99 protein-coding genes and 4 pseudogenes (2 of these 103 only partly in view) are annotated in these 115343 nt (G+C 63.3%); 49 read left to right on the top strand and 54 right to left on the bottom strand.

Going from position 1 to position 115343, the window contains the following annotated elements:
* Together AC1MCD_RS05430 and AC1MCD_RS05425 are read right to left on the bottom strand one after the other, a co-directional pair.
* Window positions 1–118, bottom strand: the 5' end (the start) of a protein-coding gene (locus AC1MCD_RS05430) for a DoxX family protein (RefSeq protein ID WP_498676563.1). Its footprint begins 446 nt before the window's first position; 118 of the gene's 564 nt are visible here — the first part of the coding sequence; it begins with the start codon at window positions 116–118; its stop codon lies off the left edge, out of view.
* Between the two features lie 76 nt (window positions 119–194).
* Entirely contained in the window at window positions 195–896 is a 702-nt protein-coding gene (locus tag AC1MCD_RS05425) for a TetR/AcrR family transcriptional regulator (protein WP_498676562.1), read from the bottom strand.
* Window positions 897–1123: 227 nt separating this feature from the next.
* On the opposite strand from AC1MCD_RS05425, the gene AC1MCD_RS05420 reads away from it, so the two are divergent.
* From AC1MCD_RS05420 to AC1MCD_RS05395, 6 genes are all read left to right on the top strand, one after another.
* Window positions 1124–2641: an amino acid permease gene (locus AC1MCD_RS05420; protein WP_498676561.1), complete on the top strand. Its 1518-nt coding sequence runs from the start codon at window positions 1124–1126 to the stop codon at window positions 2639–2641.
* Window positions 2642–2728: 87 nt separating this feature from the next.
* Complete coding sequence (locus tag AC1MCD_RS05415; RefSeq protein WP_498676559.1) at window positions 2729–3604, top strand: urea amidolyase associated protein UAAP1; 876 nt, start codon at window positions 2729–2731, stop codon at window positions 3602–3604.
* Window positions 3601–4284: an urea amidolyase associated protein UAAP2 gene (locus AC1MCD_RS05410; protein ID WP_498676558.1), complete on the top strand. Its 684-nt coding sequence runs from the start codon at window positions 3601–3603 to the stop codon at window positions 4282–4284. The genes AC1MCD_RS05415 and AC1MCD_RS05410 overlap by 4 nt, the downstream gene beginning before the upstream one ends.
* Window positions 4281–8024, top strand: a complete 3744-nt coding sequence (gene uca / locus AC1MCD_RS05405) for an urea carboxylase (protein ID WP_498676556.1) — start codon at window positions 4281–4283, stop codon at window positions 8022–8024. The genes AC1MCD_RS05410 and uca overlap by 4 nt, the downstream gene beginning before the upstream one ends.
* The gene (atzF, locus tag AC1MCD_RS05400) at window positions 8021–9886 is read left to right on the top strand and encodes an allophanate hydrolase (protein ID WP_498676554.1); all 1866 of its coding nucleotides are present in this window, start codon (window positions 8021–8023) and stop codon (window positions 9884–9886) included. The genes uca and atzF overlap by 4 nt, the downstream gene beginning before the upstream one ends.
* 92 nt (window positions 9887–9978) lie before the next feature.
* Window positions 9979–10158 carry a hypothetical protein gene (locus AC1MCD_RS05395; RefSeq protein WP_498676552.1) on the top strand — a complete coding sequence of 60 codons (180 nt, stop codon included), beginning with the start codon at window positions 9979–9981 and terminating at the stop codon, window positions 10156–10158.
* A 76-nt stretch (window positions 10159–10234) separates the two neighbouring features.
* Here the strand turns inward: AC1MCD_RS05395 and AC1MCD_RS05390 are convergent, their stop codons facing one another.
* Window positions 10235–11209 (bottom strand): bile acid:sodium symporter family protein, encoded by a 975-nt coding sequence (locus tag AC1MCD_RS05390; protein WP_498676550.1) that lies wholly within the window; start codon window positions 11207–11209, stop codon window positions 10235–10237.
* Between the two features lie 185 nt (window positions 11210–11394).
* Between AC1MCD_RS05390 and AC1MCD_RS05385 the strand changes: the two genes are divergently transcribed.
* From AC1MCD_RS05385 to AC1MCD_RS05355, 7 genes are all read left to right on the top strand, one after another.
* Window positions 11395–12066, top strand: a complete 672-nt coding sequence (locus AC1MCD_RS05385) for a GntR family transcriptional regulator (RefSeq protein WP_498676549.1) — start codon at window positions 11395–11397, stop codon at window positions 12064–12066.
* Complete coding sequence (locus AC1MCD_RS05380; protein ID WP_498676547.1) at window positions 12063–13481, top strand: amidase; 1419 nt, start codon at window positions 12063–12065, stop codon at window positions 13479–13481. The genes AC1MCD_RS05385 and AC1MCD_RS05380 overlap by 4 nt, the downstream gene beginning before the upstream one ends.
* 169 nt (window positions 13482–13650) lie before the next feature.
* Entirely contained in the window at window positions 13651–14451 is an 801-nt protein-coding gene (locus tag AC1MCD_RS05375) for a transporter substrate-binding domain-containing protein (RefSeq protein ID WP_498676545.1), read from the top strand.
* Between the two features lie 6 nt (window positions 14452–14457).
* Window positions 14458–15159: an amino acid ABC transporter permease gene (locus tag AC1MCD_RS05370; protein WP_498676543.1), complete on the top strand. Its 702-nt coding sequence runs from the start codon at window positions 14458–14460 to the stop codon at window positions 15157–15159.
* Window positions 15156–15905, top strand: a complete 750-nt coding sequence (locus AC1MCD_RS05365) for an amino acid ABC transporter ATP-binding protein (protein WP_498676542.1) — start codon at window positions 15156–15158, stop codon at window positions 15903–15905. The genes AC1MCD_RS05370 and AC1MCD_RS05365 overlap by 4 nt, the downstream gene beginning before the upstream one ends.
* A gap of 120 nt (window positions 15906–16025) precedes the next feature.
* Window positions 16026–16694, top strand: a complete 669-nt coding sequence (locus AC1MCD_RS05360; RefSeq protein ID WP_498676540.1) for a fumarylacetoacetate hydrolase family protein — start codon at window positions 16026–16028, stop codon at window positions 16692–16694.
* Window positions 16691–17686, top strand: coding sequence for a DUF4862 family protein (locus AC1MCD_RS05355; RefSeq protein ID WP_498676538.1), 996 nt, complete (start codon window positions 16691–16693; stop codon window positions 17684–17686). Before AC1MCD_RS05360 ends, AC1MCD_RS05355 begins: the two co-directional genes overlap by 4 nt.
* A gap of 48 nt (window positions 17687–17734) precedes the next feature.
* On the opposite strand, the gene AC1MCD_RS05350 is transcribed toward AC1MCD_RS05355, so the two are convergent.
* From AC1MCD_RS05350 to AC1MCD_RS05340, 3 genes are all read right to left on the bottom strand, one after another.
* Window positions 17735–18355, bottom strand: a complete 621-nt coding sequence (locus AC1MCD_RS05350; RefSeq protein ID WP_498676537.1) for a DUF2231 domain-containing protein — start codon at window positions 18353–18355, stop codon at window positions 17735–17737.
* A 114-nt stretch (window positions 18356–18469) separates the two neighbouring features.
* Window positions 18470–18844 carry a hypothetical protein gene (locus AC1MCD_RS05345; protein WP_498676535.1) on the bottom strand — a complete coding sequence of 125 codons (375 nt, stop codon included), beginning with the start codon at window positions 18842–18844 and terminating at the stop codon, window positions 18470–18472.
* Window positions 18845–18848: 4 nt separating this feature from the next.
* Window positions 18849–19814 carry an alpha/beta fold hydrolase gene (locus tag AC1MCD_RS05340; protein WP_498676533.1) on the bottom strand — a complete coding sequence of 322 codons (966 nt, stop codon included), beginning with the start codon at window positions 19812–19814 and terminating at the stop codon, window positions 18849–18851.
* Window positions 19815–19915: 101 nt separating this feature from the next.
* Between AC1MCD_RS05340 and AC1MCD_RS05335 the strand changes: the two genes are divergently transcribed.
* A complete protein-coding gene (locus tag AC1MCD_RS05335) occupies window positions 19916–20869 on the top strand; it encodes a GlxA family transcriptional regulator (RefSeq protein WP_498676531.1) in 954 nt (317 codons plus the stop codon).
* Here the strand turns inward: AC1MCD_RS05335 and AC1MCD_RS05330 are convergent.
* The 6 genes and pseudogenes from AC1MCD_RS05330 to AC1MCD_RS05305 all read right to left on the bottom strand — a co-directional run.
* Window positions 20866–21111 (bottom strand): annotated as a pseudogene (locus AC1MCD_RS05330) (hypothetical protein); the annotation flags it as partial. The gene AC1MCD_RS05335 and the pseudogene AC1MCD_RS05330 sit on opposite strands and share 4 nt — an antisense overlap.
* Window positions 21112–21117: 6 nt before the next feature.
* Window positions 21118–22374: a S8 family serine peptidase gene (locus tag AC1MCD_RS05325; RefSeq protein WP_498676530.1), complete on the bottom strand. Its 1257-nt coding sequence runs from the start codon at window positions 22372–22374 to the stop codon at window positions 21118–21120.
* A 325-nt stretch (window positions 22375–22699) separates the two neighbouring features.
* A complete protein-coding gene (locus tag AC1MCD_RS05320) occupies window positions 22700–23017 on the bottom strand; it encodes a DMT family transporter (RefSeq protein WP_498676528.1) in 318 nt (105 codons plus the stop codon).
* Window positions 23017–23373, bottom strand: coding sequence for a DMT family transporter (locus AC1MCD_RS05315; protein ID WP_498676527.1), 357 nt, complete (start codon window positions 23371–23373; stop codon window positions 23017–23019). The genes AC1MCD_RS05320 and AC1MCD_RS05315 overlap by 1 nt, the downstream gene beginning before the upstream one ends.
* A 372-nt stretch (window positions 23374–23745) precedes the next feature.
* Window positions 23746–24375, bottom strand: coding sequence for a cysteine hydrolase family protein (locus tag AC1MCD_RS05310; RefSeq protein ID WP_498676525.1), 630 nt, complete (start codon window positions 24373–24375; stop codon window positions 23746–23748).
* A 54-nt stretch (window positions 24376–24429) separates the two neighbouring features.
* Window positions 24430–25524: an LLM class flavin-dependent oxidoreductase gene (locus AC1MCD_RS05305; RefSeq protein ID WP_498676523.1), complete on the bottom strand. Its 1095-nt coding sequence runs from the start codon at window positions 25522–25524 to the stop codon at window positions 24430–24432.
* An 89-nt stretch (window positions 25525–25613) separates the two neighbouring features.
* Between AC1MCD_RS05305 and AC1MCD_RS05300 the strand changes: the two genes are divergently transcribed.
* Both AC1MCD_RS05300 and AC1MCD_RS05295 read left to right on the top strand, forming a co-directional pair.
* The gene (locus AC1MCD_RS05300; protein ID WP_498676522.1) at window positions 25614–26201 is read left to right on the top strand and encodes a CGNR zinc finger domain-containing protein; all 588 of its coding nucleotides are present in this window, start codon (window positions 25614–25616) and stop codon (window positions 26199–26201) included.
* Between the two features lie 757 nt (window positions 26202–26958).
* Window positions 26959–27408, top strand: a complete 450-nt coding sequence (locus tag AC1MCD_RS05295) for a DUF4383 domain-containing protein (protein ID WP_498676521.1) — start codon at window positions 26959–26961, stop codon at window positions 27406–27408.
* A 105-nt stretch (window positions 27409–27513) separates the two neighbouring features.
* Here AC1MCD_RS05295 and AC1MCD_RS05290 read toward each other — a convergent pair whose 3' ends face one another.
* On the bottom strand, window positions 27514–28200 hold the full coding sequence (locus AC1MCD_RS05290) for a haloacid dehalogenase type II (RefSeq protein WP_498676517.1): 687 nt from the start codon (window positions 28198–28200) through the stop codon (window positions 27514–27516).
* Between the two features lie 268 nt (window positions 28201–28468).
* Here AC1MCD_RS05290 and AC1MCD_RS05285 point away from each other — a divergent pair, with 268 nt between their 5' ends.
* The gene (locus tag AC1MCD_RS05285) at window positions 28469–29182 is read left to right on the top strand and encodes a hypothetical protein (RefSeq protein WP_498676515.1); all 714 of its coding nucleotides are present in this window, start codon (window positions 28469–28471) and stop codon (window positions 29180–29182) included.
* 397 nt (window positions 29183–29579) lie between these two features.
* Here AC1MCD_RS05285 and AC1MCD_RS05280 read toward each other — a convergent pair whose 3' ends face one another.
* Window positions 29580–30059, bottom strand: a complete 480-nt coding sequence (locus tag AC1MCD_RS05280; RefSeq protein WP_498676514.1) for a nucleoside deaminase — start codon at window positions 30057–30059, stop codon at window positions 29580–29582.
* 183 nt (window positions 30060–30242) lie between these two features.
* On the opposite strand from AC1MCD_RS05280, the pseudogene AC1MCD_RS05275 reads away from it, so the two are divergent.
* Window positions 30243–31014, top strand: a pseudogene (locus AC1MCD_RS05275) (DeoR/GlpR family DNA-binding transcription regulator).
* 115 nt (window positions 31015–31129) lie between these two features.
* On the opposite strand, the gene AC1MCD_RS05270 reads toward AC1MCD_RS05275, so the two are convergent.
* The 4 genes from AC1MCD_RS05270 to AC1MCD_RS05255 all read right to left on the bottom strand — a co-directional run bounded on the left by AC1MCD_RS05270 (window position 31130) and on the right by AC1MCD_RS05255 (window position 34397).
* Entirely contained in the window at window positions 31130–31636 is a 507-nt protein-coding gene (locus tag AC1MCD_RS05270) for a hypothetical protein (RefSeq protein ID WP_498676513.1), read from the bottom strand.
* Window positions 31637–31885: 249 nt separating this feature from the next.
* Window positions 31886–32374: a DUF2087 domain-containing protein gene (locus AC1MCD_RS05265; protein WP_498676511.1), complete on the bottom strand. Its 489-nt coding sequence runs from the start codon at window positions 32372–32374 to the stop codon at window positions 31886–31888.
* Between the two features lie 36 nt (window positions 32375–32410).
* Complete coding sequence (locus AC1MCD_RS05260) at window positions 32411–33085, bottom strand: hypothetical protein (protein ID WP_498676509.1); 675 nt, start codon at window positions 33083–33085, stop codon at window positions 32411–32413.
* 76 nt (window positions 33086–33161) lie between these two features.
* Window positions 33162–34397 (bottom strand): S8 family serine peptidase, encoded by a 1236-nt coding sequence (locus AC1MCD_RS05255; RefSeq protein ID WP_498676505.1) that lies wholly within the window; start codon window positions 34395–34397, stop codon window positions 33162–33164.
* A 120-nt stretch (window positions 34398–34517) separates the two neighbouring features.
* Between AC1MCD_RS05255 and AC1MCD_RS05250 the strand changes: the two genes are divergently transcribed.
* Genes AC1MCD_RS05250 through AC1MCD_RS05240 form a run of 3 tightly spaced genes read left to right on the top strand, consistent with a single transcriptional unit; the run spans window position 34518 to window position 35793 of the window.
* Window positions 34518–34736 carry a PhnE/PtxC family ABC transporter permease gene (locus tag AC1MCD_RS05250; RefSeq protein WP_498676503.1) on the top strand — a complete coding sequence of 73 codons (219 nt, stop codon included), beginning with the start codon at window positions 34518–34520 and terminating at the stop codon, window positions 34734–34736.
* Window positions 34712–35593, top strand: coding sequence for an alcohol dehydrogenase catalytic domain-containing protein (locus tag AC1MCD_RS05245; protein ID WP_498676501.1), 882 nt, complete (start codon window positions 34712–34714; stop codon window positions 35591–35593). Before AC1MCD_RS05250 ends, AC1MCD_RS05245 begins: the two co-directional genes overlap by 25 nt.
* On the top strand, window positions 35491–35793 hold the full coding sequence (locus AC1MCD_RS05240) for a hypothetical protein (protein ID WP_498678191.1): 303 nt from the start codon (window positions 35491–35493) through the stop codon (window positions 35791–35793). The genes AC1MCD_RS05245 and AC1MCD_RS05240 overlap by 103 nt, the downstream gene beginning before the upstream one ends.
* Window positions 35794–36020: 227 nt before the next feature.
* Here the strand turns inward: AC1MCD_RS05240 and AC1MCD_RS05235 are convergent, their stop codons facing one another.
* A complete protein-coding gene (locus AC1MCD_RS05235) occupies window positions 36021–36317 on the bottom strand; it encodes a hypothetical protein (protein WP_498676499.1) in 297 nt (98 codons plus the stop codon).
* 88 nt (window positions 36318–36405) lie between these two features.
* Here AC1MCD_RS05235 and AC1MCD_RS05230 point away from each other — a divergent pair, with 88 nt between their 5' ends.
* From AC1MCD_RS05230 to AC1MCD_RS05220, 3 genes and pseudogenes are all read left to right on the top strand, one after another.
* Entirely contained in the window at window positions 36406–36681 is a 276-nt protein-coding gene (locus tag AC1MCD_RS05230) for a hypothetical protein (RefSeq protein WP_498676497.1), read from the top strand.
* Between the two features lie 9 nt (window positions 36682–36690).
* A pseudogene (locus AC1MCD_RS05225) lies at window positions 36691–36876 on the top strand (GAF domain-containing protein); the annotation flags it as partial.
* A gap of 56 nt (window positions 36877–36932) precedes the next feature.
* Window positions 36933–37526 carry a helix-turn-helix domain-containing protein gene (locus tag AC1MCD_RS05220; protein ID WP_498676496.1) on the top strand — a complete coding sequence of 198 codons (594 nt, stop codon included), beginning with the start codon at window positions 36933–36935 and terminating at the stop codon, window positions 37524–37526.
* Window positions 37527–37639: 113 nt separating this feature from the next.
* On the opposite strand, the gene AC1MCD_RS05215 is transcribed toward AC1MCD_RS05220, so the two are convergent.
* From AC1MCD_RS05215 to AC1MCD_RS05190, 6 genes are all read right to left on the bottom strand, one after another.
* Window positions 37640–38017, bottom strand: coding sequence for a VOC family protein (locus tag AC1MCD_RS05215; protein WP_498676494.1), 378 nt, complete (start codon window positions 38015–38017; stop codon window positions 37640–37642).
* Between the two features lie 23 nt (window positions 38018–38040).
* A complete protein-coding gene (locus AC1MCD_RS05210; RefSeq protein WP_498676492.1) occupies window positions 38041–38520 on the bottom strand; it encodes a nucleoside deaminase in 480 nt (159 codons plus the stop codon).
* 185 nt (window positions 38521–38705) lie between these two features.
* Complete coding sequence (locus AC1MCD_RS05205; RefSeq protein WP_498676490.1) at window positions 38706–39602, bottom strand: class I SAM-dependent methyltransferase; 897 nt, start codon at window positions 39600–39602, stop codon at window positions 38706–38708.
* A 38-nt stretch (window positions 39603–39640) separates the two neighbouring features.
* Window positions 39641–40894 carry a S8 family serine peptidase gene (locus tag AC1MCD_RS05200; protein WP_498676488.1) on the bottom strand — a complete coding sequence of 418 codons (1254 nt, stop codon included), beginning with the start codon at window positions 40892–40894 and terminating at the stop codon, window positions 39641–39643.
* A 246-nt stretch (window positions 40895–41140) separates the two neighbouring features.
* Window positions 41141–41947, bottom strand: coding sequence for a nuclease-related domain-containing protein (locus AC1MCD_RS05195; RefSeq protein WP_498676486.1), 807 nt, complete (start codon window positions 41945–41947; stop codon window positions 41141–41143).
* A gap of 349 nt (window positions 41948–42296) precedes the next feature.
* Entirely contained in the window at window positions 42297–42950 is a 654-nt protein-coding gene (locus tag AC1MCD_RS05190) for a DUF4230 domain-containing protein (protein WP_498676484.1), read from the bottom strand.
* 302 nt (window positions 42951–43252) lie between these two features.
* Here AC1MCD_RS05190 and AC1MCD_RS05185 point away from each other — a divergent pair, with 302 nt between their 5' ends.
* Both AC1MCD_RS05185 and AC1MCD_RS05180 read left to right on the top strand, forming a co-directional pair.
* Entirely contained in the window at window positions 43253–44533 is a 1281-nt protein-coding gene (locus AC1MCD_RS05185; protein ID WP_498676482.1) for a hypothetical protein, read from the top strand.
* A 68-nt stretch (window positions 44534–44601) separates the two neighbouring features.
* Complete coding sequence (locus AC1MCD_RS05180; protein ID WP_498676479.1) at window positions 44602–44829, top strand: hypothetical protein; 228 nt, start codon at window positions 44602–44604, stop codon at window positions 44827–44829.
* A gap of 280 nt (window positions 44830–45109) precedes the next feature.
* Here the strand turns inward: AC1MCD_RS05180 and AC1MCD_RS05175 are convergent, their stop codons facing one another.
* Together AC1MCD_RS05175 and AC1MCD_RS05170 are read right to left on the bottom strand one after the other, a co-directional pair.
* Window positions 45110–46354 carry an McrC family protein gene (locus AC1MCD_RS05175; RefSeq protein ID WP_498676477.1) on the bottom strand — a complete coding sequence of 415 codons (1245 nt, stop codon included), beginning with the start codon at window positions 46352–46354 and terminating at the stop codon, window positions 45110–45112.
* The gene (locus tag AC1MCD_RS05170; protein WP_498676475.1) at window positions 46354–49365 is read right to left on the bottom strand and encodes an McrB family protein; all 3012 of its coding nucleotides are present in this window, start codon (window positions 49363–49365) and stop codon (window positions 46354–46356) included. The genes AC1MCD_RS05175 and AC1MCD_RS05170 overlap by 1 nt, the downstream gene beginning before the upstream one ends.
* Window positions 49366–49926: 561 nt before the next feature.
* Between AC1MCD_RS05170 and AC1MCD_RS05165 the strand changes: the two genes are divergently transcribed.
* The 6 genes from AC1MCD_RS05165 to drmB all read left to right on the top strand — a co-directional run bounded on the left by AC1MCD_RS05165 (window position 49927) and on the right by drmB (window position 63392).
* Window positions 49927–51165: a DNA cytosine methyltransferase gene (locus tag AC1MCD_RS05165; RefSeq protein ID WP_498676473.1), complete on the top strand. Its 1239-nt coding sequence runs from the start codon at window positions 49927–49929 to the stop codon at window positions 51163–51165.
* Window positions 51166–51282: 117 nt separating this feature from the next.
* Entirely contained in the window at window positions 51283–51513 is a 231-nt protein-coding gene (locus AC1MCD_RS05160) for a DNA cytosine methyltransferase (RefSeq protein WP_498678189.1), read from the top strand.
* 127 nt (window positions 51514–51640) lie between these two features.
* On the top strand, window positions 51641–56290 hold the full coding sequence (locus AC1MCD_RS05155; RefSeq protein WP_498676471.1) for a DEAD/DEAH box helicase: 4650 nt from the start codon (window positions 51641–51643) through the stop codon (window positions 56288–56290).
* Window positions 56290–58095, top strand: coding sequence for a UvrD-helicase domain-containing protein (locus AC1MCD_RS05150; RefSeq protein ID WP_498676469.1), 1806 nt, complete (start codon window positions 56290–56292; stop codon window positions 58093–58095). Before AC1MCD_RS05155 ends, AC1MCD_RS05150 begins: the two co-directional genes overlap by 1 nt.
* A gap of 4 nt (window positions 58096–58099) precedes the next feature.
* Entirely contained in the window at window positions 58100–61306 is a 3207-nt protein-coding gene (locus AC1MCD_RS05145; protein ID WP_498676467.1) for a helicase-related protein, read from the top strand.
* On the top strand, window positions 61299–63392 hold the full coding sequence (gene drmB / locus AC1MCD_RS05140) for a DrmB family protein (RefSeq protein ID WP_498676465.1): 2094 nt from the start codon (window positions 61299–61301) through the stop codon (window positions 63390–63392). Before AC1MCD_RS05145 ends, drmB begins: the two co-directional genes overlap by 8 nt.
* Window positions 63393–63441: 49 nt before the next feature.
* Here the strand turns inward: drmB and AC1MCD_RS05135 are convergent, their stop codons facing one another.
* From AC1MCD_RS05135 to AC1MCD_RS05100, 8 genes are all read right to left on the bottom strand, one after another.
* Window positions 63442–64440 (bottom strand): protein NO VEIN domain-containing protein, encoded by a 999-nt coding sequence (locus AC1MCD_RS05135; protein ID WP_498676464.1) that lies wholly within the window; start codon window positions 64438–64440, stop codon window positions 63442–63444.
* A gap of 43 nt (window positions 64441–64483) precedes the next feature.
* On the bottom strand, window positions 64484–66781 hold the full coding sequence (locus AC1MCD_RS05130) for a 3'-5' exonuclease (RefSeq protein WP_498676463.1): 2298 nt from the start codon (window positions 66779–66781) through the stop codon (window positions 64484–64486).
* Between the two features lies 1 nt (window position 66782).
* On the bottom strand, window positions 66783–73148 hold the full coding sequence (locus AC1MCD_RS05125; RefSeq protein WP_498676461.1) for a DEAD/DEAH box helicase: 6366 nt from the start codon (window positions 73146–73148) through the stop codon (window positions 66783–66785).
* Window positions 73148–77797: an Eco57I restriction-modification methylase domain-containing protein gene (locus tag AC1MCD_RS05120; protein WP_498676459.1), complete on the bottom strand. Its 4650-nt coding sequence runs from the start codon at window positions 77795–77797 to the stop codon at window positions 73148–73150. Before AC1MCD_RS05120 ends, AC1MCD_RS05125 begins: the two co-directional genes overlap by 1 nt.
* Window positions 77797–80658 (bottom strand): helicase-related protein, encoded by a 2862-nt coding sequence (locus AC1MCD_RS05115; protein WP_498676457.1) that lies wholly within the window; start codon window positions 80656–80658, stop codon window positions 77797–77799. The genes AC1MCD_RS05120 and AC1MCD_RS05115 overlap by 1 nt, the downstream gene beginning before the upstream one ends.
* A 387-nt stretch (window positions 80659–81045) precedes the next feature.
* Window positions 81046–81561 (bottom strand): hypothetical protein, encoded by a 516-nt coding sequence (locus AC1MCD_RS05110; protein WP_498676455.1) that lies wholly within the window; start codon window positions 81559–81561, stop codon window positions 81046–81048.
* A 34-nt stretch (window positions 81562–81595) separates the two neighbouring features.
* Window positions 81596–82711 carry a hypothetical protein gene (locus AC1MCD_RS05105; protein ID WP_498676453.1) on the bottom strand — a complete coding sequence of 372 codons (1116 nt, stop codon included), beginning with the start codon at window positions 82709–82711 and terminating at the stop codon, window positions 81596–81598.
* Between the two features lie 307 nt (window positions 82712–83018).
* Window positions 83019–83183 (bottom strand): hypothetical protein, encoded by a 165-nt coding sequence (locus AC1MCD_RS05100; RefSeq protein WP_498676451.1) that lies wholly within the window; start codon window positions 83181–83183, stop codon window positions 83019–83021.
* 29 nt (window positions 83184–83212) lie between these two features.
* Here AC1MCD_RS05100 and AC1MCD_RS05095 point away from each other — a divergent pair, with 29 nt between their 5' ends.
* Together AC1MCD_RS05095 and AC1MCD_RS05090 are read left to right on the top strand one after the other, a co-directional pair.
* Complete coding sequence (locus tag AC1MCD_RS05095) at window positions 83213–83512, top strand: hypothetical protein (protein ID WP_498676449.1); 300 nt, start codon at window positions 83213–83215, stop codon at window positions 83510–83512.
* A 964-nt stretch (window positions 83513–84476) separates the two neighbouring features.
* Window positions 84477–84926 carry an HNH endonuclease gene (locus tag AC1MCD_RS05090; protein ID WP_498676447.1) on the top strand — a complete coding sequence of 150 codons (450 nt, stop codon included), beginning with the start codon at window positions 84477–84479 and terminating at the stop codon, window positions 84924–84926.
* 31 nt (window positions 84927–84957) lie between these two features.
* On the opposite strand, the gene AC1MCD_RS05085 is transcribed toward AC1MCD_RS05090, so the two are convergent.
* From AC1MCD_RS05085 to hisC, 3 genes are all read right to left on the bottom strand, one after another.
* Entirely contained in the window at window positions 84958–85086 is a 129-nt protein-coding gene (locus tag AC1MCD_RS05085) for a hypothetical protein (RefSeq protein WP_498676445.1), read from the bottom strand.
* 500 nt (window positions 85087–85586) lie between these two features.
* On the bottom strand, window positions 85587–86999 hold the full coding sequence (locus tag AC1MCD_RS05080) for an amino acid permease (RefSeq protein WP_498676444.1): 1413 nt from the start codon (window positions 86997–86999) through the stop codon (window positions 85587–85589).
* 53 nt (window positions 87000–87052) lie between these two features.
* A complete protein-coding gene (hisC, locus tag AC1MCD_RS05075; RefSeq protein ID WP_498676442.1) occupies window positions 87053–88150 on the bottom strand; it encodes a histidinol-phosphate transaminase in 1098 nt (365 codons plus the stop codon).
* 93 nt (window positions 88151–88243) lie between these two features.
* On the opposite strand from hisC, the gene AC1MCD_RS05070 reads away from it, so the two are divergent.
* The 4 genes from AC1MCD_RS05070 to AC1MCD_RS05055 all read left to right on the top strand — a co-directional run bounded on the left by AC1MCD_RS05070 (window position 88244) and on the right by AC1MCD_RS05055 (window position 91078).
* Window positions 88244–88747 carry an Lrp/AsnC family transcriptional regulator gene (locus tag AC1MCD_RS05070; protein WP_498676440.1) on the top strand — a complete coding sequence of 168 codons (504 nt, stop codon included), beginning with the start codon at window positions 88244–88246 and terminating at the stop codon, window positions 88745–88747.
* 120 nt (window positions 88748–88867) lie between these two features.
* Window positions 88868–90517: a thiamine pyrophosphate-binding protein gene (locus tag AC1MCD_RS05065; RefSeq protein ID WP_498676439.1), complete on the top strand. Its 1650-nt coding sequence runs from the start codon at window positions 88868–88870 to the stop codon at window positions 90515–90517.
* Window positions 90518–90563: 46 nt separating this feature from the next.
* Window positions 90564–90812, top strand: a complete 249-nt coding sequence (locus tag AC1MCD_RS05060) for a type II toxin-antitoxin system Phd/YefM family antitoxin (RefSeq protein ID WP_498676437.1) — start codon at window positions 90564–90566, stop codon at window positions 90810–90812.
* The gene (locus tag AC1MCD_RS05055) at window positions 90809–91078 is read left to right on the top strand and encodes a Txe/YoeB family addiction module toxin (RefSeq protein ID WP_498676435.1); all 270 of its coding nucleotides are present in this window, start codon (window positions 90809–90811) and stop codon (window positions 91076–91078) included. The genes AC1MCD_RS05060 and AC1MCD_RS05055 overlap by 4 nt, the downstream gene beginning before the upstream one ends.
* A 21-nt stretch (window positions 91079–91099) precedes the next feature.
* Here the strand turns inward: AC1MCD_RS05055 and AC1MCD_RS05050 are convergent, their stop codons facing one another.
* The 9 genes from AC1MCD_RS05050 to AC1MCD_RS05010 form a co-directional block, all read right to left on the bottom strand.
* Complete coding sequence (locus AC1MCD_RS05050) at window positions 91100–92347, bottom strand: endonuclease/exonuclease/phosphatase family protein (RefSeq protein ID WP_498676432.1); 1248 nt, start codon at window positions 92345–92347, stop codon at window positions 91100–91102.
* Window positions 92348–92539: 192 nt separating this feature from the next.
* Window positions 92540–92824: a hypothetical protein gene (locus tag AC1MCD_RS05045; protein WP_498676431.1), complete on the bottom strand. Its 285-nt coding sequence runs from the start codon at window positions 92822–92824 to the stop codon at window positions 92540–92542.
* Window positions 92825–93072: 248 nt separating this feature from the next.
* On the bottom strand, window positions 93073–94176 hold the full coding sequence (locus AC1MCD_RS05040) for an oxidoreductase (RefSeq protein ID WP_498676428.1): 1104 nt from the start codon (window positions 94174–94176) through the stop codon (window positions 93073–93075).
* On the bottom strand, window positions 94169–94495 hold the full coding sequence (locus AC1MCD_RS05035; RefSeq protein ID WP_498676426.1) for a hypothetical protein: 327 nt from the start codon (window positions 94493–94495) through the stop codon (window positions 94169–94171). The genes AC1MCD_RS05040 and AC1MCD_RS05035 overlap by 8 nt, the downstream gene beginning before the upstream one ends.
* Window positions 94496–94569: 74 nt before the next feature.
* Window positions 94570–95316, bottom strand: a complete 747-nt coding sequence (locus AC1MCD_RS05030; RefSeq protein WP_498676424.1) for an SDR family NAD(P)-dependent oxidoreductase — start codon at window positions 95314–95316, stop codon at window positions 94570–94572.
* 26 nt (window positions 95317–95342) lie between these two features.
* Window positions 95343–96110 carry an SDR family NAD(P)-dependent oxidoreductase gene (locus AC1MCD_RS05025; protein WP_498676422.1) on the bottom strand — a complete coding sequence of 256 codons (768 nt, stop codon included), beginning with the start codon at window positions 96108–96110 and terminating at the stop codon, window positions 95343–95345.
* Entirely contained in the window at window positions 96097–97488 is a 1392-nt protein-coding gene (locus AC1MCD_RS05020; RefSeq protein WP_498676419.1) for an MFS transporter, read from the bottom strand. The genes AC1MCD_RS05025 and AC1MCD_RS05020 overlap by 14 nt, the downstream gene beginning before the upstream one ends.
* Window positions 97485–98375 (bottom strand): polysaccharide deacetylase family protein, encoded by an 891-nt coding sequence (locus AC1MCD_RS05015; RefSeq protein WP_498676417.1) that lies wholly within the window; start codon window positions 98373–98375, stop codon window positions 97485–97487. The genes AC1MCD_RS05020 and AC1MCD_RS05015 overlap by 4 nt, the downstream gene beginning before the upstream one ends.
* A gap of 41 nt (window positions 98376–98416) precedes the next feature.
* The gene (locus AC1MCD_RS05010) at window positions 98417–99436 is read right to left on the bottom strand and encodes an asparaginase (RefSeq protein WP_498676415.1); all 1020 of its coding nucleotides are present in this window, start codon (window positions 99434–99436) and stop codon (window positions 98417–98419) included.
* 270 nt (window positions 99437–99706) lie between these two features.
* Between AC1MCD_RS05010 and AC1MCD_RS05005 the strand changes: the two genes are divergently transcribed.
* Complete coding sequence (locus tag AC1MCD_RS05005) at window positions 99707–100762, top strand: LacI family DNA-binding transcriptional regulator (RefSeq protein WP_498676413.1); 1056 nt, start codon at window positions 99707–99709, stop codon at window positions 100760–100762.
* On the opposite strand, the gene AC1MCD_RS05000 is transcribed toward AC1MCD_RS05005, so the two are convergent.
* Window positions 100759–102204, bottom strand: a complete 1446-nt coding sequence (locus AC1MCD_RS05000) for a PucR family transcriptional regulator (protein ID WP_498676411.1) — start codon at window positions 102202–102204, stop codon at window positions 100759–100761. The genes AC1MCD_RS05005 and AC1MCD_RS05000 overlap by 4 nt on opposite strands.
* 100 nt (window positions 102205–102304) lie before the next feature.
* Between AC1MCD_RS05000 and pxpA the strand changes: the two genes are divergently transcribed.
* The 6 genes from pxpA to AC1MCD_RS04970 all read left to right on the top strand — a co-directional run bounded on the left by pxpA (window position 102305) and on the right by AC1MCD_RS04970 (window position 107173).
* Window positions 102305–103069: a 5-oxoprolinase subunit PxpA gene (gene pxpA, locus AC1MCD_RS04995; RefSeq protein WP_498676410.1), complete on the top strand. Its 765-nt coding sequence runs from the start codon at window positions 102305–102307 to the stop codon at window positions 103067–103069.
* A gap of 13 nt (window positions 103070–103082) precedes the next feature.
* Window positions 103083–103322 (top strand): acetyl-CoA carboxylase, encoded by a 240-nt coding sequence (locus AC1MCD_RS04990; RefSeq protein WP_018770516.1) that lies wholly within the window; start codon window positions 103083–103085, stop codon window positions 103320–103322.
* A gap of 9 nt (window positions 103323–103331) precedes the next feature.
* Window positions 103332–104681, top strand: coding sequence for an acetyl-CoA carboxylase biotin carboxylase subunit (locus tag AC1MCD_RS04985; protein WP_498676408.1), 1350 nt, complete (start codon window positions 103332–103334; stop codon window positions 104679–104681).
* The gene (locus AC1MCD_RS04980) at window positions 104678–105583 is read left to right on the top strand and encodes a 5-oxoprolinase subunit B family protein (protein ID WP_498676405.1); all 906 of its coding nucleotides are present in this window, start codon (window positions 104678–104680) and stop codon (window positions 105581–105583) included. Before AC1MCD_RS04985 ends, AC1MCD_RS04980 begins: the two co-directional genes overlap by 4 nt.
* Window positions 105573–106559: a 5-oxoprolinase subunit C family protein gene (locus AC1MCD_RS04975; protein WP_498676403.1), complete on the top strand. Its 987-nt coding sequence runs from the start codon at window positions 105573–105575 to the stop codon at window positions 106557–106559. Before AC1MCD_RS04980 ends, AC1MCD_RS04975 begins: the two co-directional genes overlap by 11 nt.
* Before the next feature lie 296 nt (window positions 106560–106855).
* Window positions 106856–107173, top strand: coding sequence for a hypothetical protein (locus AC1MCD_RS04970; protein WP_498676402.1), 318 nt, complete (start codon window positions 106856–106858; stop codon window positions 107171–107173).
* Between the two features lie 101 nt (window positions 107174–107274).
* Here AC1MCD_RS04970 and AC1MCD_RS04965 read toward each other — a convergent pair whose 3' ends face one another.
* The 4 genes from AC1MCD_RS04965 to hisD all read right to left on the bottom strand — a co-directional run bounded on the left by AC1MCD_RS04965 (window position 107275) and on the right by hisD (window position 111000).
* Window positions 107275–108111 (bottom strand): amino acid ABC transporter ATP-binding protein, encoded by an 837-nt coding sequence (locus tag AC1MCD_RS04965; protein ID WP_498676400.1) that lies wholly within the window; start codon window positions 108109–108111, stop codon window positions 107275–107277.
* On the bottom strand, window positions 108104–108757 hold the full coding sequence (locus AC1MCD_RS04960; protein WP_498676398.1) for an amino acid ABC transporter permease: 654 nt from the start codon (window positions 108755–108757) through the stop codon (window positions 108104–108106). Before AC1MCD_RS04960 ends, AC1MCD_RS04965 begins: the two co-directional genes overlap by 8 nt.
* Window positions 108758–108842: 85 nt before the next feature.
* Entirely contained in the window at window positions 108843–109655 is an 813-nt protein-coding gene (locus AC1MCD_RS04955) for a substrate-binding periplasmic protein (RefSeq protein WP_498676396.1), read from the bottom strand.
* Between the two features lie 28 nt (window positions 109656–109683).
* Entirely contained in the window at window positions 109684–111000 is a 1317-nt protein-coding gene (gene hisD, locus AC1MCD_RS04950; protein ID WP_498676395.1) for a histidinol dehydrogenase, read from the bottom strand.
* An 85-nt stretch (window positions 111001–111085) separates the two neighbouring features.
* Here hisD and AC1MCD_RS04945 point away from each other — a divergent pair, with 85 nt between their 5' ends.
* Window positions 111086–112018: a LysR family transcriptional regulator gene (locus tag AC1MCD_RS04945; protein WP_498676394.1), complete on the top strand. Its 933-nt coding sequence runs from the start codon at window positions 111086–111088 to the stop codon at window positions 112016–112018.
* Window positions 112019–112228: 210 nt separating this feature from the next.
* Window positions 112229–112659, top strand: a pseudogene (locus tag AC1MCD_RS04940) (diacylglycerol kinase); the annotation flags it as partial.
* Window positions 112660–112686: 27 nt separating this feature from the next.
* Here the strand turns inward: AC1MCD_RS04940 and AC1MCD_RS04935 are convergent.
* Window positions 112687–113055, bottom strand: coding sequence for a type II toxin-antitoxin system HicB family antitoxin (locus AC1MCD_RS04935; protein ID WP_498676392.1), 369 nt, complete (start codon window positions 113053–113055; stop codon window positions 112687–112689).
* Window positions 113056–113304, bottom strand: coding sequence for a toxin HicA (locus AC1MCD_RS04930; RefSeq protein WP_498676388.1), 249 nt, complete (start codon window positions 113302–113304; stop codon window positions 113056–113058). It lies immediately after the preceding gene.
* A 162-nt stretch (window positions 113305–113466) separates the two neighbouring features.
* Between AC1MCD_RS04930 and AC1MCD_RS04925 the strand changes: the two genes are divergently transcribed.
* Both AC1MCD_RS04925 and AC1MCD_RS04920 read left to right on the top strand, forming a co-directional pair.
* Window positions 113467–114534: a glycerophosphodiester phosphodiesterase family protein gene (locus tag AC1MCD_RS04925; protein ID WP_498676386.1), complete on the top strand. Its 1068-nt coding sequence runs from the start codon at window positions 113467–113469 to the stop codon at window positions 114532–114534.
* 133 nt (window positions 114535–114667) lie between these two features.
* A protein-coding gene (locus AC1MCD_RS04920; RefSeq protein WP_498676384.1) for a potassium channel family protein crosses the window boundary here: on the top strand, window positions 114668–115343 show its 5' portion. Its footprint extends 218 nt past the window's final position; only the first 676 of its 894 coding nucleotides appear in the window; the start codon lies at window positions 114668–114670; its stop codon lies off the right edge, out of view.

Below are 115343 nucleotides of genomic sequence, written 5' to 3'. Positions count from 1 at the left end.
CCCCGAACCAGCCAAAAAGTTTTTGAGATCCATGAGCGATGAGTACGCCCCCGAGAGCAACCCGGAACAGTGTTTGAGCAGCGGCTGCCGCCCTGGGGCTGGTCTTTTCATGACTCATTACAGTCCTCCTTGGGGCGTCTGCGCGCTGCAGTGGCCAGCTTTCAGCACGATTCTACGTCTGCGAAACGGCCCGGTCACGAGAAGAAACGTGACCCCGGGGCGGTTTCGATGTCCGCGATGAGTGCCGCACTCCGGGCCCGGATTGAGGTGAGGTGTTCGCCAAGGCCGCTGAGGACGATGCCGGCGTCGGCCGTCTGGAGGGGGGATTCAGGTACGGAGAGCCCGTCTGCGCGGAGGCTGATGAGGGTCTCTACGAGTCGAAAGGCCAGGTCTCCGGTCTGGCCAGTATCCGTCCAGCCGTTCTCGGGGAGTGCTGCCCCCAGGCGTTGGTACAGTCCGCGGAGTTCCCGTCTGCCTTCAATGAAGCTGTGGAACCGCTCGCTGCGTGATTCCGGGAGGTTGTAGAGCACGCCGACGTTGTAGCGGGCGTTGCACAGTTGGGTTCCGTCAAACAGCGCCACGGCGTGAAGCCGGGCAGCAGCCAACACCGGGTCGTGGCTGCCGTCGGTCTCCGAACAGATGCCGCGCGCAAAACTCAGGCCGCTGGATACCGTGCCCGCGAGCAGCACTTCAAGAATATCGTCTTTGGTTTTGAAGTGATGGTAGAGCGAGGACTGACGGATTCCCACGGCCTCCGCGATTGACCGCGTAGGCGTGCTGGCATAGCCCTGGGTTGTAAAGAGTTCGGCGGCGGCGTCGAGGATTTCCTCACGTGCGGTGGCTCCCGGGCGGGAGGGCTGCTGATTGCGGGGGCGGCCGGGGCCGGTTGCTGTCACGGCCTTATTCTTGCACTCCGGGCGCCCCATTCGTGGCCGCTTCGCCGGCAGTGAGGAGCCTGAAATGAGCCGGAAATGTGCCGTCCATCAACTCTTTACAAGGGGGAAACGAGCCCGGGATCTTCGCCTGCAAAACTATCACTTGACCGGTATTACGCAGCGCCGGCGCTAGCGCTGCTTGTGCCGGAAGGCTTTGTCCCAACGCCGTTCCAGCCCCGGAGACCCCGATGACATCCACTGTTCTTCCCAAGTCCGCGCAGGCCGATCATGCAGACCTTGCGTCCCTTGGCTACGAGCCGTCCCTGCACCGCAAGCTTGGCCGTTATGCTTCGTTCGCGGCGGGCTTCTCGTTCGTATCCATCCTGACCACCATCTTCCAGCTCTTCGCGTTCGGCTACTCCTTTGCCGGACCGGCCTTTTTCTGGACCTGGCCCGTTGTCCTGATTGGCCAGCTTCTGGTGGCACTGAATTTTGCGGAGCTTGCCGCCCGCTACCCGCTCTCCGGCGCCGTGTATCAGTGGGCACGACGTGTGGGCGGCGAAACGGTTGGCTGGTTCGCTGGCTGGTTCATGGCACTGGCCCAGGTTGTCACCGCCGCCGCTGCGGCCATTGCCCTGCAAGTGGTCCTTCCGCAGCTCTGGGACGGCTTTCAGCTGGTCGGCGGCGACGCTGCACTGAACACTGTCTCGGGTGCCGCGAACGCCGTGGTCCTGGGTGCCATTCTGTTGGTGGTTACTACGGTAATCAACTCCATGGGTGTCAGGCTGATGGCCCACGTGAACTCCGTTGGCGTGACGTGCGAGATCGTCGGCGTCATAGCGGTGGTCCTGGCGCTCATCACGGCTGCCCAGCGCGGACCGGACGTCGTGCTGGACACCGTCGTCCTGCAGGGCTCTGATCTTGGCGGCGTAGGCGCATTCATGGTGTCGGGCCTGATGGCCGCCTACGTCATGGTGGGCTTCAACTCCGCCGGGGAACTCTCCGAGGAGACCAAGGACCCTCGCCGGACCGCGCCCCGCACCATCCTCTCGGCTCTGATCATTTCCGGCATCGGCGGAGCGCTGATGATCGTCACCGCGCTGATGGCAGCTCCCAGCCTCGATGACGGGCGGCTCGCCACCGAGGGCCTTCCGTATGTGTTGACTGCCGTCCTCGGGACCTTCTGGGGAAAGGTACTCCTGGTCGACGTGGCCGTGGCTATCTTTGTCTGCACGTTGGCCATTCAGACGGCCGGTTCACGGCTGGTGTTCTCCATGGCCCGTGACGGCAAGCTTCCCGGCTCGGCATTGCTTTCGGCCGTCCATCCCAGGCGCGGCACTCCGATGTGGCCCTCCATTGCCATCGGCGCCCTGGCTGTCGGCGTTCTGGCGATCAATGTAGGCAATGCGGCGCTGTTCACCACGCTCAGCAGCGTTTGCATCGTGATGGTCTATCTGGCCTACCTGTTGGTCACCGTGCCGCAGCTCCTCAACCGTCTCCGCGGCGACTGGGACAGGGTTGGCGAGACCATGCCGGTGGGGCTGTTTTCGCTGGGGCGGTGGGGCCTGCCGATCAATCTCCTCGCCGTGCTGTACGGGGCGGTGATGGTGGTCAATCTGGCCTGGCCACGACCCGAGGTCTACGACCCTTCCGGAGAAAACGGAATCCTCCTCTACTCCGCTCCGCTGATGGTGGGCGTGGTGCTGCTCCTCGGTGTATGGGTTCGGCGCTCGAGCTCCCGGTCGGCCGCCCGCTCGGAAGCCTGAACAAATTCGCCGGCCCGCCAGGCCCTTGCCCCATCGGATCGCCTCACGCACTGCACTGTCCACGCACGCCGACACACCAGGATTGACATGACATCGACCACTGAAGCACCAGCCACCGCCACCACCGCCGGAGCCCGCGCCCATGCCCGGGAGCAGCATGGACGCGCCGGGGACACCATGAGGCATGTCCCCGCCGCGTCCGCTCCGGAGCGGCTCACCTCCGACCTGCCGTACGGCGCCAAGGAGCGTCTGAGCTGGGCCGAGTCGGTGGCCTTTGGCCGCTACACCGCCCTGACGCTGGCCCGGGGTTCCCGGATCCGGCTCACGGACACCGGCGGCGACGCCTGCGTTCATGTCCTTCTCTATCGGACAGGGTCCCTGCACGAGCGGCTCAACGTGGCAGACACCGTCAAGGTTCCGTGGCAGGCCTACCCCGACGCAGGACACCCTCTGCTCTCCGACGCCGGGCGGCTCATGGCCACGATCGTGGCGGACACCTCCTCTCGCCACGATGCCTTGACCGGTGCCACCACCCTCGCAGGAAACACCGCCCGCTACGGAGCCGGGACTGCCCACAGCAGCTCGCCGGCCGGACGCGAACTGCTCACCCTTGCTGCACTGAAGCAGGGACTGGGTGTACGCGACGTGGCGCCGTCGATCTCGCTGTTCAAGGGGATCCGGGTGGATCCGGACGGCGGCATCCGGTTCACCGGAAGTGCCGGTCCCGGCGCGGCCGTCGACATCCTGCTGCAGATGGATGCTGTTGTACTCCTGGCTAATACAGCCCATCCGCTGGACCCGAGGCCCGCTTTCACCGGAACCGCCGTGGACGTCGTCGCCTGGCACGCCCTCGAAGACCTCGACCTGCTCGCCGCGGGCCATCTTGTTGGGCCACTGACGCCCGAACACCGCCAGGCCCTGAACAACACCGACCACGACCTCACGGCAAGGAACGCCCGATGAACACCGCCACCGAAACCCGCCCCCCCGTCAACGCAACGGTGAGCCAGACAGCGCTCGTAGCCGGCGCCGTCGTCCTTGACGAATATGTGGAAGCGCGGGGGCCCTGGTCCGCCATCATTGCCGCCGGCGACGTCCTCACCATTGTGGACCTGGAAGGCAACCAGGCAGTGGACTGCCTGCTGTACGCCGCCGAGGACACGTCGGTGAGGTACTCCGCCGCCGTCACCATCGCCGCGCAGCGCTCCATCGTGCTGACCACCGGCTCCGTGCTTCGCTCCGATACCGGCGCCCCGCTGATGACGGTCATGGCTGACGAAGTCGGCGTCCACGACACCATCGGCGGCGCCTGCTCCCAGGAATCCAACACCCTCCGCTACGGCCAGCACACCCGCGAGCAGCATGCCTGCGTCGAGAACTTCCTGATCGAGGGTTCCCGCTGGGGGCTGGACAAGCGCGACCTCGTCTCGAACATCAACTGGTTCATGAATGTCCCCGTTGACCCCGACGGTGCCCTCGGCATCGTTGACGGCCTCTCCGCCCCGGGCAAACGCGTGGCCCTTCGGGCGGACACCGACACGCTGGTTCTGGTCTCCAACTGCCCGCAGATCAACAACCCGTGCAACGGCTTCAACCCCACCCCCGTCCGTATGATCGTCACCCGGCCGGAGGCTGCCCTGTGAACCGTTTCGACACCCTGCTCATTGCCAACCGCGGGGAAATCGCATGCCGCATCATCGAATCCGCGCGGAAGATCGGCCTGCGCACGGTGGCCGTGTACTCCGAGGCGGACCGCGGCGCCCGCCACGTCCGACTCGCCGATGAGGCCGTGCTCCTAGGCCCGGCACCGGCCAAGGAATCGTACCTGCGCATCGACGCGCTGCTGTCGGCCGCCGCGGCAACGGGGGCCGGAGCCATCCACCCGGGCTACGGCTTCCTCTCCGAGGATGCCGGCTTCGCCGAGGCAGTGGAGGCAGCCGGACTGGTCTTCGTCGGTCCCACCCCGGAGCAGCTCCGAATCTTCGGCACGAAGCACACGGCACGGGATGCGGCCCGCGCTGCCGGAGTCCCGATGATCGCAGGCTCGGGACTTCTCGCCGGTGTGGACGAGGCCGTGCTGGCGGCCCGGGAGATCGGCTTCCCGCTGATGCTCAAGGCTACGGGCGGCGGCGGCGGCATCGGGATGACCGTCTGCCGCAGCGAGGACGAGCTCACCGAGAGCTACCCCCGCGTCGCGCGGCTGGCGGACGCAAGTTTCAGCACGGCCGGCGTCTTCGCCGAGCGGTACGTTGAGCATGCACGGCACGTGGAAGTGCAGATCTTCGGCGACGGCGACGGCAGGGTGGTGAGCCTCGGGGACAGGGACTGCTCGCTCCAGCGCCGTCACCAGAAAGTCGTGGAAGAGGCGCCCGCCCCGGACCTTACCGAAGCCCTCCGCGACGAACTGCACCGCAGCTCGCGGGCGCTGTGCGCGTCCCTGGACTATCGCTCGGCCGGGACCGTGGAGTTCGTCTATGACCCCGTTCGCGGGCAGGCGTCGTTCCTCGAAGTCAACGCCCGGCTTCAGGTGGAGCACCCCGTTACAGAAGCCATTACCGGGGTGGACCTGGTGGAGTGGATGCTCCGCCTTGCCCAGGGCGGCACCGATGCAAACGCGGTGCTGGCCGGCCGCCCGGACAGCATGCCCGTGGCGGGCTACGCCGTGGAAGCCCGCCTCTATGCCGAAGATCCGGCCCGCAACTTCCAGCCAAGTTCAGGAACCGTGACCAACGCCGTCTACCCCGCAGCCGACGGCGTGCGCGTGGACGCTTGGGTGGAAACCGGCAGTGAGGTATCCACAAACTATGACCCCCTCCTCGCCAAAATCATCACCACAGGCGCCACCCGGCACCAGGCCTTCGACCGGCTCGGTGATGCGCTGAAGGAAACCCGGATCGACGGCATCGAAACCAACCTCGGAATGCTCCGCGCAGTCACCGGACTCGATGCGGTCCGGAGCGCGGAACACTTCACTGGAACCTTGGATGAGCTGGGCGATCCCGAACCCCGGATCACCGTGGGACGGCCCGGCCTGCAGACCTCAGTCCAGGACTGGCCCGGCCGGGTGGGCCTGTGGCAGGTCGGCGTCCCGCCGAGCGGTCCTATGGACGATCTCTCTTTCCGGCTCGGCAACCAGGCGCTCGGCAACGCGGAAGGCGCGCCCGGGCTTGAGTTCACCATGACCGGCCCCAGCCTGCACTTCAGCCACAGCGCCACCGTGTGCGTCACCGGCGCGCACGTGGCGGTGACGGTGAACGGTACCGATGTTTCCACTTGGGAGCCAGTCACTGTCCCCGCTGGAGGCACGCTCGACGTCGGCACCGCCAAAGGTTCCGGCCTCCGCGGATACATCCTTTTTCAGGGCGGGCTCGACGTGCCCCAGTATCTGGGCAGCGCGTCAACGTTCACGCTGGGCCAGTTCGGCGGCCACGGAGGGCGTGTACTTCGCGCCGGTGACGTGCTGAGGGCAGTGACACCGGACGCCGACCAGATCCCGTCCGCGCCCATTGGCGGGTCGGGACTGGCCGGCCCGGTCCCCTTGGACAGTCGGCCTGCGCTGACGTCCGACTGGGAGCTGACCGTAGTCGAAGGACCGCACGGGGCGCCCGAGTTCTTCCAGCGCGAGGACATCGAGGACCTGTATTCGGCCAGCTATGAGGTGCACTTCAACTCCGCCCGCACCGGTGTACGCCTGATCGGGCCTAAACCCCGGTGGGCGCGGGAAGACGGCGGCGAAGCTGGGCTGCACCCCTCAAACATCCACGACACCGCATATTCAGTAGGAGCCTTGGATTTCACCGGCGACACCCCCATTCTGCTGGGTCCGGACGGTCCCAGCCTGGGCGGCTTCGTCTGCCCGGTCACCGTGGTGAGCGCCGACCGTTGGAAGCTGGGCCAGCTGCGTCCCGGTGATACTGTGCGCTTCGTGCCGGTGGAAGCCCGCCGGGCGCCATCGGCCAAGGACCTGGGTCCCGGCCGGCAGCTGGTGCTGCCCGGCGATCATGGCTGGGCGTCCGGAGCGGCGCCAGCCGCCGGTCGCCGTCGAGGAGACGGCGACGACGGCGTGTTGGGACGCGTGCCCGAAGCTCCGGGACGGCCTGCTGTCACGTACCGCCGCTCGGGGGACGACAACCTGCTGGTGGAATATGGCGACATGGTCCTTGACCTCAGCCTGAGGGCCCGCGTGCATGCCTTGCACCAGCAAATTGAAGGACTCCGCTTGCCGGGGATCGTTGACCTCACCCCCGGCATCCGTTCCCTGCAGATCAAGGTTGACCCTTCGGTGTTTCCGACGCCGAAGCTGCTGGGCCTTGTGCAGGAAATCGAAGCTGCACTGCCGGCCAGCTCGGAACTGGTGGTGCCCAGCCGCACCGTCCGGCTGCCGCTGTCCTGGGATGACCCGGCCACGCGCGAAGCCATCCAGCGCTACATGGCCGGAGTCCGGGACGACGCTCCCTGGTGCCCGTGGAATATCGAATTCATCAGGCGAATCAACGGCTTGGACTCCGTGAACGAGGTCTTTGACACGGTCTTCAACGCCGAATACCTGGTCCTGGGCCTCGGCGACGTCTACCTGGGCGCACCGGTAGCCACGCCTCTGGACCCCCGGCACCGCCTGGTCACCACCAAGTACAACCCGGCCCGGACCTGGACACCGGAAAACGCCGTGGGAATCGGTGGGGCCTACATGTGCATTTACGGGATGGAAGGTCCCGGGGGCTACCAGTTCGTGGGCCGGACCACCCAGGTATGGTCCCGCTACGCTGATTCCGCGCCGTTCGAGGCCGGTTCGCCCTGGCTGCTGCGGTTCTTCGACCGCATCTCCTGGTACCCGGTCAGCCCCGAAGAGCTGCTGGACCTGCGGGCCGACATGGCCGCAGGCCGGGGCCGCGGCGTGGAAATCGAGGAAGGCACCTTCTCCCTGGCGGACCATGAGGACTTCCTCGCCCGGAACACGGACTCGATCGAGGTGTTCCGTGCAAAGCAGGCGGCGGCTTTCGCCGTCGAACGCCAGGCCTGGGCCGACGCTGGGGAGTTTGACCGCGCCGATGCAGCAGCCGCCGTTGTTCCCGTCGCTGACGAGCTGGTCGTTCCCGAGGGAGGAACGGTGGTTGCCGCGCCCTACGCCGCGAGTGTGTGGAAAGTGGACATGGCAGCCGGTGACCGGGTTGTCAAAGACCAGCCGTTGGTTTCCCTGGAGGCCATGAAAATGGAAACCGTGCTGGTTGCCCCGTGCGATGGCGTGGTCCAGCAGGTCCTGGCTGTGGCGGGTTCCCAGGTAGTGCAAGGCGAAGCCCTTGTGGTCATCGCACCACCAGCAGACCACACCGCAACCACGCACTCCGCTGCGGACAGCGACGAATTGGAAGAGGCCGCAGCATGAGCACCGTAACCGTCAGCCGCAGCGCGACCGAGCGCGTGAGAGCAGCATTGGCCGCCATCGACACCGTGGACAGGCCGGAAATCTGGATTGCCCTGCGTCCGGCGGCTGAACTCCTGGTCGAGGCCGGCCGAATCGACGCGGCAGTGGCCGCCGGAGCGGACCTCCCCCTGGCCGGAATACTCCTTGCCGTGAAGAACAACGTTGACGTGGCGGGGATCAGCACCACCGCGGCATGTCCCGGGTTCGCCTACATGCCGCAGCAGGACGCCGAGGCCGTTGCCCGGCTGCGGGCGGCCGGGGCCGTGGTTCTCGGCGCCACCAACCTGGACCAGTTCGCCACCGGGCTGGTAGGGACGCGAAGCCCGCACGGAGCCGTCCGCGATTCGCGCCGACCCGACCTTATTTCCGGCGGTTCCAGTTCAGGGTCCGCCGTCGCAGTGGCCCTGGGGCTGGCCGACGTTGCGATCGGCACGGACACCGCCGGCTCGGGACGGGTACCCGCCGGACTTCAGGGGATTGTAGGCATCAAGCCCACACTCAACGTGGTTTCCACCGCCGGAGTGGTTCCGGCGTGCCGCTCCTGGGACGCCGTCACCATGTTCGCCCGGGACCTGGCTACAGCTGAACTGGCCATGGGAATCATGGCCGGGAACTCACGGGCCTGGCCCTCGGACGCCAAGCTTGCCGCGCCAGGCCGACCACGAGTTGCCTATCCAGCCTGCTTGCCGGAACTGCCGCAGGATTGGGCGGATGAGTTCGGCCGCCAGATTGCCAGGCTCAAGGCTTCGGGAGTGGATGCGGAGCCGATCGAGTTCGAGGACTTCCTTGAGGCCGCGCGTCTGTTGTACGACGGCGGCCTGGTGGCTGAGCGCTATGCTGCCGTCGGAGAATTCGTTGCTTCCGTTACCGCGGACTCAAGCAGTCCCGACGGGTTGGATCCCACCGTGGCCGGGATTGTCCGCCGGGCCGGCGAGGTGCCTGCCCACCGGTACGTTTCAGACACCGGACGGCTCAACAGCCTCAAGAGCCAGGCAATGGCGCATTTGCACGGCTTCGATGCACTGATCGTCCCCACAGCACCATTCCACCCGTCCCTCTCGGACGTCGCAGGGGACCCTGTCGGGGTGAACTCGAAGATGGGAACCTACACCAACTTCTGCAATCTCTTCGACCTGTGCGCTGTCGCCGTACCGGCCGGGGAAGTAGGCGGCTTCCAATTCGGGCTCACCGTTGTAGGGCGAACGTTCGAGGATGCGGTTGCCGCTGACATCGCCCGCAGAATCGAATCAACGCCGGCCCCGCCGGCCCTGTTCACGGCCGGTGCCGTCCCGGCGCCACCGGCCGGACCCCGGAAACCATGGCCTGTCCGTGCTGGCGCCTCCGCCCAGCCGCTCGTAGTGGTGGGGGCACATCGAAAAGGACAGCCCCTGTCCCACGAACTAGAAAGCTTAGGCGCCGCCTGGGACGGCGAAGTGCGCACGGCCGCCCGCTACCGCATGGTCGCACTGGACACCCAGCCACCGAAGCCCGGGGTGTACCGGTCGGAGAACGGTGCGGAGCTCGTGGCAGAGCGCTGGCTGTTGCCGGAAGCGGCGCTGGGACGGTTCCTGGCCGCGCTGCCCGAACCGATGCTCCTTGGATCCGTTCGCCTGGCAGATGGTACTCGCGCTGTCGGCTTCGCCTGCGACGCAGTGGCTGCCGCCGCTGGCCGGGACATCACAAGCCACGGCGACTGGATTGCTGCAATGGCGGCCGAGTCGACCGGATCGGAGTCCCCAGGGCAAGTCGCCCGCGACAGCCTCCGGGACTCGCTCCTGACCGGGTTCACCCGGGGCCGCCACGCAAACACCACACGCAGGTAGTAGTGGCTGCAATCCTCGAATTGCAGGAACCCTGGACGCCAGCCCACAGATGACAAACCCATATTCAGATCCCCAGCGTTGACAGGAGTGCAGTGAACGATCAGGAGAAAACAACCAGTTGGTGGCTGAAAATTGGATTCAGTTCTGGCCTTGGCCGCCCGGTGAATCGTCCAACTGAAGCGGCGAACGACGCCGAGGGGCAATATTGGTGGCTGCTCCCCGGTGACGCCGCATACGCGTTACCGGAAATGCCTTATCCGCAGGCGGAGTGAGTCGGTCTCCGGCCGCGTCCAGGTGGCCATCGGCCGCGCCTCGGACTACTTCGGCCGCAAGCCGTGGCCGTCAACACTAGACATGCGCAAGTTCTGGCGTGCCCGCGGATACCTCGCTTTGACGCTGTGCCAGCCGGCGGGCGATCCCGGCGCAAACGATCAACTGCATGGCGTGATACATAATCACCGGCAGGATCACTACGCCGCCCAGCGGTCCCGGGAACAGGATCGCCGACAACGGCAGTCCGGTGGCCAGGCTCTTTTCTGAACCGCAGAACATGATGGCCGTGGCATCCGCAGCAGCGAAGCCCAGCTTCCTGCCCACCAAAGAGGTGATCCATAGAGTCAGCGCCAGCATGAAGGCGCAGATGCCGGCCGCCACCGCCAGCTGGGCAGGAGGGATCCGATGCCATACTCCGTCAGCCACCGCAGCACCGAAGGCGCCGTAAACCACCAAGAGAATGGCTGCCCGGTCCATGACCTTGAGTGCTGGAGCCCAGCGTTGCGTCCATTTGACGGTCAGTTTGTGGAGCAGCTGGCCCAAGACGAAAGGGGCCACAATCTGCAGCCCTATCTTGGCAACCGAGGATACATTCATTCCACTATAGGAACCGAGCGCAAGTGCCACGAGGAGAGGCGTGGCTACCACTCCGAGCAGGTTCGAGATGGACGCGGCGCATATGGCCGCCGCACTGTTTCCCCGCGCAATCCCGGTAAACGTAGTCGCTGTCTGCACAGCCGTGGGAAGCATGGTCAGAAACAACAGTCCGGCGACAAGTTCATGGTTGAGGTACCACGAGGATCCAGCTGCCATGCCAAAGCCAAGGAGCGGGAACAGCACAAAGGAGAACGCGACAATCACGAGGTGCAACCGCCAGGCCTTCAGGCCCTTCAGCGCCGCGGATGACGGCAGGCGCAGCCCACTGATAAAGAACTGCGTGGCCACCGCAATGCCACCGGCAGTTGACAAGGCAGGGCGCACTTCTTCGTCTGGAGGAAAGAGTGCGGCCCCTGCGAGGGTGGCCAGCACGAGCACAACAAAGAGATCCACCCACCCGCTCCATCGCCGTAGTCGACGAACGGTTGCAGCCGTTTTACCCATGTCACAACATCCTTTTCGTCCGGTGACTTCAAGAATACTGTAGACAATCTACAGAAAACGCCTTCCGTGTAAAGCCTATGTAAACTCGTGCCGGACCCTGGAAATGCGGAGACTGTAGACAGTAGTCTTGGAACATGATTGTCCAGGAAAGCCTCGTCTCACTTGCCACCGCTGAGATCCGAAAGTTGATAGTCAGCGGGGAGCTGGCGCCTGGTGACAAGCTGAATGAGCCCCCGCTGGCAGAACGCCTGGGAATCTCCCGCCCTCCCCTACGCGAGGCCCTCCGGACTCTTGAGAGCGAAGGCCTCCTCGAACAATCGCCCCGGCGGGGTTACCGGGTGGCGTCCATGACGGAGACGGATATCAACGAGATCTACTCCCTGAGGCGCGCCTTGGAGATGTTTGCCCTGGACTACCTCTTGACAAAAAAAGATCCATCCACCTACGCGGCCCTCGATCCGATCATGAAGGCCATGCGCTCAGCTGCCAAACGTGGAGACCAGGCAGCGATTGTCCAGGCGAATATCGACTTCCATACGGCACTTGTTGACGCCGCCGGCCACCGAAGGCTCAGTGACACCTACCGGTCCCTGATGTTGCAGATGCAGCTCTGCATGGCGGCCAACGTAAGGAACGAGGCACGGACCAAGGGTGACCTCACCAAAGGGTGCGACCGGCATGCAGAGTTGCTGGCCTGCCTCCGTTCAGGAGACCCGCAGCGGATCCGCCGCGAATTCGAAGAGCATGGCGAGCGGGATTACCTCGAAACACAGGGCGCCGACGGCAAGAAGGCGGCCGGGGAATGAGGACTTCACTGTTGGCCGCCCTGAACGCCGGATTTGAGGATGCCACCTCCATCGCCGAAGCGGTGCAGGCAGGGTCACTGTCCGCCGTTGACGTTGTTGCAGCCGCCCGCAGGCGCGCCTCCTCTGAGGAGGGGGCGGCGCTCAACGCGTTCGTGACAGAGGACTGGGACGGCGCGGCAATGGCTGCATCCGCCCTCGATGCCCGCCGCGCCGACGGCGGCGCACTTGGCCCGCTGGCGGGAGTGCCGTTCAGCGTCAAGGACGTGATCGCCGTCGCCGGCCTTCCGGTGACCGCAGCCAGCCGAGCGTTTGCCAGTACCGTGGCAACAACCACAGCGCCGGCCGTGCAGCGGCTGCTGGAAGCCGACGCCATCCTCATAGGAAAGACCAACTGCCCCGAATTCGCCTTCGGCGTGACCTGCGACAGCCCGCTACTTGGCCGGACCGCCAACCCCCGTTTTCCCGCCGCCACCCCTGGCGGCTCCAGCGGAGGCGAGGCGTCCTCCGTCGCGGCAGGCATCTCTGCCCTGGGAGTCGGCACAGATTTCGGCGGGTCGTTGCGCTGGCCTGCCCAATGTGTAGGGATCGTCTCCTTACGGCCTGGAATCGGAGCCTTGCCCGGCGAAGGGCAGGTACCGGGGCTTGGCGGAAACTTTGGCTCGGAAGGGGTGCTTCCCGCAGTCAGCCCCGGCATGCAGGGCTCATTCCAGACGATCGGCCCCCTCGCGCGTTCCGTGCGTGATCTGCGGACTGCCTACAATGTGATGTCCGGCATGGAAGCGGATGACGGGCCTGAACACGGCCAAGACTTCCGCGTTGCATGGAGCGACGGCCGGGTTTTTGGGCCCGTCCGCCGCGAGGTGACCGCGCTCATGGAACGGCTGGCCGCCGCAGTTGCCGCGGAGGGTTTCACCGTAGTGGAGCAACCGGACCTGTTCGCCGAATGCCTGCCGGCCTACAACCGGCTCCGGGCACTGGATCCCATGCTGGATCACGCCGCGGCCATTGCCGGCAAGGAAGGCAGTATTTCCGCGCCAAACCTAAAGACCATCCGGGATTCCCTCGCGGCGTCCCCCGTGGAGATAGGGCTTGCCCGCACAGCGGCGGAGTCTGCCCGCGGCGGCGCAATCCGCCAGATCAACGCCGTGGACATTGCCCTGCTTCCGGTTGCCGGAGGCCCGGCCGCAGGAGTGGAGGGCAACCTCGACGTGGACGGACACCAATTACAGGGCTGGGAGATCATGGGCCCCTGCCGGGCCGTGACCCTGACCGGCTGCCCCGTGGTGTCCCTGCCGGTTGGACTATCCGCGGAGGGCCTTCCCCTGTCAGTGCAGGTGGTGGCCTCTCCAGGTGGCGAGATGAGGGCCCTCGCTTTCGCAGAACTGCTTGAAAAGTTGGCAGCCGGCCCCAGGTAAAACGCCCCACATCCGTCCCGCAGGAATATTGTTCCGCCAAATTGTCTACAGAATTCATAATTAACATTTTCGAAATGAAGCAGGCGATTTCCGGACACACGAAGCCCATAACGTCATTCCTGTCAGCAATTCATCACTGGCACGGATCACTGAAAGTGGGAAGCAACGCATGTTTTCACGCACTAGCAAAGCCGCCGTCGTAGCCGCTCTGGCCGCTCTGACCCTGGCGGCCAGTGGCTGCTCAGCCAGCAGTTCCGCCTCTGCGAATACTGCGGCGAAGGAGAAGTTCACCATCGCCACCAGCGGCACCTTCCGGCCCATCACTTTCTCGGAGGGCGGCAAGCTCACCGGCTTCGATATTGAAGTGGGCACGTTGATCGCGGACAAGCTGGGCATGGAAGCAGAATTCGTAGAAGGCCAGCTGACCGGACTGCTCCCAGGCCTTAACAGTGGAAAATTCGACGCCGTAATGTCGGGTTTGACAATGACCGAAGCCCGTAAGCAGTCCATCACTTTCTCCACCCCCTACCTTGCTGACGGTGCGGTTGCGGTGGTGAAGAAGGACAACACCTCGGTGGAGCAACTTAGTAAGCTGGACGGCCTGGTTGTCGGTGCCATCGGCGGATCCGGGACAGAAAGCGATGTCAAGGGCATTGGCGGATTCACAGAGCTCAAGGCATACCCCGGCGCTCCCGAAGGGTTTGCGGATGTTGCCGCCGGCAGGATCCAGGTGTTCGCCACCGGCAGGATCGCAGCAGAGAACTTCATGAAGAACTCGCCGCTCGCCGCAGAACTCAAAATTGTCGGTGACGTTTACGGAACCAAGCCCGCCGGCGTCGGCCTTCCCAAGGATGACACGGAGATGAAGCCCAAGGTGGACAAGATCATCGAAGAGCTGAAGGCTGACGGCACCCTGGAAGAACTGAACCAGAAGTGGTTCGGGTTCACGGTCGAGATCCCCGCCGCCTAAGCAGCCATGAACATCTCCGAGCCCGGCTCTGTTGCAGCCGAATACTTCCCGATCTTCCTGAACGGCGCATTGACCACTCTGGGAATCGTTGCCGCGGCCATAGTCTGCGCCACCGTCCTGGGATACGTCATAGCCACACTGCGGCTCTCCAGGATCCGCGCCCTGCGGATCTTCGCCGCCGCCTACGTCTGGCTCTTCCGCGGCCTTCCGCTCATGCTGTCGCTGTTCTTCTTCTACTACACGAAGCCGTTCGGACTGACCATGGACGCGTTCACGGCGGGCCTGATCGCCATGAGCCTCAACTCGGCGTCGTTCTTCTCGGAAATCATCAGGGCCGGGCTCAAATCGGTCAATGCCGGCCACCTGGAAGCGGCGGACTCCGTGGGCATGAACCCCTTGCAGAAGTTCCTGCGGGTCACAGCGCCGGAGGGTATCCGCCTTATGACTCCCCCGTACATCAACAACTGCATCATCATGCTCAAGGAGTCCGCGCAGATATCCGTCATCACCGTGCCGGACCTGATGCTGCAGGGGCAGAAGGCGTACAACTCCACCTACAACGTCATGGAAACCCTGGGCGTGGTGGCAGCAATGTACCTGGTCATGACCAGCCTGCTGATGGTCCTTCAGATCATCATCGAAAAGAAGATGGGCCGCAAAATGGGCACCACCAAACAACTCCGCGAAGCTGTAGGGAGCATGGCATGATCGGCATCACTGGACTGACCAAGAGCTACAACTCACGCGAGGTCCTGAAAGACGTTGACCTGCGCATCCTTCCCGGCGAGGTAGTGGCCATCATCGGCCCAAGCGGCGCGGGGAAAAGCACCCTCCTCCGCTGCATCAACATGCTCGAGGTCCCGGACGCCGGGCGGATTCACGTAGACGGCAGGCAGGTGTTCTACACACCCAACCCACGCGGGAAACTCGGTGTCGTGGACCAGTTCCGGCTTACTTGGCTGCGGCGGGAGATCTCCATGGTGTTCCAGCAGTTCAACCTGTGGCCGCACCGTACAGTGCTGGACAACCTGCTCGAAGGCCCGGTGATCTCCAAGCGACAGAAACGGGCCGACGCCGTGCCGCGGGCCATGGAAAAACTCCGTTCGGTTGGCCTGGAGGACAAGGCGTACACCTACCCTGCCGACCTGTCGGGCGGCCAGCAGCAGCGCGTAGCGATCTGCCGCGCGCTGATGATGGATCCCAAGGCCATCCTCTTCGATGAACCCACGTCCGCCCTGGACCCGGAACTGGTGAACGAGGTCCTGGACATCATGGCCAAGCTGGCCAAGACCGGTATGACCATGGTTATCGTGACGCACGAGATGAAGTTCGCGCGGGAGGTGGCGGACCGCGTGATCTTTATGGAACACGGCGGCATCGTGGCCGAGGGACCGCCGGACGTGGTATTCCAGCACCCTCGGCTGCGGGTCTATGCGTCCCACCTGAGCCACTGAATGCCCCGGTATCCACTCGCTCTCGCTCAGCCCCGGCCTGACGTCCGCCCATTTATGGACTGCGGCCTCTTGCCTCGAGTCCGCCTGCCCGGGCAGCTCATCGGCATAGGGGAAAACTACTTGCCAGACTCCCCCGAAGGCAATGGACTCCCACTTCCTCCCGGGCCCGCCGGAGGCATAGCCCTGGACCGGCGGGCACCGGGACGCATTCCCCTGGTATTTGGCAAGTTTCCCGGCAGCCTGACCGGACACGGCCAACCCATAGTCCTTGAGCCCTCACATTCCGGACCCGTCGTCTGCGAAGGTGAACTCGCCGTCGTCATGGGGCGGGTCCTGAAGAATGCGCGCAGAGCGGAAGACGCGCTCGCGGCGGTCGCGGGAGTGACAGTGGCCAATGATGTCTCAGCCCGGGACCTGCAAGCAGCCGATGTCCAGTCCACACGGGGAAAGAGCCTGGACACGTTTTGCCCCCTCGGCCCCGAGCTGGTGACCCTGGACGAGATCGCGGACCTCCAAAGCCTCAGCCTGGTCACAACGATCAACGGTTCGGTGGTCCAGAAGTCCTCCACATCCCGCATGATCTTCCCGGTAGCGGAGCTGCTGATGTTCTGTTCCCGGTTCATGACCCTCTTCCCCGGCGATGTGATCCTCACCGGCACCCCATGGGCCGCTGACGAATCGGTCCTCGAGCTGCACCCGGGCGATACCGTTTCGGTGGACATCGAAGGTGTGGGAACACTTACGAATCCGGTGTCCTTGCTGGAGTCCCCCGCCGTGATCCGGGCGTGACCCGCCGCGCGGGGGTCATTCTGAGCAGCTACGCCGCAGCTCCGGCCATGGACGGCTGGAATCCGGAGCATGAGGCGGCGTTTCTATCCGCGGCGGCGTCGCTGCCGCACGTCAGCGGGCTTGAGATTCCCTTTTACGCCACGGGAAAGCTGCACAAGTACGACGCCGACTGGTTCCTCAAGCGTGTCCGTCTCCTGCCCGATCATCTCAGCTTCATCGTCACTACCATTCCGGACACGATGGACCAGCTCAGGAGCGCTTCCGCATTCGGCCTGGCATCGGCCGTACCGGCGGGACGGGAAGCGGCACTGGGAAGGGCCGTGGCCGCGTCGGAGGCAGTACGCCGCCTCAATGACGTGTTGGGCCGCAAGGCAGTCGGCGCAGTGCACTTATTCAGTGCTCCGCGTCCCTCCGTACTGGGCGATGGGTCCTTTTCCAGGAAAGATGCAACTGTCAAAGCCTTGGCTGCCTCATTGAAGCAGCTGGCGGAGCTTGACTGGGATGGAGCCCGGCCAGTGCTGGAACACTGCGACGCCGCCATCAATCACAACTCACCCATCAAAGGATTCCTGCCGCTCGAGCAGGAAATTGAAGCCGTCGCTACCGCGGGGACGGGTGCAGGAGTTGCCCTGAATTGGGCCCGCTCGGTAATTGAGGGCCGTGATACCAGCACGCCGGACCGGCACATGAAGTTGGCCCTTCACGCCGGATTGCTGGCGGGCTTCGTCCTGGCCGGCTGCTCATCGCAGCCCACGGCCTTCGGCCCGGCGTGGGACGATGTTCACCTCCCGCCCGCGCCGGTGGAACCGGTATCGCTCCTAACACCACAAGGCATCCGTGCCATCGCAGCCATCTTGGACAGTGCATTGCTCCGCAGTGAGGCGGAACCCTACCGGGGACTGAAAGTCTCTGCACCACGGGGATCCGGCGTAGCTCAGCGCCTTTCACTTCTGGGCAAATCAATTGACGCCGTTCGTAGGGCCGGTTTCTGAGTCAGGCGCGGGTCATGGAGCAAAAAGGTGTCCCTGTCCTTGGGCCGATCATTCCCGCGGAAGCTTTGCCACGCGGCGTGGCCGGCCGCTGCGCAGGTGGCCACCAAGGAATCCGCTGGCCAGCAGCAGCACGGCCCCTGCCCGTGCCAGGCCAATACCCAGCTCGTGGCGGCCGCCTTCGCGGGCCGCCCAGGAGGCAAGGTAAACAAGGGTGGCCGCGCCATTGACGGCGGCGTGGACAATGCCAACACGCTTCGTGCCCTGATCCTTCATGGACCACTGCGCCCAGCCGGCGACACCTGTGGGAACTGCTGCCACGACGCCCACAGCAATCAGCCTTTTTGCTGCGAGCCGCGAGCTGTCGTCTTTGTAGTAATCGAGGAATATGGCCGACCACCAGGCGCCAAAAGGGGCGTCGGTCAGGATGCTATGCAGGGGGATGCCGGTGGCGTCTCCGCGAAAGAAACCTCGAATTCCAGGGCGGGCCGTGAGGCGGCCGGCAATGGGTTCAATTCCTTTTACGAGAGCACCTAGAGGCAACTCTTCAAGACGGCCAAGGAGCCGAGCATAACGTCCGTTCCTGCCGTTATTGGCAGGCACGGAGCGGCCGGACGGCTGCGGGAGCTGTTCCCTCGTGGAAGCACCAGGTGCGCTGGGTGAGGTGTGCATGGAGCTCAAAATACTCTTGGCGAGCCGTAATTGCACCGCCTATTTGGAGTGCATCACCCATGGCTGTGTCCTGGCCGGCGAGCCTCCCTGCGCTCAAACGGTCCACCCCGGCGCCTATGGGATGGCCGGGCTTGCCGTCCGGACGGCGGAGACGACGTCGAGGATCCCCCGGGTCGTCTCGGCCGCGTCCTCCTGATCGTAGACAAGCGACGCATGGGTGGCGCCGTCGATAACGCGGTGCAGGCTCTTGGACGAGAGTGCGGCTAGGTTGTCCTGCGACGCGGACCAGCCGGGGGCACTCCCACTGCCAGCTGTCAGAACGGCCAGCGGCTTGTCGCCAAAGCTCCTCAGCGCTGCCGCCTGCCACGTGGAGGAGCCCGCCTGGGTGTACTCGTGTACGGTGCTTCGGAGATGGCTGGGTGTCACGCCGAGCAGCCGGCCGAGGCCAAGCCGGGCTGCACTGGACGCTACCGCGGAGACACGGTTCATGGTGTCATCGGAGTCGGTGCGGGTGGGCTGGCCCGGTTCCGAAGCCGGTGCGGTTGAGTCCACCAGCACCAGTCCGGCCACTTCCGCCGGGTAGCGCAGCGAAAGTCAGTGCGTAGAGGCCGCCGAATGAATGCCCGGCCAGCACATACGGTCCAGGCTCGTTTCCTCGCTGCAGCAATGTGTGGAGGTCCGCCGCGATTTGCGCGGCGTCCTGCGGGGTGTTCACCGGATCGCTCCATCCGCGTCCTGCCCGGTCGTAGACACACACCCTGGTATTGCCGGCAACAACGGGTGCGATCAAGGCGAGGTCAGACGACATTTGGCCTGCACCCGGTTCCATCACGACGGTAGGACTGCCTTCCCCGGTGCAGTTCAGGAACAGTCGGTGACCGCCGACGTCGACCAGTTGGCCCTGCGCGGGAGCAGTGCCTGCACTTGCCGCCGCGTGCACGGTTTCGAAGCCGCTACCCACGGAAACCAGAGCGAGCATCGCCACCGCCGGGTAGATCAGGAAGCGGCCGACTCGGCTGCGAAGCTGCCGGCGGGCCTGGAAGACCATCCAGGCCGCCAACACCAGCAAGGCGGGGGGCCATACCCAAGCGAGCGCATCCTGCATTGGGGCGCCGAACGCCAACAGCAGGAGACCGCCAAGTGCCAGGAAAAGCGACGGAGCCGCGGCCCATTTCTGTGGCTGATCCGTGAACCGGAGCGACAGCGCTGCCAGCATGGCCCATCCCAGCCCAAGCCCCAACAGGATGGCGCCGGTTACGCCGCTTTCAGTGGCCGGAATGATGGGGGCTGCGGCCAGCAGCAGGGCAGCGAGGGCCCCGGCAACCAGGGATCCGGCCACAACCCAACTGAGGTGCCCTTTCGGGGAAGGATCAGTGCCGGACGGACGGCGGTGGCCCGTGGATGTAGGGGCGGTGGGAGTAGCAGCCGTCGGTTTCTGCCCCGCTGGAATAAGTGTCATGCGCCCATGCTGTCATTCAGCGGCGGCGGAAGTGCGCTGCAAAAATGCCCCTTAGGGAAAGGATCCTGCCCACGTCGCGGCTTAGTGGCTACAGTGGGCCTATGCACCGAGTTGTCGCCCTCGCACTGCCGGGTGTGGTCGCCTTTGACCTTGCCATTCCCGCGCAGGTTTTTGGCCATGAGGATGAACGGGAACGGTACTCCTTCCGGGTCTGCGCAGCCCGGCCCGGCCTGGTGCCGACAACCTCCGGGTATTCCATCCAGGCACTCGACGGCCTGGATGCCCTTCGGTCAGCGGATACGGTGGTGGTGCCCGGGTACGCACCGCTCGACGATCCGCCCGCCGAGGTCTCCGAGGCGCTGCGTCAGGCAGCGGCCAACGGAGCCCGCGTGGTATCCGTATGTACCGGTGCCTTCGCCCTCGCTGCTGCGGGCCTTTTGGACGGCAAACGGGCCACCACCCACTGGAAAAACGCGGAACGGCTGCAAACCCTGTACCCGCTCATCGCCGTCGACGCGGACGTCCTGTACATAGACCAGGGCAGCGTCAGCACCAGCGCCGGGGTCGCGGCTGGCATCGACCTGTGCCTGCACCTGGTCCGCAAGGACTATGGAACTGAGGCGGCCAACAGCATTGCACGGCGGATGGTGGTGGCCCCGCACCGGGAAGGGGGCCAGGTCCAGTTTATGGAACGTGCCGTCGCCGCACCTCTGGCCCTGTTCGCGGACACCTGCGCCTGGGCCAGGCAGAACCTGGCTGAACCGCTCACTGTGGAGGAACTGGCGGCCCATGCCGGGTGGGCGGCCAGGAGCTTCACACGGAAATTCACCGCCGAAGCAGGCATGACACCTTTGAGCTGGCTGAACGATCAGCGAATGGCCGTTGCATGCCGGCTGCTGGAAACCACCGACCTGACGGTACAGGCCATTGCCTCCAAAACCGGCTTGGGAACGACAGCAAACTTCCGGCTTCACTTCGCCCGGAAACTCAACACCACGCCCTCAAGCTACCGCCGTCTTTACCAGGGCAGGAACCGGCAAGCAGCGCCGGCCTAGACCCCTATCCTGCGGAACCGTCGTCGTGCTTCGCCGGGCCGGTACCCGGCCAGTTCGGCGCGGACGTCGCACTCCTCGTGAGCGCTCTTCTTGCCGAACGGCAGCATGTTGAGTAGCGGGTCGTACGGCGCATGCCGGCCGAGGTCGCAGGCCTCCTGCCGCGTGGTGTGGCCACCCACCCAGAGCATGGCGATCGTCCCGATCAGGGTGATGGCCGGCGCCTCCGCCGCGACGGTTGCCGGGCGGCACTACTTGACCGCGTTATACGCGTTCACCCGGCCATTGGCCCAGAACGTGCCGGTCCCGCCAATGTTGTCCGCGGTTGACTCGACCTTGGCGCGGATTGCCGAAACGTCGGCGCCCGGGTTCTTGCTCCATACGAGGGCGGCAGTGGCGGCGACGATGGCCGAGGACACCGAGGTGCCGTTGCCGACGTCGTAATTCTGCGACCGGTTATTTGGCGCCGCCAAGGCGAACGGGTGGTTCGGGAAGGTGGAGTACACGTTGACTCCGGGTGCTGCGATGTCCACCCAGCTGGCGCCGTAGGTGGAGAACGATGCTTTCAGGTCGTTGTTGTCTGTGGAGGCGACAGCAATGACGTTCGGGTACGCGCCCGGGTAGATCTTCGTCTGGTTGCCGCCGTTGCCTGCCGCGGCAACCAGCACCACTCCTTTGTTCCAGGCGTTGTTGACGGCAGTTTCGAGCGTGCGCGACGCCGACACGCCGAGACTCATGTTGATGACCTTCGCGCCGTTGCTGACCGCCCAGTTGATGCCGTTTGCGAGGCTTGAGCTGGAGCCGACCCCGCTGTCGTTGAGTACCTTGCCGGCCAGGATGGTGCAGCCGGGGCACACCCCGGCCACGCCCTTGGCGTTGTTGGCAGTGGCGGCAACGCTGCCCGCCATGTGGGTGCCGTGCCCGTAATAGTCTTCTGCCACCACGTCAGCTTTCTTGGTTTGTGACGTGCTGAAGTTGGCGCGGGCCACGACCTTCGAGGAGATGTCTTCGTGGTTGCCGTCCACGCCCGAATCGAGCACTGCAACTTTGATGCCCACGCCGGTTGTGACGGTCCACGCTTCGACGGCGTCCACATCGGCGTCCGGTGTGCCTGCGGCTACCTGAATGTCGCCCTTGGTGTTGGTGAAGGCCTGGCCGTCGTTCTGGAGCGCGTATTGCCGGGGGAAGTATTCGTCCGTTGTGTAGGCGGTGACCGGCTGGTCCGGCTCGGCATAGTCAACCGCCGGGTTCTTGCTCAGGGCGTCCATGAGCTGCTGCTCGGCCCCTGCCGGCACCGCGATCAGGCGGGCGCCGGTGCTGCCGACGTCGGGCCCCTCGCCCAGGCCATGCTGCCGCAGCACACCCGCTGCGGCACCGTCGTCGCGGAACTTGACGAGGATGTGGCCCGCGCCTGACGGAGCTGCCGCCGCAGTGCCCGGGACGGACGTGGTGACGGTGCCCAGCACCAGGATCATCGCGGCGAAGCTGGCCATGAGCATTTTTTTCATAGGGTCATCTTGCCCCTGCCCTTGCCGGATGGGTAGGGGTGCGAGCCCTAACATCCGGCGGCCGGCGCGACTGCAGGCCGATATTGGAAAGATCGCCGGGGCCAGCCGCGCCACCATCTACTGGGACCTCAGCCTGGCATGTGACGAACTGGTCGCGTAGCCGCCGTCCTTCAGTCATCGAGACGTGTCATATCCCTAGCGTTTTGAGGCACTAAGGTTTCGAGACACCGTTTTGAGATGGGAACCCCCTTACGGGCGATCCCTGTAGGGCTGGGCGTACCAAGCGCAGCTGTGACTGCCCGTAAGGGGGTGACTGTGGTTCTGGCTAGTGGGTCGCGCCGAGTTCGATGAGGAGGACGCCGCCGATGATGAGGATGATGCCAAGGCTCATTAGCCAGGTGAGGGGATCTTTGAAGAGGAACTTGGAAAGGACGGCGGTAAGGGCGACGCCTGCTGCGGCCCAGATTCCGTAGGCGATGCCAATGGGCATCCCATGAGCGAGGGTGAGGCCGAGCATGCTAAAGGACACCACGTATCCGACCGCAACTGCTGCGTACCAGCGTGTGTTGTCGATGGCTAGGCGGAGGCTGATCGTGCCGGAGACCTCAAACAGGATGGCGCCGATGAGGAGAAGATAGGTCATCAGGCAATCTCTGCCTTCTTGTGGGCGCCCTGGGCTCCGAGCTCCACACATAGGACGCCGGCGATGATGACGATGATTCCGATGCCCATGAGGGCGGTGAGCGGTTCTCCGAAGAGCAGGAGGGAGCCAACGGCAGTGAGGGCGACACCGGTAGCTCCCCAGATACCGTAGGCAACCCCGAGGGCCATACCCGTGCGGAGTATCTCGGCGAGCAAAACGAATCCGCTGAGGTAGCCCATGACAACGACGACGTAGAGGGCAGGGTGCTCGAGTGCGCCCTTGAGGGCGAGTGAGGCCGTCACTTCGACCAGGATGGCGGGAATTAGGAGTAGCCAGGCCTTAGTGGTGTTGGTCATGGGGTTGGTTCCTTGCGTGATGAGCTACTGGGTGATCTGGAGGACGAGGTGGCTCTCGTGGCCACGAACGAGGGAAAGAGAGTATGTCTGCAAGTCAGGCGATGATCCCGTCCTTCACGCTGCAGCAGGAAGCTAACGGTTGCGTAGATGTTAATTCAAGATGATTTGGGCCCAGAGGGAGGTTCTGTAAGTGATGCGTTTCCTTTCAGAATGCATCGTTGAGGTATGCCCCCACGCCTGATTCGGCTGCCCGCCGACGGTGGTACGCCGGCGGGCTCAGTGCCCACGGAGCGATCGGTGTGCGGCCGGTCCTAGCTCAAGATGCATAGTCCGGGCATGCTGAGCGCAGGATGACCACCATCGCGGTACTTTCTACCGGGTGCTGCGGCCTTGCGCGGCGGAGGTGATGAGGTCGCTCTTGGTCAGCGGCGCGCCAGTACGCAGTGCTGAGGTCCAGGTCTCGGTGTCGGTGACGGCGGCCCAGTTCGAGTGCAGCAGCGCCATGAGGGTCTCGTGGACCTGGCGTGCAGGCGCGGTGCCGGCGTCGTTGGCGAGGTCGATTGCTCCGGTCGCGTCTGAGAGAACCTCGACGGCGAATCCGAGGGGCTCGGCGGCCGCGGCGGAGGCGATCACGCAGTTGTTTGTCATGTACCCAACGAGGGTGATCGTGTCGATGCCTTGTTCCCGCAGCCAGGCTTCGAGGTCGGTGTCCGCGAAGATGCTGGAGAACTGCTTGCTGATGCGCTTGGCTGCGGCGTTCTCGTGGGCGGCTACTTCGGGGTGGTTCTGCCAGGTCACCGACCCGGATGCGAACACCGGGGCTTCTGCCGGGAGTTCGTGCTGGACGAGCACCATCGGCGTTCCGGTTTGCTGGGCGGTGTTGATCGCGGTCTGGATGCTGGCGATGGATTCGTCGCGGGCCGGGTATTGAATCGGGAGCAGTCCGTCGAAGTATTCCTGTTGGGCGTCGATGACGATCAGGGCTCTGCGCGGTGCGGTCATGTGGTTCTCCTTATATGGGGTTGGTTGTGAACGTGTGGAATGTTGGTATGGGTACTACCGCGCGGCGGCCGAGAGCGGTGCCTCCAGGCGGGGAAGTGCGTAGTGATCGGCGATCAGGGTGATCCCGCGCTGGTCGAGGGTTGCCGAGTGGCCGCCGACGACGAGCATTACCTCATCGACACCGGTGCGCTCGTGCAGGGCTTCGAGACGGTCGGCGACAGTAGCGGCGGTGCCATGGAAACTGCGGTTGGTATAGGCGTCGAGGATCTGCCGCTCCTGGATCGTTGGTTGATAGGCCTCAACCTCGTCCGGGGGCAGGAGCAGGTAACCTTCGCTTTTGAACATGCGCAGCATCGCCATCGCCGACGTTGCCGCCTGCCGTTTCGCCTCAGCCTGGTCGTCGCTGATCGCCGCGGGCACGCTGACGAGGGCGTGCGGCTCGGCCAGCACATCGGAGGGCTGGAAGCTCTCACGATAGAGACGCATGGCCGTATCGATGTCGGCGTCGCCGAACTGCAACGCGAACGCATACGGCCGGCCGAACTGCCCGGCAAGCTGCGCTGAGTACGGAGAGGAGCCCAGCACCCACACCTCCGGCGCGGTCGAGGGCGCAGGCACCCGGTTTTCCATTGCCTGCCAGGGGCCGGGCACCGCATGGACGTGCCGGTACGGGTGTCCGAGAGGGAACCCGTCAGTCATAAACCCGAGCAGCTCGAGCACCTGCTGGGGGAATCCGTCGTTGGCATCCGCGCCCCGGCGCAGAGCCGCGGCAGTCGCCCCATCAGTGCCGGGGGCGCGCCCCAGCCCAAGATCGATCCGGCCGGGGGCGAGGGCCTCAAGCATTCCGAACTGCTCGGCGATCAGCAACGGGGAGTGGTTGGGCAGCATTACCCCTCCGGCGCCAAGGCGGATGCGCTTCGTCTCCGCGATGAGGCGGGCAGCCATCAACGGCGGTGAGGACACCGAGGTCGCCCCCATCGCATGATGCTCAGACATCCAGAACCGGTGATAGCCGCGCTGGTCCGCCGCCCGTGCCAGCGAGATGGTGCCCGCGAGCCCCTCCTCAGCGGTCACCCCCACTCCGGTGCCGCCCGCGGAAAGCACGGACAACGTGAAAGGGGCCGTGCCGGATGGTCGACCGAACTTCATACAAACTCCTCATGGAAAAAAATGCTTTTTGGCGTGATTGGAGCCTAACAGCTGCCTCACGGTTAAATGAAACTGATACCATGAGAATCATGTCCGAGACACTGCTAGCATCCGTACCAGGAGCCGAAGAGCATCCCTGCCTCGCGCTCGTCAACAGCGCAAGCGATCTGCCCGGAGGCAAACGCCACGACGAATTGGGCAGCCCTGAGGCGGCGGCGGCCTGGCTGATGGCGAACGATCTCATCGCACCGGAATCGGTGCTGCACGAGCACTGCCGGGGCAGACTCGCAGCGCTGCGCTCTGATCTGCGCGATCTCTTCACTGCGCACACCACTGGAGACGTCCCCACGGCAGCGGCCGTGCATGCCCTTAATCGTGCGCTGACCTCCGCCCCCGGCGCGCTGCTGTTACGGTTCGACCCTGCGGCGGGGTTCACCCGCAGCGCCGACCATCCCGTGACACAGGTCGTCGAGCACGTCATGGCCGTCATCGCCGATGATGCCGCCTCGCTGCTAAGCGGCGATCAAGCATCGCTGCTCGCGTCCTGCGAAGCGGACTCGTGTGAACGGTTCTTCCTCCGCACCCACGCACGACGGCAATGGTGCTCAACCCGTTGCGGCGACCGAGTCCGCGCCGCACGGGCCTACGCACGCAAACGCGCGCTACACAGCGCATGAAGCATGTGCTGCCGAAGCCACTCGGATGACCAACACACTGCCCTGAACGGGGCGGGACGCCGAAAATTCGTCTCTGCAGCTAGCGGCTCGGCTGGTCTACCCTAGCCACCGCGGACTTCCCGTCCGCTTGTGCCGCTGGTTTGGAGGGCAAGGTGGCGGCGGCCAGTATTCCGGCACCTATGAGCAGGCCGGCGGCGACGGCGAGTGCACTGCCGTACCGAGCTACGAGTTGACTGGCCAAGGGCGAGGACAGCGGCGCCCATCACGGACCCGGCCCCGGGCAGGCTGCTGGGCGTGCTCGACATCTCCGGACCGCTGGACACCCTCAGCGCGGACACGCTGCGGATGGTGCATTGCGCGGTCCGGGTGGCAGAGGCGCTTTTGGGAACGCCCGACGGCGGGACGACCGTGAGTGCCTCTCCTACCCGGGGTGCGTCCCGGCAGCGTGTTAGCCGGCGGGTGGCTCCCGTTACGTCGCTGGAACTTCTCGGGGACAAACCTGCCGCGGTGTTCCGGGACGGCAGTCGGGAGAAAGCGAGGCATGACGTGCACCAAGACGCCGCCGCCCCAGCCAACCAGCTAAGACGACTTTTTTCATCCGCTATCTTGCTCCAGTCGCTGCCGGGTGGATAGAGGTATTCGGCGATTTACCCATCCGGAACGCGATTGCGCCCGAATAGCTGGCATAACCCTTTGGGTTGGCAGTCAGGGACTAACCTGGCCGATCCACAAACACCATCGCACTCAGGAGATAACCATGGCTACATTCACCCACGCAGGTACGGCAACCCGCACCAACGTCCAGAAGGCTTCGATGGCAGTCGGTGCTGTGTTCCTGCTGGTCGGCGTCCTGGGCTTCGTCCCTGGCATCACCAGCAACTATAGCGAGCTGCAGTTCGCCGGCCGCCACTCCGAGGCAATGCTGCTGGGCCTCTTCCAGGTCTCGGCCCTGCACAACATCGTCCACCTCCTCTTCGGCGCAGCCGGACTGCTTCTCGCCCGGAGCGCCACCGGCGCCCGCTCCTTCCTTCTCTACGGCGGAGTCATCTACCTTGTCTTGTTCGTCTACGGCCTGGTGTTCGACCAGGAATCGGCCGCGAACTTCGTCCCGCTGAACGCCTTCGACAACGGACTCCACCTGGTGCTGGGTGCCGGCATGATCGCCCTGGCCTTCATCCTCACCAAGGGCCACAAGGCACGCGCATAAACAGCCGGCCTGAAGTTCAATTCGTGAACGCCCGACGGCGGGACGCACCTTTCGGTGGGCCCCGCCTTCGTTGCGTTTGGGCACCTGCTGAGCGACCGCCCCGATTCACCGTTCTGTCGGCGTCCCCAGGGCTTCCGGAAGTTGTGCCACGGTAGCGACGGTGTAGTCGGGGGCGGTGAAGTAGCCCGGGTAGTTGGCCCCGGTCCGGTTGATCCATGCCGTGCCCAGGCCGGCTTGGGAAGCGCCGTGGATATCCCAGGGGTGCACGGCCACCAGCAGCATCTGCCCCGGGTCCGCCGCGCAGGCAGCCGCCGCGTAGTGGTAGGCAGCCGGTGCCGGCTTCCACGCGGGGGCATCCTCCACCGAAAGCAGCCGCTCGAACTGGTCCCGGATCCCGGCCGGCGCGAAGAGTTTTTCCGCCACCTGGGCCGAGCCGTTGGTCAAAGTGACCAGCCGGTACCCCGCCGTCCGCAAGGCCCGGATTCCTTCGGGCACATCAGGATGCAGCCCCAGTGCAGCCATTCCTCCCAAGACATGCTCCACCGCCCGGTCCACATTGGCATCGATACCCGAACCGGCCAGCAGCCCGCGCAGGACCTCGGCACCGATCTCGGCGAACGTCCCGTTGCCACCGGCAGCGGTCAGGGCGAAGCCGTCGCGCAGCAACGCGGCGAACCAAAGTTTCGCCAGCTGGGCGGGAGCGCCGATTTCGGCGAATCGCTCCCCCATCGGTGACATGTCCGAGAGCGTTTCGTTGACGTCGAAAACGATGACTGACGGTGCGCTGTTCATGGGTTCTCCTTCACCTTCATGGTCCGTTTACGACGAGGCGCAGCAGGAGAGCCGCGAAATTTCCCGATCAGTTTGAGGGTTTTGCGAACTGATCCCCGATATCCACGGCGGAGAAGGACATGGAACCCCGCCAGTGAGGACATTCTCCGCTTGCGCGATGGCGCCGGCAAGAGGGCCTGCCAAGCCCCGACCCATCCGCCGGGCAATGTGTTCCGAATCACTGTGGACCAGAGGGACCGCCTCACTGGCCAAGACCGAGGAGCAAATTGTGAATCGTAAATCAGTGATAACCCTTGGGGGCTCAGCGGTTGTCTTACTTGCCGCCGCCACCCTGGCAGCAGTTCCGGCCCAGGCGCACAACGACCAAAGCGACAGCAAAGACAACGACAAGAACGTCACCCTGACCGCCACACTCACCCAGCTAAACGGCTCCGGAGCCTCCGGCACTGCCACAGCAGTCGTCGGCAACAAAATGGTCAAGCGCATCGAGGTGCATGCCGAGGGCCTAACCCCCGATGCACCGCACGCCCAGCACATCCACTACGGCCAGCAGGCCCTGAATGAGTGCCCCACCCTGGCCCTCGACACCAACCACGACGGACGACTCACCACGGTGGAGGGCATCCCTGCCTACGGCCCGGTGGTCGTGTCCCTGACCACCACCGGCGACACCACCCCGGCAAGCCTCCTGGCGGTGGACCGCTTCCCGGTTGCCAAGGACGGCAGCTATGACTATAAGCGCAAGAACATCAAGTTCACGGACGTCGCCGGGATCGGTGACCCCGACAACGGCGGCATCGGAACGGCCAAGGACATCGCCCAGGCCATCCGCGACGGCGAAGGTGTTGTGGTGATCCACGGCATCGACTACAACGACAACGGCAAGTACGACCTCGGTAAGGTCGGCGCCAGCGAACTCGACCCGAAGCTCCCGGCCGAGGCCACTGATCCCGCAGCCTGCGGCGTCCTGGTGCGCCACTAGGTCGTCGCCGGACAAAGTGGAATCTGTTCAAGAGTCCACTCCTTAAGTACGACGGCGGAAAGTAGGACGGCGGGACCGGTTGCCGAAAGGTGACCGGTCCCGCTTTCGTGCGGTGCTCTGGGAAGCCTTCCTACGAGGCGGCCCAGCCGGCACCGCGACAGCGCCGATAGCAGTCCTTTTCTCGCCCCACAGCAACCCGGGAGCCGCCATGCAGATGCCCAAACCGTCCGACGCCGACAGGGAGCGTTTCTTGTCTGTCCTGCCCCACCATCGGCGTGAAGCTGTCTGAGCAGGACAAGGAACTGCTCGAAAGCACGGAGCGCACGGTTCCGTTCGCCCCGCCGCGCGTCCCATGGGCGGGTACACCGGACTGCCAGGTGGCCCCGACCGACGAGGTCTACTCGGCGATATCCTCTGCCCAGAGGTCCGGGTTGTCGGACTGGAATGTGCGCATCATGTCGACGGAACGCTGATCATCCAGGACCACCACCTCAACCCCGCGTGTCCGCAGGAGCTCCAGCTCGCCGTCGAAGGTGCGTGCTTCACCCACCACCACGCGGGGAATTTTGAACTGGACGATGGTTCCGGCGCACATGGCACACGGGGCGAGTGTGGTGTAGAGCGTGGTGTCCCGGTAGCTCTTCTGCCGCCCGGCGGCGCGGAGCGCCGACATTTCTCCGTGGGCAATCGGATCGGCTTTTTGGACCCGTTCGTTGTGCCCGCTGGCAATGACCACGCCGTCCCGGGCGAGCGCGGCTCCGATGGGGATGCCGCCCTCAGCGAGGCTCTTCCGGGCGGCCTGATAGGCGGCTTCGAATGCGGGATGGGCGGTGCGGTCCAGTTCCGGCGCGGCGGATGCATGCTGCTCGTGGGTCATGCCGTCATTGTCCAATGCGGCTATTCCCAAGACCTGGGCTCGCCAGCGCGCCGCGAGTCGGAGGAGCCCGACGCCGTGCGTTCTAGTGCGCCATCAACCCAAGCGCCGGCGAGAACGGGAAACGCTGCACCAGGCGACGGAGATGGCCGCCCGGCCGTCCATGGCAGTGGAAGGAGACCGGGAATGCTGAGCGCCAACGCGGGGCGCGCGGAGATCTACCACCTCGCCGTCACCACCGGCCTGGCCTCCGTGGAGGAACTGTCCGCCCAGTTCGAGGTGACGGCCTCCACCATCCGCCGCGACCGGGCGCTCCTGAACGGGCAGGGCCGGCTGGCCCGCACGTACGGCGGGGCGATGGCCCTGGGCGCGCACCCGGAGGCGTCGCTGCGGCAGCGCCCCGGCGAGGCGTTTGAGCAGAAGCATGCGATCGCCCGCTGGGCCGCGTCCGTGATCGTGCCCGGGGAGAACATCCTGCTCGACGCCGGCTCCACCGTCGGTGCCCTGGCCCACGAACTGCGCGGGTTTGATCGTTTGTCCGTGACGACGCCGGGCATCAATACGATGCGGAACTGGCCGAGTCCGAGGGCATCGAGGTGGACTGCCTGGGCGGCAGGCTGCGCAGCGTTTCGCAGAGTTTTGTGGGACCGCTGGCCGAGGCAGCCCTGGAGCGGATGAGCTTTGACCGGGTGTCCTGGGCGCCGACGCCGTCACCGCCGAGGACGGCATCTGCGAGGCCGACCACGCCCAGACCCGGCGCAAGGAGCTGATGGCCCGGCGCGGCAATGCTGTGTATGTGCTGGCGGACTCGTCCAAGCTCCGCCTGCGGCCTTTTCACGCGTGGGCACGTTTGGCTTTGCCGTGGACTTTGGTGACGGACGACGGCGCGGACCCTGAGCAGGTGCGGAGGTTCCGGGACGCCGGGGTGGAGGTTGAGGTGGCTGAGGTCGGCGGTTGAGCCCGCCGACGAGGCTGTCCGCTGGTTCCAGTTATCCTTTGCGTTCTTTCAATCGGCCAGCAAAAGATATCGCCTAGGCAGCGGCGTTCTTCCGCTGCCCAGGCGACACTTGCGTCTAACTCAGCTCTGCACAGATGTCCCGCTGGGTACCTGATGTCTTCTCGATGGCTTTGTGCAACGTGCCGAACTTGTCAGAGGTGAACCTGACCAACCCGGTGTAAAGCACGGTGGACGGACCACCAACGTCGACCTTGTCAAACAACAGGACCAGATTTGCGCCCGAAAGCGACCAGTTAATGTCGCCTGTTACAGCGTCCTGGGCAGTCCTGGTAACCGAACCCTTCGTATTGAACGTCACGCTCTCGCGGGTAGTGACATTCGTCACCGTTATGGTCGTCCCGCGGCCAGCAGTAATGGTGTAAATGATGCCATCCCTGAGCCGCGAGTTGCGGACGGCTTGGTTCCCGCCACTTGACTCGACGGTGACGCTAAAGCCGGGGCAAGCCGCATACTCAGGTAGGGGCTCAGGGGCGGGCGGGGCTGCTAGGACCGATTGCGGAACGGTCAGTGCCATTGCTGCCAGCAGGGACGTGAACAGCAGCCGCCACAGAATTTTCCTCATTTTGGGTTCCTCCATTTGCCTCAGGTTCGTGTTTGAGCTGGCGCACCACCAAACTGGGGGAGGAGACCGTCCGCCGTACTAAGTCCGGGTCGTGCCCTGTGCACAGCGCCCCATCGCGCTGTGTAACGTCATTGGCCGGCATCCGGCCCACGCGCCAGCCTACTGAGAACTTCCACCGGATGTAAAGAGACATAAGAACTGGCTGAAATGAAGAATTAGTTAGCGGTTTCCTGGCGTGAATCTGATCTTTCACGCAGTGGATACCCCGGTGAGCAGCCCAAAGTCGATCAGGTAGCGGCGCAGCAGCACCACGTCGTCCGTGTAGCTCAGCAGCCGCTCATTGACCTGCCTCTCGGTGAGGTCCTCCCCGGGCTGGATGGCTTGGTCGACGATCGTGGCCAGGAGCTCGCGCCGATCCGCCGCGCCGGCCGGGTACCTGTCGATCCGGCCAAGGCGCAGGAAACGGTCCACCCCGGTTTTCGGCTGGCGCCTTGGCTGCTGGGACAAGAGCTCGTTGAAGATCGTCTCCGCGGCCTGATAACCGTTGCTTGCCGTCCGGTCCACCAGTCCGGCTTCCAGCAGAATGGCGATTGCCCGGTTACGGCGCTGCTCCTTTGCGTCGGCAAGGACATCTTCACCGAGCACGATCTGCGCGTAAGTGGTCCGGGCATCCCGGTTGGCGAGCGCCGCCATCACCCGTCGCCAGTGCGGTCCACTGTGAGCGGACGGTCCGTTCATTTGCCCCACCTCCAACTGCTGTTCGGAGCCTCCCCGCTAGCGGGACGGGATGACTGCGGCGACCGCTTCGATGGCCGAGCGGGGGCTCGTCAGGACGGGAGTCGCGAGCCCGGTAAGCAGGGCGGCGGCAGGTTCCATACTCGCCTGGGCGAGGACGACGACGTCGCACCGGTTTGAGAGCGTTCGCGCCGCCTCCGCGATGCGGGAGCCGTAGTCGTCCGCATCTCCGCTGAGGAAGGCGCCCCATGCGCCGTCCACCACGCAGACCTCGACAAATATGCCGGGTTCCGCGTCCGCAGCTTCCTCGGCAAGAACGCGTGTTGTCGGCTCCACGGTGCTTGCAAGCGCCGCGAGGACACCGATGCGCGGGCCGAGAGTAACGGCCCGGCGAAGCATCGGCCGGTCGATCCGGATCACTTCGAGACCGTCTCCTGACAGCCCTTCCGCGACCTCGCCGAGCGTTGAGCAGGTGCAGAGGATGACCTCGCATCCGGCCTCCCGGAGTTCCGAAAGGTGGCCGGCTACGACGGCTCGGACGCGCTCCCCTGTTCCGTCCTGTCGGGCAAGCTCCAGAGCTTCGGGATCCACCCGGTGGACCGTGCGAGCAGAGGACATGAACTCCCGGGACAGGGCATCGAACGTAGCCACGTGGACCTGTGCCGTGTGGAGGAAGCCGACTGTGCCCGGACCGTCGGGGCGGAGTTCGATCATGGGGCCTGACTGTAACAGAGCATGCCGCGAAGGCGCCGACCTTGACCCTGGGTCGGTACTTCCGCCGGATATGGAACTACTTGACGGCGTTGAACGCGTTCACGCGGCCGTAGGCCCAGTAGGTCCCCTGGCCGGTCTTCTTCTCGGAGGTCGTTTCGACCTTTGCGCGCACTGAAGTGGCTGTGGCACCGGGAGTGGAACTCCAGACAAGCGCGGCCGTGGCAGCGACGATCGCTGAGGACATCGAGGTGCCATTGCCGACGTCGTACCCCTGGGACCGGTTGTTCGGTTTCTCAAGGGCGAACGGGTGGTTAGGGAACGTTGAGTACACATTCACTCCGGGCGCTGCGACGTCAACCCAGCTGGCTCCGTAGGTTGAGAATGATGCTTTGGCGTCTTTGTTGTCGGTCGCGCCGACGGCAATGACCTTGGCATACGCGCCCGGGTAGATCTTGGCCTGGTTACCGCCGTTGCCTGCTGCGGCCACGAGGACCACACCCTTGCTCCATGCATCGTTGACGGCGGTTTCAAGGGTGCGTGATGCTGGCACACCGATGCTCATGTTGATCACCTTGGCCCCGTTGCTGACGGCCCAGTTGATGCCGTTCGCAACGCTCGATGACGATCCGACTCCGCTGTCGTTGAGGACTTTGCCGGCCAGGATTGTGCAGCCCGGGCACACACCCGCCACGCCCTCCGCATTGTGGGTGGCGGCGACGATGCCTGCCACGTGGGTACCGTGGCCGTAAATGTCTTCATTGGTTGTCGCGCCGCTGAAATTGGCGCGGGCAACAACCTTCGGGTTGATGTCGGGGTTGTCGCTTGCGACACCTGAATCGAGAACAGCAACTTTGATCCCGCTGCCGGTGGTGACGCTCCAGGCTTCGACGGCGTCCACGTCAGCGTCCGGTGTGCCGGCGGCTATCTGTATATCGCCACGCGTGTTGGTAAACGGTTGGCCATCGTTCTGCAGGGAATACTGGCGGCCGAAGTACGGATCGGCTGTGGCGGAGGTAGCTGCCTGGTCCGGCTCGGCGTGTTCCACCTCAGGGTTGCGGCTCAACGCCTCGATGAGCTGCAGCTCCTTGCCGGCTGGCACCGTGATGAGGTGCGCGCCGGTGTCCCCAACATCGGGGCCCGCACTCAGGCCATGCTGGCGCAGCACGCCGGCCGCAGCGCCACTGTCCCGGAACTTGACCAGGATCTGCCCCGCGGCCCGGGATGGATCGGCGGCCGCGTTGCTCATACCCGCTGAGTTGATGCCGCCGAACGCCAACAATGCCGCCGCCAAACCGATCACGATTCTTTTCATGGAGGTCATCTTGCTCCAACCTGCACCAGCTGGAAAGTGCTGCCAGCCGAATCGCCCTACCTAATCACGCAGGTGGCCGATACACAACTGCGGGTGTTGAGTCTGCGCCAAACCGCCCCTTTGATTGAGCTTGTACAGCGCTTGAGATGGGTGCTCGACGTCAACATCCGTACCTCCACAGTGCTGGGAATCGTCGGCGCTGGCGGCATCGGCTTCCTGCTCATGGAGTCCATCCGCACCTTGAACTTCGACGTGGCAGGAACGATCATCCTGATCATCTTCGTCATCGTCTTCGCCATTGAAAGGCTCTCCGCATGGATACGCACACACGTCCGCTGACCGTCTCCGCCCAGGTCTGGACCGGCGGACAGGACTTCTACCCACAGGACCTGCCGGCACCGGAACTCGCCCCCGGCGAAGCACTGGCCAGAATCGACGTGGCGACTGTGTGCGGTTCGGACATGCACACAGTCTCCGGCCGACGGCCCGGGCCCTTCCCCGGGATCCTCGGGCATGAAGCGGTGGGCACCATCGTCGCCACCGGACCGGGCGGAGTCCGTGACCACCGCGGCAGGGAACTCAAGCTGGGAGACAGAGTGGTCTGGAGCGTCACCGTCTCCTGCGGCGAATGCGACCGCTGCGCTGCGGGGATAACGGCCAAGTGCCGGAGCCTGCTCAAGACCGGCCACGAACCGGTCAACGGCGCCTGCGGCCTGTCCGGCGGCTACGCCTCGCACATACACCTGCCCCGCGGCATCACCCTGGTATCGGTACCGGACGGACTCTCCGACCTGGCCGCGGCGCCGTCCGCCTGCGCTACAGCCACCGTCATGGCCGTCCTCGGGGCAGCCGGCCCGCTCCTAGGCCGGCGGGTGCTCGTCAGCGGCGCCGGGATGCTCGGGATCGTCGCCTGCGCCGTGGCCCGTGCCCGCGGTGCTGAGTCAGTCGAGGTCCGCGACCTCAACCCCGAACGCCTGGAACTGGCCCGCCAGTTCGGGCCACCATGGCCACCATGGCGGGTAAGGACCACGGCACTGCCGTATTCGATGTCGCGGTGGAACTCTCCGGTGCGCAGCCCGCTGTCACCTCAGCACTGGCCGCCCTCGATACCGGCGGCCGGCTGGTGCTCGCGGGCTCGGCCTCCCCCGGGCCCGCGGTCGCGATGGACCCGGAGCGCATGGTCCGCTCCCTCCTGACTGTCACGGGCGTGCACAACTACGAACCGGCACACCTTCAGCAGGCCGTGGACTTCCTCATGCAAACCCAGGGCAGCTATGACTGGGACTCACTCGTGGAACCGCCCCAGCCACTCTCAGAACTGGCCGCCCACATGACGCCGCCACAGGGGCGACGCCTCCGGAAATCAGTAGCCGCCAGCCCCGCCTCAAACTGCTAGACGCCGCCCACAGTGGCCGTCCCCAGGAGCCGACTGATGCCTCGAACATCACTTGCCGGTGCGCAGTCCGCGCCTCGTCCGCCAGCATGCAAGGCGCCGATGGAGCAGCACTGACCGCACGTCCATAAATAATATGAGTCCATATATGAGATTCCTTATATCGACTCATATTCTTGAAGCGGCTCATGAAGTGCTTCATTCGATGGCCTGCTGATGGTCCGGTGTTCTCAGGCCGGGGGACGTGGCTGGAAGTGAAGTGTTTCAAGATAGTTTTCGTCGTACTTCTCTTCACGTGGTTCATCATTCGGGAAACCACCGGGAAGTGCGCCCTGGTTCAGGCCATCCAGAAGGACAAGCTCAAGCCCCGGTACTGTGTTTATCGTCGCTGCCTGGACGGTGCCGTTGGCCAGACCCGGTATTTTGGCGTTGGCCATTTCATCAATTCCGGCCACGCCGGCTGCGACCAGGAGAAACGCAGCGACTGCTGCCAGCCCTGGAACAAGAGTTCTTCTCCATACGCTCATACCCTGATCATGGATTCCCCACATGGGAACAGGGCACCGATTACCTATGGAGAGGCTGTGAAAGCCAGTCTGCCCCGGGGCTCATCCATTGACGGACACCGGCCGGGAGATCCACACCGACCTGGCGGATTCCTGGCGCCGTTCCATGGCCCTGGGCATCAGCCCGGACCAGCACAGTCCCCGGCACCTGCACGACGTGGCCGACGTCCTGGGGCTCCGCCGCGAGCACCGGCTGCAGCAGGTCATGCCGGTCCTGCACGACCTGCTGGCCGACGATTCGAGTTCCGGCCGGCACCTGCTGGTGCTGACCGACGCCAGCGGCGAGGTCCTGTGGCGGGTGGGCAGCCCGGACGTCCTGCGGTAGGCGGACCGGCTGGAGTTCTCCGAAGGGGCCGACTGGTCCGAGGCCGGGATCGGCACCAACGCCATCAGCGAGGCGCTGGTCACCGGCCGGCCGGTGCAGCTGTTCGCCGCCGAGCACCTGGTCCGCACCCACCACGAGTGGGCCTGCACGGCGGCGCCCATCATGGACCCTTTGAAGGGTGAACTGCTGGGCGTGCTCGACGTCTCCGGACCGCTGGACACCCTCAGCGCGGACACGCTGCGGATGGTGCGGTGCGCGGTCCGGGTGGGGCAACGCTGTTGGGAACGCCCGACGGCGGGATGGCCGTGGGTGCCGCTTCTCCCGTTCGCGCGTCCCGGCAGGCTGTCCGGCGGCCGGCTGTTGCTGTGGAGTCGCTGGAGCTGCTCGGAGACGCGCCTGCCGCAGTGTTTGCCGATCGGAGCCGCGTGCCGCTTACGCTGCGCCGGGCGGAAATCCTTGCGCTGCTGGATTCACGCGCCCAGGGCTGGACTGCCGACGAGCTGGCCTACGAGCTCTACGGCGACGCGGGCACGCCGCGGGCCATCCGCACCGAGATGTTCCGGGTCCGCTCCATGCTCGGAGACGCCATGGAGTCGAACCCATACCGGTTCGTTGCCGGCCTAACCGGACGCTCGGATTCGGGGCGGGTGCTGCGGCTGCTTCACGAGGGACGGGCGGACGACGCGCTGGAGGCGTACACCGCTCCCCTGCTCAGCCGTTCGGGCGCCCTGGCGGCGCAGCTGCTCCGGGACCAGCTGGACCTTGCAGTCGGCGGTGCGGTCCAGCGGCGATGCTGGTCTGCTTGTCCGCTGGTTGTCCACGGACATGGGGGCCCCGGATGCTGAAGCAGTTGAGGGGCTCGGCCGCCTCGTGGGACAAGGGGACGCGCGGTATTTGTCGTTCCGGGCGGGCATGAGCGACACGGGAAGGGACTTGTTGGGTTAGCCCCGGCGTCCGGTCAGGGGTCAAGCCGCCTGCGCAGGAGGCAGAACTCGATGCCTTCAGGGTCAGCCAGGACGTGCCACTGCTCGCTGCCTGTCTGCCCGACGTCGGCCGGGCGGGCCCCAAGGGCAAGCAAGCGTTCCAGCTCCGCGTCCTGGTCCCGGTCCACCGGGTTGACGTCGATGTGCAGAGGAAGGCGTCCGGCTTGCGGGTTGCTGCTCGGGCTCAGGATGATGGTCGGTTGCGGGCCGCCGAACCCGGCGTCCTGCGGCCCGATCTCGATGGCACCGTCCTCGCGGCCCAGCTCGACGTATCCGAGGACCCCACTCCAGAACAATGCGAGGAGTTCCGGATCGGAGCAGTTGAGGACCAGTTCGCTGATTCGGGAGACCATGAACGCCAGTGTACGACGAGGCCCTAATCGGCGATGTCCTCTGCCCAGAGGTCCGGGTTGTCGGACTGGAAGGTGCGCATCATGTCGACGGAACGCTGATCATCCAGGACCACCACCTCAACCCCGCGTGTCCGCAGGAGCTCCAGCTCGCCGTCGAAGGTGCGCGCTTCACCCACCACCACGCGGGGAATTTTGAACTGGACGATGGTTCCCGCGCACATGGCACACGGGGCGAGTGTGGTGTAGAGCGTGGTGTCCCGGTAGCTCTTCTGCCGCCCGGCGGCGCGGAGCGCCGACATTTCTCCGTGGGCAATCGGATCGGCGTTCTGGACCCGTTCGTTGTGCCCGCTGGCAATGACCACGCCGTCCCGGGCGAGCGCCGCTCCGATGGGGATGCCGCCCTCAGCCAGGCTCTTCCGGGCGGCCTGATAGGCGGCTTCGAATGCCGGGTGGGCGGTGCGGTCCAGTTCCGGCGCGGCGGATGCGTGCAGCTCGTGGGTCATGGCGTCATTGTTGCACGGACTGTTTTCAGGAGCTTGCCGATCCGCGCCAACATGCTCCTGGTTACCCGCGCCCGGATCCGTCTCCCGGCCAGCAGCAGCGGATGGAACGACGACGACGGGACTACCTGCCGCCGTCGTCCTCCGTCAGCGGGGGCGAACGGCAGCCGCTGCCGTAAGGCAGTGCGTTAAGCGGGCGTGCGATCAACCGGCTTCTGCTGCGTCGATTTGCCGGGTGCGGCCCCGTTCTCCTCAAACTTGGTGAGCGTGAAGATCCCGTAGCGCATCGCACCGGTGCGGTAGGCGAGGATCAGGCGGGGAATGCCCAGAAACGAGTTGCGGTTGCGTGCGCCGAGGGCCAGACGGCGTGTCTCGCGGTCGACGAGCAGGGCCTTCACGAGCCGGCGAGCGCAGATGGGCCAGGTGCGGGCGACGCGGCGGCTGACATCCTCGTAGCCGGTGACCGTAAAGCCCGCCGCCATGGCCATCGCCTCGTACTCCTCTCGCGTGCCCATCGAGGGCAGGCGCCCCTCGCGGCAGATCGGCTCGAGCAGATGGCGGACCTTCCAGCCTCGAACACCGGTCTCGGCGAGCCACGCACAGATGACGAAGCGGCCGCCGGGCGCCAGCACGCGGTTCGCCTCGGCGAAGAACCTGGGCTTATCCACCATGTGCTCGCTCGACTCGATCGCCCAGACGGCATCGGCCGAGGCGTCGGACAGCCCGTTGCCGAGCCAGTCGCGGACCTGGACATCGACTCCGGGAACTGGAGGCACGGCGGCGTAGCGGGCCTGCTCAGCGGACAGCGTGAAGCCGGTGACGCGGACCCCACGTGTCACCGCAAGGCGCCGTGCGGTGGAGCCGTAACCGCAGCCGATGTCGACGCACGCCTGGCCGGGCCTGAGGCCCAACCGATCGCCGACGGTGTCCACCAGCGCCTCGACGGCCTCGCCCGGCGTCTCGCGGCCCGTCACCCAGAGGCCGTGATGGACATGCTCCCCCCACACCCGGCGATAGATGGGGTCGAGCTCGTCGTAGTGATTCGCCACCGCCACGGCGTTCTGGGGTATATCGGGGACGATCACGCCACGACCCTACAACGGGCTCCACGCCGCCGGAAGGGTCAACAACCTAGCGCCCCGACCGCTCTGCAGGCGTTAACCCGGCCGTGGGCCCAGTCAGTGCCGATAGCGCCAACTGCGTCGGTGGTGGATTCCACCTTGGCGCGGATGTCAGAGTTGGTGCCGCCGGGGTTGGCGCTGCGGGTGAGCGCGGCGACTGCGGCAACAATCGGTGAGGCCATCGAGGTGCCGCTGCCGATGTCATACCCCTGGGAACGGTCGTACTCCCTGGCGAGGGTGAACCTGTGGTTGGGGAAGGTGGAGTAGACGCTGACCCCCGGCGCTGCCACGTCCACCCACGCGCCATAGGTGGAGAACGACGCTTTCTTGTCGTTGTTGTCCGTTGCCCCCACGGAAATGACATTTGGGTATGCGGCCGGGTAATTCATGCTGGTGTTCCCCCCGTTGCCGGCTGCAGCAACCAGCACCACGCCCGCGTTCCAAGCGTTGTTCACTGCGGTTTCCAGGGTGGTTGACGTACCAACCACCAAGCTCATGTTGATGACTTGCGCACCATTCTTGACTGCCCAGTTGATGCCGTTCGCAAGGCCTGAGCTGGACCCTGCTCCGGTGTCGCTGAGGATTTTTCCGGCCAGGATGGAGCATCCCGGGCATACTCCGGCGACGCCAATGCCGTTGTTGGCGGTTGCCGCGACGATTCCGGCGACGTGTGTTCCGTGGCCGTAGTTGTCGTCGTTGCTTCGCGATGTGGTGAAGTTGGTCCGTGCCACGACCTTCGGGGTGATGTCGGGGTTGTCCATGGCGACGCCGGAATCGAGGACAGCCACCCGTATCCCGGTACCCGTGGTGACGGTCCAGGCTTCGACTGCGTCCACATCGGCGTCCGTGGTCCCCGTGGGAACCGTCACCGTACCGTCAGTGTTCGTAAATGACTGGCCTGTGTTCTGCAGCGCGTACTGGCGCGGGAAGTAGGTGTCCTCTGAGGCCGGAGAGACCACGTAGTCCGGTTCGGCATATTCCACCATCGGGTTCCGGCCCAGGGCTTCGACGAGCTGCAGCTCCTTCCCTGCCGGCACGGTAATCAGGTGCGCGCCGGTGCTGCCGACGTCGGGCCCGTCGGTAAGCCCGTGCGGGCGGAGGACGCCCGCGGCCGCGGCGTTGTCGCGGAACTTGACCAGGATCTGCCCTGCCGTGATGGCGGGGTCCGGCGCGGCATTGCCTGGGACGACACCGCCCACACGGGTGCCAATAACCATGAGAAGGGCGGCGAGACTCGCCAGCACAAGCTTTTTCATGGGCTAATCATCCGCGCAGATGACCCGGCTGGATAGGGGGAAAGTCCCTTGATTTGTTCCCGGCTGCCCGGGCAGTGGCCAGCAGGCAATGTCAGAAGAACGACGGCGGGACTTGCGTCCCGCCGTCGGCCTTCCTTCTCTGCCACCGGCCGCCAGCCCTACGGATGCACCAGCACCTTCACCGCCGTGTCCTTGTGGTTGATGAGGGTGTCGAAGCCCTGCACCAACGAATTTCCCCACTTGACGTCACGCAGGCCTGAACCGCGACGCTACCGCCTCACGCATCTGCGCCACATCAACGTCGCCGGCTGGTTGCTCTGTCAGCACTTTGGTTAGTCGTTTCGGCCAGAGAACGTGAACGCCACGAGTCGAGAACGAGCCCCCGATCAGGGGCCAGTCTGCTTCGACGAAGCACAGAGCCCCGGTGACCGGGACGTCCTCGACGAGGTCGCGCACGACGTCGACCTGTTTGAGGACCCCGTCGACCAGTTTCGTGCAGTCGCGCCGGCCAACGAGGAGCTTCTCGACGCGTGGGCGGAGGATGCCACCTTCGATTTTCAGTTCAGGCCGACCCTTGTACCGTTTGGCATCAATAACCCAAATCCCACCCGGGGTGATGGCGATGTGGTCGATGTTGGCCTTCGATCCGGGGATGCGCCGATCGTGGAGGACAGCCAGGCCGGCCGAGCCCATGGCATTGAGCCGGGCACCGAGGCGTTCCTCACCGATCGCGCCCCGATCCCAGGACTTTGTGTGTTGCCGCTCGTCCGAGAGGGCGACTGCGAGGCCACCGAAGCGACCCCACTTCTCGCGGAGCTTCTCCTCGTCCTTCGCCTTTGGGCGCTCATATTCCCGGCGGGCGGACGACCCGGCTACTCCGGAGTCAGGGGAGAATGACTCGTCATCAGGTGGTTCGAGTTCGGGAGGCTCGGTGGCACATTCCACACAGCGGACGGTCTTCGTCTCGCTTTCGTAGATGGCTACCGTCCCGGCCGCAAGAGACGCGCCGCACACCATGCACGCTCCGGCGTAACGGAGCCTCATCTGCTTCATGAGGATGTCCTTTTGATCACCGGCACGGAAACAGTCTGCTCGGGGTTGAGGGCGGTCTGGCCGCGTCTGCGCTTGGACATGGCTCAATCCTCACCCACGGCGGGAACGTTTCGCGGTGTGCCGCGCGCAGCGGGACTTCTCCAGCAGGAGCAGTTAAACTCGCGGAAAGCTAGCGCGAGTTTAATCAACACTTTTTAGTGACGCAGTTAACGACGCTCTATAGAGCCCGCAAGACCCGGTCAACCTCGAAAACCAGGTACGACGATTACGAGGTAGCCAGAAATTGTTTGCGCCCCACCGTCGGTAGTGACTTAGGTGATTGGATCAGGACACACTGGATCAGCTCGGACTAGGAGGGTGCACCGTCAACAAATGTGACTTGGATTTCCAGAGCGCCGAACATGGCGGTCAGGGCGCCCTTGGTGTTATCGGTAGCTTGTTTCCGTAGCTCCGACGCCTCCGCGGCGGTGGTCATTTTGGTTTCGGCGAGTTTGAAAAATTGCGCCTGCTGGGGCACTTCAATAGCGTCGGCAATCTGATCGAGCACGCCCCGATCCTGGCGGAACACATAAGACCTGTCGTGGTCGATGTTGGGCTTGTCGAGCTGCGACTCCGGAAGAAACACGGTCACCGACTTGCCGTCCGGGGACAGCGTCAGGTCTTTATCCTCGAGGCCAGACAAATCGACGTAGGCGTCGACCTTACCGGCCGCGACAAAGAGAGTCCGCTTTCCGGCGATGATGTCGGGGATTCCCGCGACATCGTCCTCGATATCGAGCACGAGTTCAAAGTTGCCAGCTGCGGCATGGTACCGACTCAGGTCCTGTATCGATTTCAGAAGCACGGGCTGGCTCCGGTCCGTCTGGCTCACTTGGAACGGCTTGAACCCAAACATGTTCATTACACCCGAAAACATGTTTAAGACACCGAGCCCTGTCAGCGTCAGCGCCACGAGGGCGCCAACCAGAACCAGTGCGATGCCTTTAAAGAGCTTGCCGATCATCGGCCCCTCATCCCCGGTGAACGCCTTGGAGCCGTTCCGATTGGTTGCCCGGCCGGCGGCTGCCGGGTGGGCTAATGCAGACCTAGTGTAGCGCTTGTGCTGGACGCGACTGGCGTGTTCGCGCCGGAGCAAAAAGTGTCGTCATCGCTGGCTGACTAATCCCGGGATCAAACGCGCGAACGGTTTTACGAACACGGTGATCCGCACGTCCGCGGATCGCGAAATGCTTCCTCCGCGCGTTCCATTGGACGCTACTCTCCCAGCTCGCAGTCGGTGTCTGCTTGCTGTGCCAGAATGCTCACATGAGCGAAACGACTGAAGTTGGCATTCATGTCTCCGGCGACGCAGCCGTCCTGACAGGTGACCGTGGCCTGGTGGAATCTTTGATGGCAAAGTTGGACATTGACAGCACCCATGTAGACCGATTGGGGCAAGGATCTGCTGACCTCCTGGCCCAGGCAACGGGGGTAGCCGCAGTAGCGGCCGCCATAGATGGTAGCTGGGTGCAACTAACTCCAGAGTCCACCCGCAGGCTTGCGGAACTTGCCCAGTTGAATATGTCCCAAGATGGCTTATTCAGCGGTGTCTTTCGCGGTTCGATGGGACGCATTGATTCGTTTGCGCAGTTCACCACGGGTGGCATGAACCCGGTAGCCATGGCGAACCTGGCCACGTTGACGGCAACGATGGCGTTGAGGCGCGCGGTTGCACAGTTGGAAGAGCTGGCGGAAGCCATGGACGTCAAACTGGATCGGCTGCTGGACGACAACAGAGCCAAGGCTCTGGGCGACGTGCAGGGCCTAACGGTGGTTCTCACCCGCGCGTTCGAGCTTTATGAGGCGACAGGACGAATCAGCGAAACGGCTTGGTCTCAGATTGCCGGTCACGCTACGTCGCTGGCCCAGGCGAGCTCTCATGCTCTGGCCCAGATCGATAACATGACGCAGACGCTCAACACCAAATCCTTGGCAGAAAAGGCCTCTGCTGCGCAAACGATTGCCGCCAAAGAGCTGCGCGCTTGGCTCGTTATCCTTGCCGCAGCCCAGGCAAACCAGCAGCGGCTCGAGACCCTCGAACTTGTGCATGTACGTCAGCACGATCCCGATGCAGTTGAAGCGCATGCTGCTGCCATCCGATCAGCTGCAGCCAATCGATCCACTGCTGTCACTGCCAGGGTTCAGGAGCTGGTTGATGCCTTGACTGCAGCAGCAAATGTGAGTGACTTCAATCGGGTCCGTAGCCCGCAGAAAAGCAAGATGCTGCTGGACTCCGCGGAGCGCGCTGTGGGGTTGATTGCGGTCTTCGCTCAGATCTACGGTCTGGACGGCCTGACTACCGGCGAAGTGGAACGGGAATCCTGGCGCAAGTCCTTCACCGACTTCGCCAAAACCACCGGCAATGTGGTCTCCTCGGGAGCCCGAGCGGTGCCGGTGGGCATCGCGAAGGTTGGTGGGGATGCGGTTATCCGCGTTGCTGGCCAAATAGAGGCGCAGCGAGCCGGCGGCTCGGAAAGAGTGGAGCCCCAAGAGCGTCGCCGTGATGAAGTCGTCACAACTGATTCGCCGAACCGTGACGCCAGCTAAAGGCGGCTGATGCATTCTCATGCGGTACCAATCTCATTTGATGAACGACTGACGATACGGAGGCACCCATGACCGAGAAGGTAAACAAAGCCGCCGCCCTTCTGAAAGACACCAAGGACAAAGCAAGAGCTGGCGGAGCCAAGCTTCGCTCGCTGGCCAAGGATCCGGATACGCAAGCTAAAGCCAAGAAGCTGTTTGAAGACGGTAAGAAGATGTATCGAGCAGCCACGAGCCCCGAGGCCAAGGAGGCCTACCGTCAGGCAGCGGAAATTATGAAGAAGGCGCGGAGGAAATAACACCGAACAAAGTTGAGCAAACGGGCCATCTGGTTGAAGGATAGGGGAAGGCACCGACGATCTGGCGCGGCCCAAGAGCGAGACCGTCAGCCGTGGGCAGCAGGCAGCAGAGAGCTTGTCCCTCTTCATCGCCGGCGACGGCCCGAAGTACGTCCTTGGCGTCGTCGAAGCAGCCCTGCCCTTGCGCCTTCTCCGCTGCGTACGTCGTCCTGAGACCATGCACTTGGGCGGTCAACTGTCCCCTGTTGAATTTTGGTTGTTTCTTCAAATTTCCATCATCCTAATGGACGCCGTACGTGTCGTCTGGGACGAAAGACTGTCCCTCTGTGCGGCTCCGGAACGCCGAATCAGCCAGCTCCCGCACCCGCTTCAGCAACGCCGCAGGGGGCTGTGAAATATCCAGCCTGAACTCCTCCACGGATATGCCCGTGTTGCGGATGCGTCGATGGCGATGGCCGCCGGGACCGGCATACACGAGCCAGGCTTTTGAAACACCGAGCGCCGTGCAGTACGCCAGCATTTGGTAATGGTCTGCGTTTGGTGCGTTCGTCTCGCTCGGTGCTTTGTATTTCGCATCAAAAACCATCGCCGGCGCACCACCCACGGAATGAACAATGTCTACGAACATCCGCACTCGGTCCGTAGTTCTGTACCCAGGCTCGGCTTCGTCCAGATCTGCCGGAAATTGCCCCTCTGTCTCCCCCGCATATGGATCCAACGCCTCGCGCAAAGCCGTGGTCACGAAGTCCTCGAACACTGTAGCCATGTTCACAACAAACGATGCAACCGTCCGGGTGCCAACGCCGGCCTCTGCGGACATGTTGCGCACAACGATGTCCGCCAATCGCAGCCCTGGACCGTAGCGCTCGTTCAATCTGCTCGGAGTCCATACCGGCAATAACGCACCGCACCGTAGCAAGGAGACGCCGTCAAGCTTTGCGTCCAGGTGCGCCAGCCGGCCACGGACATCGGACGCTAGGCGCGGCACCTGCATCATCAACCGCACGGCGGCTCGTAGTATACGGTTCTCGGCAATGTCCACGGTGTAGTCGTCATAAGCGACCTCCAATGGAAGGAGCATCCCTGGCCGGCGAGTCATCTGGTCTCCAACTCGGATGCGTCCGCGGACCGTACGCAGCGCCTCTTCCACGTGAAGGTACCCATGAAGCACACCGCGCTCCAGAGCTCGCTCCGTCTGGCGCGCCAGCGACTCCGCGAGGGCTGCAAACAATTCAGAGTCCTCGACGCCGGCAACGTCTTCCGGGCGGAAGCCCGGGTTTCTCGCGTACCCCAGCAGGAAGAGCAAGCGGCCCAGCCCTACTTTGTGCTTCGGCTTGACCTCCACAAGCAGCCCGCCGACCTGCACGGCACCGACCGTTCCGCAAGGCGCTAGGGTCCATTCACCGCCGTGGGCAGGCGCAACCGTCACGAGACCGGATTCGCCGAGCGTAGCCGCTTCTTCCGAATCCAGCTCAACAGCTTCCGGAAAAGGCTTCAGCTCGTCGAGGACTATGTGGCGGACCATCAGGCCTCGGCTTCGTCCGTTTCGGTGAACAACTGCTCCAGTTCGTCGGGCTGCGCCCCCTCCAACTGGCCGTTCTCTGCGGGACCATCCGCCAAGGAAAGGTCAACGGGCCCCATGTCCAGACCCGCCTTCTTCCGCATTGCTGCCAGCCCGAATTTTTCCCGCACCTTATCTCGATTGAGCCGTCCGAAGTACTGTTCCTCCAGCAAAGGCAGCAGTTCGTATTTCCAGATTTCCTCAATGCCTTCGTCGGTCTCGGCATGGGGCTTCATGAAGTAAGACGGCCCGATCATGAGATCGCGATTGGTGGCCTCGATCTCATTGTTCAGCGCGTTCAAGAGAACTGCGCGCAGCGGTGGTTTACCGTTGGCGGAGAGGAACCTCTCGAGCATTCCGGAAATCATGCCGTCCTGTGGGTGCAGCTCCACGAACGCAAAGCGCCGGCGGATTGCCGCGTCAACCATTGCAATGGACCGGTCCGAGGTATTCATGGTTCCAATGATGAACAGGTTGGGTGGCAATACGAACGTCTGCTGAGGGTTGTACTGCAGGTTGATGCCTTGATCCCGGTATTCAAGCAGGAAGTACAGCTCACCGAAAATCTTTGCCAGGTTGCCACGGTTCATCTCGTCGATGATCAAGAAGTAGGGTTTGTCCCGGTTCCCATCCAGCGATGCCTCCGCCGCAATCCTCCGCAGCGGTCCTGGCTCGAGGCTGAACCCAACGTTATCGCCCTCGGTCTTCGCCGGGCGGTAGCCCTCGAAAAAGTCCTCGTACGCATACGACGGGTGGAACTGCACGGTCTTGACGTGATCACCGTGTTCTTCGCCGGCCAGGAAGCGGGCAATCTTGCCGGCTAGGTATGTCTTGCCTGTGCCTGACGGTCCATAGAACACGATTTGCTGCCGAGTCTGGAGGAGCCGGACGATTTCCTGTAGGTGTTTCTGGTCGACGTGGAGCCTGCCCGCCAGCTCAGCGGTTGCTTCCCGCAGTTGAGGTACGACGGCGGCCTGCGGCTGCGCGATCGGCGCGGTTTCCGACGCACCGTCCTCTGCGATGTCATCCTCGCTGAACCATGCGGCGATAACGGAGAGCCCGTCGGTCAGATCCACAACTGACCCCTGTTCTTCAAGGAGCCGGGGCAGGGGTGCGGGCAAGTCGACGTTGCTGATTGGCTGATTCCGCCAGGCCACGCCGCGCCTCAGCCGTGAGGTCTCATCGTCGACATATTCAGCTTCGCCAGTGACAACTCCAAAGTGCAGTTTGTCCCCGAACGGAGTGAGAACCAGGTCGTCAACATTCATCTGACTGAGGAATCGAAAAAACTCGAACGAGCGAACTTTTCGCTCCGAATAATCAATGTGTTGGTATCCAGAGTTGACCGCACCCTGTACCTGCTCAAAGGTGGATCCGGGCGCCGGTGACCCAAGGTGCTGAGCTCGCGTCGAGACAAACCCTTCGGCGAGCCACTGATCCATCATGGCTATACCGCCCTGATTTTGCCGGACAAGCCAAGCGCGCTGTCCCCCGGTCTGATGCCCCATCCATTCGAAGCTATACGGCTCGTCATACCATTCGATCCTGTGACCATCGCGCTGAGCCATCACTGACTGGATCTGATGTAAGTCCCGAGCGATATCAATATCGGTGTCGCCAGTTCCGCCGCCAATTACAGGCGCAAACGCATTCCGGATCCTAACGCGGTGCCCTCGATTAACAACTGGTTCAGCAAATGACGGCCACACCAAGTACTCGAACGCATACCGGATGGCCTGGACATCCTCATCCAAAGATTGGGTCACTTGCAAAAGTTGCTCCGGATTTTCCAAGAGCTGCTCTGGCCGAATTCCCTGTTGACGGACCGCGACAACAAGACTTGCCAGCCAACCAAGATGTTTCCACTGATACATGTTGAAGCCAGTACCGCCGTGGAATGCTCCCCCGGCACCGAGTCCTTCTTCAATGACGTTTGGAATGCTTTGCTCGTCTCCCAGCCACGACAGAACTGTCCTGATACGGCCGCGCCGCGTTGCAGCTGTGAGGTTAGAGAGAGGCAGAGTCTGCAGCGCAACCAGTTCTGCCGCCAGACGAATAACCCCCGCGGAAGCGCCCGACAGCTGTTGCTCCAATTTGCCTAGAAAGGTCCCAGATCCGAAGTCTGCATTGACGATGACGCGTTGGAAGATCTCTTGGGCGTTCTCCAGCGTCCACGTCGGCTCGCCTCCGCCGAACGGCGACGGCTGCAGAAGAAGGCCGGCATCTATGATGGCGCGTGCAGCCGCCTCCGTCGCTGGATACGGTCCAAATGGCCGAGCCTCAATTGATACGTTCTCCACTTTGTCGCCGCGCCATTCCCGAAAGGCCGCGCTATCGGCGACGCTCCATTCAGAAGTTGGGTCTACATTCATAACGGTCCACAGGAGGCCCTGCGCATCCAGCCGGTCCCGGAGCTTCAGACCATACTCCGGCGCCAAACGAAGGATTTCATCGAGGGCCTCGATAAGAAGCTCGTAGCGCCGGGCGGGTGCCCCGTTCGCTCCCCTGTCCTCCCAGCCGACCAGTTTCAGAAACTTCTTCACGGCGCGGGCGCGGTATGGAGGAAACACCAAAGGATCCCTGGCAAGAAGGAGGATCGATGCGAAGCCTACGATCCCCCCGGCCGAAAACTGCTCGGGATTGTATGGACGCAGCTTTTCCGCGAAGGCATCAATGCGCTGAACCTCGGGCTCACCCGTCCACAACAGATCAATGACCTCACGGAGGTTGTCCGGCTTCGTGCGTCCAAGATCAACAAGGCGCATCATGAAGTATTGGTTCATGAGGTTCGACGACGAGATGTCGCGTCGGAGCGTCTCGAACCACTCCGGATCGTTGCGGAGGTAGCCCTCCCGCGACTTGCGCAGCCGCTCGGCGAGGGTGAGCTTGTAGTTGTACTCCTCGGCGTCCAAATCGACGGTCTTCGCGAATTGCGCCGCAAATTTCATGAAGGTATCCCACGCGCGCTGACTCATGATGGCGCCCCCGTTACCGCTGCTGGCCGAGGCCGAATCTCATTCGCTGCCATCTTTGGACCCCAATCCTTCTCGGCGAAAAGCGCGCTTTCGGTTTACCTGCATAGTGTCAGACATCGCCTGAATAATTGCGCAACGATTTCTCCCAACCCAAGTTGTACAGCATTTCCATATCCGTTCACCGTTAATGACACAGCGCTGGCTGTGCGCAGACCTGAGCCGTTTAGGACCGCGCCCGGACCGGGCCTGCGAATACCTGTGCGAGTAAAGGCAAGACAGCTACGTGCTCTGCGGCGGCAACCCGCTCGACCACGCCGGTCTGGAGACCCGTCAGCGTGGCCCAGTGCCGGCATTGCGCCGCGCCCACGGACTGGTCAGCTCCTCGTCCTAGTTCCCTTGCTGGGTCGGGCCAGAACTCATAGAGCCCCACCGAACCAGCGATCCATGCCCTTGTTACCGCGCGTGGATGCACCATCGGCACGGCGAGAAATGCTTGTGATCGGCTGGAAAAGCACGGATGCTGATCCATAGGTGACCTGTCGACCGATAAGATCGTGTCCCATGACCTTCGTGCAATCGGACCCGCCTTCTTCTGACGCTCAAATGGTGGATCTCTTCGCCGGTCCTGGTGGATTGGATGTCGCTGCACACTGGCTGGGATTGTCCGTGGCCGGCATCGAATGGGACGAGAATGCCTGCGCAACCAGGCGCAGCGCTGGCCTGGAAACCGTCCAAGGTGACGTTCGGGAGCACGGGCCGGCCGAGTTTCCACATGCGACGATCCTCACCGGGGGGCCTCCGTGTCAGACGTACACCGTCGCCGGGGCAGGTGCTGGCCGCAAGGCCCTGAACCAGGTCCTGTCCTTTATTGAGCGGATGGTCGATGGGGACGACATCACCGATGAGCTAGCCGCTTTAGAAGATGAACGAACCGGGCTGGTGTTGCAGCCGCTGCGATGGGCGCTGGAGGCCCATCAAGCGGGGAACCCCTACAAGGTGATCGTCTTGGAGCAGGTGCCAGCGGTCCTGCCGGTATGGCAGGCCATGGCGACGGTCCTGGAGACACTCGGTTACGAGACTGTGACCGGCGTACTCCACGCCGAAGAGTACGGAGTCCCGCAGACCCGCCGCCGCGCGATCCTAATCGCGAGCCGAGATGTCGTACCTGCCCTTCCTGTCCCTACGCACCAGCAGTTCAGGAGAAGAAAAGTCCAAGCGTCCGCCGAACAACGCGCTTTGCTTCCGTGCCAGAGCATCGGCGAGACCCTCGACCGGCTAGGGCCTTTCGAGCTGGTCTCCAATTACGGAACCGGCGGCGATCCGAAAGCCCGTGGTCGGCGCACTTCGAAGGAACCAGCTTTCACGGTCACCGGGAAAGTCTCTCGAAATCGCTTGTTCTCAAACGGGGCCGAACTCGATCGACTCAAAGTTTCAGAAGCGGGCCGTCTGCAGACGTTCCCCGCTAACTACCCATGGTCGGGAAAGGACGTCTCCCAGCAGATCGGTAACGCTATTCCACCCCGTCTCGCCGCACACGTCCTGGCAGCAGCCCTAGGGCTAGAACTCGCCCCGGAATTCTTCGACGCGATGACTAGAACCCCTTGGGTTGCCATCGACAGCGAGACCATACAATCAGCGCACACCGGGCATTCCCTCGGCTGTCCCGCGCCCGGAGAGGAAGAGGACTTCGACCGGACCCCAGATCCGAGCCCCGATGCGAGGGAGGAGCGGGGAGCTGATGAGGGTCGCTATGAACAGCGCTGGCGGCCTCTTGCCGCCACGCATTCAGGCGTCCTCTGAGGATGAGCCTCGATCGACGGACTGCGGTCAGCCCTCGCGAACACGGCCCAGCCCGTGGACGGAGCGAATACTGATGGCAGCAACGGGTGGGGGATGTGAGGGACCGGTCCAAATCAGATCCCAAGACTGCGGATCCGTCGGCGGCCAGCCGAAGCTTCGCTGTGGAGGCACTGCTTCATAGCAACGGTCGAGGAATTTGCGGGGCAGGCTATCTGGTCGAGGCTTCAGGGGTTCCCGGACGATCGGCTATGGGTTGGGTCCAAGACGGCGATTGCCAAACAGATTGGCAACGCAGTGCCGACTGCATTGGGAAGGGCCATAGCTGCCCAGCTAGTCCAACATTTGTAGCCGTATTGACGCCACAAACGTGCCGGTAGCGAAACCTTCAACTAAATGTCGCCTTTGGATGGTAGATATTATCTGAAGACTTCGGCAGGGGCCGAGAGCACCAGTGTCGATTTGGGGGATGGAACCAATGGTGGTTCAAGATTCATGGGCTGGAACGACGTCGTCGCTCAGCCGATTTGTTGCTGCAGAAACCGCTAGTGCGCTGAATGCTTACCGGGCTCGCCCTGATCTTGTCCGCGAGCACAGCAATATCGAGGCGGCCATCTCCCAGGGCGGCTACGGCCGCAAGCAGCTTAACGAACTCGTTCAAAACGCAGCGGACGCCATCAAAGAACCAGGCGGCCGCATCCGCGTTGTTCTGACGACAGACGCCCTGTACTGCGCAAACGAAGGACAGCCTTTCACCGAGGCAGGCTTCAGGACACTAATGTTGTCCCACTCCTCCGAGAAACGGGACGACGAGATCGGCCGGTTTGGCCTGGGGTTCAAATCGGTTATTCAGGTAACTGCAGAACCCCGCATCTTCAGCCGAAGTGGCTCGGTCTCGTGGAGCCAGGATCAAAGCCGCAATCTCCTTGAAGGACTGTACCCGGGCCTGACCGCCTATCCCATTCTTCGCCTGGCCGCCCCGGTGGACCCCGACGTCGAAGCGGCCAAAGACCCCGTCCTCTCTGAGCTTTTTGAATGGGCCACCACGGTGGTCAAGCTTCCTCTGAGTGGCAGCGTCACCTGGCTCTCGGACGAAATGAAGAAGTTTCCCGAAGAGTTCCTCCTCTTCTCCGACAAAATTGGTTCCCTTGAATTTGAGGACAGAGCCCAAAGCTCGTCCTGGACGTGGACCGCAACACGCGACGGCAGCCGCGTCAGCCTCTATGACGGCGCCAACAGCAGCGAATGGCTCATATTCAAAAATAGGCATGAAGTTAGCCCTCAAGCTGCGATCGAGGCCGGCAGCATCGTTGCGCGACAAAATGTCGACGTGACTTGGGCTGTCCCGTTGACAGGCAACCAGCGGCGCAAGATGGGCCGCTTCTGGAACTACTTCCCGACTCAGCACGAGACGTCGCTTCGCGGCATCGTTAACGCGGCCTTCAAAATGAATGAAGACCGCCACAGCATGCTGGAGACCCTCTATAATCGGGAAATTCTCACCCGGACACTTCCCCGTATGGTGGCAAGCGCACTAAACGACCTCAGGACTCCGGAAGATCCGGCTCTCTTTCTGGACATTCTGCCGTCGCGTGACAAGGAGTCAAGTTCGTGGGCCGACTCCGTGATCAACAAACCCATTTTTGAAATTCTGCCGTTCGCGCCATGTCTGCCGGACAGATCCGGCATACTCAGGCTCCCCAATGAAATCAAAGTACAACCAGCACTGGAAGAAGCGACTCGCCTCATCGCTCTCTGGGACTCATGGGTGCCAGCTGACCGCCACTGGCTGCACTCGTCAGCCCTACGGCGGGACTTCCAGGTCATGCGAATTCTGAAGGAAGCCAACCTTAAGCGCGCCTCACTTGAAGAGTGGCTGGAAGAAGTTGCGGCAGGTGGAGAACTTCAGGATTACGAGAATTCCCTGCAGCTCGCCGCGATGATCGACAAGTCCTACACCGACTACCGGCCCGCAATGCGACGAAGCCGGATTGTGCTCATGTCAGATGGCAGCGTCCAACCGCCAATCACTTCGAGGGTATTTCTGCCCATGAAGATGGATGACGAGTCCGCCAATGTTGTGTCTTACGAGCTTATGCATCACGGGAATGCGAACGCTTACCTTCGAGCCCTCGACCTCCAGGCGCAAGACGGCAGGGGTATCGTCAATCGTGTCGCGAGCGACGTCGCGGGAGACTATCTAGACTCAGAACTAGCTGGATCCCTTTGGAAATTAACCCGGTCGCTGTCCGTTCCGGAGAGTCTCTCCATACTTAATGAGAGGACAGAACCGACAAAAATTCTTGTTCGCTGCCGCGATCACAAGTGGCGCACGCTCGGTGATGTCTGGCTGCCGGGTGGCTTGATTCCCCAGACCAATATCGGGGACGAGCACCTCCTAGTGGACGATCAGTTCCATGCCCACGATCTGGCCCTGCTGAGAAATCTTGGCGCACGAACGTCGCTTGGGGACACGAAGATGGTCCGCGCCGGGGGCACCTACGATTTGTGGAAAGGGCAAGAGGCTACGCGCTTTTCCAATGAGACCCGAAACGGACCGGTCCGTCTTTCCGAAGCCGGGATACGCTTTAGCCAGGCTTTGACAACAGATGGTCTCCATCTGTTGGCGGATGCGTCTGCAGCAACCCGCGCAAAGGTTACGCGAACAATTTTGGGCCGGCCGCAGTACCCGACAAAAGTTGAGTTCAGCAGCGGCTTTAGGGCCGCTGAGACAATCGACGGGCCAGACCTATGGTGGGTTAAAAACCACGGCGCTTTTGAGACCCCTCTTGGCTTAGTGGACACCAAGCACTGCGTCGGCGAAATCGATGGGATTCCCACGGACTACTTGCCATTTCCAGGCGAGGAAGAAGCTAAGGCGTTAGGACTGCCCACCGATATACGCAAGATCCAGTGGAGTTTTGTTCTGTCTCTTGCAGAGCAGCGTCTGCCCATTCTGCAGTTGCATGAACTTTATGGCGCGCTAGCCGTCCTCGATGTACGTCCACCGAAGGAGCTTCTAACCCCTCTCGGCGGAGGCCGGAACACACGCTACCTGACGTCAGATGTGATTCTGGCTGCGGACCTCGACTCCCGCGACTACCTGGTTGATACGGCGGACGTCCCCGTCATATACACCGGTCATCCAGATTTGGACGAAGCCCTAGCCGAGAACTGGGGGCTAAGGCCGGTCACGGTCGAGTTCCATACCTCAGCCCGTGCCACACCTCTCGATGGGGAGGCACCCGAGAGTATTAAGTCGAAGTTTCCGTTCCTAAAACGCGCAGCCAGCGAAGTTGCCGTTCAGACCCTATGCGTTCCTTGCACTTCCGTAGACGAAGTGCGAACGAACAGCTTCGACTCGCGCGCGGAAGCTACACCCAAAGCGTCATACCTCCAGGATGGTGTCCTTTACTACCGGGCCCCGCAGGGTGACCAGGCGTTGCTCACTACTATTCTCGGTGCCTTCGGCAGTAAACGCGCGTCGGCGCAGGTCATGCAGGCAATGCGGCAGCTCAAAAAAGACGATGAAGCTCAAGCAAGAATTGGACGAGTCAACAAGCAGAAGACGGATGCCGGCAAGATCGCCGAACTTGTCGGTCGTGAGACCCTTCAAAAGCTAATTCCGGACGCGGTCATGAAGATGCTGGATGCGCGTGAACTTGAGCTCACCGACGAACGCCTGTTCGAGATCGTCAGCAATTTGCACGGCAGCAGCCTCCTTAAAGTGCTCAAGCCTGCCTTGTCTGAAGCTGGCATTGATACTCCTGATCAGTTCCGCGGGGGACGCACAGCCCAAGAGTTCGTGAAGGAGCTCGGGTTCTCCCCAGCCATGGCTGGAGAATCCATCAAGAAGAAGCCGGAACGCGAAGAGTTCGTTGGACCGGTGGGTTTGAACCCCCTTCACCCGTACCAGGAAACGACCAGCAAGAAGATCGTCGGCCTCCTTTCTGGGGAAACGAAGCACAGCCGCGGCTTGGTGCAGTTGCCTACGGGTGCCGGCAAGACACGGGTAGCTGTTGAATCCGTTATCCGGGATATCAAAGCCTCTCCGAAGGAAGACCACCGCCTGGTCATCTGGATTGCCCAATCTGAAGAACTTTGCGAGCAGGCCATCGACACGTGGACCTACGTCTGGCAGGCAGCGGGAGTTCCCGGTGAACGAATGGCGGTGAGCCGGTTGTGGGGCGGGAACACCGCCATCCGAGAGGAAACCAAACTCCACCTCGTCGTCGCAACCATTCAGACGCTGAGCAGCATCCAACAGACCCGCAGGTCCATGTACGAATGGATGTCCAACCCGGATCTCGTCATCATTGATGAAGCCCACGGGGCTACCGCAACGTCATATACCCCGGTCCTTTCCTGGTTCGGCCGCTCATTCACCGAAAAGTCCCGGTCCCTGCTTGGTCTTTCGGCCACGCCATATCGGGGCACGAACGAGAAGGAGACGGAGCGACTTGTAGCCCGATTCGGACGTAACCTCATCGAGCCGGATGAGTTCAGCGCGGAAAACGCCCACGAGTATCTTCAGGGCATGGGCGTTCTGGCCAAGGTCAATCATCGCGAGCTGAAGGGTATCGAGCTCAGGCTGAAGGACATGCGCTCGGCCACAGACGGGGATTCCCAAAGTGCAATGCTTGAAGCCCGGATCGACCTGCAGCACGTAGCGGACAGCACGCAGCGCAATGAAGCGATCCTCGACCATATCAAGGCATCTGAGACGAAGGGGCCGACCTTGGTCTTCGCTGCTTCAGTGGAACACGCCGAAGCTCTCGCAGCTGTCCTGTCCGTTGAGGGCGTTCCTGCAGCGGCCATCTCGGGAAAAACGGACTTGGGCCACCGACGCTCTATAATCGAAGATTTCCGCAACGGAAAGATCCGTGTGCTGACCAACTTCGACGTGCTTACCCAGGGTTTCGACGCACCCAAGGTCGACGCCGTATACGTTTGCCGACCTACGTTCTCGCCGAATAAATACATCCAGATGATCGGCCGCGGGCTCCGGGGACCGCTCAACGGTGGAAGCCAAGAGGTCCTGATAGTCAACGTCAAGGACAACTTGGACCAGTACGGCGAGAAGCTTGCGTTTACCCAGCTCGACTACCTGTGGAAAGACGGTTCGTAGTGCTCGCCGAGATTGAACTGGACGAAAGTCAACGAGACGTTGCGGAAGCCGAGCCGGATGCCCGAATGTTTGTGACGGCAGCGGCCGGGCAAGGAAAAACGGAGGTCCTTCTGGCCCGGGTAAAGACCTTGGTAGAAGCTGGCTTGAATCCTGCCGACGAAATCTTGGTGCTCAGCTTTTCCCGGGCGGCTGTCGAAGCTGTCAGGAAACGGGCACGCATCCATGATCTCGATGGACTTCAAATCCGCACTTTCGACTCCTTTGCGGCGCAGATTCTGATCGACATGGACGAAGAGACTCTGGGCGACAGCTTTGACGCCCGGATCCGAAAAGCCACGAAATACATCGCCGGGGACGAGACGCCCGATCGGCTCACTTATCTGAAGCACATCCTGGTCGACGAAGCTCAGGACCTCGTGGGAGACCGAGCGGAGCTGGTCTTGGCGTTTTTCTCCGTCCTCGGTGACGACTTCGGTTTCACCGTGCTGGGCGACCCATTGCAGGGCATTTACGACTTTCAATTGGAAGAATCGGAATCCCAACTCACCTCCGCGGAGCTCATCGAGACCCTCGTCAAGGAGTTTGGCGCCGAGCAACAGACGCTGGCAAAGCACTACAGGGCGGTGACCGATCGCACCCGGGAGCTCATCTCCGTTGGCGACGAGATCCGCAATCTGGGAGCGCTCAACAACCCAGCGTGCGAGGCCGCACACAGCCTGCTCGATGACTTCCGCAGAGAAGTTTCCAGCACCTCCGTATTGAATGAGTCCGGTGCGCTCAGTCCGAATGACGGCGACACGACCGCCCTACTGTGTTCGACCAATTACGAAGTCCTCATCGCGAGTGAACTTTTGTGGGAGAACGGGTATCCGCACCTGATCCGGCGGAAGGCACAGGACATGAGTGTGGCGCCCTGGGTTCATGAGATCTTCAAGGACTTGGAAGACAGGACGTACGACGCCGACGAGATAAAGTCACGCCTGCACCAGCTCTTCGGAGACGCAGCTGCCGACCGCTGGCTCGCGTTGAAGACAGCCGAGGGCAACTTCTCAGCGTACGACTCACTAAATGTCCCCCAGCTCAGCCAACGGCTGCGCAGCAGATCGATCCCGTTGACCCTCACGGTGGCCGACGTCGCCCCGTTGATCGTTTCGACAGTACATCGGGCCAAAGGGCTCGAGTTCACCAATGTCCTTTATCTACAACCGGAGTTCGGATCTCCCGCCGCAGAACAGAACGCAGCCACCGTGAAGCAGAAGTACGTAGCCCTGAGCCGAGCCCGGGAAGAGATCGTCTCCACCAAACTGCCGAAAAAGATCCTCAAGCGCGCCGACGGGTCAACGGGACGATGGCTGGAGAAGGGTTACGGGAAATTCGGTCAATACACGGCACGGATGGAGTTCATGAACTCCGACATCGACGACGTTTCGCCGTATTACCCGACAGACGGAGACGCTCAGGCGGTGCAAAACAGCCTTGTACTGGATGACCTTCTGGGAGAAGTCGTTTCCGGCCGCATTGACTCCCAGCCGGAACCCGGTGAGGTTCCCCGCTACACGCTAACTACCAGCGACGGCCGCGTGCTTGGCCGAACCAGTAGATCTTTTGCGTACGCACTGAAGAAGAATTTCGGCTTCAAAGGACACCGCGGCCAAGAGTGGCCCATCGCCTTTACCGGCGCCCGGGTCACATCCATCGAGTGCGCCACCGGTCATCCGGAGGAGACCAAACTCGCAGGACTCGGTTCCTCCGGTATGTGGCTGGTACCCCGGCTTACCGGACTTATCAGCCGGATCAAGGATTAGGAGAATGACAGTGTCGAAACTGGACAGTAAATACGCCTTCCGCCGCGAAATCGTGGATCGCCTTGTCACCGACCTCTACGGGCCCGGCGCTGCCGATGAGCTCATCACGGAGCGCCCTCTTGAGCGGTATGTGACAGGAGTGCTCTGGCCGGCTGCAGATGACACGTATGCAGAGGCCCCGGACGAGCCGGAGTCCGTAGCTGCCACTTCCGGCGAGGCCTCCGTCGACAGCCCCGTGGCGAACGCACGGCTGACCTACCCGAGCAGCGTAGGCATGACGGTCTCCGTCGACACCAGGCTTTCTACCGTTCTGCTCGTATCGCCTACTGCGGCCAGATATGCCCCAATCCCCACTGTCCGGGACAGCGGTAGCAAGCGCCGCGACGTATATGACTGGCAGCGTTTGCCTGCAGAACTCCCCGGGGTGGAAATCGACCTGGCTTCAGCTGGGCCTCAAAGGCATCTGTTGGAGGGCGGGGCTTTGGAGCTATACGCCTTGGTACGCATTCCCGAAGAGACTGTCGTCACAGTGACCGTAGTGCTGCGGAACACGCAGCCCAAACCTGACCCCACATCAGACAAAGACGTGGCGTGCTGGTTCCAGGCCGGCGTTTCCGTTTACACCGAGAAGCCCGCTCTTGTGGATCGTTCAAAGCTGCGCACCACCCTTCCCGCGGACCCCGACCTGGCGTCTTCCGAACTCCTCTACCGAAACCACATGGTCTTCGGCGCCGGACACGGCTGCGCGGTCGATGTGGAGGCGTCCGACGTCGATGGCCGGCTCTGTCAGCGAGTGACCACCACGTTTGTTCCCCGGCAGGATGTCCACCGGTCCATGGCTGGCGTCAGCAACGCCAACCTGTCGCTCTCGTTCATGGGTTCGGCCACGCGCGAAGATGTCGTCGCGCAGCTGGACTTGCTCGCGGAGGACTACGCATCGTGGATCACTGCCTCCAGCGCCTCGGTGACAGCAGAAGGTCAAACCCAGGTCCCTCCGCACTTGCGCGGTGTCGCTGCCGACCATATGAAGCAGGCGGGAACGGCACGCGACCGAATCAAAGCTGGCATCCAGCTCCTGGTCGACGATGATAAAGCCTTTGAGGCATTTCAGCTGGCGAATCAGGCTATGCACATGCAGCGTTCGCGCCAGGACTGGGTCCGGAAAGGCGCTGTAGGCGAATTCGCACTTGGCGCCCAGGCGTGGCGTCCCTTCCAGATTGCGTTCATCCTCATTAACTTGCCGTCAGTGACGGACGATCAGCACCCGGAACGCGACATTGCTGATCTTCTCTGGTTCCCCACAGGTGGAGGAAAGACAGAAGCTTATCTGGGGCTTGTCGCCTACCTCCTGCTGCTCCGACGGCTGCGGAACGCAAGCGTCCGGGGCGTGGCCGTGGTCATGCGCTATACCCTCCGGCTTCTAACGATCCAGCAATTTGAGCGTGCTGCCATGCTCATTTGTTCCCTGGAATCTGTTCGACTGGAGAATGAGCACCGGGTCGGCGGTGCACCGTTCGGCATCGGGCTCTGGGTGGGCGGAGGGGCTACCCCTAACGACATCGCAACTGCACGAACCAACCTGGGAAAGCTTCGAAACAACCAGGAAGTCGTCGAAGGCAACCCGAAGCAGATCGAGGCCTGCCCTTGGTGCGGCACTCGACTCACAGTCGACGACTATCGGATCGTCAAAGTTCCCTCGGACCGGATGATCGTCAGCTGCTCCAATAAGGCGTGCGACTTCTCAGATGGACTCCCCGTTCACATTATCGACACGGACGTCTACCGGGAACGACCCGAACTTGTAATCGGAACCGTCGACAAGTTCGCCGGTATGTCCTGGCGAGGTGAAATCGCAACTCTGTTCGGACGTGTCTCTCCTGCCGATCTGGGCCCGGACCTCATCATCCAGGACGAACTGCACCTCATCTCGGGGCCCCTCGGTTCAACCGTCGGTCTCTTTGAAACAGCGGTCGACCTGGCGGCAAGCGGCATCGGACGTGAAGATGGCTCCGCCAGTCGAAAGCCTAAAATCATTGCCTCGACGGCAACAATCCGACGAGCCAAGGATCAGATCCGGTCCGTCTTCAACCGCGAATCCAGCCTGTTCCCGCCGCCCGGGCTTGACCCCGACGACTCCTTCTTCGCCAACAAGGCGCCCTCCGATCAGTTCGGAACACGGCAATATGTCGGCGTCCTGGCATCTGGCACGAGCCACGCCACGCTCATGGTGCGCACCTACGCATCCCTACTTCACTCAGCGAACGTGATCGACGGGGCCGCAACAGAGGACCGCGACCCGTACTGGACGCTGGTCGGTTACTTTAATAGCCTGCGCGTGCTTGGCTCCGCCTACCTGCAGGTCTACGACGACGTCCGGGCCCGCTTGAATCTGCTGGCCAAGCGAGACGGCAGGCTCGAGGGACGTGGAATCCAATTGAGTGAGCTCACAAGCCGCGTGGAAAACCACAAGATTCCGGAGGCGCTCAAGTCTTTGGAGAAGAGCTTGATGAGTAGCCAGAGACCCGAAGACGTCGTGCTGGCAACGAACATGATCTCAGTGGGCCTGGACGTCGACCGCCTGGGTCTCATGGCAGTCATGGGACAGCCCCAATCAAGCGCTGAGTACATTCAGGCCACAAGCCGCGTCGGGCGACAGCACCCGGGCTTGGTAGTAACCATCTTCAACGCAGCGCGCACACGGGACCGCTCACACTACGAATCCTTCAACGACTTCCACGGAGCCCTGTATCGGGCCGTTGAAGCAACCAGCGCGACGCCGTTTGCAGCCAGATCGAGGGATCGCGGCCTCCACGCCACGCTGGTCTCGGCGCTAAGAATGCTGGTCCCCGATTTGAGAAGCTCTGCCGGCCACGTCCGGGATGAGTCACCAGCCGTGGACGAAATTATGTCGTGGATACGCAATCGGGTCCTCGCAGTTGACCCGGAGGAAGCTGCGGCCACTAGTGAAGAGCTCGAGCGGCTGCTGAACATCTGGCGGAAAGCTGCGCTTGCCGACGATGATCTCCCATACCAGGACACAAAGAAATCCCCCCGCTCGCTCCTTATCGATTCAAGCAAGGCCCTCGAAGATCCCGACTTCGTCTACAGCACGAGCAGCATTCCTTGGCCGACACCTCGGAGCATGCGCGACGTTGATGCCGAGACCGCCCTTCGGCCAGCCCCTATGAGGAAGGACGCCTCCCTTGGCTAGAAAGACCTACGCTGCCCGACGCAGCCAGTTGATCTCCACGTTCGGGGTGGGGAGCCTATTCCCGGCCGAAAACAACAGCTTCATGATCACCAGCATCGATCAATGGGACAGGAAACACCTGAAACCGGTCAGTGAGCCACGCCTTGCCCGCAGCTTGGGGGTGGCCGAGCTTCTACTGCCGCCAGCGGGCGCCCGCGGGAAGATTCCTGTCGTTCGGTTTCCGCAAATGCTCGTGTGCCCTAGCTGCAACCGACTAGGACGTATTCAGCAGCTGCAGGCCTCCTACGAGGACCCCAAGTGTGGCTTGTGCAAGTCCCTGGCCCCGCTCACCCCGTCCCGTTTTGTCGTCGCATGCGAAGACGGACATATCGATGACTTCCCGTATTCCTACTGGGTGCACGGCTTCACGCCGACTGAAGATGCTAACCATTTGCTCTCCCTTGCTTCCGAAGGCCGCACTTCATCGCTGGCAGACATGGTGGTTCGGTGTTCTTGCGGGAAATCCCGGACCATGGCCGACGCGTTCAATTCCGTGGCATTGAATGAGATGAAATGCCAAGGCAATCGTCCTTGGCTCGGCTGGGGCTATCGGGAACGCGACTGCGGCAAGGCTTCTAAGACTGTTCAGCGCGGTGCGTCAAATGTATGGTTCCCGGTAGTTCGGTCGGCAATCTCGATCCCGCCATATTCCGAATTTCTGGCCAAGGTCGTTACGTCAAAAGCCTCCCAGCTCAGTCAACCGCAGGCTCTGGAGCCCGGTTCCACTTGGGTTCTCGAGGGCGTGGTTCAGGAATTTGACGGCCGCTTCTCCGTGGATGAACTTCGCGCTGAAATCAGGCGTCAATTCCATGGCAGTGAGGAAACTGAGCTTTCCGAGGACCAGCTGCGGGAGCAGGAGTTTCTCGCGCTGATGAACGGCCGCCGTGACAGCCCGGACACCGATTTTGTCGCTGAGAAAGTCGCCGTACCGGAGGCCTATCAGCACTGGATCAAGGCGGCACGAAAGGTCACCCGGCTCAGGGAGGTCCGCGCCCTGTGCGGCTTTAGCCGTCTGCACCCCAAGAGCGAAGACAAGCCTGACGCCAAGTTGTCGCCGCTGTCACCTGACGACAACCGACCGAATTGGCTGCCCGCGATTGAGACGCTGGGTGAGGGACTCTTTGTGGCGCTGGACCGATCACAGGTTGAGGCTTGGGCTGAAACGGATTTCGCAGCCGGCAGGGAGAAAACTCTCCGCCTGAATGCGAAGCGTGCAGCTGAGCAGCGCGGCCAGGACCCGATTCCCGTGAGCATTGTTGAGACCCTGATCCACACGCTCTCCCACATCATCATCGACCAGCTCTCCCTGGACGCTGGCTACCCCGCGTCGTCGATTCGGGAACGCCTCTATGTAGGTCCGGATCAAGTCGGAGTGCTCTTGTATACGGCATCGTCCGACTCTGCAGGCAGCTTGGGCGGCATCGCAGCACAGGCGAGCCCCAGGCGCCTCGGCCCTTCCTTGGATGAAGGACTGTTCCGCACGTCCTGGTGTTCGGCCGATCCTGTCTGCATCGAGTCCCGCGGATCTGGTACCGATGCACGAAACCTGGCCGCCTGCCACTGCTGCGTCCTTGTGCCGGAGACAAGCTGCGAACTTTTCAATTCCAATCTCGACCGGGGCTCCCTGTTTGGCGTTCATGGTCAGATCGGGCTGGGCTTCGTGGACTGGGCAGCCCTAAACCCCGTGACCATCGCTGGCGCCGAAAAACCAGGCAGCGCTTCGGACATTTCCCACGACGACAACGTCCCTGTCAGCGTGCGTCAAAGCCCCTGGTTGACAGTCTTCGCGGAATCCGGTCCCGAGCTCCAGGAACTCATTCCCGAGCTCGTCGAGGTGAATGTGGAGCTTGGAGACTGGGGCGCCGATATCGGCCCCGAGAACCAGTGGCAAGTTGACCTATCGTGGGCGACCTCGCGGGTTGCGGTACTTGTCGAACGGGATGACGAACGCGACGACTGGCTCGCGGAACAAGGTTGGACTACCTACCACACGAACGATTTTGCACCGGCGGACCTCGCGGACAAGCTGGCCGACAAGGTCTACTAATGTTTTGCTTGGGGGGTCGGTGCCCCGACCCCCCAAGCAAAACCGGGTCTTAGTCCAGGAAGTACTCGTAGCTCAGCGGCTTCAGGTTCTCCGGCGAAGGCCGCCAATCCGGGTAGACACTCATCGTCCCGTCGTCGGTGGTGATGGAACCATCGATGTGGCGCTCCCACTGGATATCAGCCACCACTACCAAGTCCGTCAGGCCATAGTCATTAGCGTGCGTAACCTCATTGCGCGTCAGAATGACTTTCTGGACGTATCCCTGAGAGCCCTTCACCTCGATGTGACGCTCTTCGCCACCACGTATCGCCAGCAAATCGTAGGAGCGGAAGGCGCCGACGTCTTCGACACTGTACCCAGCTGCTTCGTAGTGAGCAATCGCCTGCCGGACGGCCTGCATCTCGATTGCCTTCTTCAATATCGGGTCGGCGCAGAAGCCGGCGTAGCGCTGCCTAACGCCATTTTGTCCGCTTACTGGCGGTGCGATGAGTGGCCGGTCGAACCCGCCCCAGTCGCTGTCAGGGAGCAGATCCGGGGCAGCTTGGAGGACTTCCGCAGGTAGCTTGAACAAGTATCCCTGGTTCGGCTTCAGGCCGCTGGTGGGGTGCTTCTGGAATGGGAAGTAAATTGTGAATTTGCCGCGCCCAGTTGGAAATTCAGATTCGAGGTCTCCCTTAATACCAAGGATGTCGGCCTGATGGTCGGCGCGTAGATCCGTCAGGAGATAAGGGCGCGGCAGCGGGGTATAGCCGGTCAGCGGGATGGTGTTGGCGGGCTTTCCATACCAGTCACCTGCACGGGGCTGCAGTTCCCCAGCCACTATCGAGGCGCCGTACATCCCCGACTTGAATCCCATTGGGTTGTTCTTCCCCACCCAATGAAGCACAACGTCGCCGATGCGCACGTCCTTCATCAGGTCATAGCGAGACGTGTCGGGCGCAATCAGCTCACTCCCCCAAGTCTCGACGTTGACCAGTTCCATCCAGTAACGCTGCGAGGCGTCGCCGTCCCACCAGCGCGCTTTGTTTTCAACCGTGCCGATCGTCATTGCTCCCCCAATTGTCTGTGACCGATCCTCATAAGAATTGAAACTATTTTGTACCAAGCAGCTCCGACGGTTTTCCGCTCCACGACACGACCAAGCCGTCGCGGGCGCGTGTAGCCGCGACATATAGCAGCGACCGTTCACGAAGAATGGCGTCAGCCTGCTCCGCCGGCGCCAGGCCCTTGACCTGATAGGAGGCCGGCAGAGTCTGGTCCGAAATCCCGAAAAGAACCACTCTCGTGAATTCCATACCCTTCGAGCGGTGCATAGTCATCACTGACGGCACGCCAGGTACCGTCGCTGCACTAGCTGTCCTGGCTTCGAGATCGCGTTCGTTCAGCCCGTTGATGACTTTGCCGATCTGAAAATTGGAGCGGACCAGGATTCCGACGGTCTCCAGAGGAACTCCCTCGTCTTTCCACTTCCGCAAATACTCCGCGAGGTTGTCCAGTTCCTGAGCGATCGACGCAGCGGGTACTTCCTCCGGCCGCGGCCCTACCCGCGATGAGGTATAGCCATTGATTGATTCCTGATCGCCCTCAATATCCGTTACCGGGGCACCGCTAAGTAGCCCGACGGCGTAGGCCAGGTTCTGCCGGGTAGTGCGGTAATTGAGAGTCAACCGGCGTGAACGGCCGACGATGCCAATTCCGAAACGGGACAACGGGACCTTCTGACCGTAGATGCGCTGGTGCGAATCCTCCGCGATGAAAAGGTCGTCCGGTCCCTGCTGGACCAGCTCCCGGAGGAACAACCAGTGGCCGGCGTGCAGGTCCTGGGCCTCATCGATGAGCACGTGGTCCGCCATCCGCGTCACGCCATTCTCACTACGGTGCCGGAGCACCAAAGCTGCTAGGTGCGCCAGCTCCACGAACGAGGCATGCATCTCGATGCGGTTGTAATACCGGTAGGCTTCCACGACGTTCCAAACAGCAAGCCGCTTCGCACGGTTCAAGGCTGTGCCGCGGCCGGCGCGGGGCACCTTCAGGTACTCGTCCTTGCCGCTGATGAAGTTGGGCAGGATCACCGTTTCGTACTCCTGCTGGAGGAATGTCGGATTGGCTAGTTCGAGTTCCAGCTGATGATCGACGTCGGCCAGTGCTGACTCCCATTGTTGGCGGGCACTATCCGCGTCCAGAATCTTGCCCGGCGCAGAGACCTCCAGCCCGAAAAGTTCCTTCATGGCGAGGCGCTGCTCAGATTCCTGTGCACCGCGAAACACCTTGCTGACCAGCGAATCGACGCCGGAGACAAAGATGCCAGCTGCGCCTGGCTTTGCAGCCCGGGGAAGGTCGGCATCCAGCTTCAACAAGCCACTTTCCAACGATTCAGCAAGGGTCGTGGTGTAGGTCGTCAGAACGATCGGGGACGCCGGTTCAGCGGCGGCCAGCATCCGGGCGCGGTGGAGAAGGACCACGGTCTTGCCGGTTCCGGCACCTCCGGAGAGGCGGAAGGAACCGTTGTAGTGGCGTTCCGAATAGACACGCTGTTCCGGATGAAGGAACGTCCGCCAGGATTCGAAGTCTCCCCCTTCGATGACCTTTTTGAGCTCATCGGAGTTATCGCCCACGAACGTAAATTGCATCTTCGTGGCGGGATGCTCCAGCGACTTCCGGATCTTCTCCTCTTCAGTCGCCTGCGGATCGTCCACGTAGCGGCTCAGCGCGAGCTTGTCTTGGACTTCCTGGACGGAGGAGCCGGCAGCCAGTTCAAGGAGTGCAGTTGCTTGCCACTCCGGCGCCTCGTCCAAGACGTTCAGGAGATCCTCGTCCGAGGACGCGGCGAACGCCCGGCCCACAAGATCTGCGGCGAGGCCAAGTTCTGAAACCAATCCAGCTGGATCCATGCCGCACTGAAGAAGCGGATTGATCCAGGATTCAGCGGTCCCGCCGCGATGGGACTCCGGCACCTCCACCTGAATCTGAGTCTCGACGTCGGGCTCCGGCCTCGGAGCATCGGGAACTACGGGAGCAACAGGAGGAAAGGACGGAGCAGCGGGGGTGTCACCGTCGGGCGTGGAGGCCCGGATCACCTCGAGGACGCCGTTGACGGAGTTCACCTGAAGCACGCTGGAGCGGGCGATCTCGATTGCCTCGTCATGCGGCCAGGCGCCGTAATAGAAGTAGTGCGGGATGGTGTCGAATGCGACCTTGAAAAGCACCGCCCGGTAGTTGAGATCGATCCGGCCCGTACGCACGCGGGGGTCAGCGGGAGTGTGCATGGGTTCGATATGGAGCCCGGGCGCGGTGTCGTCCTTCTGGAGCTTCTCGAAGAACGAGTACACCTTGTTCTTCATGGTGCCGTCGATCTTGTCCTTCTGCTTGATCCATGTCACCAGCGCCATATCAAGCTCCCTTCGTCTTCAGCAGTTCCCGAATTTCGTCAACGTCAGTTCCCACCAGGGCCCAGCCTGCGGCCTCAAGTTCAGCGCGCCCGTCGTCGCCGTCCAGAACGACCGCGATCTGGTACTCAGGCCAAGCGATCGAGACCGGCAGGCCGTCAACCTCGAACCCAAGTTCCGGCAGTACACCGATGTCCGCATTGGCAATAGCCAGCAGAAGAGCCTTCTCGAACTCGGTGGCTTGCTCCAACAGCTCGTTCCAGGCGGGGCTGAGCCCGCCGGACATCTCCAGGCGGGCAGCTTCTTCGTCTACTGATCCACAGACACTCACGGTAGACATCACCGACCCGATCGTCAGACCGATGGGCTTGAACGCCAAGAGGTTGGAGAGCCGCAGCCACTCGCGCCATGATGCTTCGTGCGCGGGCGAGCCGAGAGCTTGGTCCCGGTCGTCCAGGCAAAGCCCGACGGCGATCGTGGACAGGCTCTTGGGAGATCCGGCCGCCGCAAACCCCAGGTTGCCCGAGCTATGCGTCCAGGCTGTGACGGTGCCAGCAGGGAGAGCAGGCTTGGTGCCCTGGGACAGCGCCGAAGCATGCGCGTACATCGCGTCGGCGTCGCCGGGCTCCGGCCGCTGCGCCATCAGCATCAGCGGCACCAGCTCCGAGAAGTTCGTCCAGGCCTCAGGATCCGGCCGGTTAACCCATTCCCAGAGCATTGTCATCGCGTCCCTGCCCAGCAGGTCCATAATGGCGGCGTTCACGGGGTAGTTGGCCATGAGCTGTGCGTTGAGCTTGGCATTTGCCCAGGCAGGCAGCGTAGTAGCGGCGTCACGGCCGGCTTCGAACGCTTCCACGTCCTGCCACGTCACTGCCCACGGCAATGCGGCCCCGGACAATTCCGAGCTGTGCCGGAGCTTGTCGCGCTTGGTAGCGTCGTCCGCGATTCTGTTGTGTTCCGGGGACGCGTGGAAAGTGAAACCGTCCGTGTAGATCGCCAGCACGGGGAAGTTCGGGTCCGGGGGTCCCTTGAGCAGGAAGTCGGGGCGGGTTCCGGCGACATCCACCTGCGGGATGAGCTGCCACCGAAACTGCTGCCCAGGGATCCGGAAGGTAATGGTGTCTGCAAGTGCCCCGGGGGTCACCTTCGTGTGTGCACCCACCGCCTTGAGCCGGTCCATCCAGGCCTTCCGGAATCGCTTTTCAAGCAGCGATTCAATCGAGGTTTCGGCGTCGGGCGCCTCTTCGGTGACCGTCCAGTCGGAGAACGACGGCGGGACGGCGTCGTCGTTGGCGGCCTCACCGGAGCGCAGCAGCAGGCCGAGCAGGCGTTCAGCGCTGGCCCGGGCCACCTTGTCCACCGTCCACGGGTCGGCGAAGGGAAGCAGGCAGTGGTGGCACGCCAGCCGCTCCTCGAAGCGGCAGCTGCAGTCGCGCACGGTTTGCCATGCGGCGTGCAGCAGCTCCCAGACGCGTTCGGGGTTGGCGAACTCTGCGAGGTATCCGGTGCCGCCGGGGACTTTGTCGTGCAGCATCAGGGCAACACGGTTTCCTCCATGTGCCGGATCGTTGATCCGTAGCACCCCAAGGTGGTCCGGAGCTCCGCCCAGGACTTTCTGAAGACCCAGCAGCAGCGCTGCCTGGAGGCTGGGGACGGAGAAATCGTCGCCGTAGGTCACGTCCAGGGGAAGGTGCAGCACCACGCCCTGGGTGTTCAATTCCCGGGCGAGCACCACTTCCCGGACGCTCTCCTGGGCTGCCTTGCGGTACTTGCACCAGAACCGGTGCTCGGTGGGCAGATTCTCCTTGGCGGACTGGTCCAGCTGGCCGCAGTAGGAGCACAGCCGGAACATGGGCGTCCGGACGTCGTCCCCGGCGATGGTCCGCACCCCGCCATTGGAGGCCGTCCGCCCGGTGTTGAGCCACCGGATGTCCACCCGGTTGATGTATTCGGCGCCGAAGTCGTAGCCCTCCACAAACCAGCGCTTCTGCAGGTGCTGCGGGTCGATGTCCGCCGCTGCCACAATCGTGAAGCGTTCCCGGACGCGGTTGTCGCGTCGGTCGTTGATCGCGGCCTCGTCCCGGCGCACTTCAGCGGAGACCTTCTTCATGACCACAACGTCCAAGACCTGGCCCATGTCCGCGATGGCCGAGGTGCCGCAGCGCAGACAGTTCTGCACGGCCGCAGCAGCGCCGAGGTCAGTCTTGATCCAGCCGCACTGCGGGCAGACCTGCCATTTTTGGATATGGCTTTGCTGGGGGCCCAGGTCCACTGCATCAATCAGGATTTCCATGCCCTGCGCGTAGAACGTAGCACCCGGCGCGAATTCGCTCAGCGCCACCGAAGCGCCACGGTTGTATGACACCGTGTCCGTGACGAACTCCTGCGTGTCCGCGTCCTTCCACGACAGCCCCACATCCAGGCTGACCGAGTCGTCCAGGAGCGTATAGTTCGGCAGCACACCGTAGGCCTCCAGGACCGAAATCCAGTACTGTCCACGGAGCTGCTTGAGCTGGTCCCGAATCATCTTGAGGGTGGCCTTGGCGGTCCGGACGGCCTGATGCGCGTCGGAGGTTTTGTCGTCCAGCCGTTCCGCCAGGGCAGCGGCCTCCTCCAGCTCGGGCAGGGCATTGCCCACCTCTTTGCGGCGGGTGTCCAGTTCGTCGACGTCGGCCTTCCACTCCCCTGCCGCCCGGATCAGGTGACGGGCGAGACCGCTGGGCTCGCCGTCGTCGTGCCGTGACGCCCACGCTGTCAGGCGGGCGGCGCTGTCCGGGGAAATCCGTCCGCCGAACTGTGCCAGGAACTCGATGAGATACCCGGTAGCATTCGCCGTGGCATCCTCGATCAGATCCCCGATGAACGATCCCGGTCCGACGCTCCCGAGTGCCTGGATGGCGTCAACCGGGTGGGGCCGGCCCACAACCCGGGCGAAGCGGTCCGCGACGTGGGCCACATACTGCCGTCCCAGGATTTCTTCGGCGTCCAGGTAAGTGGCGGGCGGCCGGACCTCCCCGTTGATGACGGAGAGCGGTTCGTGGAGTTTGGGCAGGTGTTCGCCGCGGCCCCGCACGAAGGCAAGGACGAGCGAGTTGCCGGTCAGTCGGCCGGCGCGGCCGACCCGTTGCAGGTAGGAGGCCACGGACGTGGGCAGCGAGGCCAGCATCACGCAGGACAGGTCACCGATGTCGATACCCATCTCCAGCGTGGGGGTGGCCACCAGGACGTTGGGAGCCTGCGGGTTGTCGGTGCCAGCCTTGAACTGCGTTTCGTAGAGAATCCTTGTTGCGTCGTCGAGCAGCGAGGTGTGTTCGCGGGCCACAACGCGCTTGCTTTCGCGTGAGGAGTATAGGTCGCGGTAGAAGTTGCGGGCGTCGGCGGCGTGCCGCTGCAAGGTTCCGCTGCAGCGGACCAGGGTGCAGGGGCCCCCGACCAGCTGGTCGATGACAGTCAGGCTCCCGGGGGTGATGGCCTGGCAGACCTTGCACTGGACAGTGTGTCGTCCTGCGGCCAGGTCCTCGGCGTCGGGGACGGAGAGCACGATCTTCTCCGGGTCGAGCCAATAGACATCGGCCCCGGAGTTCGTCTTCGAGCTGCCGAGGGTCCCGTCGTCGGCGAGTGCGGTGATGAGCGCCTTGGCCAGGTAGCCGCTGTCGGCGGGGGCGACGCCGAGGCAGCGGGCTGTCCAACGTGCGTACCACGAGGCCGAGGACGTAACACCGTCCAGGTTGTCGGTGGCCGCGGCGGCGCTGCCGATCCGGGGGAAGGCCGGCGCCGGCCGGCCGGAGGGGAACGCGGGCATACCTTCGCCCTTGGGCCGCCCGCCCCAGATCTGCCAGCGCTTGCCGTCGGTTGCGATGTAGCCTTTGAGCCATTCATGGTGGACGCCGCCCTGGAGGCGAACTCTCTCAACAGTGCCGCGGATCCACTGCAGCAGCTGCTGCTGCGTGGGTGCGGTCTCCCCGACCATGGTCTGGTGGAGGGCCGCGTCATAGGCTTTCCGGGCCACGGAGAGCATGCGGGTGGGGTTGCCGGCGTCGGTTTCGACGGCCAGGGAGCCGGTAAGTTCCAGCGTCCGGCCGGTCCGGGACTGGAGGCCAAGCTCCAGGAGGGCGTCGAACTGCAGGCGGCGTTTGGCGAAACGCCGGGCCCGGACACGTTCCGCCGGGGAGGCCTTCGGGTCCCAAAACGGGCGGAAGCTTTGCCGGTCCACAAATTCGGGGGCAATCAGCTGGTATCGCGCCCCCGGTGTGTCCGCGCAGCCAATCGCGGCGTCGACGAGTTCCGAAAGCGTGGCCGGCTGCTCGCCGAGGGCGCGGCGCAGGGCGGTACGGAGCGTCATGGTGTGGGAGCGAGACTGGACGTATCCGGCCCGGTGCGCGGCGTCCTGGACGCTGTCGGTGAAGACGAGGGCTTTCTTTTCCTCGTCGTTCAGGCCCTCGGCGCCGAACAGGTTGGAGATACTCACGGAGAGCATGGTGGCGATGGCGCTGCCCATGAAGGCGATGCCGTCCTTGGCCAGGCAGGACGGGCAGACGTCCTTTTTGGACTGGTCGTCCGCGTCCTGGCCGGTGAGCATCAGGACGGGAATAATCCGCCCTTCAGCGAGGTCGGCGCTGTCCGCTTTCGGTGGCATGGTGGAGAGGCCACGGTTGACGGTGTGGAGCCAGTGCAGGCCCTGCACCTGGTCAGAGCCGTCCTGGTGGAATTCGATGATGTCTGCCTCGGCAGCGGCCGAGATAAGGGTCCGGAAGCGCGGGTTGTTGGTGACGCGTGCTTCACGGATCTTGGAGTCGTCCAGCTCCAGGTCCAGGCCGGTGGGGGCCAGGACGGCGCCCCAGCCCGAGCGGCCGCAGTGCCGGCAATAGAGTGCCGGCAGGAACATGTCCTGGGACTGGTCCACCCCGTCGTCTGACCAGCGGAACTTCGGGGTCGTGTCGACGGCGGCGTCCACGCGGGACATCTCGCGGATCCACAGGTGCGTCTCCACGGTCAGGGCGGACCGGCCGTGGCGGGCGCGGATATGGCTGAGCAATGCGATGACGTGGGAGAGAAATTCTTCCGCGGCGTCCGGCCGCACTCGGGCGGCCAGCGAATGGGACGGGAAGATCGCGTTGGTCAGGTCCGAAAGTGCGACGGCGGTGCTGGCATGCGTCAGCAGGGCGGCGGTCAGCGGGTGGGTGCGCATCGCGTCCAGCAGGTCTGCGGGGCGTTCACCGAAGAGCGCCTTCAGGACGGGCCCGACGACGGCTTCCGGGCCACCGCCGGTCTCGCGCAGATCCGCGACGGCGTTGTTGGTGGTGGTGATGTCGAGGGCGACGGCGTGAAGGTCCCGACCCTGAATTGTTCCGCTGCCGGCCCCTGTCCAAGCCTCCTGGGTGAGGCGCGATTCGGTGACGACGGAGTCGTGTGGAAACACCTCGCCAAAGACAGTCTCTGCGAAGCGGAGCATCGCGTCCGGGTCGCCTTTGCCGCCCAGGGTTGCGGATGTGGCGACAGGAGTGGCCCGGCCGAGCGGTCGGGCACGGTCTTCCTCGCTCAGGCCGTGGGGACGATCCGTGAGGTCGTCCGGCCAGTAGCTCTTCAGCGTCAGACCGAGCCGGCGCAACAGCATGGCGACGTCCGTGCCCTGGGCACCGTCGTAGGTGTGGAATTCGTCCAGAACCACGTATTGAAGGCTGGTGGCAGACTTCTGCCAGAGCGGTGCGTCGGTGTGGCGGAGCAGGAGCATGTCCAGCATTTTGTAGTTGGTCAGCAGGATGTCCGGCGGGTCCTGGTGGAAGACATCGCGGTCATTGATCAGGCCGTCCCGGGCTACTTTGGTGCGGTTGGTGTCCTTCTGGCCGGTGTAAATGCCGGCGGTGACGCCGGACAGCTCGGCGTGGGTGGTCAGCAGCTCGGCAAGGCGTTTGGCCTGATCATTGGCGAGGGCGTTCATCGGGTAGAGAATGAGCGCCTTGATCCCGGTGATGCCGTCCCGTTTGGCGCGCAGCACGTGGTCCAGGATCGGGTAGAGGAACGCCTCCGTCTTACCGGAGCCGGTGCCGGTGGTGACCAGGGTAGGTTCCGGGCGACGGTCTGCCTCACTGGTGCCTTTGCTGCTAAGCCGTTGGAAGGCTTTGGCCTGGTGACCGTAGGGTTCGAAACCCTCGTACCAGTCCAGGCAGTCGCGCCAGCCAGGCTCGGCCGTTTCGAAGGGAAGCCGCAGCCGGACATAGGCCCCCTTGAAGAGCCCCTGGTCAGGATCCGCTAGGAAGTCCTTGATGGCGGACTGTGCGTTCCCGTCCGTCAGCGCGAACGTGGTGGCGAGGTAGTCGGACAGCCCGCGGCGCAGGTCCCCGGCCTGGGTGGTGGGCAGAAGCTCAGACATCAGAACTTCTCCTCCAGCATGCTAGATAAGTGCGCGTAGGCCTTCCGCATGTCTTCCTCGCGGTCGAAACTCTGGAACGGGAACTCGAAGACGTACTCGACGCTGCTCTGCGGGTGGGTCCAGGTTCGCTCTTCCAAGGTCAGGTTCTCGCCACCCTTGCGATAAAGCCGGTTCATGTCGCCGGGAACCTTACGACCATTGGCGTCGTATAGGTCATTCTGTTCGTAACCGAGGAGCACCGGGAACTGAGTTCGATAAATGGTGCAAAGATCGTCTATTCCGATTCCCCAGCAAATTGCGACGAGGACATCGATTTCTATTTCGAGGATCCGCCGTGGGAGTGCGAAACGTTCCCACGACTGTGGTGTCCAGCGGGCATCGAGACCCCACACGCCGGCTTCATATAACGCGTTCCACAAATCCTTGAAGGATTCTGCGCAGCACAACAGCCTCACCTCCCGATTGACAATTAGGCGCTGTAGCAGATCTGCCGCATTACCCAGCCGAGGAAAACTATCCACGGTCGAACCATTCAGATTGGCGGTGCCACTGACTTTCAACACAAAGTCCGCCGGCACTGAGGAGAATGTCGCAGCCAAGAGCAGGATGTCTTCTGCACTTAGATTCGGGCGTCCCGCAGCTTGGATGCTGCTAGTGTGCGTTGGGCCTGGCGGCAGCACCGTTGCATGCCATGCTCGCTTGCCTGTCAGCGAAATCATGCGCCGCCAAGCGACCCGATAAAACCCGCGCGGATCCGTTCGCACTCCTTGGACGTCCCATTTAGTGAATGCCGAATCGAATCGTTCGATGGACACTGAGCGCTGATAGCTCGTTCGAGGAATGAAAGATTGGGGCAGATTCTCTAAGTCAATTTCTGTCCAGTCGAGGTTGTTCTTCATAGTCGGATTGGGCTGTTTTGCAAGAGGGTTAGACACGGTGAAGTGTGGACCCTGTAGAACGGTGTCACGCCATGAGTCTGGAACCTGAGAGGCCACGCGCAAGAGCCCAGTCTTTTGTTCCTTGGTTTCGTCCCACCCAATTGAATACCGAAGGTCATGGTCGCGTACTCGTGGCGCATGGTTCAATTTCTCGAGGACACGCGAACTTGCACGGTTTACCGGGTACACCATTCTTGCATGGACGCCCGGAGTCCCTGGCTCGTCCAACAGATTGGCCCAGATCGACAGAACGGATTCGTCTACGTTGATGATGCGCTCCAAATGAGGCCGGGTATCCCATTTGCCCTCACCGTCTTTGAGACCCGGAACTTCCCCTGATCCATCATGGACCTCAGAGCGTGCGATAGTGTCCGGATGGTAAAGCGAGGCCGCCATCTTGAATCGTGGGGATTCGCGACGTGCACCGTAGACGTGCACACCGTAGCTCACCAGATGATGAATTTCGAAGAGCGAAAGTTCGTTGATGAACTGCCAATGTCTGCGGAGACGGCGGTAGGTCTCGGCCCGAAGATGCGCGGCTTTCTTTTCCGTGAAATGCGATTCGGGGTGAACAAGAGCAATAACGCCGATCCTCGATGCGGAGGCCCACGTCCTCTCCATGAAAGACCGATAGAGGTCCGGACGGAGGCCAGCCACGATCGGGTAAGACGTGGGTGACGTCAGAAATTCACGAACCGACACGATTCCGGCAGCCTGAGAACACATGAACTCAACCTGAGCGAGATCCGCCTTGGCTAAGCGCTGCTTTTCGGCCTTCTGCGCTTGCGGCTGTTTGTCGTTCAGCTGCCACCACGGATCAAACTCCGCATAGACGGCACTCTCGTCCCAGTCCGGTCGAACCCACGGCGGGTTGCCCACCTGAAGATCGAATCCTCCGCGTCCAAACACCGAGGCAAAATCCAATTCCCAGTGGAAAAAACCCTGGTCGGCAGCGATGTTCTCGCACACCTGCATCCAAGGGTGTTGCTTCTTGGCGATCTCGATGTCCGTTGCCAGGGCAAACTCAAGGTCGGCCCGTTCGGCGTCATTCAGTTCTTCCCAGGTCGACGCGGCACCAAAGGTCCGTTGCCCCGCCATCTTTGACTCTTTGCCTTGCAGGCCAAGGATCATTTCCAGCGCTGCCAGCCACTCGTCCAGTGTCGGCGGGGTCGCCCCGCCGGTCGCGCGCTCGGTCAGCGGCCAGAACCACAGTGCGTTCCAGGCGTCCATGACCCGGCGAAGGCGCTGGTAGGCGCCGTTCGGGTCGCTAAGACTTTCCTCAATCTGCTCGCGGGTCACCGCCTGGACGCGGGCGCCTGCATCACCAGGCCCAACAGCCGAGGGGAGTTTGCCGAAGTAGTCGATGTCCCGCCGAGCTTCCGACTCGGCGACCTGGAGCCGGCGTAGCGTCAACTTCCACAGCGACTCCGCCCGACGGCCGAGGCTCGTCATCCGGTCGATCTGCGTTTTGCTGGGCTTGGACTTGATCTTGGTGCGCCAGGCCTTGAGATCCTGCTGGGCCTGCCCTGCCAAGTCCTTGACTTCCTTGGCGTCGGCCGCAGCGCCCCAGCCGTCGGCAGGGAGCAGGAAGTGGTGGATACGGCCCACCACGTTTGGATCGTCTGTCTCGGCCGTCATGGCCTTGACGATCCCGGTCAGGGGTGCGTCCTGCGGGGCGCTCTTGAGCCATGACTTGTCATTTACCGACTGCCGCGAATACGTGGCCCGGCGGGCGCCGATCAGCGAATTGCCCCGGCGCAGGCGAAGTCCGAACCAGGGCGCCTGCAGGTCCTTCACCATGGTGTCGAGCCAGAGCGAGACTTCGGCGAGTTCCACCGCCGTCGAGTTCAGGTCCACGCCATGGACCTGGTGCAGGGCGATCTGAGCCTTGACCTTCTGGAGTTCCTGCGGGTATTCGTCCGCGGGGATCCTGACGTCCAGCTCGTCCTGCTTGCGTTTCAGGTACTCGTCAGCCAGCTGGCGAACAGCTTCCAGGGCGAACGCGCCGGACCCCAGGGCAGGCTCGCAGACCGTCAGCTTCAGGATGTCGTCGGCCGGGGTCTTTTCTTCGCTCTGGTCCAGGAGCTCTTCCAGCGCCTGGGACAGCACGAACTTTGTCAACACCTCCGGGGTGTAATAGGAGGCAGACTGCTGGCGTTCGCGGCCTGCGAGCCGGAAAACAAAAGAGCCTGCGGGGTGCAGTACCGGGCGCCGCTCCCCCGTCAGTTCGTCCTCTACCTTCACGAAGTGCTTAGGGTCGATAGACGCCGAACGGTCCACCGGGACCACCCAGGAACCCTTTTCCGGGTTGCCGTCCTTGGCCACCTCATGCAGGGGTTCAGCGGCGATGAATCCCGTGTAGGACATGAGACCCTCATAAACGGCCCCGAGCTGGTTAATGCCCAGCTCGGCGTACGAAATGAAACCGCGGTCCTTGCCCTTGGCTTCCTTGCTGAGCAAGAGGTGCCGAAGCACTTGCAGCAGCTTGGCGTTGCTGAGCCTGGTGTCGTTGATCAACGAAGTCGCGCCGTCGTGGAAGAGATCTGCCTTGAGAGGCTGAAAGACCAGGCCCTCGTTCTCCCCGGAGGCATCGTCAGAAGGGTCTGATCCTGAGGGAGCGTGGCCGTTGTCCACCAGGCGAAAGAGCTGCGCAAGGGATTCGTAAATGTGGGTGCCGTCTTGACCACTCTGGCTCAACGAATCGATGTCCACGAGCGTCAGTTCCCGCAGGCGGTCCAGGCCGTAGCCCTCGTTGTATTCGCCGGCACCGACCGGGAGGACGCCCATCTCCGGGGAGGCCTCAGCGTAGAGCAAAAAGAGTATCCGGTAGAGGAACCGCAGGGACTGGCGGGCCAGCACCTGACCGTCAATGTCCTCGACGCCCAGACCGGCGTCCCGGCGGCGGTCCAGGACATCGTTGGCAATGATTTCGATGGACCGGCGGATGCCTTCGCGCAGGTCCTGGGAGACGCCGACAGTGTGTTTGACCGAGGCCTCAAGCACGGCGTCCCACCAGATGGAGCCGTCCGGCGTCGGCATAAGTGAGTCGCGGCCGAAGATCGCCAGGAACCGGTCCGTCTCGGCGTTCTTCTTGGTGTCATTGCGGTCCGCGACCAGGAGCGCGTCCGCGGCCAGGTAGCGGCCCTCGGCCCAGCGTTCCCGTTCAGTGAGCACCAGCCAGCGCCCGGCCATGATCACTACAAATTTCGGGGCCTTGTCGGAAAGGTAGGCCTCTGACACCACCTTCGCCACGGCCAGCGCCGGGGACGGCTCTTTGCCGTCCACCAGAATCCGCCCGAGCGGCAGCACCGTGGACAGCACGTCTTCCAGCGCGTCCGCCGGGGCGGCCTCGACGAACAGGACCTCGGAGTTCCCCGTCGCCCACACGCCGGGGACGAGCGTTTCGGTGCCGCTGCGCTCGAAGGCGACGGACGCCGTCGTGCCCTTAAAGCCGAGGGCGCCGCGCACGAGTGCGTAGGCCTCAGACGCGCCCGCCGGGTCTTCCGAGAGCCCGGCGAGCAGGATCTGGAGGCGTCCGCGGACCTCGGCAAAGCGGGTCAGGGTGGTGGAGTGCCCTTCCTTGGCTGCCTCGTCCCAGTTCTTGCGGAGTTTGACGACCTCGGCCTGGAAGGACTCCTTGGCGGAGTCCGTGGTGAAGAAGTGTTCGCTAATCCAGTCTTCGCCTACAACGATTGAATCAAAGGACGGCATTACTGGTCAGCACCTTCCGGGACGGCGACAGGGGTTGCGCGGGGAACGACGATCAGGAGGGGTCGGACCAGGCGTTGGGCCGGGGTGAGCGACTCCGCGATGCGCTGCTCCTCGCTGACCCGCTCGCGTTGCTTTTTCACTTCCGCCCGCTGCGCGAAGTCGAAGGACAGCTGGGTCCAGCCCGTGGCCCGGTCATTCCAGGCCTGCAGCCGCTGGTTGGCAGAATTGGCAGCCGCTTCAAAGGTCAGCTGCATGGTCTGCCGGGCGCTCTCCACCGCTTGCGGCAGTAGGGTCTGCAGCCCGTTCACCGTGACGGGTCCGGGGTTGGTCGCCTTGGCGTCGACGCCGATGCTGCTCAGGTGCTCGCCCAGATCCTCGAGGGGTTCGGAAAGACAGAACGTCGGATTGGTGGGATCGGGGAAGTCCACCGCGATGAAGGCTTTCGAGACGACCTGCCCGCGGCGGTTCATCAACGTTCCCATGAGCAGGACCTGGGCGGCGTCGACGTCGCCGCGGACGACGAGGACTTCGCTGCGGGACATCGAGGACAGGGCCCGGTCGCTGGCCCAGTCCAGGACGGGGTGGAGCGGACCGAGGTAGTGAGCCTCGGGCCAGCTCATGTCATCAGATTCGCGGGCGCGGTTCAGTTCCCGGGTGCCGGCGTCGACTGTCGTGGCGAGTTTGAGTCGCTCGGTGACGCGCCGCTCCGACAAATAGTCCTGCGGGAGGTAGCCCAGGCGATGCTGGAGGTCAACGGGCGGGTTGAGCTCGGCGAGGCCGTGGCCGGCGTGGATGGTCCAGCCGAGGACCTTGTGCGGATCACCGAAGGCCTCGTTGAGGGCTTCGTCGAGGAAGTCCAGGTCCGTGGAGTAGAGACCGAGCGGTTTCTCCACCGGGACGGTCTCGGTTTCCCCGTCGTCCTGCAGGGCCTCGAAGTCGAGGAAGTCCCAGAGGTCGCCGGAGTCCGGATCGGCGTCGGGCTCTCCGACAACGTCCTCGAAGTTCTTCTTGCCGAGCAGGACGTCGCGGATGGCGTCTTCCTCTTGCTTGACGCTGTACTGCCCCATCAAGGAGGCGACGTCGTTGAGGACCGTGTGCGCCTCATACTCGCGTTCCATCAGACGCGTCAGCACCTTGATGTCGCCGGAGAAGCGGGTGTTGTGCGGGTTCAGGAGCAAGGTGGTGATCTGCGGTTTCTCCCGCTGGCCGAACCGGTCGATGCGGCCGTTCCGCTGTTCGATCCGGATCAGACTCCAGGGGATGTCGAAGTGGATCAGGTGATGGCATTCGGCATGCAGGTTAACGCCCTCGGACGCGACGTCGCCGGTGATCAGGACCCGCAGCGGGCTGTTGCCGCGCTTGAACTGGTCCACGATGCTTTGCTGCTCGACGTCGCTGAGGCCGCCGTGCAGGAGGCCAACGTTTTCCGGCTTGAGGCCGAGGGCCTTGGGCAGCGTCTCCTGCAGCCATTTGAGCGTGGCGACGCGCTCGGCGAAGACCACGGCCCGCATCGGGGAGCCCTTGCCGACGCCGATCGTCTTCAGGTAGCTGACAAGCTCGGTGTACTTGGCGGAGTCGCCGGTGTTGGCGGTCTCGGCTAGCTTGCTGAGCCGTTTGAGGGCTTCGGTTTCCTTGGCGTCGGAAGGGGAATCGGCGTCGAGCTTCCTGAGACGCTCGGTGACCGTTTCGAGAAGTGCGGCAGGGCTGGAGAGGAACGCCTTGGCAAGGATCCAGGAGAACAGCGCGCCGTTCTGCCCCGAATACGGTGTCGGCTTGCCTTCCGGGTAGAGCCAGACGTCGGAAAGCTCCTCGGCGATGGCGTTCTCCGCCGCGGAGGCGGAAACGAGCCTGTTGTCCGGTTGTTCCCGCTCGGCCCAGTCCGCGCCGACTTCCTGGGCGACCTCGGGACTGTGGCGGTGCCGACGGATGATGAGGTTTTCCACGTGCTTGGGGTCGAAGGTGCCGTCCGGGCGGACGGCGGTGGGGTCCAGCAGTCGCAGGATTTCCGCGAATGACTCGTTGCGTCCGTTGTGCGGGGTAGCTGAGGCCAGGATGAGGGCCTCGGTGTTCGGCGCGAGCACCCGGGCGAGCTCGTTATTCATGGCCTGGGTGTTGGTGACGTTGTGGGCCTCGTCAATGACCACCGCGTCCCAGTGCAGCTTGCCGAGCTGGGCCCGGTAGCGGGGGCTCTTGAGCGTATCCATAGAGATGATGGCGCGCTTGTAGTAGGTGAAGGGGTTGCGTGTGGCCGGGAGCTTCTGCCGGATCTTTTGGATGCCGGCGGAGTCGAGGCGGACGAACGGCAGAGCGAAGCGGCACCAGAGCTCGTGCTGCATCTGCTCCAGCACGTGGCGCGGGGTGACGATGAGGATGCGTTCGCCGCGGCCGCGTTTGACCAGCTCGCTGAGGATCATGCCGATCTCAAGGGTCTTGCCGAGGCCGACGGCGTCTGCGATCAGGATGCGCGGGCGGATGTTCTTGGTGTCCAGGGCCTTGGCGACGGCGATCTGCTGGTACTTGAGGTTCCGCGACAGCATGCGGGTGGAGACAGTCAGGTACTCCGCCGACTGGGGTGTCGGCGTCTTGCGGAGGGTGGTCTCCAGGAACAGACGGGCCCGGCGGTAGTTGGGGGTGCCATCGGCGACGACCTTGGACTTGGCGGGGTCGACAACTTCAATGGTGTCCAGCGCGGAGTAAAAGGCGGCCGTGGTGTCCCTGACGAGCTCGCTGAGGCCCTGGACCCTTATGAGGGTGCCGTCTACCGATTTCTCGACGCTCGTGACGAGCCAGTCCTCGTCACGGACACGGACCACCGAACCGGGTGCGACGTTGAGTTCCCGGTGTGTGGCTATAACTGTCAAGACCTACTCCTGTACTTCGTGGTTCCGCATTGTGACGGTCACCGTCACGGCGGCCGTCGACCCCTCCAAGCCATTATGTATGCCAATCTGGCATCACGCGGGCCATTTTTCCTCTCGGCGACCGAGATTGCGGTGTCTGCCAGCTGTGATTGGTTGCTTGGCGGATGACCTTGACGCGTAGAAAGCAATGACGGAGATCCTGTTTCGCCATGAGATCTGCAGAATCCCACTTGGCGCGAAAGGTTCCAAGAATCCGTTTGGCCTTTATTTGTAGCCGGGCTGCGGATAACGACCTTGGCAGCGGCCGAACACCGAAGCCTCTGAACTCGTCAGCCGCATCCATTTGTGGCGCCTGTTCCGCGTGAATCACATGTTGTGATCCCTTATTCAGCGCCGCGCCCAGGTGCCGGGCCGCCATACACTAAACAACCGACTATCTGTCTTCTTCAGCATAAACTGTCGATCACGCAGCCAAGACACGCCATTCCCGTCGATGAATTCAATTTCCAGAGCGATCCTCTGCTTCTCGAAAACCTGTCGTGAAATATTAACGGTCATAGGCTGGTCAGCAGGAGGCAGCAGCGGCACAGTCTCTGTGTGCACAAGTTCATTTGCCGCATAGGTTCGAAGAACGAGATTGAAGATCGGCACCCCGGACGGGTTCGACACGCAGGCCAGGGTGCGTATCGCACCACTTCCGAAAGCACTCCCATTTCTTGGGGTATCTTCTTCAACCACCCACGCTGCGATCTGAGATGCTTGGCGCCGAAGTTCGAACTGGTTCCGATTTTTAGCATCGACGCGCTGCTTGCCAAGAGTCCATATCGCGGCGAAGGCCGCTAAACCTGCGAAGACAGCTCCGACAAAGGTCGGCCAGTCGCCCGGCCCGAGATGCTCAGTCAATCGAGCCCACCAATTGAAGGCGAATGCACCCCACTCACACACTGTAGTCTCCGGAAGAGTCCAGTTTCCGGCCCTTGCCCTCGTCTGCAAGCCAAAAGCTATTTTGTACGGACAACTCATCGAAGCGCCGCATGTTGTCATCCAAATTCTGACGCACATACCGACGGCTAGTCAGCAGTCCGTAAAGCTCCATGAGGTTCAGCTCCTCACAGATTAGGTTCCAAAGCTTCCTATTAGTCACGCTGACACGCAGGACGGCACCAGGGGCAATACACCAAGGTTCAATGCGACTCAGGACGAAGTCTGCCAAGAAAGGCCGCGCCGCCCGTAGTTTCAGGTAATTGAGCAGGAATGTCTGAAAAACAAATCCGATTTCGATCAAGAATGCTGCACTATTGAAGGTCGCATCTCGCAGTCGAGTATTCATATCGTCATCTTCAGTCGAGGAAAGCATCAGCAGTCCCTGCTTGTCGAGGAGCAAATACTGCCGCGACGACTTGAAGTTAAAGTGTTCCGCCTTTCGAAACAAGTCATGAACCAACTCATCCCGCATCGTTCCGGCTGAATCATTTCTAATGAGCACTCTCGCAATGGACTGTTTGAAGTGCTCTTGCCACGTCGAGAAGTGGATTGATACGATTTTTTCGACCCGCATCAATGGGAACTGCTGGTAGCCCATTTTTTTGTTGGAATCAGACTCACCAACAATGATTCGAATAATATACTGAGTAAGCTCATCAATCTCGGGATGAGACCGAATGTTTGACATCTCCGGTCGGTCGGCAAGTGAGCTCAGCTGCTCCCCGACAACATCTACGATGTTGATCCGCAGGCTCAGAATTCGAGGACAATAGATGACTGCGGAAACCGTCAAGCTTACTTTACGTCCATCATCCATTGTCACGTTGTAAGGAAGGCTCGGAGCGTGGTCCACAAGCGGCCAGGACTTAAAGGCCTTTGCCAAGGTGGAGTGGAAGGGTTTTTGAAAGTCCAGCCTTAGGGACGGATACCGAAACTCCGACTGCACGTCAATCTTTGTGTACGGCGCCTTCGTCGGAACTAAGTTGAAGTACTTCGACGTATCCAAGTTCAGATCGGACCCATGGATGTAGTTGATGATCCATGCCAGCTTTATTTCCAGAATCCCCACCTCTACTTAGGTGTGGGGTGCGAATTCGTGCCCGCCCCTGCCGAAGGCCTAGGTGTCCCCCAAGATCATAGATAGTCCCTCAGTGACAACCCCACGGGCCGATGCTAGCAGTGATCATGCAATCCAAGTAATCGAGACATCTATTGCCTAATGGCCGCGCTAATGTCTCATATATGGGCCAGCCACTCTAGTACGGTCGCTCTAGATCCGCGCGGGTGGCTGCAGCCACTAATCCTCACTAACCCATTGTCCGGGAAGGCCCCAATGCAATCCTTTTCCGGCGGCGACGCTTTGAATGCGCGCGTGATCAGGGCCAGGACACGACGCCCAGCACCAGCCAGGACACACCCAGCGTAATAGCGTTGCTGTCCAACTGGGAGAGAAGGTACGCGCAGGCGATCGTGCCTATCACCGGGACCACCACCACGTAGGACACCGGGTTCAGCCGGTGTCCCGACCGGCGCTGGCGCATAGTGGAACACCGCTGAGGCGTTCACCATCGTGAAGACGGTGAAGGCACCAAAGTCGAAGAACGACGTCGACGTAGCGACGCACAGGAAGATCGCGATCAGGCCTACGATGCCCGTGATCACCAGGTTCGCCACGGGGGTGTGGAACTTCGCGTTGAGCCTGCCGAAGACCGTCTTTTTGCAGGACGGAGTCGCGGCCCATCGCGTACAGCAGGCGGGAAGCACTCGCCTGCTCGTCGACTTCAGCAGCGTGGTAATGAGGATAAAGACCACAACCCGGACGGTGATACATTCGCCGCAGGCTCCGAGCCGGCAGAGGTGGCTGGAATAAGCTACTACAAATATACCTATCGAGCATTCTGATTACGGGAAGGTCTAAGAAGTTAATTCTCCACTCAGGTAAAGATAATTCTGGATATAATTAGTTCACTCTATTGCAAATCATTGCGTTTTCGAAATACTACACTTGCCAGTTATTACCGCTGACCAAATGTCCAAGGTGTAGCGACTGAACGGTCAATTTTTATATATTCCGAAGGTTGGGTCCGTAAATATACCTATTGTCCAATGACATCTCTCCAATTTGGGTCTAATATTCGGGGATGGACAAGAAATGCCTGAACTGTGGCGGGCCAATTGAGGGCCTGCATTGGAGCGCAAAGTACTGCTCCCCTGAGTGCAAGGGCCCACGGAAACGTCAGCCGCCGCGCGCTGAGCGAGCTGCAAGAACCGCTGCCCTTGATGTATTACGGGCGGATCCTCCGCTATGTAAAAACTGCCAAAACCCGGTTCCGTCTCAACGGATCCCGGCCAAATACTGCAGTGAAAACTGCCGCCAGAAAGCCTATGCCATGCGAAATGCCGAGCGCCTGGAAGAGGAACGCCTCGCTGCGAATCAGGCGCGTGCCACTGCTCGCCGCGTCATGATCGAGTGCGACTTCTGCGGCAAACAGTTCGAACGACGCGCATGGAATCAACGAAACTGCTCAAGGCTGTGCGCCCACCGTGGATGGCGGCGAGACAACCCTCAGCGCTACGACACGCTCATGGCCCATAGTGAGGCACGCCGACATGCGAAATGGGTCGCCCGCCGTGACGAACGACCTCCGTGCCCCGTCTGCGGCTCGCCGATCCCAGCCAATCGAGGTCCAAAGGCCATCTATTGCTCCAGCATCTGTAATGACAAGGCGTACCGCCGGAGGAACCCTTTGACCATCCAGTTGAGAAACCGGACTAGGTGGGCGCGAATCAGCAGGCACTGGCGACCGATAAAGCGAGCCTATATGGCAGCACGGATGGCGAACGAGCCTGGATTCAAGGAGCAGCAAAGGCTCAAATCGAAGCTCCGGTACAGGACCAATCGTGAAGAAATCCGGGAGCAGACGAGGCTGAGAACGCTTGCTAACCCGGGTCGTGGCAGCATCTTCGCCGCCGCCTATCGGGCAAGAAAAATCGGCGCGGAGACTTTTCGGTACACGGAGGCCGACTGGCAATGGATTATGGTCCATTACAACTACCGCTGCGCCTACTGCGGTGCCGATCCCGGCAGGGACAAACATGGTCGGCCGCTTCTGCAGAAAGAGCACGTAATTCCGCTTAGTCGCGGCGGCCGTCACTCGGCAGGAAATATCCTTCCGGCATGCTCCACCTGCAACAACGCCAAACTGGGGAAGACGGTGATGGAATGGCGAATGGCGGAGATACGGTACCGCCGCTTCCTAGAGGAACGAGGGGCTGCCTCTTGAAACGCCTTGGGTGCGACGGCATTTAATACAGTTAGACCAGCCGTGGCAAACGGAATGGCGGGTGTCCCAAAAACAGCGGGACGTCGCGGTCAGGTCTTATCCGCTCCCCCGCGCTGACGGCCGTCCCGGCGATGCCGGCAAACACGGAAGCCACAGGCATCTTGACTTCCTTCCTCACCCGGTAAGTGCCGTTGCCCCCCGTTCGAGTTGGGAGTTTCCATAGCAACTAGGCCTATGTCGTCTGCGCATCTTGTTGCTCCCAGCATCACCTCTGACTAGAAGCTGCACCGGTATTCAAGACTGATGGCGAGCTGTGCCTGCTGGCCGCCGAAAACACATGGCGAAAGCGCATGCTGGCTCGGCCAGCACACACGGCCATCTTGAAGAGTGCCACTGCATATCCATACGTAGTGGACACTATTCGTCTGCCCCGCCTACCGCGTGAGCGAAAGGGAACCGCCCGAGCCCGGACTGTTTTCACGGTGAACTCGGTGTCCAGTTCGCATTGTTTTTGCGGCACGCCTGATGCGCCGATTTGCAATCGACGGAGCAGCCTCCAGGATCCAGAATGCACGGGCGAAGGGCGAGCCAGCCAGACCGGACGGGCCCGCCCTGCGCACAAACCGTGAAGTGCCTCGAAAGGGGCTCCAAGCTCCTGAGTCAGTCGATTAGAACCGGCTGCTTAGCATCGTCCGAAGCTTCAACCTGGCCCGCAACCTTCCCGCGCCGGTGGTGCAGCCAGTTCGCCACTGCCAGCAGCGCCACGAGTCCGAACGTGCTCAGGAGCTGGGGGCGGGAATCCTCGCCGATGAAGCCCACCGTGAAGATCGCCGCGAGGATGAGAAGACCGAAGCCCGTGAGCCACGGGAAGCCGGGCATCCGCAGGGGAAGCTCCGTTCCCTCCCGGTCAGCGCGGAGGCGCAGCGCGAGCTGGGCGAGGAGTGCGGACGTCCACACCAGCAGGCACGTCGAGCCCACGATGTTGAGCAGGACGGGAAGGACCTTCTCCGGGAAAGCCAGCTCCAGCACCACCGTGACAACGCCGAAGGCGACGCTGGCCAGGACCGCGACAACCGGAACCCGGGCCTTGGACACCGAGGCAAGCAGGCGCGGAGCTTCACCCCGCTCGGCGAGGGAGAACGCCATCCGGGAGGCGCCGTAGAGATTGGCGTTGAGCGCGGAGAGCAGGGCTGCGACGGCTACCAGGGTGATGGCGGTGGCGGCACCGGGCATGCCGGCGGCGTCCAGCACGGCGGCGAACGGGCTTTTCAGCCCGGCCGAACCCACGGGAACGACGGCCGCGATGATGAAGATCGCACCGATGTAGAAAACCAGGATGCGCCACAGCACCGTGCGGACTGCCTTCTTCACGCTGCGGGCGGGCTCGGCGGTCTCAGCTGCGGCCACGGAGACAATCTCGGTGCCGCCGAACGCGAACGCCACTACGAACAGTGCCGTGGCAATCCCGGCGAAACCACTGGGTGCGAATCCGGCACCGGTGAAGTTGGACAGGCCCGGCGACTGCACTCCCGGCAGCCAGCCGAAGAGCAATGCAGCGCCCACCAGGAGAAACCCGACGATTGCCGCCACCTTGAGCAGCGCGAACCAGAACTCGAACTCGCCGAAGTTCTTCACGCTGGTGAGGTTCACAGCGGTGAGCACCACGATGAACACGAAGGCCATCAGCCACACCGGCAGGGCAGGGAAAATGGTGGCCAGCAAGGCCGCCGCACCGAGCGCCTCGGCCGCGATGACCACCACCAGCTGCAGCCACCAGAGCCAGCCCACCGTGGCGCCGGCCACCGGCCCGTAGGCCTTGGCGGTGTAGACGGAGAAGGCGCCGCTGTCCGGATTGGCGGCGGCCATCTCGCCGAGCGCCCACATCACCAGGATGATGAGTGTGCCGGCCACGAGGTAGGAGATCAGCACGGCCGGGCCGGCGGCCTGGATGCCGGCGCCGGAGCCGATGAAGAGGCCGGCGCCGATGGCGCTTCCGAGCCCCATCATGGTGAGCTGGCGGGGTTTAAGGGCCGCGCCGAGGGTGCGGGCAGACGTCTTTGTCTGTTGTTCCATTGAGGATTCCTCTGGTTGTAGGCGGAACGGGTTGGTAAAAGGTCAGTCAGTTGTCACGCTGCGTGGGCTTCGAGGAGCCGGAGCACGCGGTCGTTGGAGGCGGGATCGGCCACGGTGATCCGCACGCCGTCGCCCTGGTACGCCCGGACCATGATGTCCGCGCGATCAAACGCGTCCACCAGCCTCGCCCGGAGGCCTTCGTCGGCACGGATCCACAGGAAGTTGCCCTGACTCGGCTGCAGTTTCCAGCCCTGGGCTTCGAGCTGCGCGGCCATCCGGGCGCGTTCCTGTTTGACGGCGGCGACCCGCGCTTCCATCTCCTCCCCCGCGTCCAGCGACGCGACGGCCGCCTTCTGGGCCAGCGCGCTCACTGCGAAGGGAAGGGCGGTCCGGCGCAGTCCTTCGGCGATGGCAGGCGCCGCCACGGCGTAGCCCACGCGCAGGCCGGCGAGCCCGTACGCCTTCGAGAAGGTGCGCAGGATGCAGACGTTCGGGTACCGGCGGTAAAGCGCCAGGGAATCGGGGCCGCTGCCCGCTTCGGCGTATTCCACGTAGGCCTCGTCGATCACCACGAGGATGTCGGGGCGGACGGACTGCAGGAAGGCCTCGATGCGTTCGTGGTCGATCGGCACCCCGGTCGGATTGTTGGGGGTGCAGAGCAGGATGACCTTCGTGCGGTCGGTGACGGCCGCGGCCATGGCGTCGAGGTCGTGGCCTTCAGCGTCGTCCAGCGGGATGCGGACCGGCCGGGCGCCTGCCAGCTCAACCAGGACGGGGTAAGCCTCGAAGGAGCGCCACGCGAAGATCACGTCATCCCCGGCGTCGCACAGGCCGGTGATGATCTGCTGGAGGACGCCGACGCTGCCGGGTCCCACCGCCACTTCTCCGGCGGTGACGCCCAGGTGCAGGGCGAGCCGTTCGCGGAGTTCGACGGCGGCACTGTCCGGGTAGCGATTCATGGTGCCGGCCGCAGCGGCCACCGCAGCGGCGGCAGCCGGCAGCGGGGCGTAGTGGCTTTCGTTGCTGGCGAGGGCTGCGATGTCCGTACCGGCGCCGCGGCGGCCCGGGACGTAGGACGGAAGTCCGGCCACCGCGCCACGAAGGGTGGGAAGCACGGTATCCGGTGCGATGAGGAGCTGATCACTGGTCATGAGGACTGATCATGATTGTGACCCGGCCCACAATGCAAGATACCCTCAAGCCATTGGGACTTCTGCTCAACTTCTACTAACTGTGGTGAAAATATGACCATCCCGAACCCCCGCACCTTGGATTCCCTCGACGGCCGGATCGTCCTCGCCCTCGACGGGGATCCCGAAGCCAGCGCCCTGGCACTCTCCCGGACACTCGGCGTCGCACGCAACACGGTCCACGCCCGGCTGGCACGGCTCGAGCGCAGCGGCGCCCTCCGCTCCTTCAGCCGGAGACTGGACCCCGCCGCGCTGGGCTATGACCTGATGGCCTTCCTCTCGCTGTCCATCAGCCAGACCCGGACAGGTGCGGTGGAGGACGGGCTCGCGGCGATCCCGGAGGTCATCGAGGTGCACGCCACCACCGGGGACGCGGACCTCATGGCGAAGGTGGTGGCCCGCGGTACGGCCGATCTCTACCGCATCACCAACGAGATCCTGGAAATCGAGGGGATCCAGCGGACCAGCACGGCCATCTCCGTGCTGGAACTCATGCCGCCCCGCTACGACGGCCTCCTCAGCCGGCTATCGGAGCAGGAATCCCGCCCTTCCAACTAAGTGCGAGTGATGCGCGCCACAAGTGGGCAGATTTTCACTTGTACCAGGAGTCGACTGCCAAATATCCCAAGCAAATTCGACTCTCTTGCCTATCCGTGAACTACGCCACAAGATTCCTGCATGACTACTCTTACCGTCTCCGGCCGCGTGGCGCAGGTTCTCAGCAGCTACGTCAGCGATGTCTTCGGCGTCATGGGCAACGGCAACGTCTACTTCCTGGACGCCGCGGAAAAGCTGGGCCTCCGCTTCTCCGCCGTCCGGCACGAGGGCGCCGCCATCGCCGCGGCCGACGCCTACTACCGGGCGTCGGGACGCCTCGCCGCGGGCACCACCACCTACGGCCCCGGCTACACCAACGCGCTCACGGCCCTGGCGGAGGCGGTCCAGGCGCAGATCCCGGTCGTGCTGGTCACCGGGGACGCCCCGAGCAGCGGCGCCCGGCCCCAGGACGTGGACCAGGCGGCCATCGCCGCAGGCCTCGGCGCGGCCACCTTCACCGTCACCCGCGACGCCGCGGGCTCCATTACCCGGCAGGCGGTGGAGTACGCACTCACCAAGCGCACCGCCGTCGTAATTGCCATCCCCTACGACCTCGCGGCACTCGAGGCTGCGGACGAAGAACTTCCAGCGCCGCTGGCACCCCAGGTAGCGGACGACGGCGGCGCCGGCCTGGGGCAGGTGGCTCGCCTCCTCGCAGGGGCCAAGCGGCCGCTTATCCTCGCCGGCCGCGGTGCGCACCTCGCCGGCGCCGGCCCGGAACTCCGCGAACTCGCCGACCGGATCGGCGCACTGACCGCCGGAACCGCCCTGGCGCTCAACCTCCTCAATGGCGAGGGATACCTGGGCGTGGCCGGCGGTTTCGGCACCGACACCGCGGCCGGCCTCATGGGTGAGGCCGACGTGGTCCTGGTGGCCGGGGCCAGCCTGAGCCCGTTCACCCTGCGCTTCGGGCACCTGCTCGGCCCGGACGCCACCGTCATCCAGATCGACGCCGCCCTGCAGCCGACGCACCCCCGGGTGGACACCTTCGTCAGCGCGGACGTGACGTCTGCTGCGGCGCGCCTGCTCCAGCTGGTGGACGGCGAGGCTGCGGGAGAAGCTTGGCGCGCGGAAGCCCGCAAACGCCTGGCCGAAGGACCGGCCCACCACCCGGGCTCCGACCAGACCGCGGACGGCCGGCTGGACCCGCGCGCCCTGGCCACCGCCTTGGACGCCGTGCTGCCGGAGCGCCGCACGGTGGTCCAGGACGGCGGGCACTTCCTCGGCTGGGCGCCCATGTACTGGAACATCCCGCGGCCGCAGGACCTGGTGATGGTGGGGACCGCCTTCCAGTCCATCGGGCTGGGACTTGCGAGCGCCGTCGGGGCAGCCCGCGCACTGGAGGACGGCCGCACCCTGGTGCTGGCCTCGGGCGACGGCGGTTTCCTGATGGGACTGTCCGACCTCGAGTCACTCATTGGCGTGGCGAGCAGCGCCATCGTCGTGATCTACAACGACGCCGCCTACGGAGCCGAAATCCACCAGTACGGCTCCCAGGGCCTTACCGAAAAGCCCATGCTGATCCCCGAGGTGGACTTTAGCGGTGTTGCCCGCGCTTTGGGGGCCGAGTCCGCGATCATCCGCTCGCTGTCGGACCTTTCGGCGCTCACGGAGTGGATCGACGCCGGCGCGAAGGGCACCTTCGTGGCCGACTGCCGGATCACCTCCAGCGTCCGGGCACCGTGGATGAGCGAGTGGATGGCGTCCAAGCAGGCCAAACAACCAGCCTGACCGCAGGCCCGACTGGTACCATATCTAGTACAACAAGGAGGAAGACATGGCAATCACCACCAGCGAGGCACGGCGGGATCTCTTCGGCCTCATCGAACGCGTCAACCTCGATCACACCGAAGTCGAGATCACGTCTAAGCGCGGATCCGCAGTCCTCATGTCCAAGGAAGAGTACGACGCCCTGATGGAGACCACCCATCTGCTGCGGTCGCCTAAGAACGCCCAGCGATTGCTGTCATCCCTTTCTGCCGTCCGGGATGGTCAAGTCATCGAGCACGAGCTTACTGATCCGTGACCGCCGGCCGCAGGCTGGCATGGACCGCCGAAGGGTGGGAGGACTACCTCTACTGGCAGACCCAGGACCGCAAGACACTCAAGCGGACCAACACCCTCATCGAAGACACGCTGCGCGATGATCCTTTCGAGGGCATTGGAAAGCCGGAGGCCCTGAAGCACGCGCTGGCCGGAGCATGGTCCAGGCGCATCGACCAGGAACACAGACTCGTCTACATGGCGGATGACCAGTACGTGACCATCCTGCAGGCCCGCTACCACTACTAACGGCCTGGGGGCGTTGGCGGGCTAGCTGCGCACCTGCAGGTCCACCCACACGAGACGGTGGTCGCTACTCGGGAACGGATAGACCCCGGTCAGCCGTGAGAGGGGGTCCGCCTGGGTGGGCCAGAACACGCCGGAACCGAGCACCGTGGTCTTGCGTGAGGGCAACACGTAGTCAGCCCGGAGGTTTCCCGGTGCGGTGTCGCCGAAGTCGGCCGTGTCGTTGCGGGGGTCGCCCTTATGGGTGGAGTTGGCTCCGCCCTGCAGGGCGGCCGCTTCCGCGGCACCATCGGAGGCTGGCAACGGGTCCACGATCTGCTTGGAATCCAGGAGCTGGTTGACCGCGGCAGCCACGGAGTCGCCGTCGAACGGGTCCGCGTTCTGGTCCCCGACGATGACGAACGGTTCGCTTGGCAGGAGCCCGCGCTTTTGACCCTGATCGTCCACGATGTACTGCGACTTGCCCGGGGTGACGTAGTCAGCCCAGAACCGGATTTCGTCGTGGTTGCGGCGGCCGTTCCGGTCCTCCGGGCCGTCAAACGTCGGCGGCGTGGGGTGCGAGGCGAGCACGTGCACCGTTTCCCCGCCCACCTTCACCGGAACGTCCCAGTGCGACTTGCTCGACAGGCGAACCACGTCGAGCTCCTCCGGGGAAAACCAGTCTGCCGGTTCGGGCGTGGCCGGGTTATCCGGCAGCAGCGCTCCTGGCATGTCCTTCCACAGGAAGTTCTGGAACGTCCGCACGTTGTCCGTGTCGATGGGGTATTTCGACAGGATGGCCATGCCGTATTGGCCTTCGAAGGCTCCGAACCCAAGGGCGTCGTCGCCGCCGCCGACCTTGCCGTCGTTGTTGAGGTCGAACCCGCTGGGGATCCCGGTGTTCGAGGGCGCAACGTAGGCGTGGGGGTAGTCGACGGGATCGGCCCCGCCCTGCCCGATCTCCAGGTAGTTCGCGCGGAACAGGTCGGCCGCGCGCATCCCAGGCACGTAGTCAAACTCGTTCAGCAGGATGACGTCCGGGTTGGCACGCTGGATGACCTCGGCAACCGTGCGCGCCTGCGCGTCGTCCGGAGTGCTCAGATCGGCCTCGAGTTCGCCGGCGCTGGCCCGGTTGAGCGACAGGTTGTAGGTGGCGACCCGCAGGTCCACCGTGCGGTCCTTCTTGGGCTCGGCGTTGGGATCGGCGGCGGCCGGAGCCCCGCCGAAACCAACGGCGAGGCTGCCGAGAACAGCAGCGGTGACGGCAGCGGTGAGTGTGCGTCCCCTGGACATGGAACTCCTTGGCATAGCAGTACGAACGACGGTGCGTTCAACGTACGCATCCCAGATGACCGCAAGACATACGTCAGGCGAACGGAGATGGATCCCCACCGCAGCAAAAAAGAGGCCGACGGCGACACCCAGTGTCCGCCGTCGGCCTCCCTTACTGCCTTCGGGGTACTGTCCCCCGCAGGGCGCTGGACCCTAGGCCGCCGACGGAAGCGTTACGTAGCTGCCCTCGATTGCGCGTGCGGCAACAACGGGAGTGCCGCCTGCCGTGACATAGCTGCCACGGGTGACGGGGTGCAGGTTACGGCCGCCGGCAACGGTGACATAGCTTCCCTCGACGCCCGCGGGGAAGCTGCCGGCGGGGAGAGTAACGTAGCTGCCGCCGCGCGGTGCAGCGTCAGCGACAGTGATCCCGGCAGTGGCCTTGAGAGCGGTTTCGGTGGATGAGGATGGTGCGGGGCGCTGGGTCAGCAAAGTCATGGTTTCTCCTTGGAGTGTCAGGATGAGGGCCGTACAGGTTCTTGTGCCGCTCAAGCAGGAGGGCGGTTGCGCGTGGTGTCGCTTGCCCCGCTGGCCCGGGTATGTTCACCGGTGCGGTACTCAAGGGCTACGGTGGCCTGTACTCAACTTTACGGCCTATTGTGAGCCACTCAAAATAAGGTGGGAAGGCTCACGTTCCTTGGCAGCCAGTGATGACGCTGGCGGGGTAGCTGACCCAGACTCTCCGTTTAGGTGGGATCCTCCAGCTCCCAGTCCTTGACATCTGCCAGGGGAGCGAAAACGGCAGGGTCGAGTTCCTCGAACTCCAGGTTGTTGCGGACAAGGTGCGGCCAGTTCCGGTTGGCCAAGGCACCCTTGCCCAGTGCGATGACGTCCGCCGAGCCTTCTGCCAGCATGGACACGGCCGTATCCGGATCGTCGAGCTTGCCGTTCGCGATCACGGGCACGCCTGAGTACTTCCTGGCCAGTGCGGCGAGGGTTTCCTCTGCATCCGCGAACGCGGGCTCGGCGGCGCGGTATTCGGTGGTGTGGACGAAATCGATTCCGGTAGCACCCAGGGTGGCGAAAATGACTTCGGCTTCTTCCACTCCTCCGCTCCACTTGTGGTCATTGTCGCTGACCTTGGACTGGGAGATGCGGATCCCCACGGTCATTCCGGGGCCGACGGCCTCGCGGACGTCGCGGCAGATCTCGGCGGCGAACCGCACCCTGTTTTCCGGTGTGCCGCCGTAGTGGTCGTCGCGTTGGTTCAGGTAGTCCGTGAGGAACTGGTCCAGCAGGTATCCGTTGGCGCCATGGATCTCAACGCCGTCGAACCCGGCCTGCTGTGCGTGCAGCGCGGCCGTGACGAAGCCATTCCGGACCTCCTTCATCTGGTCCGCAGTGATCTCGGCAGGAACGGGATACGGACCTTCCCCGCGGTAGAACCCCAGCTGCTCCCCCTTGGGTGCCACCGCCGATGGTCCCACCGATGAGGCCACAAACCGGTTTCCCTGGCTCTGCGACCCCGCGTGCATCAGCTGGGCGAAGATCTTGGCGCCCGCCGCGTGGACGCCGTCCACGACTTTTGCCCAGGATTGTGCCTGCTCCTCCGTGGCGATGCCCGGCTGGTGGTGGTAGCCCTGGCTGTGGGCAGTGTCCGGATAGATACCTTCCGTGATCAGCAGCCCGAAACCTCCGCGGGCGAACGTCCGGTAATAGGAGGCCATTCGTTCCGTGGCGTGCCCGTCCTCGGTGGCGCTGATCCTTGTCATGGGAGCCAGCGCAACCCGGTTGTCCAGGTCAGTGGAACCGATCCTGATGGGTGACCAGAGCGGGGTGTAATCAGTCATAGAGATCTCCTGGGGAGTAGTTGGGTGCAGAGGGGCCCGGCCAGGCCCCGTCCGGTTGGGCCGCAAGCGCGGGCAGGCCAGCATTGGCTGGATCAGCCGCGTATGCCTGCCGGCGTCCGCGCAGGCGGTCCGCTACCGACGCGTCGGTAAAACAGCCGAGCACAGCGGACCACAGTTCTTCGAGGGTCTGGCACTGCCTGGACGCCCCGGCGGGGCCGGTCATCAGCCACCCGTCCTTGAGGGCAGTCACCTTCGGAGCTCCCGGAAGGCCGGCGCAGACCGCGTTGATCGTGGCGGCCACGATCAGGTGCTGTCGCATGGTCCGCACCGGTCCCAGGGCAGGGTCGGCAACTGTAGCCCTTCCGCAGGCACCGCACATGTCGTTCCCTTTCCTTACGGCATGACGTCGCCGGAGTTGGGCCCCAGCGTCTGTCCCACAAACAGGTTTCCGCCCGGATCGCTGGCCAGCAGCACGGCGGCAGGTGCCACTTCCGCCGGCGTCCCGAAGCGCCGGAGCGGCAGCTCGGCGCGTTTGGCGGCCTTCCAGCTTTCCGATATGCCCTCCACCAGGGGCGTTTCAATGGGGCCCGGGGCAATGCAGTTGACCAGGACGTTGTCCGCCGCCGTTTCCAGGGCAAGGGCCTTGGAAAGCCCAACCACACCGGCCTTGGCAGCACTGTAATGGGACAGGCCCACGCCGCCCTTGATGGCCAGCTGGGAGGCGATGTTGATAATGCGGCCCCACTTCCGCTGCCGCATCTCCCCCACCACCTCCCGGCAGCACAGGAACACACCGGTCAGATCCACCGTGAGGGTCTCGTTCCACATGGCCAGGGACATGTCCTCCAGCGGAGACTCCGTCAGCAGGCCCGCGCTGTTGACCAGGACGTCGATGCCGCCCAGCCTGTCCCGGGCCTCAGCGAAGGCCGCCCGCACGCTGGCCTCATCCGCAACGTCCACGCGGATGGTGCCGTCCCCTGCAGCCCGGTCCAGCACGGCCACCCGGTCCCCGTTGGCCACGAAGGCCTCGGCGATGGCCTTGCCAATCCCGCTGGAACCGCCGGTGACCACCACCCCGCGGCCCTTCCCGGCCGGAGCGTTCCCGAAGGCCTGGTCAGCAGCATGGGTCGATGTGTTCATAGTGTCCTTTCCTTCTCGGCGCGCCGTTAGGCACGCATCTTCACAGTGAGGCCGCCGTCAACCACCAGCGCCTGCCCCGTGATGTAGCGCGACTCGTCGGAGGTGAGGAACCCGATTACGCTGGCCACTTCCTCCGGTGTTCCCACCCGGCCCCAGGGGATGTCCTTTCCGGCCCGCTGCAGCCCCTCCGGCCCCAGGGAGTTCACCGGGTCCAGGGACTGCGGGGTCTCGATCAGGCCCGGAATCACCGCATTGGCGCGGATCTGCCGGGGACCGAGTTCCACGGCCACGCTGCGGACCAGGCCCAGGACGCCGGCCTTGGCGGCGGCATAGTGGGCGTGTTCCTCCCACCCGTATACCCCGCCAGCGATGGACGAGATCGCAACCAGTGCACCGCCGTCGGTCATTCTTTCCGCGCCGGCACGCAGGGTGCGCAGCACGCCGGTGAGGTCCACGTTGAGCATGTCGTGCCAGCGCTCGTCAGTCATCTCCCCCAGCGGGGAATTGCGGAGGATTCCGGCGTTGGCGATGGCGTAGTCCAGCCGGCCGTACTCGTCCACGGCCCGCTGGGCCAGGGCGTCCACTGACTTAGTGGTGCGGACATCCACTTCGTGGATCACCGCCTCACCGTTGGCCTCCTTGACCAGGCGGAGGGTTTCCTCCGGATCGTGGGGGTCCCCGGGGAAGGTGCCGATGACGGACACCACCCCCTGGCGGGCGTAGTGGACGGCGAGGGCGCGGCCGATGCCGCTGGCGGCGCCGGTGATGATGGCGACTTTGTTAGGGGACGTCATGGGGGTGGTCCTCCAAGAGGGCTTCAGCGGGGGGCTTGGCGGCGATCATCAGCAGTCCGGAGAACAGCGTTCCCACGGCTCCGACCCACAGCGCGGCGGGCCCGGTTCCGGCGCCGGCTGCCGCAGCGGTGAACAGGGCGCCGCCGAGGATCACGCCGGGCTGGCTCATGGCGCCGATGAAGGCGGTTCCGGTGGCCCGGCAGCTCACCGGGTAGCACTCGGCCATGAAGTACTGGATGGCGGCGTACGGGCCCACAAGGAAGAACAGGCCGGCGCCGTAGGTGAGGATGATCATGAACGGGCTGGTAGCGATCGGGCTGAGCATGATGGTGAAGGAAATGCCGGAGAGGATCCAGCCGCCGATGATGGTCCGCTTGCGGCCGATCTTGTCGCCCAGCCAGCCGTGGAAGACGTAGCCGAAGTAGGCCAGCATGTTGATGACGATCAGCATCCAGAAGGCATCCGAGAGTTCCACGCCCTTGGCGTTCTTCAGGACTGAGCTGCCAAGGATGCTGAAGATCATGATGCCGAAGAAGTTGAAGATCCAGGCCAGGGAGAACACGATGGTGTTCCGGCGCAGGTGCGGCTCCCAGATGCGTTTGAGCGGGGCTGCCGAGGAGTGCTCGACGCCGTATGCGTGGGCGAGCGTGTGTGCCTCTGCAGATTTGCCGCTCTTCTCAAGCTCTGTCAGTTTGTGGTGCAGTTCGAACTGGGGCGTTTCCTTGAGCTTCCGTGCGATGACCCAGACGATGACGGCGGCCGGAATGGTGGCCATCAGGTAGAGGGCGCGCCAGCCCATGGAGGGCAGGAAGGCCAGGGCCAGTGCGCTGGCCAGCAGGAAACCCAGCGGCCATCCGCCCTGGATGAAGGAGTAGTGGAAACCGGGGCGCTTGCGCTTATCGGCCACCTCCGTGACCTGGTAAACCTCGTTCATGTAGGTGGCGTTCACGGCCTGCTCGGAGAATCCGAGTCCGCCGAAGGAACGAATCACTATGAGCATGGCGTTGCTGAAGAAGGGGACGCCCGTGGGGATCAGTGCAGTCAGGCCGGAGACGACGGCGGTTCCACCGATGGTGGTCATCATGCCTTTGCGGCGTCCGAGCCTGTCGATGACCGGTCCGATGCCGAAGCAGACGACGGCAGTGCCGACGGCGATCCACGTGTTGATGGCGTACGCTTCCGTGGCGGACCAGCCGAATTCCTGCTGCATGGCCGGCAGCAGGGTGCCGAACAGGCCGTAGTCGAAGACGGCCACGGTCCAGGCCAGCAAGGCGAGGACGGTTGCGGTGGTGGTGTGGCGTTTGGAAAAGACCGGGAAGCGGCGCTTCTCGTCCGGTCGGGGCTGTGACAGGTCGACAGCCGGTTCTTGGATGGTCATGACTTGTTCTCCTTACGGGGGCTGCGGGAAAGGAAGGAGTCGGCGATCTGGTCGAAGGTCAGCCAGCTGACGCCCTCATGGGAGTTGATGTGTTCGATCAGGCGCTCGAGCATGAGCAGCACCTGGGGGCGGCCGGAGACGTCCGGGTGGATGGTCATGGTGAAGACGGCCTGGTCCATCTCGCGGTAGACCCAATCGAACTGGTCCCGCCACATCTGTTCGATGTCGCGGGGGTTGACGAAGCCATGCGAGTTCGGCGCCGCCTTGATGAACATCATGGGAGGCAGGTCATCGAGGTACCAGTTGGCCGGGATCTCCACCAGGTCGGTCTCCTGGCCGCGGACCAGCGGCTCCATCCAGGTTTCGGCGTCCTTGGTGTAGTCGATCTTTTTCCACGAGTCGCCCACGCGGACGTAGTACGGCTCGAAGTCACGGTGCATCAGGGAGTGGTCGTACTTAATGCCCCGTTCAAGGAGGATTTCGTTGGTGACAGGCGAGAATTCCCACCACGGCGCAACGTAGCCGGTGGGCCGGCGCCCGGAAACCTTCTCGATCAGTTCGATTGAGCGGTCCAGGATGGCGGTCTCCTGTTCCCGGGTCATGGCGATCGGGTTTTCATGCGAATATCCATGCACGCCGATCTCGTGTCCGGCGTCGACGATCATCTGCGTCAGTTCAGGGAAGGTCTCGATCGAGTGGCCCGGCACGAACCAGGTTGCCGGGAGGTTGTATTTCTGGAACAACCGGATCAGCCGCGGTCCCCCCACTTCCCCGCTGAACAGACCCCGGCTGATGTCGCAGGGGGAGTCCTCGCCCCCATAGGAGCCGAGCATGCCCGCCACTGCGTCTACGTCCACGCCGAAGGCGACTTGAATGTCCTTAGCCATGAGATTTCCTTTCTATGTGTATAACCGGGTGTTCTGGGGTGTCAGACGGAAGGTTCAGGAGGCCTCCCTCGTTGGGTAAAGATTTCGGTGATCCGCTCCCGGTCGGGATTGATCCTGAGCAGGAGGCTGAGCAGAATCAGCGACTGGGACGGCCGGAGGTGGCCCGAGCCAATGGCGCCCGCGGCCCGGAGGTCTTCACCGCCGCCGCCGGCTCCGTAGATCGGGACCACTGGTCCGGCGTCGACGCGGGTGCTGGTGACCACCACGACGCCGGACGCCACTGCGGCGGCGACCTCGGAGCAGAGGCTGGGGTTGGCATTGCCGCTTCCGGTGCCTTGCAGGATGATGCCTTCCGCTCCCGCTTCAAGGGCTGCGTGCATCAGGGTGGAGTCCGCGCCGGGGTAGGCGGCAACGAGGTCCACCCGTGGTGAGCCGCCGTTCGGCTGGGGCAGGGGCAGGGCCTTCGGCCTGCTGCCACCTCCCGCCATTGCAACTTCTCCCTGGGCTGATACCTGGCCAAGTACCCCGAAATCGGGGTTCGCAAAGGCATTGAGCCGAACAGTTTCGCTTTTCCGGACGCCGGCGGCAGGGAAGATGGCGCCCGCAAAGTGCACCATCACGCCCTTCCCCCTTCCCTCTTTCGAACCTGCGACGGCGATGGCCCTGGCCAGGTTGTCCGGCCCGTCGGGAGCTTCGGAGTCAGCGGCCCGCTGCGAACCGGTGAAGACAACCGGCCGCTCGTCGCTATGGGTCAGGTCGGCGAGGTAGGCGGTCTCCTCCATGGTGTCCGTCCCGTGGGTCACCACCACGCCCAGGACCTGCGGGTCCTGGAGGACATCCTTGATGGTGGCGCAGATCCTGAGCATGTCTTCGAAGGTCAGCAGGTAGGACCCCTTCTGGAACACGTCCAGCACCCGGACGGGATGGGAGACCGGCGAACCGAGGGCTTGGAACACCTGCTCGCCGGTATCGGAGGCGACGGCGCCGCCAGCATGGGACGAACGCGACGAGATGGTGCCTCCAGTGGCCAGCAGCACGACGTGGGAGTCGGTAACAGTCATTTCAGCTCCGGTGGTTCGCCCTGCGGTCTCAAACCCAATCGATTGGGTAAGGTGCCGCAGGAAGGTTCGTCACATAGCAAAAAGGGATCCGGTGCCAGCGGTAGCTGGTGCCGGGAGGTGTTTCGGGATCATCCACCCAAACGTTTGGGTAACGTTGAAGAATGACTATAGGATGTGAAGCGGGTCACGTCAAGGGCCGCCCGTATGGTCCTGAAGCAGAGTTGGGCGGCGGACCTAGGCTACAGTGACCCCGGTGGGCAGGAGATGGACATGAAAGAAAAGGCCGACGGCGGCCGAACGGTCACGCTGAAGGATTTGGCCCGGGAGCTGGGCGTCCATCCGTCGACCGTCTCCAGGGTCCTGCATTCCGGCTCTGACGTGGCCAAGGGAGCCGCCTCGGCTGCCACCGCTGAGCGCGTCCGTGAACTGGCCCGCAAGCTCGGGTACTCCCCCGATCCGCAGGCCGCCAGCCTTCGCACCCGGCGGACCAAACTGCTCGGCGTCATCGTCCCCCGACTCTCGGACCTGGTCCTGGCCATCATGTACGAGGGCATCGACGAGGCCTCAGCCGAGGTAGGGTACTCCGCGTTTGTGATGAACTCGCGCGATGATCCCGAAGAACAGCGCCGGAAAATCGACCTCATGCTGGCGCGCCGGGTGGACGGCCTGATTATTGGCGACGCCCACCTTGACGGCGGCCTCCTGCAGGAACTGACGGACCGGAAGGTCCCGTTCGTGCTGATGAACCGCCGGGCGCCGGGCTACCCGTCCGCCACCTGCGACGACGTGGTCGGCGGCGAACTCGTAGCCAGCCACCTGTGGGAGATGGGCCACCGGCAGGTGGCGGTGATTGCCGGCGAGCCGTACGCAAGCACCGCCGTCGACCGCACTGCCGGTTTCCTGGACCGTTGGCGTTCCCTTGGCGGGACCATTTCCGACGATGACGTGGTGTGGTCCAGCTTCGATACGGCAGGCGGCCGGGAGGCGGGCGAAAAGATCCTCGCCAGCGGCAAACCACGTCCCACCGCCATCTTCGCCGTCAACGATTTCGCCGCCATCGGAGCGATGGGAGCCTTGCGCTCCCACGGCCTCATCGTAGGACGGGACGTGGCCGTGGTGGGCTACAACGACACCTCCCTGGCGGCCGAACTTCCCATTCCGCTAACCTCGGTCCACTCCCCCATGGCGGAGATTGGACGGACGGCAGTGCAGCTCATCCAGGCCGTGCTCAGGGGCGAAAAACCGGAACCTGCACGGTTAGAGCCCACCCTGTACGTGCGGGAAAGCAGCGCCGCCAGGGCCCCGGCGGAAGTGTCCGCCACCTAGGTCCCGGCGGCTACGATCCGCAACGCCAACAGGCAGGTGGCGCGGACTTCGCCGTCATCCAGGTCAAGCCGCAGAAGCTCCTCGATCTTGCGCAACCGGTACGTCAGGGTGTTGCGGTGGATGAAGAGCTCCCTGCAGGTCTCGCGGGTGTTTCCGCTGTGCCGCAGGTATGCCTCAAGCGTTTCGCGCATGGCCGTTCCGCCGTCGGACATCAACGGGGCCAGGAGGCGCCGCGCCATCGCCACCAGTCCGGGTCCGGGCAAGCCCTCCACCACGCCGGCAAGGTCTGCGACGGGCGCCTGATGGAGTCCCGTTGTGCCCACCCGGCGGCGGGCCAACCGCAGGACCAGCGGCAGTTCGCCCAGGCTCCCGCACTCGGAAACGACGGCGGAGAGCTCCGGCGCGTCCTGGAAGGACTTCCGGACGGCCTCCATCAGCTCCATTCCCGCCTCGCTGCCCTGCACCAGGAGGGTGGTGAGGCCGGCCTCTTCCATGAACCGCACCGTCCTGTATTCAGCCTGCAGGCCCACCCGCACCCGCCAGGCGATCGTCCTCAGCTTGACCGGCGCAACCTCTTCGGCGCCGGCGATCAGCACCGCGCCCCACTCGGCATCGGGTTCGAATCCGGCCTCCAGGGCGTAGCGCTCCAGGGCCGGCGTCGGTGTTCCCCTGGCCTCGTAGAGCGCCTCCATGAAGCGTGCGGCCTCACGCGAATGCAGGGGTGACCGGGAACCAAGGGTGTAGCTCAGCTGCATGGCAATGACCGCAGCCACCGGCCCCAGCAGAGGCTGCAACACCACGTTGCTCTTGATTCCCTCGATGGCCAGTCTGAACCGGAGGGATCCGCCGCTTGGCAGGCTCAGCGTGGTCCGGGCCGTTCCGCCCCCGGCTGTTCCTGCGGACATGAGTTCAAAGCCGTTGTGGTCAAGGACCGCCACCCGCGCCCTGACGGCGGTGGCCACCCGCTCCAGTACCTGAGCCAGGGAATGGCCGCCCGCTGCCAGCCTTGTGCACTCGTCCGCGAGCTCCCATCCCGTGCGCAGCTCGGCGTAACGTTCGGCCGCGATGAGCTGGTCCGCATGCCTCATCACCAGGACAAACGGCACTTCCGGAGGCAGTTCAAGCAACGGAAGGCCGTAGGCCTCGCAGGCCTGCACCAGGCCGGCCGGCAGTTCGCGGTGTGCCGCGCCCAGGCCGAAAACCAGCCCTGACACGGGCACAGACATCAGGCGCTCAACGTAGGCATCCCAAATCCGGTAGTCCTTCACGTTGAGGCCCATCCCGTTGGTCAGCAGCAGGGCGTTGACGCTGAGGAACGGCGTGGGGTCCATGTGCTCCGTGGGCGCGCACCACGCGATGGGGCGGGCAAGACGTCCTGGACTGCCTGGCACGGCAAGGCGGATGTTCAGCGCGGGATCCGCTACGAGATCGGCAACACGCATGGAAATCCCTCCTGGTTAGTGCAAGAAGCATAATCCGTCTGTCCACATTCGGCGATCCGCCCAATTCCGGCCGGGTCATCGCCTCTGTACCGTTGCCTGCATGCAAAAAAACGTGACGGAAACCACGGCCACCCAAGTGTTCCTGAACTCCGACATGGGTGAAGGCTTCGGATTGCACGAGTTCGGAAACGACGTTGCCCTGATGGAAATCATCGACGTCGCCAACGTCGCCTGCGGCTATCACGCCGGGGACCCGGACGTGATGAACCGGACCGTAGCCCTTGCCGCTGAACACGGCGTCGCCGTCGGAGCGCACCCCGGGCTCCCTGATCCCATGGGTTTCGGCCGCCGGCGGATGGTCCTCACCCCTGAGGAAGTTGAATCGATCATCCTCTACCAGACGGGGGCGTTGACGGCCTTCCTGGCAAAGAACGGGCTGCCCCTGAACCACATCAAGCCCCACGGCGCCCTCTACGGCATGCTCGCCGGAGACGAAGACCTCATGCAGGCGGCCGCCGGCACCGCGAAGCAGTTCGGTGTTCCCTTCTACGGCCTCGCCGGCACTGCGCATGAATCCGTATGCCGTGCCATGGGCGTGGACTTCATACCGGAACTGTACGTTGACCTCAATTACGGTCCCGCCGGCGAACTGCTCATCCAGCGCCGGCCCGCACCCACGGACCCGGCCGCCGCCGCAGAACGCGTCAGCCGGGCGATGGCAGGCGAGCCGGTGCCCGCCGTCGACGGCACTCCCCTGAACATCACATTCCAAAGCATCTGCGTCCATTCCGATGCCCCCAATGCGGTCGCCGTCGCCTCCGCCGTACGCAACGCGCTCAACTCATCCCGCCCCGCCCACTCCTGAAAGCGAGCAGCACATGGCCACGATCGTTTCACCCCTTCCCGGAGTCTTCTACCGCAAGCCCGGACCGGGCAAACCTCCCTTCGCCAATGAAGGCGACACGATCGAAGTCGGGCAGACCATCGGCATCGTGGAAATCATGAAGCAGTTCACCGAGATCCAGTCCGACGTCGCCGGGACCCTTGAATCCTTTGAAGTCAACGAAGGCGACATGGTCAACCCGGGCGACTCCATCGTCGTTATCCGGGAAGGATAAAAGCAGCCCATGAAACTGTTCATCGCAAACCGTGGCGAGATCGCCGTTCGGATCGCCAGGACCGCGCGCGAAATGGGCATCGAAACTGTCCTGGGGGTCAGCGAGCCCGACGCGGAATCACTGGCTGCCCGGTCCGCCGACCATTACGTGGTGGTTGGCCCGGCCCAGGCAGCCGCCAGCTACCTGAACCAGGACGCCCTGGTCGCCGCGGCCCGGGAGCAGGGGTGCGATGCCGTGCACCCGGGCTACGGCTTTCTTTCGGAGAATGCCGACTTCGCGCGGAAGGTGGCAGGCGCCGGCCTGACCTGGGTGGGCCCGAACGCGGACACCATCGCCATGATGGGCAACAAGTCCCTGGCCCGGGAGTCGGCAGCAAAGGCCGGAGTCCCCGTGCTGCGGGGATCCGACGGGCCCCTGGACCCGGAGGCTGACGCCGTGGAAATTGCGCGCGGCATCGGGTACCCGCTGGTGGTGAAGGCTTCCGCCGGCGGCGGCGGCAGGGGCATCCGCTTCGTGCACGATGAAGGCGAGCTCCTGGCAACGATCGAGATGGCCCGGGGCGAGGCCGGTGCCGTCTTCGGTGACGACACTGTCTACCTGGAACGGTTCGTGGAACATGCCCGCCACGTTGAGGTGCAGGTCCTCGGTGACGGGACTAACTTCGTCCACTTGGGTGACCGCGACTGCTCGATGCAGCGCCGTTCCCAGAAGGTATTGGAGGAAGCCCCGGCTCCCGACCTTCCGGAGACCGTCCGCAAAACCATCCGGGAGTCTTCCGTGGCTCTTGCCCGCCAATGCGGCTACCACGGAGCGGGGACAGTGGAGTTCCTCTACGACCCCGTCAACCACGAGGCCGCGTTCATTGAGATGAACACGCGCATCCAGGTGGAACATCCCATCACCGAGCAGATCACCGGCGTGGACCTGGTCCGTGAGCAACTACTGATTGCCTCCACCGGATCTATGTCGATATCCCAGGACGATGTGCGCTTCACCGGCCACGCCATCGAATGCCGCATCAACGCAGAAGACCCCAGCCATAACTTCTTCCCCAGCCCGGGGGTCATCCGGTCCCTGGAATGGCCATCAGGCGACGGAATCAGGGTGGACACCGGGGTGGAGGCTGGCTCGGCTGTGAGCCCGTACTACGACTCCCTCCTGGCCAAGCTGATCGTCCATGCCCCGGACCGGGACGCCGCCATCGCGGCTACGCTGGCGGCCTTGGAGGCAACGCACATTGAAGGCGTCAAGACCACTGTCCCCGTCCATAAGGCGCTGCTGGCACGTCCCGAATTTGCCGATGTCAGCCACCATTCCAAGTTCATCGAAACTGCAGCCAACCTGTTGGGGGCAAAATGACTACCGAAGCAGCCGTCTTCCCGGGTGCGCGCTACACCTGGGGCGGGGACGAATTCCTGTTCGTGGAAGTCTCTGAGGCCATGAGCCTGCCCGCGAACTTCAAGGTAATGTCCATCGCCGGCAGGCTCTCCGATGCCCGGCACCCGGGAATCGTAGACATCTGCCCCGCCAACGCCTCCCTGCTGGTGCGGTTCGATCCTGACGTGCTGCCTCCGCAACAGCTGGAAACGGCCGTGAGGGACATAGAGCGCGACCTGATGAACCACCAGCAGCGGGCGCTTGAAACCCGGATCATTGAAGTCCCGGTCTGGTACGAGGACCCCTTCACCGCAGAAGTGGCCCAGCGGTTCCGTGAAGGATTCCACCAGGAACCCCACGGCAGCGACATCGACTACGCGGCCAAGGTCAACCACCTCAAGGACGCCGCGGAATTCATCCAGCGGCACCATGAACATCCATGGCTAGTGTCCATGGTGGGTTTCGTGGCCGGGCTGCCCTTCCTGTTCCAGCTGGTGGACCGGGACAAGCAGCTGGAGGTCCCCAAGTACCTGAGCCCGCGGACCGACACCCCCAAACTGACGGTGGGGCACGGAGGATGCTTCGGCTGCATCTATTCTGTCCGCGGCGCCGGGGGCTACCAGATGTTCGGCGTGGCCGCCGCCCCCATCTTTGATCCCGATCAGGCCCTGGCAGACTTCAAGGATTTCATGGTTTTCTTCCGCCCGGGGGACATCGTGAAGTTCAGGCCGGTCAGCGAGGCGGAGTACAACGCAATCCAGACGGAGATATCCGCAGGCACCTTCCGCTACCGGCAGGCGCCGGTGACGTTCGAGCTGTCCAAAGCCCTGGCCGACCCCGAAGGCTACAACCGTGAACTCATGGAGGCCCTCAATGGCTTTTGAAATTGGAAACCCGGGCCTGGCCACCACTGTCCAGGACCAGGGCCGCACGGGCCACTACAACGTGGGCATCCCGCAGAGCGGTTCCATGGACCAGTACTCCGCTGAACTCGGAAATGCCCTGGTGGGAAACACGGCACGGGAAGCGGTCCTTGAGTGCACCTACCTCGGCCCCGTGCTCACCACCGACAACGATGCCGTCATCGCCGTCACGGGCGCCCCCGTAGAGGTGAAGGTCAACGGGGAGCCGCGGCCCCAGTGGAGCCGCCTGCCGCTGAAGACCGGGGACCAGCTCTCCTTCGGCGTCATCCAGGGCGGCGCCCGCTACTACATCGCAGTCCAGGGCGGCATCGACGTCCCGGAGGTGCTCGGAAGCCGGTCCACATACAGCCTCGGCGGGATCGGCGGGTTCAAGGGCCGGAAGCTCGAGTCAGGTGACGGAGTCCCTGTGGGCGCTCCTTTGAACGGCGGAAAACTCCCCCAGGCCGGGACTGTTCCGGATGAATTCCGGCCCGTTTACGCCAAAGAGCAGAAAGTCCGGATCGTGCTGGGGTTGTACGACCACCGCCTCACCGACGAAGGCCTGGCCAGTCTCCTGGATGAGGAGTGGAAGGTGACGCCGGTGGCTGACCGGATGGGTCTGCGCTACTCCGGGCCGGGCGTGAGTTGGAAAGAGCGGAAACAGCCCTTCGGTGCCGGCTCGGACCCCTCCAACATTGTGGACGCAGGCTACGCCGTGGGGTCCATCCAGATCCCCGGCGGCACCCAGCCGATAATCCTGCACCGGGATGCCGTCTCCGGTGGCGGCTACGCGATGGTGGGCACGGTGATCAGCGCCGACATGGACCTGGTTGCCAGGGCGGCCCCCGGAACGGCAACCCGGTTTGTGGCTGTCAGCCTGGCTGATGCCCTGGATGCCCGCCGGGACCATGCTGAACGCCGGAACAAGGCGTGGGCGGCACTGGGCGCCACCCGCTGACAGGTAGAGGCGGGTCCCAAACATCCCGGACCCGCCCACCACCGCCAGGCCTACCGCCGCCATTGCCGGGAGATCCGGAAGGACTCCCGCACCCGGTCCACTGCCACCTGGGAGCCGGATGACTACTTCATCCCCTACCCCACCGCCCCTTTGTACGAGGCACTGGTCGGGTTACATCCCCTGCCTCGGCGCCAGCACCACACAGCCGCCCGACTAGGGCATTTCTCCCCTGTACACCGTCCCACGCCGGGACTAGTCTCAGCCGCATCAACGTCCACTGCTGTCGAGGAGCCGTCATGGCCGGGTTTGTGCAGATCATCGAATTCAAGACCTCCCGTATCAAGGAGATCGAAGAACTGGGCCGTCCCTCAAGAACCGAGGGGAGCGCTCCGGCCACGTTCCGCCGGATTGTTGCCACGGCGGACAGGGACCACCCAGGGACCTACTTCACCATCGTCGACTTCGAGTCCTTTGACTCGGCAATGGAGAACTCCGGCCGGCCGGAAACGTCCGAGTTCGCTGCCAAGATGGCGGAACTGTGCGATGGACCCGTGATCTTCCACAATCTGGATGTCATGTGGGAGGACACCGGAGACGGCGCGGACAACGGCTAGGAGCAGGACAACTGCCTGCTGTAAGTACCGTTCCGGATCGCTTGATCGGGTGCTGGCGGACGGGCACCACCTGGTGGTTGTTGGTGGCGGCGACGGGACCTTTAGGCCGGCAGGATTCCGGAACGGCTCAACAGTGCCCGGGTCTTCGGGTGCTGCGGCGTAGTGAAGATCTGGCTTGGTGGGCCCTCCTCGACGATGATTCCCTGGTCCATGACAACAATTCGGTCGGCAATTTCCCGGGCGAACTGCATTTCGTGGGTGACGATGACCATGGTGGTTCCCTGCTGGGCGATTTTCTTGATGACGGAGAGGACTTCGCCCACCAGTTCCGGGTCCAGTGCCGATGTGGGCTCGTCGAAGAGCATGACGCTGGGTTCCATGGCGAGGGCACGGGCGATAGCAACGCGCTGCTTTTGGCCGCCGGAGAGCTTGCTGGGGTAGTTCTCCATCTTGTCGCCTAGTCCCACCATTTCGAGGTTGGGGACGGCTACATCGCGGGCCTCTGAGGCGGAGAGCTTTTTCACGTCCCGCAACGGGGCCATGACGTTGCCCAGGGCCGTCTTGTTGAGGAACAGGTTAAAGTGTTGAAAGACGAACCCGATGTCGGTGCGCTTTTGGGCGGTAATCGAGGCTTTTTCGGCGATCAGTCCGCCGTCGCGTTCTTCGTAGCCGATCAGGTGCCCGTTGACGTAGATCCGCCCGGCTTCGATGGTTTCCAGTTTGTTGATACAGCGCAGCAGGGTGCTCTTACCGGATCCGCTGGACCCCAGGATCGCGATGGTTTCGCCGCGGTGGACCACCAGGTCCACGCCCTTGAGCACTTCCACCCGTTTTTCCACGTGGGGGCGGCCCGTTAGTCGGCTCCATAGCGTCCGCTTTGTTTCCGAGACGAAAGTTTTGTGGACGTCGCGGACCTCGATGATGGTGTCGTCAGCCATTGGCCCGGGCCTTTCGTTCAAGCACTACCACGATGCGCGAAAGCGGCAGGCTGATAATCAAATAGAGAATGGCCGCGGCGGTATAGATGGCCGTGGTCTGGAAGGTCTGGCTGTTGAGGATGTTGGCTGTTTTCAGGATCTCGGTCACGGCGATCACCGAGGTCAGCGCGGTGTCCTTGATCATCGCGATGAAGTAGTTGCCGATTGGCCCCATGGAAACGACGAATGACTGCGGAATGACCACTTTCCAAAGGGTTTTGGTGGGTGTGTATCCGAGCGAGAGGGCGGCCTCGGTTTGGCCGTGTTCCACGGACAGGATGGCAGAGCGGAAAACTTCTGAGAGATAGGCGGCGTAGTTCAGGCCCAGGCCCAGGATGCCGGCCGGAACCGGTTCGATGGACACCCCAATGCTGGGAAGCACGAAGAAGATGTAGACCAACTGCACCAGCAGCGGGGTTCCACGGATCACCTCGAGGTAGAAGGTGGCTATTCCGCGGAGGATTTTGATGTTGGAGATCCGCGCCAAGGCAATCAGGAGGCCGAGGACTAGCGCCAGCGCCATGGCGCCGAGGGCAAGTTGGACGACAACGGGCACGGCAACAAGCAGGGCAGGGAACACGGCGAGCGTGTTGGTGATGAAGTCCATGAAGGAATCCCTAAGTCAAGGGTCGGGCAGGGCCGGCGGAGCCGCGGGATTAGCGAATGCCCGCCGGCCCTGCGTGAGTTGAAATCTACTTGACCATGTTGGCTTCACCGAGGCCGTACTTCTTGAGGATCTCAAGGTACTTGGGTGAATTCTTGAGCTCGGTCAGTCCCGAGTTCAGGTCCTGCAGCAGCTGCGTATCATCCTTGCGCACTCCGGCTCCGATGGTGCCCGGGTAGAACGGCTTATAGGGGTCGACGAGCTTAAGCTTGGGGTTCGGTTTCTGGACGAGGCTGTAACCGATGACAGCGCTGTCCGTAAACACGGCGTCGACCTGTTTGTTTTCCACTGCTGCGAGCAGGGCCGCCTGCGAGTCGAAGAGCTTGACCTGGCTTCCGCCGAGGCTGTCCACGAGGTCCTTGAATACCGTGCCGGTCTGAGCGCCGAGCACCTTGCCCTTGACGTCGTCGCGCGAGGCCAAAGTGGAATCTGCGGGAACCACCATGGCTTCACCCTCGGTGTACCAGGGCTCGGTGAAGTTGATCTCCTTCTTGCGATCGTCGGTGATGTACATCGCATCCACGATGACGTCGGCCTTCTTCGCGTTCAGCGCCGCAATCAGCGTGGCGAACTCCGAGGTGAAGACTTTGACCTTCCATCCCTTCGCCGCGGCGATGGCGTTGATCATTTCCCCGTCGATGCCTTTGAGTTCACCGGTGGCCTGGTCGGTGTAGGAGAAGGGGGCGTCGTTGGAGGTGGCGATGGTAATGGTCTTTTGTTCGGCCCCTCCGGTGCTGGACCCGCCGCCGCTTCCTGAGCCGCAAGCGGTCATGGCCAGGGCGACAGCTACGCCCATAGGCACCAATGCAGCAAACCGCTTGCGGAGCATATTTTTGTTCATCGTGAAGTGCCTTCGTTAGTGATGGTTTTTATCGGTTGAAGCGGTCGAGCCGCAGGGTAGCAGTGGCCTTGTGAGCCTCCATGCCTTCGAATCCGGAGATCGTTGCCACGTAGTTGGCCAGGCGCGGAGTGGCGGCTTTTTCGACCCGCTGAAACGTCAGCGGTTTCAGGAAGCGGGATACCGAGAGCCCTGCCGAGGACCGGGCACCGCCACCAGTGGGCAGGACATGGTTGGTGCCTGAGGTGCCCTTGTCTGAGTAGGCAACCGTCGACCACGGACCCAGGAAGATGGAGCCGTAGTTTTGCAGGTTCGCATGGTAGTAGGAATCGTCGGACGTTTGAATCTCGAGGTGTTCCGGCGCCAGCAAGTCCATGATCTGCACCGCCGTCGCGCGGTCCTCGGCGACATAAACGGTGCCGTAGTCCCGCCACGCCGGGCCGGCGATATCCCGGGTGTCCAGCGTCCGCAGCTGCTTGCTGATATGCCGCATGACCTCCTCGCCGAACTCCTGGGATGTGGTCACCAGGGATGCCGGTGATTGCGGTCCGTGTTCGGCTTGGCCAAGAAGGTCCGCAGCCACAAGCTCCGCATCCGCTGTTTCGTCAGCGATCACCGCAACTTCGGAGGGGCCCGCAAGGAGATCAATGCCGACGCGCCCGAACAGCTGGCGTTTGGCCTCAGTTACGTAGGCGTTGCCTGCGCCCACCAGAATATCCGCGGGCTGCTCACCCAGCAGGCCGAAGGCCATCGCCGCCATCGCCTGTACGCCGCCCACGGTAAACGCCCGGTCAACGCCAGCGAGGTAGGCGGCGTAGAGTACGGCCGGGTGCCCGCCGGGTCCCGTGGGCGGGGTACAGGCGACGACGCTGGGAACGCCCGCGGCTTTGGCAACCCCCACGGTCATGAAGGCACTGGCGAGGATGGGGAACCTGCCCGCCGGCAGGTAGGCCCCCACTCTGGCAACAGGAACGTACTTTTGTCCTGTGAAAACCCCGGGGAGGAGTTCGGTTTCGAAATCCGTCAGGTGTTCGCGCTGCTCGACGGCGAACAGCCGGGTCCGCTCGGCACTGGCCATGAGGGCCTCACGTAACTCGGCGGACAGTGAGTCCCCCGTCTTGGCCAGGTCTTCCGGGCTGACCTCCAGGCTTTGACCGGACCAGGCGTCGAGTTGCCGTGAGTATTTGACGACGGCGTCGATCCCGTTTCTCTCTATGTCGCCGAGCATGACCGAAACGGTTTCAATGACTTCTGGCAGTCGCTGGGCGGGGACGCCCCCTACAGCTGGACTCTTCAGCGTGGTGAAGTTCCCCCGAATGTATGCCCTGTCACGTTCAGCTAGTTGCATGGGTCACAACGTACGCGCCCCGGAGGCATAGCACAATGGGGCCTTTCCATATGCCAGTCATAGGGTCGCCCTATAGGCTGGGGGCATGACACTGGCGCAGCTCCGGGCCTTTCTGGCCGCCTATGAGCTTGGTTCCTTTACCGCGGCCGCACGAAAGTTGGAAACAAGCCAAGCTTCCGTCTCAGAGCTCATCAACAGGCTCGAACAGGAGCTGGCCCACAGCCTTTTTACCCGCGGAGGGCGCCGTCTCATCCCCACTACGGCTGCCGTGGAATTGCAGCAGCACGCACAGCGATCTGTGACGTCGTTTGACAACGGGGTGGAAGCCTTGAAATCCATGTCCTCCCTGGAAGGAGGCGTATGCACCTTCGGAGTGCTGCGGTACGGAGCGCACTACGATCTCGCGGACCTCGTCCAGCGATTCCACCGGCGGTATCCCAAGGTAAAAGTGCGCCTGGTGGGCCTGAACTCCGTCGCTGTGGCTGAATCCGTGGCGTCCGGGGAGATCGAGGCAGGGCTCATCGTTCTTCCTGTGGTCGAAACGGGACTGCAGGTAAGGCCGCTCTTCCGGGACCAGGTTTTTTACGTCTCGGCCACGCGCGATCCGTCACAGGGTCCCATGACCATGCAGGAGCTCGCGGCGTCAAAGCTGGTGCTCTACGACGCTTTTGCCGGTTGGCGGGACCCCACGCGCCGGCAGATTTTGGAGCGCGCCAGGCTCAAGGGCCTCAAAATCGATCCCGCAATTGAAGTGGAGCACGTCGATACCGCCCTTGGGCTCGTGGCCGCCGGAGCCGCGGACACCTTCGTTCCCCAAGCGATCGTCAATGGAGCCGGATTCCCGAAAAACATCAAAGCAGTTCCTTTTGCCGAACCCCTGTACGACACCATTGCCCTCATCCAGCGTGAAGCATCGTATCTCTCGCCAGCGACACGAAAAATGGCGCAGATGGCCGAGCGCACCCTGCTGGCCAAGGTTGACCCGGAACAGAACGTCCGCCGGCAGATTCGGAATTGACAAAGGGCGGCGATTTGGTCCGAAGAAAGGGGAGGAACAAAGAGCGTCAGCCTCAACGACTCGATCATTCGCTGGCGCTGGTCAGCGAAGTCGTGGGGGTCATGGATCGGGTCGTCACACCGGCTTTGAATCAGGTTGACTATTAGGTGGGCCCCGATCAGACTGCACTTTCACCCCAGGCGGGCTCAAGTCAGATTGACATTCTCATGTGCCTGGCACAAGCCGTTCCGGGCCCGCCTCGAATTCCCGGAGGGGACCACGAGCCGATGGAGCTCGGGGACCTGCTTCAGGTGGCCGTCGGCAACGGCCGGCATTACGGCGGCGGCAACACGGTCTCCCCCACCGCAGGGATCGACGACCACATCCTTGACATCTACGCCATCGTGGCCGGACCGCTCCGGGAGCACGTGAGTATCGCACGCTTACTCAAGGACGGAAGCTTCATCGAACACGACCGGGTGTACCACCTGACCACCCGACACGTCCGGCTGGTCACCGAGCCGCCGCTGCCGGTGAATCACGACGGCGAGATCGCCGCCACCACGCCGGCCGACTTCACCGTCCAGCGCAACGCCGTCCACGTGGTGGTGCCCCAGAGCAGCACCAGCGCGGTCTTCGACGGACCGGGCGCCGCGAACTAGCCGTCCACGTGAAGCGGCCGTTCGCATTCAGTGAACGCCCCCTAATGCCGTCAACAACTCAGTGGCGTATTTGTTTAGGGGAACCCCGTGATTGGCAGCCTCGATTGCCAATTTGCGATGAAGTTCGGGAGGTACCCGAAGGTTGAGCCTGCCACTAAATTTCTGGGTGGAAATTGGCTGAGGCACTGACTCGCCTGACTGCGTAAGTTCATCGATGACATCGGACACCAAACGTTCAATGCCGCGGAGCGCCTCGAACTGATCCTCATCCAGCCATGACAGCGAAGGGAACTCAAGGACAGTTGCAACGAACTCCTGGTCCTCCGGTGACCACTGCACCGAGTACCGGTACTGCACAACCGGGGACGGAACGGCTGCCGCTTTTCGAGTGGACATCTACTTCTCCTTGGTCCTATCAATGGCGGCTATAGCTTGTTTCACCTGATACGGCTTAGCCTTGCCGTTCTTGTTTTGCAGATTGATTCTGGGATCCCCCGCCCAGGGCATTCTGAATATCGCGTTGTGGCTCCCGGAGCCCGACCTAGGTTCGCCAAAGTAGTGAGCGCAAAGTTTGAGCATGTCGCTATACGAGACATTCTCAGGTGGTTTTCTAGCTTGCTGTTCGATCTTCTCGATGCTCGCCACATAACCATGGTGCCATTTTTGGCACCATTTCTCAAGAGCGCAGGCGGCGCAAGCCGTTAACCTCCCCTCCAACTCACCGCACCAAGCACGCAACCTCACCTCCCTACGGTGGACGGGTCGCCGGCCAACAACCGGTTCCCGTCACCCAGGAGGAAACCACCCATGCGCCAAGTCCTGACTGCCGCGGCAGCTGCCGCCCTCATCGCCACTATGGCGAGCCCCGCCGTCGCCGCACCGGAGAACGGTGCCGGCACGCCGTCGTCGAACGCCGCAGGCGCTGCCACCTCCGCGCTCAAGTTGAACGAGCGCAACGGCTCCTTCGACCTGCAGAGCCACCGCGGCGGTCGCGGCGAATGGACCGAAGAGTCCCTCACCGCTTTCTCCAACTCCCTGAAGCTGGGCGTGACCACCCTCGAGCTGGACACCCACCTGACCGACGACGGCAAGGTGATCGTCTGGCACGACGACACCATCCAGGCCAACAAGTGCGTCGACACCGTACCCGCCACCACCGGCGACCCAGAGTTCCCGTACGTGGGCGACCGCGTGGCCGAGCTGTCCCTAGCGCAGATCAAGACGCTGAACTGCGGTTACACGCAGCTGCCCGGCTACCCGGAACAGGACGTCATCGAAGGCAACCGGATCGCCGAGCTCAAGGACGTCTACCAGCTGGTCCGCGACACCAACGCCGCGAAGGTCCGCTTCAACGTCGAGACCAAGGTCAATGACAGCGAGATCGGCGGCGCCGGCATGGAGTCCCTCACCCGCGCCGTGGTCGCTGAGATCCAGGCCTCCGGCATGGCGGACCGCACCACCGTGCAGTCCTTCGACTGGTCCTCACTGAACCTCACCAAGGAGATCGCGCCCGAGCTTCCGCTGGTGGCGCTCTCCAGCGGCGACGCGTGGATGGGCGTGGGCCAGCCCGGCGCCAGCCCCAACCTGGGCGGAATCGACATCGACGACTACGAGGGCTCGCTACCCAAGGCGGCAGCCGCCCAGGGGTACGACGTCGTCTCCCCCACGTTCCGCTCCGTCACCCCTGCGATGATCGCCGAAGCCCATGACCTGGGCCTGCCCGTCATCCCGTGGACCGTCAACACCACCGCCGACATGGCGCGCCTGATGGACCTGGGCGTGGACGGCATCATCACCGACTACCCCACCCGCCTGCGCACCCTCATGGAGGAGCGGGGTCTCAAGCTGCCCAAAGCCTACGAGGTCAAGGGCTAACTCGCGGGCCTACAGTCCGCGGCCTAGTGTTCGCGGCCGGGCGGCAGCTTTTCGAAGCTGCCGCCCGGCGCCGCTGGGACAACAAGTCCAAACACGCACACGATTCCGCGCCGTACCGCTCCTAAGATGAGGAATGGACTTCGAGGACACGCTCTGGACGGTCTTGGGCGCCGGGCTGGTTCTGCTGATGCTGGTGGACGTCTTTCGTACGCTCCTTTACCCGCACGGTTCCGGCCCCCTGGGCCGGGCGATCATGCGCGGATTCTGGCTGGTGTCCAGGAAACTGCGGGGCCGGGGCACCTTCATCGCAGCGCCCCTGGCGATGGCCGCCGTCATCGGTGCCTGGGCAAGCTTGGCGGCCGTCGGCTGGGCCCTGCTCTACCTGCCCCATCTGACGGACGGTTTTATTTACGGTGCAGGGGTTCCGCTGCGGGCCGACTTCGCCGAAGCCCTCTACATCTCCCTGGTCACGCTTTCCACGGTGGGGTTCGGCGATATCGTGGCAGCTCATCCGGTACTCAGACTGGTTGTTGCCCTCCAGGCCGTCACCGGATTCGGGTTGCTGACAGCAACGGTCACCTGGATCCTGCAGACGTTCCCGGCCCTGAACCGTCGCCGGGCCCTTGCCCACCAGCTGAACCTGTTCAGGGAAGCTGCAGGCCCGGCCGGCCTACTGGCTCTGAACCCAGGCCATGCGGCCGGGCTATTGGAGTCAATAGCCGGCAACGTGGCTTCGGTGAGCATAGACCTCCTCGCGTTCCACGAAACCTACTACTTCCGTGAAATTGAGCAGCGCGGTTCCCTGCCGG

The organism is Arthrobacter sp. BF1, from assembly GCF_056680215.1.
This window is presented reverse-complemented; position numbering and strand designations above follow the sequence as displayed.

Coding starts and splice junctions, on each gene's coding strand:
- AC1MCD_RS05420 (WP_498676561.1), top strand. CDS start 1,124: ATGACATCCACTGTTCTTCCCAAGTCCGCGCAGGCCGATCATGCAGAC.
- AC1MCD_RS05415 (WP_498676559.1), top strand. CDS start 2,729: ATGACATCGACCACTGAAGCACCAGCCACCGCCACCACCGCCGGAGCC.
- AC1MCD_RS05410 (WP_498676558.1), top strand. CDS start 3,601: ATGAACACCGCCACCGAAACCCGCCCCCCCGTCAACGCAACGGTGAGC.
- atzF (WP_498676554.1), top strand. CDS start 8,021: ATGAGCACCGTAACCGTCAGCCGCAGCGCGACCGAGCGCGTGAGAGCA.
- AC1MCD_RS05385 (WP_498676549.1), top strand. CDS start 11,395: ATGATTGTCCAGGAAAGCCTCGTCTCACTTGCCACCGCTGAGATCCGA.
- AC1MCD_RS05380 (WP_498676547.1), top strand. CDS start 12,063: ATGAGGACTTCACTGTTGGCCGCCCTGAACGCCGGATTTGAGGATGCC.
- AC1MCD_RS05375 (WP_498676545.1), top strand. CDS start 13,651: ATGTTTTCACGCACTAGCAAAGCCGCCGTCGTAGCCGCTCTGGCCGCT.
- AC1MCD_RS05370 (WP_498676543.1), top strand. CDS start 14,458: ATGAACATCTCCGAGCCCGGCTCTGTTGCAGCCGAATACTTCCCGATC.
- AC1MCD_RS05365 (WP_498676542.1), top strand. CDS start 15,156: ATGATCGGCATCACTGGACTGACCAAGAGCTACAACTCACGCGAGGTC.
- AC1MCD_RS05350 (WP_498676537.1), bottom strand. CDS start 18,355: ATGCACACCTCACCCAGCGCACCTGGTGCTTCCACGAGGGAACAGCTC.
- AC1MCD_RS05345 (WP_498676535.1), bottom strand. CDS start 18,844: ATGAACCGTGTCTCCGCGGTAGCGTCCAGTGCAGCCCGGCTTGGCCTC.
- AC1MCD_RS05340 (WP_498676533.1), bottom strand. CDS start 19,814: ATGACACTTATTCCAGCGGGGCAGAAACCGACGGCTGCTACTCCCACC.
- AC1MCD_RS05335 (WP_498676531.1), top strand. CDS start 19,916: ATGCACCGAGTTGTCGCCCTCGCACTGCCGGGTGTGGTCGCCTTTGAC.
- AC1MCD_RS05325 (WP_498676530.1), bottom strand. CDS start 22,374: ATGAAAAAAATGCTCATGGCCAGCTTCGCCGCGATGATCCTGGTGCTG.
- AC1MCD_RS05320 (WP_498676528.1), bottom strand. CDS start 23,017: ATGACCTATCTTCTCCTCATCGGCGCCATCCTGTTTGAGGTCTCCGGC.
- AC1MCD_RS05315 (WP_498676527.1), bottom strand. CDS start 23,373: ATGACCAACACCACTAAGGCCTGGCTACTCCTAATTCCCGCCATCCTG.
- AC1MCD_RS05310 (WP_498676525.1), bottom strand. CDS start 24,375: ATGACCGCACCGCGCAGAGCCCTGATCGTCATCGACGCCCAACAGGAA.
- AC1MCD_RS05305 (WP_498676523.1), bottom strand. CDS start 25,524: ATGAAGTTCGGTCGACCATCCGGCACGGCCCCTTTCACGTTGTCCGTG.
- AC1MCD_RS05300 (WP_498676522.1), top strand. CDS start 25,614: ATGTCCGAGACACTGCTAGCATCCGTACCAGGAGCCGAAGAGCATCCC.
- AC1MCD_RS05295 (WP_498676521.1), top strand. CDS start 26,959: ATGGCTACATTCACCCACGCAGGTACGGCAACCCGCACCAACGTCCAG.
- AC1MCD_RS05290 (WP_498676517.1), bottom strand. CDS start 28,200: ATGAACAGCGCACCGTCAGTCATCGTTTTCGACGTCAACGAAACGCTC.
- AC1MCD_RS05280 (WP_498676514.1), bottom strand. CDS start 30,059: ATGACCCACGAGCAGCATGCATCCGCCGCGCCGGAACTGGACCGCACC.
- AC1MCD_RS05270 (WP_498676513.1), bottom strand. CDS start 31,636: ATGAGGAAAATTCTGTGGCGGCTGCTGTTCACGTCCCTGCTGGCAGCA.
- AC1MCD_RS05265 (WP_498676511.1), bottom strand. CDS start 32,374: ATGAACGGACCGTCCGCTCACAGTGGACCGCACTGGCGACGGGTGATG.
- AC1MCD_RS05260 (WP_498676509.1), bottom strand. CDS start 33,085: ATGATCGAACTCCGCCCCGACGGTCCGGGCACAGTCGGCTTCCTCCAC.
- AC1MCD_RS05255 (WP_498676505.1), bottom strand. CDS start 34,397: ATGAAAAGAATCGTGATCGGTTTGGCGGCGGCATTGTTGGCGTTCGGC.
- AC1MCD_RS05245 (WP_498676501.1), top strand. CDS start 34,712: ATGGATACGCACACACGTCCGCTGACCGTCTCCGCCCAGGTCTGGACC.
- AC1MCD_RS05235 (WP_498676499.1), bottom strand. CDS start 36,317: ATGAGCGTATGGAGAAGAACTCTTGTTCCAGGGCTGGCAGCAGTCGCT.
- AC1MCD_RS05215 (WP_498676494.1), bottom strand. CDS start 38,017: ATGGTCTCCCGAATCAGCGAACTGGTCCTCAACTGCTCCGATCCGGAA.
- AC1MCD_RS05210 (WP_498676492.1), bottom strand. CDS start 38,520: ATGACCCACGAGCTGCACGCATCCGCCGCGCCGGAACTGGACCGCACC.
- AC1MCD_RS05200 (WP_498676488.1), bottom strand. CDS start 40,894: ATGAAAAAGCTTGTGCTGGCGAGTCTCGCCGCCCTTCTCATGGTTATT.
- AC1MCD_RS05195 (WP_498676486.1), bottom strand. CDS start 41,947: ATGAAGCAGATGAGGCTCCGTTACGCCGGAGCGTGCATGGTGTGCGGC.
- AC1MCD_RS05190 (WP_498676484.1), bottom strand. CDS start 42,950: ATGATCGGCAAGCTCTTTAAAGGCATCGCACTGGTTCTGGTTGGCGCC.
- AC1MCD_RS05185 (WP_498676482.1), top strand. CDS start 43,253: ATGAGCGAAACGACTGAAGTTGGCATTCATGTCTCCGGCGACGCAGCC.
- AC1MCD_RS05180 (WP_498676479.1), top strand. CDS start 44,602: ATGACCGAGAAGGTAAACAAAGCCGCCGCCCTTCTGAAAGACACCAAG.
- AC1MCD_RS05175 (WP_498676477.1), bottom strand. CDS start 46,354: ATGGTCCGCCACATAGTCCTCGACGAGCTGAAGCCTTTTCCGGAAGCT.
- AC1MCD_RS05170 (WP_498676475.1), bottom strand. CDS start 49,365: ATGAGTCAGCGCGCGTGGGATACCTTCATGAAATTTGCGGCGCAATTC.
- AC1MCD_RS05165 (WP_498676473.1), top strand. CDS start 49,927: ATGACCTTCGTGCAATCGGACCCGCCTTCTTCTGACGCTCAAATGGTG.
- AC1MCD_RS05155 (WP_498676471.1), top strand. CDS start 51,641: ATGGTGGTTCAAGATTCATGGGCTGGAACGACGTCGTCGCTCAGCCGA.
- AC1MCD_RS05145 (WP_498676467.1), top strand. CDS start 58,100: ATGACAGTGTCGAAACTGGACAGTAAATACGCCTTCCGCCGCGAAATC.
- AC1MCD_RS05135 (WP_498676464.1), bottom strand. CDS start 64,440: ATGACGATCGGCACGGTTGAAAACAAAGCGCGCTGGTGGGACGGCGAC.
- AC1MCD_RS05130 (WP_498676463.1), bottom strand. CDS start 66,781: ATGGCGCTGGTGACATGGATCAAGCAGAAGGACAAGATCGACGGCACC.
- AC1MCD_RS05125 (WP_498676461.1), bottom strand. CDS start 73,148: ATGTCTGAGCTTCTGCCCACCACCCAGGCCGGGGACCTGCGCCGCGGG.
- AC1MCD_RS05120 (WP_498676459.1), bottom strand. CDS start 77,797: ATGCCGTCCTTTGATTCAATCGTTGTAGGCGAAGACTGGATTAGCGAA.
- AC1MCD_RS05100 (WP_498676451.1), bottom strand. CDS start 83,183: ATGCGCCAGCGCCGGTCGGGACACCGGCTGAACCCGGTGTCCTACGTG.
- AC1MCD_RS05090 (WP_498676447.1), top strand. CDS start 84,477: ATGGCGAACGAGCCTGGATTCAAGGAGCAGCAAAGGCTCAAATCGAAG.
- AC1MCD_RS05085 (WP_498676445.1), bottom strand. CDS start 85,086: ATGCCTGTGGCTTCCGTGTTTGCCGGCATCGCCGGGACGGCCGTCAGC.
- AC1MCD_RS05080 (WP_498676444.1), bottom strand. CDS start 86,999: ATGGAACAACAGACAAAGACGTCTGCCCGCACCCTCGGCGCGGCCCTT.
- hisC (WP_498676442.1), bottom strand. CDS start 88,150: ATGACCAGTGATCAGCTCCTCATCGCACCGGATACCGTGCTTCCCACC.
- AC1MCD_RS05070 (WP_498676440.1), top strand. CDS start 88,244: ATGACCATCCCGAACCCCCGCACCTTGGATTCCCTCGACGGCCGGATC.
- AC1MCD_RS05065 (WP_498676439.1), top strand. CDS start 88,868: ATGACTACTCTTACCGTCTCCGGCCGCGTGGCGCAGGTTCTCAGCAGC.
- AC1MCD_RS05060 (WP_498676437.1), top strand. CDS start 90,564: ATGGCAATCACCACCAGCGAGGCACGGCGGGATCTCTTCGGCCTCATC.
- AC1MCD_RS05050 (WP_498676432.1), bottom strand. CDS start 92,347: ATGTCCAGGGGACGCACACTCACCGCTGCCGTCACCGCTGCTGTTCTC.
- AC1MCD_RS05045 (WP_498676431.1), bottom strand. CDS start 92,824: ATGACTTTGCTGACCCAGCGCCCCGCACCATCCTCATCCACCGAAACC.
- AC1MCD_RS05040 (WP_498676428.1), bottom strand. CDS start 94,176: ATGACTGATTACACCCCGCTCTGGTCACCCATCAGGATCGGTTCCACT.
- AC1MCD_RS05035 (WP_498676426.1), bottom strand. CDS start 94,495: ATGCGACAGCACCTGATCGTGGCCGCCACGATCAACGCGGTCTGCGCC.
- AC1MCD_RS05030 (WP_498676424.1), bottom strand. CDS start 95,316: ATGAACACATCGACCCATGCTGCTGACCAGGCCTTCGGGAACGCTCCG.
- AC1MCD_RS05025 (WP_498676422.1), bottom strand. CDS start 96,110: ATGACGTCCCCTAACAAAGTCGCCATCATCACCGGCGCCGCCAGCGGC.
- AC1MCD_RS05020 (WP_498676419.1), bottom strand. CDS start 97,488: ATGACCATCCAAGAACCGGCTGTCGACCTGTCACAGCCCCGACCGGAC.
- AC1MCD_RS05015 (WP_498676417.1), bottom strand. CDS start 98,375: ATGGCTAAGGACATTCAAGTCGCCTTCGGCGTGGACGTAGACGCAGTG.
- AC1MCD_RS05010 (WP_498676415.1), bottom strand. CDS start 99,436: ATGACTGTTACCGACTCCCACGTCGTGCTGCTGGCCACTGGAGGCACC.
- AC1MCD_RS05005 (WP_498676413.1), top strand. CDS start 99,707: ATGAAAGAAAAGGCCGACGGCGGCCGAACGGTCACGCTGAAGGATTTG.
- AC1MCD_RS05000 (WP_498676411.1), bottom strand. CDS start 102,204: ATGCGTGTTGCCGATCTCGTAGCGGATCCCGCGCTGAACATCCGCCTT.
- pxpA (WP_498676410.1), top strand. CDS start 102,305: ATGCAAAAAAACGTGACGGAAACCACGGCCACCCAAGTGTTCCTGAAC.
- AC1MCD_RS04990 (WP_018770516.1), top strand. CDS start 103,083: ATGGCCACGATCGTTTCACCCCTTCCCGGAGTCTTCTACCGCAAGCCC.
- AC1MCD_RS04985 (WP_498676408.1), top strand. CDS start 103,332: ATGAAACTGTTCATCGCAAACCGTGGCGAGATCGCCGTTCGGATCGCC.
- AC1MCD_RS04980 (WP_498676405.1), top strand. CDS start 104,678: ATGACTACCGAAGCAGCCGTCTTCCCGGGTGCGCGCTACACCTGGGGC.
- AC1MCD_RS04975 (WP_498676403.1), top strand. CDS start 105,573: ATGGCTTTTGAAATTGGAAACCCGGGCCTGGCCACCACTGTCCAGGAC.
- AC1MCD_RS04970 (WP_498676402.1), top strand. CDS start 106,856: ATGGCCGGGTTTGTGCAGATCATCGAATTCAAGACCTCCCGTATCAAG.
- AC1MCD_RS04965 (WP_498676400.1), bottom strand. CDS start 108,111: ATGGCTGACGACACCATCATCGAGGTCCGCGACGTCCACAAAACTTTC.
- AC1MCD_RS04960 (WP_498676398.1), bottom strand. CDS start 108,757: ATGGACTTCATCACCAACACGCTCGCCGTGTTCCCTGCCCTGCTTGTT.
- AC1MCD_RS04955 (WP_498676396.1), bottom strand. CDS start 109,655: ATGAACAAAAATATGCTCCGCAAGCGGTTTGCTGCATTGGTGCCTATG.
- hisD (WP_498676395.1), bottom strand. CDS start 111,000: ATGCAACTAGCTGAACGTGACAGGGCATACATTCGGGGGAACTTCACC.
- AC1MCD_RS04945 (WP_498676394.1), top strand. CDS start 111,086: ATGACACTGGCGCAGCTCCGGGCCTTTCTGGCCGCCTATGAGCTTGGT.
- AC1MCD_RS04935 (WP_498676392.1), bottom strand. CDS start 113,055: ATGTCCACTCGAAAAGCGGCAGCCGTTCCGTCCCCGGTTGTGCAGTAC.
- AC1MCD_RS04925 (WP_498676386.1), top strand. CDS start 113,467: ATGCGCCAAGTCCTGACTGCCGCGGCAGCTGCCGCCCTCATCGCCACT.